Here is a 114,975-nt window from a genome sequence, read left to right as displayed (position 1 = left end):
CTGAACGTTAGTGACGCCGCCCCGAAGTCGAGATGCTGGCGGCCGCCCACCGGCTCCGCTGTGCGGGCGGTGGTAGTTGTAGTGGATGTTCCAGACGGCGATCGCGGAATTGCGGGCATCCTCGCTATTGAACTCGCGGGCGTAGAGCAGCTCCTCGGCCAGGATTCGCTGGTAGCGCTCAACCTTGCCGTTGTGGCGCGGGGTGTACGGCTTCGTCTTCTGATGTCGCGTGCGTCGTCCGACGATCCGGGCGAAGTCACCAGAGCGGTAGCAGGCCCCGTTGTCGGTGACGACCCGGTGGATGTGCGTGATGCCGTGCGCTGCGAACCAGACCTTGGCTCGGGTCAGGAACGCAGCAGCGGTGGCTCCCGTCTCGTCGGGCAACGGCTCGGTGTAGGAGAGCCGAGAGAATCCGTCGACGGCCGAATGCAGGTAGGCGTAGCCACGCTTCGCGCCAGCTGACTTGGCGCGCTCGACGGTCTTGGCCTGATCGCTGTCGCGGCCATGGGTGCGCCAGCCGCCGCCATCGGGGATCCGGCCGACCTTCTTCACGTCCAGGTGCACCATGTAACCGGGCCAGCGTGCATTGATCTTCCCGGGCTTGCGGTTGCTATCTCCGCCGGGGTCGATGAACCTCCGTCTGCCGAGACCGAGTTGGGTCAGGTGGCGGGTGACGGTGCGGCGGTTGATCGAGAATCCGAGCTCGACGAGTTCGTAGGTGATTCGACTGGCCGACCATTTGTGTTCACGCCGCCAGGTCTCGATGCGCTCGAGGACCCAGGTGGGTGTCGCGCGCGGACTCCGATGCGGAGTCGACGAGCGGTCTTGAAGTCCGGCGTCGCCGTGACATCGCCACCGGTTGACCCACTTCGACGCGCACGCCCGCGAGATTCCCATCTCGGCCGACACATGGGTGGTCGGCCGGGTCTTGCATCGCTCAACCAGCCGGCGGCGGCCTTCGATACTCAATGGCGCGTTGGCGTGAGTCACAACGCTCTCCTTGTCGTCGTGGCGGGCTGCGGCTCGCTGCGCTGGGCGGGGATTGCGGCCGCAGTGGCGATCACAGCGAGGAGCGCTACTGACATGAAGACGAAGGCGGCTCTATCGGTGCCCGCGATAGCGGCGGCGGCGGTCGCGGCTGCGAGGCCGATCGCACCGCCGAACTGCTTCGCCGTGTTCATCAGGCCAGAGGCTGCGCCAGCATGTTCAGGACGGACGCCCGTGGTGACGAGCGTGGCGAGCGGTGTGTTCATCAGGCCACCGCCGATCCCAATCATGACGGTCGGAACCAGGACTGCGACAGCGAAGGAGCCGCCGTCGACGACTGTCAGCCAGAGTAGTCCGGGAACGGCGACGACGACACCGGCCACGATCAGTGCCCGGGGCGCGCGACGCTTCATCAGGCGCGGCGTGAACCAAAGGTTCACGACCAGCATGCTGGCGGTGAGAGGGAGGAACGCCAGACCGGCCTGGATCGGCGAATAGCCAAACTGAGTCTGCATCCGGTACGTCAGGAAGTACCACAGTCCGACTTGGAAGCATGCCCCGGTCAACACGGTCGCGATATTGCCGAGGACGATCAGCCGGTCTCGTGCAAGATCGCTCGGCACGAGTCTGTGGGACGTGCGGCGCTGCTGCAGGAAGAGCAGGACGAACAACGCGACCGCGAGCGAACCCATTACGGCCAGAAGGCCACCCAGGGCTCCCTCACCTGCGACGGACAGAGCCGTATATGGCGCACGTGAATGCGGCTGTTGCGAGCCCTGCGCCGATGAAGTCGATGCGTCCCGTGCTGCACTGTTCAGTGGTTCGTCGGTGGAGAACGAGGGCCGCGATGACGACACCGGCCCCGATGGGAAGGTTGATCAACAAGGTGGCTCGCCAGGAGATCAGGTCGGTGAGCAACCCGCTCGCGATGTTGCCCAACCCGCCCCCAGCCAGGCTTACTGCGGTCCAGACAGCGATAGCTCGCGTTCGTTCCGGGCCCTCGGCATGGGTGGTCGTCAGCAAGGTGAACGTCGCCGGAGACGCCGCAGCGGCAGAGACGCCCTGTGCCGCACGGGCGGCGATGAGCACCCAGCCTTCCGTCGCGAGACCTCCGATGAGGCTCGCCAGGGTGAAGGCCGCCACGCTCCAGGCGAGCAGCCTCGCGGTGCCCACGACATCGGCCAACCTCGCGCCGACCAGGAGCAATCCAGCGAAGCCAAGACCGTAGGCCAATGCCACCCACGACGCGGCAACCTCGGACAGTCCGAGGTCGGCCTGGATCGAAGGCAAGGCGACATTCACCACCGAGACATCCAGCACGACGATCAGCTGAGCCAGACAGGACGTCCAGAGCCCGAGCCGTTGCAACCTTGTAGACATACCCCTCCTTGATACGCTTGTACCATGTGGTGCGAGCGTATCATCGGCGGAGATAGTGAGGAGTCTTGATGACGGAGTCGACGCGCAGAACCGCGATCATGGAGGCCGTCGAGCGCCTCCTGGCCCGCGGCGGACTTAACGCCGTCACCATGAGAGCCGTCGCCACCGAAGCAGACGTGTCCCTCCGACTCGTCCAGTACTACGGCAGCACCAAGGACGAACTCCTCAGCGCCACGCTCGACCGCCTTGCCGACAAGAGCGTCGAACGATGGCAGGCTCGTACCCGACGGCAGGGAGACGAGTCGCCGCTCGAGGTCATCAAAGCCTTCTACGACGAGGCACTACCAACAGATCGGGCGAGCCAAGATTTCCACCGCGTCGGCGTCTGCATGGAGGGTCTGGCGATTACCGGCCCCGACATGGCAGGGCAGGCCTATCAGAGACAGCTGAGCGGCCTTGAAGACCACCTTTCCGGCGTCCTGAAGTCCAGTGGTCTTAGCACGACAGCCGCACGCTGCCTGGCCCTGGAAGTGATGGCATTGGCCCACGGGGTCGGGACACTGGTCATGACAGGACAGCTTTCCGAGACCGACGCCCAGACGCTGATCAAGAACTACCTCGAACGGCTCGGACCACAACTATCCCCATGACCGCGCGGACGTCCTTTGCGACCGTCACGAACGTCCTGCCCCGCAACAACTAGGGTCGCACCCACAGGGGTGCCGAGTCATCGGGAGGTCGGGGCGTGGGCAGGCTGATCGTCTGGAACATCATCTCGCTCGACGGGTTCTTCGAAGGAGCCGAGAAATGGGATCTCCGTCTCCATGAGCACATCTGGGGCGAAGACCTTCGTCAGCTGAGCCTGGGGTTCGGTGAGGAACTGGGGCTCGTCGTCTTCGGTCGCGTCACGTATGAGGGGATGGCCGCGCACTGGGCGAGCACCGATGATGAGTCCGACATCGCGGTGTACATGAACGCCGTGCCGAAGCTCGTCGCTTCGCATACGCTCGAGTCGGCGAGTTGGAACAACACCGAGGTGTGCTCCGACATCATCGGCGAACTCACGAGTCGCAAGCAGTCCGTCGACGGCGCCATCTACGTCTTCGGCAGCGCCGAGCTGACCGACGCGCTCCTGCAGGCAGGGCTCGTCGACGAGCTGCTCGTCGGCGTCGCGCCTGTGCTGCTCGGTGAGGGGACGCCGCTGTTCAAGCCGACTCCGGAGCCGCGTGCGCTCGACCTCCTCGACGCTCGCGCGATCGACACGGGCGGGGTGCTGCTCAGATACGCGGTTCCGTCCGGCTCCGACCGCTGAGGTGGAATCCGGTGACGCCGCGTAGACTCCCGTACTCGTGGCGCGCTTCGGAAAACGTATCCTTCCTCCCCGTGAGGGGGTCACGGCCGCGCGCCTGCGCGCTCCCGGCGGCACTCAGACCCACGCCGGTCGCGACCTCCCCGTTCCCACGTCGATCCGCGCGTGGCTCGACGACGTCATCATCCCGACGACGCTCGGGCGCGAGCAGGCCCTCGGAGCCGAGGAGCTGACGCCCGCGTTCTTCACGGAGGGCGGGGAGCTGACGGACCAGCACGGCGGGCGCGTGGCGCTCGACGACGAGGTGATCCCCGGAGGGTTCTACTTCTTCCACAAGCCCGCACCGCCCGAGGATCGCGTGCCGTTCGAGATCGGCATCGTTCACGAAGACGACGATCTGCTGATCGTCGACAAGCCGCACTTCCTGGCCTCGACGCCGAACGGCGTGTTCGTGCGCGAGTGCGTCGTGACCCGACTGCGCGTCGAGCGCGGCGAGGACGACATCGTCGCGATGCACCGTCTCGACCGCGTCACGGGCGGCCTGCTCGCGGTCTCGCGACGCCCCGAGACGCGGGGGGCGTACCAGGTGCTGTTCCAGACGCGCGGGATCCGCAAGTCGTACCGGGCGCTCGCGTGGCTGCCGGAGGGGTGGCGAGACGGCGATCCGCTGCCGCTCGGTCTCGAGTCGGGCGAGGAGCGCGACGTCCGCTCGCGTCTTCTCAAGGTCGACGGCGAGCGCGCCGTGCGGGAGGTCCCCGGAGAGCCCAACAGCCACACCGGCGTGCGCCTCGTTCGCACGTTTCGCCACGACGGCCGCGGTGCGGGGGAGTTCGCCCTCGTGCCGCATACGGGCAAGACACACCAGCTGCGCGTGCACATGAACGGGCTCGGCATGCCGCTGCTGGGCGACCCGGTCTATCCGGTCGACGTGGATCCGGATCCCTACGACTTCTCGCACGCGCTCCAGCTCCTGGCCGAGCACCTCGAGTTCGAGGATCCGTTCACGGGGGAGACCCGTGCGTTCATGACGCGCATGAGCCTGGACCCTGCGGCGAGCTGAGCCCGCCCGCGCGGTTGCATGGGCGGGCTCAGGAGCGGGGCGTCAGAGGTCGGCGACCTCGCCGTCGGCGATCTCGGCGACCTGCGCGGGTGTCAGGGTGCCCCGATACACCTGCAGGTCGTCGATGGCGCCCTCGTAGGGAGCGTCCCACCAGTTGACGCCGAGCGCGAAGACGCTGTCGGCAGTCGTGAACACGTCGGGGAAGCCGGCTCCCGAATGGGCGACCTCGCCGTCGAGGAGCAGGGTGACGTCGTCGTCGTCGACGGTGAACGCGACGTGCGTCCACTCGTCTGCCGGGATCGTGGCGCCCGCATCGCCGTCGTACGGCGCGGTCGACCCGGCCCACAGCATCGTGTGGCCCTCGCCGAATCCGATCTCCGGCACGAGACTCACCCAGTTGGTGTCGTTGCGCGCGCCGAAGAACGTCGTGGAGAACGGGGTGAGTGCGTCGGGGCGGAGCCACAATGCGACGGAGTAGCTCGTCCCGTCGATGAGACCATCCGGCAGCCGGACCCCTGACGTTCCGTCGAGCGCGACGGCGGATCCGTGCACACCCGTGTCGAAGGCGACCTCGCCTCCCAGCGCGCCGATGCGGTCACCGGTCGGTCGTCCCGCCTCCGCGCGGTCGTCGTCGGCCGCGAGATCGCCGTCGAAGCGATAGCGGGCGACGAGGCCGGGTGCCGGCTGGGCGGGCACCGCGACCGTGAAGCTCGCCTGGCGGCGGGCGTCGCCCTTCGTGATCGTCGCAGTGAGCGTGGCGGACGCGTCGTTCTCGACGTCGCGCGTGACGGAGCCGTCCGCGTCGACGACCTCGGGGGCCGACGAGGTCCATGAGATCTCGGATCCGTGCGTGCCGGTCGTCGGCAGGTCGAGGTCGGCGATGGCGGAGCCGGGCACCTCCAGGTCCGAGAGGACCGCGTCGACGACCTCGGCGTCCGTCATCGCCGGCAGCGGGGTGCCCCAGACCGCGACGCCGGCCTCGGACACGGCGGAGAACGCATCGACCCACCGCTCCGATGTGGGGTCCCACTCGCGGGAGATCACGCCTCGGTAGGTGGAGCCGTCGATCGTCAGGGTGAGGCGGTCGCCGGAGCCTGCGCGCCAGCGCCCGTCGTGCGCTCCTGAGATGCGGCCGTTGCGACTGAGCGTGACGGTCTCCGCCGTGCGGATATCCGGAGAGATCGTCTTGTCGTGGACGATGACCTGGTAGTCCCCGGGGATGTCGCTGCGGAAGAAGCGCGACTTCTCGTGTCCGCCGGCGTAGCGGTGCGGGGAGACGATGGGCCAGCCGTCGGCGTTCATCGTCATCTCGTGTACGCGCACCTGGTGGAACTCACCCCTGTCGGGGAAGCGACTGTGGAAGATGAGCAGCTGCTCGCCCGTCTCGGGGTCCGTGTAGGTCGTGTTGTGGCCGGGCGAGACCTTTCCCGCGCCGATGCCCTCGCCGGGTGCGCCCACCTCGCGGGGGAACAGATAGTTGCCCATGAGCTTCACGCCGAACGGCTCGATCGTGACGTCGTCGAAGACGGGAAGGTCGGGATCGGAGCGGACCTCGCGCATGTCGTTCCCCTCCGCGTCGACGAAGGGGCCGTCGGGGTTCGTCGAGCGCATCACGCGCATGTTGTACCCGGCGTCGGCGTCGAGGCCGCCGAACGAGGTGAACAGGTAATAGTGCTCCGTCTCGGGGTCGTACATCATGCTCGGCCCCTCGATGCGGCTGTGATTGCCGCCCGTCAGGTGGGTGCCGTAGCCCTGGTCGGGGAACGGAAGGCCCGTCGTCGGGTCGAGCTCGAGGATGAACATGCCGCCGGAGAACGAGCCGTACACCATCCAGAGACGTCCGTCGGCGTCGTAGAACACATCGGGGTCGACCGCGTTCGGGTGCACGAGCGCGTCGTAGGGCGTGCCGTCCTCGCTGGGGCCCTCGCCGTCGCGGTGGCCCGACTTCAGGATGATGCCGAGGTCGGTGTACGGGCCGTCGACGTCGTCGGCGACCGCGACGCCGAGCGCGCTGCGGGGTGAGTCTCCTCGGCACGCGTCGTAGTACATGTAATAGCGACCGTCGTGCTCGAGCTGGATCACGTCGGGCGCCCAGAGCGTCTCGGTTTCCGCCCATTTGAAGGTCTCCGCGAGCTCTGTCCGGACGTCGTCGAAGAGCGGGTTCTCGGGCGTGACGTGGTTCGCCACCTGCTCGAACGAGACGAAGTCCTCGGTCTTCGCGGCGGCGAGATGCGAACCGAAGAGATAGTGCTCGTCTCCCACGGATACGAGGGACGGATCGTGCACTTCGACGTCGCTCCATTCGGGCGGCGCGGGATCGGGCGCGGCGGGCTTCGCAGCGGGCGCTGACACGGCGGGCGCTGCCGCGGCAGGCGCACCGGTCAGCGCGAGGACGCCCGTCAGGGCGAGCGCGAGCAGTGCGGGGGGACGGATCGGGCGGCTCGTCATGCCGGCTCCTCAATGTTCGGCGGTGAACAACTGGGACATGCTCCACGCATCGTCATCGATGCGGCGCCAGGTTACAACGTTGTAGAGAGTTCTACAACGTTGTATCCGATGGCGTCATCGTCGCCGCACGCGCGTGCGGCGACGATGACGCTCAGGCTCGGTCGGGCAGGCGGTCGCCGATGAGCGCGAGGACCTGGATCGCAGCGAGCCCGTACTGCGCGGCGTCGTTGGTGGAGACGCTCGGCAGCTCGTCGACGGGCGCGGGCACGGCGGGAGGGAGGATGCGGCGCACCTGCAGCTCGCGTCGATGCACGAGCCACTCGCCGATGCCATCGAACGCACGCCAGGCGAGATCCGTCAGCGCCTCGTCTCCGGTCTGCGCGGCGGCGTACGCGGCGAGACGGCTGTGCGCCTGCTCGAGGTGGACCCCCGCGATCGGCGCCCCCAGCTCGCGCTCCTGCTCGTCGGGCGAGGCGAGGTAGAGCCGGCAGTAGCGCAGCCACGCATCGCGGAACGCCGGCATGTCCACGAGATCGATGAGCTCGCTGCAGATCTCGACCAGCCCGAACACCGCGCTGAGATGCGACACGGAGATGCGGTCGCGTGCGGTCTCGAACCGTCCCGTGTCGAGGTCGTACCGCGCCTCGCCCGTCAGGAATCCCTGCGGGAGCGAGCCGATATCGGCCATCGTGCCGAGCAGACGATCGCGGCTGCGTTCGTCGCCCGTGCGCTCCCACGCCGTGAGCCAGGTGGCCGCGAGAGCCCCCCAGTCCGTGCCGAGCCCGACGGCCAGCGCGGATCGCTCGGGGCGGTACGTCGCCGCATCTGCGCGCACCTTTCGGGTTGGGTCGAGCGCGAGGAAGGTCTCATCGCTGTCGGTGAGCTCCGCGAGCAGGTCGCCCGTGCGCTCGTCGGCCGTGAGGTAGTACAGGAACCGTCGGTAGATCGGGCTGCTGATGCGCAGCTGCTTCGCCGAGCATCCCCAGTGCTGCACGTTGTGGCGGGAGCCGAGACCGCGGAAGCGGCCGAGATGGTAGACGTCGACTTCGCCGGTGTGGCGCGTCATCGCCTCCGCCATCCGGAACACATCGGATCGGCCCGTGCGGAGATAGGAGTACCAGAGCCAGAGGTCGGGGGAGAGCTCCGAGTTGTCCCATGCGTAGCCGCCGACGTCGTAGCGCCACGTGTGCCGATCCGCGTCGTAGGCGTGCATGACGTCGCCGTAGTCCCAGAAGCCGTACCAGCGACGCTGCTCCGGCTGCTCGAGGTAGAAATCGAGCAGCAGGTCGACGCTGTCCTCGATCTCGCGCCTCAGCGGAGTCGAGCGGTCGACCGGAGAGAAGTCGCCGAACACGCCCGCGTCGCGGAGGGCCTCCGGCGTCGGCTGGAGCAACGGGGGATCCTGCAGGTGCTCCACGTGCGCGGCGAAGCGCTCCGCGGATGGCGTGCGGTCCCACGCGAACAGGGTGAGCTCATGGGTGCGGGCGATGCCGTGCGCGTCCCCGAACCCCGGTTCGTAGTCCTCGTAGGTGATCTCGAGTGCCTCGAGCTGATCGGCGTAGCCGTCCTGGCCGAGCCCGTCGTGATAGAACCGCATGTCCATCGGCGGCTGGTCCGGGGCATGCAGCCACGCGGTCACGGTCGGGGCTCTTCCCGCCGCGTCGCGGATGTCGAGACGACCCGGGTGCGACTGCCAGAACGCGCGCACGCCGATGCCGAGACCGCCCTCCGGATCGCTGAGGGACACGACGCCGCCGGCGCGCGTGCCGGCGGCCGCATCGATCCAAGCGTGTCCCGCCCGCGTGCGCTTGCGCAGGGCGTACCCATCAGCGTTCGGCTGCGCCAGCGAGAAGTCGCTCCACTCGGGAACGAGGCCGATCCGATCCGCGACCTGCGGCGCCCACGTGTCGACGGGCGGTGTCGAGAGCCCGGCGACCTGTCTCTCGCGCACGTCGCCGCCGGGGTCCCGGCGCAGGCCGGTGATGCCGCGCACGGCCTCGGCGAACACCCCACCGTCGGCGCCGGCGAAGCGCACGTGCCGATCATGTGACGCGGCGCGCAGCGGGACACGAGCCGTGAGGCCGAGTCCGGCGAGGAAGTCGCGGTCGGCGTCGCCATCCCAGATGAACGTGTGCACGATGCGCACGCTCTCGGCTCCCGCCAGGACGACGAAGCGCACGGTGAAGGGGAGCCATTCTCGCGATCCGTCCTCCGCGCGGTGGACGCCGTCGACGCGCACGACCACGCGCACCGGACCTGACTGCTCGACCGACGTGGAGATCGTGTGCGAGCGACAGCGCGTCCGGGGTGCGGGCTGATCATCCTCGGCGGGCCCGGCGACCAGGCTCACGAGATGGCCGTCTTCGGCGACGGCGACCGATCCGCGCGCGATCTCACGGAAGACCGTGTCACCCGTGCGGTCGAACGTGATGCGCAGCTCGCCGTTGTCGACCATCACGCGGTCGGGTTCGTCGTCGACGATGACCGCGGCGGCGACGGGCGCATCGCGCTCGCCCACGGCCAGGCACGGGCGTTGCGGGGCGGCGCCGGCGCCGATCGCGACGCCCGACCACTTGACGGATCCATCCGGCCAGGTCGCGAGCGGCCAGAACTGCGCGGGCACGTCGCGATCGTCGTCCCGCATCCGCAGCTGCGACACCGATCCGACCGCGCCGCGGGGAAGGGGGACGCCCCACGTGCAGCCCTCGAAGGGCGCACTCGGCGGGGTGTCGGCGAGCCAGCGCAGGGAGTGAGAGAAGGTCTCGGTCATGAGAGGGCGTGCACCTCCAGGTTGCGGTAGCGAGCGACGAGGGGCGCCATCTGGCGGAATCCGATCCGGCCGCTCGTCGCACGCGGGCCGGTGGTCTCGTCGTCCGTCCAGGCGAACAGGGGCAGGCCGTCGATCGCGAAGCGCACGTCGGCACCGTCCTTCACGAGGTCGATCCGGTAGAACGTTCCGCGCGCGTCGACCACGGGAGGAAGCGGATCCGCGCCCTGGGCGACGAGATGGAAGCCCGGGGACTTCCGCAGATTGCACGTATGGAACGCGCGCTCGTCTTCCCATCTGCGGCGGAAGTACGACACGTGCAGCGTGCGGATGTCGCCGGAGTGGTACTGCGGGTATGCGCCGTCTCGCGGTGCGAGACCGTCTTCGAAGATGCCGCCGCCGGCGACGGAGGAGGCGCCGAAGAACAGCATCGCGAGGCCGGGCTCCGAGGTCGGGGAGAAGTCCCACGACACGCGGATGCGATCGCCGAACTCCTCCGGGCACCAGAACGTGAAGTGGTCGTCAGGCCCGCCGGCGGAGCGCAGCTCGACGGCTCCTTCGGCGTCTGCCGCCTGGACGGGGCCTTCGGCGATCCAGTCCGCCACGTCGGCGGCGCTGAGGAGCGGGTTGCGATACACGAGGGTCTCGGTCGTCATTGTCATCCCTTCACGGATCCGATCAGCATCCCCTTGGCGAAGTGCTTCTGCAGGAACGGATAGAACAGCAGGATCGGCAGGGTCGCCACGATGATCACGGCGAACTTGATGCCTTCGGCGGGCGGCAGCTCGCCCGGGTTGTTCTCGAGCACCGACAGGTCGGTGGCCGCGGTCACCTGGCGCAGGAACATCTGCAGCGTCCACATGGAATTGTCGGTGAGGTACAGCAGGGGCGACATGAAGTCGTTCCAGATGCCGACGGCGTAGAAGAGCGCGAACGTGGCGAGCACGGGCTTCGACAGCGGGAGGATGACACTCCAGAGCGTGCGCATCTCGTTCGCGCCGTCGATCATCGCGGACTCCTCCAGCTCGTTCGGGAGCTGCTGGAAGAAGTTCTTGATGATGATGAGGCTGAACGGATTGATCGCCATCGGCAGGATGAGCGCCCAGTAGCTGTTGAGCAGGCCCAGATCCTTCACGACGAGGAACGTGGGGATCATTCCCCCTGAGAACACCATCGTGAAGACGACGAGCGACATGATCAGGCGACGCCCGGGCAGGTTCTTCTTCGACAGCGGGTAGGCCATCGACGCCGTCAGGAGCAGCTGCACGGCCGTGCCGACCGCCGTGACCGCGATCGTCGTGACGAGAGCGCGAAGGAAGGCGGGGCTCGTGAGAATCGACTCGTAGGCACGCAGGCTCCACGTCTCCGGCCAGATGAAGAACGGGCGCGTCGCGATCTCGGCCTCCGTGGCGAAGGACCCTGCCAGCACGTAGAGGAACGGGACGAGCGCGATCACACCGACGGCGATCAGGAGGACGACGTTCACGACGTCGAAGACCTTGCCCGGCTTGGTGTTGAAGCGGTACCTCTCGCGGGCCATCAGAAGATCCCCTCCTGGTTGAAGCGGCGGGACAGCCAGTTGGCGCCGAAGATGAGGACGACACCGATCACCGCCTTGAACAGACCGACGGCCGTGCTGTACGAGTACGAGCCCTGGGTGATGCCCATGAAGTAGACGAAGGTGTCGAACACATCCGCGACCTCGCGGTTGAGCGAGTTCGTCATGAGATAGATCTGCTCGAATCCGGTGTTGAGGATCTGACCCATCTGGAGGATGAGCATGACGACGATGGTCGGCCGGATCGACGGCAGGGTGATGTGCCAGACGCGGCGGAAGCGCCCCGCTCCGTCGATGATGGCCGCCTCGTACTGCTCCTGGTCGACGGAGGCGAGAGCGGCGAGGAAGATGATCGTTCCCCAGCCCGTGTTCTTCCAGATCTCCTGGAGGACGATGATCGGGCGGAACCAGTCGGCGCTCGCGAGGAAATCGATGTCGGTCCCGAGGATCCCGTTGATGAAGTGGAACAGCGGGCCGGTGTCGAGCGCGAAGAGCAGGTACGTCAGCGACGCGACGACCGTCCACGACAGGAAGTGCGGAACGTAGATCAGCGTCTGGACGGTGCGCTTCAGCAGGTTGAGTCGGAGCTCGTTGAGGAGCAGCGCGATGACGATCGTCAACGGGAAGGCGATCGTCAGGTTGAGCAGCGCGAGGATCAGCGTGTTCGCGAGGAGCCGGGGGAAGTCGGGGCTCTGGAAGAAGTCGACGAAGTGCGCGCCGCCGACCCACGGGCTGTCCCAGATCCCGAGGAACGGCACGAAGTCCTTGAACGCGATGACGGCGCCGAACATCGGTGCGTATCGGAAGACCGCGAAATAGATGAGCCCGGGCAGCAGAAGCAGGTAGAGCCACTTGAAGCGCGACACGTGCACGCGGAACCCGCTCGCGCGTCGGCTCCTCGGTACGGTGAGTGCTTCGGTGTGATCGGTCTGCGGCGCCGGGACTTGGAGGATGGTCGCCATAGGGGAGTCCTGTCGATGAGGCCGGGGCGGGCGGTGCGACCGCCCACCCCGGATCAGCGGGATCGGATCACTCGCCGCCGGCGAGGTCGTTGATCTCCTCGATGACCAGGTCGCCGCCCTCGGCGCGCCAGCGATCGACCTCCGCCAGCAGCTGGTCCTGCGAGAGCTGCCCCGCGATGTACTTCAGACGCGCATCCGACACGATGACGTCGAGCTGCGCCCCCTTCGAGACGTACGTCGGCGAGACGTACGGCGCAGCGGGGTTGAACACGGCGCTCTCGGTGTCGGCGGCCTCGACCTCGAGGCGCTTGTCGTACATCTCCTGCTCGTACTCCGTCGGCTGCGCGGGCCGGTAGCCCTGGAAGCCGGTGACGTTGGTGCCGAGCTGGGCGTAGGCCCCCACGGCGTCCGTGATCTCCGTCGGCGCGTCCTCGATGACGGCGGCGAGGTCGCCCTCGAGCTCGTAGGTGAGTCCCTCGATGCCGTTGTTGAGGATCTTCCCTGCTTCGGGGGTGTTCATGTCGTTCAGCACCGCGAGCACCTGGTGCAGCTGATCCTCCGTGCGCACCTTGTCGCGGGGGATCGCGAGGAAGCCGCTGTAGCCGTCGGTCGGGTGCGCGTGCAGTTCGCCGTCGGGACCGGTGAGGTTCCCCGTGATCTCGACGTACTGATCGAAGGAATCCGGATCCTGCTGCTTGAGGAGGCCGATGAGCTGGCCGGCACGCGAGTGCACGTCGACGATGATGCCGCCCTCTCCGTTGAGGAACGGCTCGTTCCACTTCGCGGAGTCGAAGGTCGCGAAGTCGGCGTTGACGACGCCGTCGTCGACGAGCTGCTTCTCGTACTCGACGGCCTCGAGCCATTCCGGCGTCGTGAAGCTCGGCACCAGCTCGCCGTCGCGCTCGGTCCAGCGGTTCCCCGCCCCGAACCAGGTCTCGATCACGTCGTAGGGGCTGTTCGAGCCGATGGCTCCGGGCCACTGGGGGATGATGAGGCCGTACGTGTCGTCCTCGCCGTTGCCGTCGGGGTCGTCGTCGGTGAAGGCTCGGGCCACCTCGGCGAGATCGTCCACCGACGTCGGCACATCGAGTCCGAGGTTGTCGAGCCAGTCCTTCCGCACGATCGCCGTCGCCCGCATCAGATCCCGCTGGCGGAAGATGCCGTACACGGTGCCGTTGACGCTCGATGCCTCCTGCACCTCCGGGAACGTGGTCGCGAGGTTCTCGTACTCGTCAAGGTGGTCGGTGAGATCCCAGAAGGCGCCGGCCTCCGCGTTCCGGACGAAGCCGGGCGTCTTGCCCTGGATCACCATCACGTGGGGGACGTCGTCGCCTGCGAGCGTGATGTTCGTGCGGTCCTCGTAGGACGAGTTCGGCACCCAGCTGATGTCGATGTCGACGCCGATCTCGTCTTCGAGAGCCGTCTCGATCTCGTTGTCCTCGGCCGGGGCGTTCGTGGAGAGGAACGGCGCCTGGATCGTGAGGGTCTCGAGCGGCCCATCGGCCGACGCGGATCCGGCGCTTCCGCCGCAGCCGGCGAGCGCGACGGCCCCCGCGGTGATTCCGGCGACGGCGCCGAATCGAGTCAGTCTCTTCATGCGAACTCCCTTGTTCATGTGCGGTGTGGGGTGGAGGGTCAGGTCTGCTCGGCGAGCACCCGGTCGTTCGCGCGGAAGAAGGCGATGCCGAGTGCGGTGTCGATCACGATGAGGGCGCCGACGGTGAGGAACGGGAGGAGGCCGGGGAGGGCGAGGGTTGCGCCGACGACGAGCGCCGCTCCGGCCAGCAGGACGAGGATGTGGGCGAGGTTGCCGCCTGCCCAGCGCATCGCCGTCGTCACGTACTGCCCGAGCGGGAGATCGTAGTGCGCGTACATCGGCGCGACGACGTGCGCGATCGCGATGACGACGATCGCCGCGGCGATCTGGAGAGCGCCCAGAGGCGAGGAGATGGTGCCCGCGGCGAACGAGCTCACGAGGGCGGCGCCGAGCAGCGCCCCGGCGACGTACAGGGGAAGCAGGACGGCGTTCGCGGTCAGAAGCTCCGCACGCCAGATCCGCGCGAAGTCGCGCAGCGCATGGATCTTCTCTCCCCGCAGCTGACGCCGGGTGAGCGCGGCAGCGGCGACCGTCGCCGGGGCGGCCCCGAACACGACGGCACCCCCGAGCGTGAACAGCCACCACAGAGCATTCATCGTGAGCACCCAGAGCACCCAGTCGCACGCGGCCTGCGCGCGCAGAGCCCACCCCGTGTGGGAGCCATCGCCCATGGGATCTCCATCGTTCCGTGCCGGAGATCCCGGGGCTCCTTCGCCTCGTGATCACCCTCGTCGGTTATCCGGCAAGCGTTTTCCGGTGAAACGTATCATAAGCCGCGAGCGCGTCACCAGAGGGTGACGTTCGGCGACGCGCACGCGAAGGGGCGTGACAGTCCGAAGACCGTCACGCCCCTCGATGAGCCGTGGTGTCAGTGCCCGGTGGGCGCGGCTGCGGATTCCTCCGGCTTCTTGATGAAGAAGGACAGCGCGACGGGCACGAGCGCGATGAACCCGGCGATGAGGAACGCCGACTGCGCGCCCGGGGCGCCCGCCTCGGGAGTCGAGAGCCCCGCGGCCTCACCTGCGTGCAGATACGAGGAGTACACCGAGATCAGCAACGCCGTTCCGGCGGCTCCCGCCACCTGCTGCAGCGTGTTGAGGGCCGCAGAACCATGCGAGTAGAGATGACGATCGAGGGATCCGAGCGACGCGGAGAACAGCGGGGTGAAGGAGCTCGCGAGCCCGAGCGACATCACGATCTGCGTCACGACGAGGAACGCGACCGGCGTATCGACCCCGGTCGTCGAGTAGACGAACATCGCCGTGGCGATCATGATCGAGCCGGGGATCAGCAGCGTGCGCGGGCCACGGGCATCGTAGATGCGTCCCATCACGGGGCCGAGCAGGCCCATGAGGATCGATCCGGGAAGCAGCACGAGCCCCGATGCCGTAGCGGAGAGCTGCGCGACGTTCTGCAGATACTGCGGGAGCAGCGAGAACGTTCCGAACATCGACAGCGCGACGACAGCCATGATGATGACCGAGAGCGTGAAGTTGCGCGAGCGGAACACTCGCAGGTCGAGGAGAGCGTCGTCCTTGCGCTGCAGCGCGATCTGACGCCAGACGAACAGTGCCAGGAAGATGGCGCCGCCGACGATCGCGACCCACGGCGTCGCACCCGCGCCAGACGACGATGCCTCGCCGCCGTGCGCGCCGCCGAACTGGCTGAGGCCGAATACGATGCCGCCGAACGCCAGGGCGGACAGGATGATCGACAGCACGTCGATGGGAGCGCGCGTCGTCTCGCCGAGGTTCGTCATCCACTTCGCGCCGAGGGCCAGCGCGACCAGTGCGATGGGCAGGACGATGCCGAAGAGCCAGCGCCAGCCGAGGCTGTCGAGCACGATGCCCGACATCGTCGGGCCGATCGCCGGGGCGAGCGACATGACGAGGCCGACACGGCCCATCATGCGGCCGCGCGAGTGCGCCGGCACGACGTTCATGATCGTCGTCATGAGCAGCGGCATCATGATTCCCGTGCCCGCGGCCTGCACGATGCGGCCGACGAGGAGGGTGAGGAAGCCCGGCGCGACGAGGCAGATCGCCGTGCCGATCGCGAACGAGATCATCGCCGCGAGGAACACCTGCCTGGTCGTGAAGCGCAGCAGCAGGTACCCCGTCGTCGGGATGACGACGGCCATCGTGAGCATGAAGGCGCTCGTGAGCCACTGCCCCTGCTCGGGAGGGATGCCCAGGACGGCGTTGAGTTCGGGGATGGCGATCGCCATCGTCGTCTCGTTGAGGATGGCGACGAAGGCCGCCACCAGCATCAGCCAGATCACCCGCATGCCCGCGGGGTCGATCGTGTCGTTGTGAGGTGCGGTCTGGCGCACGCTTCCGGTATCAGTCGTCAAGAGCACTCCGTGCAGAAAGAGGCGGATCCGCCAGGACCGGGACACCCAGTTCGTCCCGTGCAGGCAGACGTTTCAGCCTAACTGCCGGAGTGCGGCGCCTATTCCCCGATGGGGGAGGAATTCACCTGCGAGTCACAGGAATGCCGTCATCTCGGACCTGGGAGCCCGGAGGTCCATGCACGAATAAGCTCGTCGGATGAGCATGGGGCGTGGAACGGGCGGAGGTGGTCGCGGCATGCGTCCGATCGACGAGCGAGCCCAGCGCGAGCAGAACGCCCAGGCGCCCCGCGTCGAGAACCTCGGTCGCCGCGTTGTGGCCCTGTTCCGGCCGTACCGCGCGCGGATCGGCGTGACCGCCGTCCTCGTCATGCTCGGAGCCGCGCTCGGAGTGATCCCGCCCCTCATCATCCAGAGAGTCTTCGACGACGCGCTGTTTCCGGCATCGGGGGGCGTGCAGCTGTCGCTCCTCTCCTGGCTCGTCGCGCTCATGATCGGGCTGTACGTCGGCAGCGCGCTCGTCGGGATCCTGCAGACCTGGCTCACCGCGAGCGTCGGCAACCGGGTCACGGGCGACCTCCGGATCCGGATGTTCGAGCACCTGCAGTCGATGGAGCTCGGGTTCTTCACCCGCACGAAGACCGGCGTGATCCAGTCGCGCCTGCAGAACGATGTCGGCGGTGTCTCCGGGGTCCTCACGAGCACCGTCACGTCGATTCTCGGCAACACCGTGACGGTCATCGCCTCCGTCGTGGCGATGGCGCTCATCGACTGGCGGCTCACCCTCATCGCGCTCGCGATCATGCCGCCGCTGATCTTCGTGCAGCGCCGCGTCGGGCAGGTGCGCGCGCGGATCGCGTCGCAGACCCAGCAGTCGCTATCCGAGCTGACCGCGATCACGCAGGAGACCCTGAGCGTGTCGGGGATCCTGCTGTCGAAGGCGTTCAACCGGCAGCGCACCGAGTCGGGGCGCTACGCCGACGAGAATGCGAATCAGATCGCCCTTCAGGTGCGGCAGACCATGAGCGGGCAGGGCTTCTTCGCCGTCGTGCACGTGCTCATGTCGTCGGTCCCCGCGCTCATCTACCTCGCGGCCGGCGTCCTCATCGTGGGCGATGTCGGCGACATCACGGCCGGCGCGATCGTCGCCTTCACGACGGTGCAGGCGCGGCTTCTCATGCCGCTCACGAGTCTCATGCGCGTCGCGCTCGAAGTGCAGACGTCGGCGGCGCTCTTCGCCCGCATCTTCGAGTACCTCGACCTGAAGCCGGCGATCTCCGACAGGGAGGGAGCGATCTCGGCGGACGAGGCTCCGGGCCCGATGGGGCGCATCGAGTTCCGCGACGTCACCTTCCGATACCCCGATCAGACGCCGGACTCCCACCCGACGCTCGATCGGGTCTCCTTCACGGCGGAGCCCGGCCAGCAGATCGCGTTCGTCGGCCCGTCGGGCGCCGGAAAGACCACCGTGCTCTACCTGACTCCGCGCATGTACGAGGCGTCGGGCGGAGCGGTGCTGTTCGCCGGGGCCGACGTGCGCGACCTCACGGCGGAGTCGATCATCGATCACGTCGGGCTCGTCAGTCAGGAGACGTATCTCTTCCACGCCTCGATCCGCGAGAACCTGCGGTACGCGAAGCCCGACGCGACCGACGAGCAGATCGAGCGCGCCTGCCGCCAGGCGAACATCCACGACAAGATCGTGAGCTTCGACAGGGGCTACGACACGATCGCCGGCGAGCGCGGGTACCGTCTGTCCGGCGGTGAGAAGCAGCGGATCGCGATCGCTCGCGTCCTGCTGAAGGATCCGCCGATTCTGCTCCTCGACGAGGCGACGAGCGCGCTCGACACCGTGAGCGAGCGCGTCGTACAGGAGGCGATCGACGAGGCGCAGCGTGGTCGCACGACGGTGACGATCGCGCACCGTCTGTCGACCGTGATCGACGCCGACGTCATCCACGTGCTCGACGAGGGGCGCATCGCCGAGTCCGGCTCTCACGACGAGCTCATCGCCCGCGGCGGTCTCTACGCCGCGCTCGCCGCGGAGCAGCTGGCCGCCACGCGCACGATCGAGGAGTGAGCGTCCGTGGTCGCAGGGCGCGACCCGCGGCCGTGTGATCAGCCGCCCGCGAGCGGTCCGTGCGTCGCGACGTCGGCGTCGCGGTCGTACCGGTAGAGGCGCGCGGGGCGGTGTGAGCCCGTGCGCACGCCATCGGTGGGAACGAGCGCCTCGGATCCCTCGAGCAGCCGGCGGAAGTTCGACGGGTCGAGGCGGCGTCCGAGCACGGTCTCGTAGACCGCGCGGAGCTCGGCGAGGGTGAACTCATCGGGCAGCAGGGCCGCCGCGATGCGGCTGTAGGAGACCTTGTTGCGCAGCCGCCACACGGCGTAGTCGACGATGCGGTTGTGGTCGAACGCCAGCTCGGGCAGATCGTCGACGTCGAACCATTGCACGTTGCGCGGCGTCTCGGCAGCCCGCAGCTGCTGCTCGACGAGATCGGTGCGCAGCAGGGCCCAGTAGACGATCGACACGACGCGCGACGAGGGCGTGCGGTCGACCGCGCCGAAGGCGTACAGCTGCTCGAGCCAGCTCGGCGCGAGTCCGGTCGTCTCCGCGAGGGTGCGGCCTGCGGAGGCCTCGAGGCCTTCCGCGGCGTCGAGCCAGCCGCCGGGCAGCGCCCACTGTCCGAGGTGGGGATCGCGGATGCGGCGCACCAGGGGGATCATCAGGACGTCGCCGCTCTCGCGTGCGCGGAGCGAGAAGATCGCGGTCGAGACGGCGACGCGGATGGGATCGTCGGCGGCGGGAGTCACATACCGACCCTATCGACCGCCTCGGCGAGAACGCTCGCGACGCCCGCGAGATCCGCGTCGTGGTCGTGTGCGAGCGAGAAGCGGAGCGCCGTGCGGGCGGTGTCGGCGTCTTCGTGCGTGGCGAGGAGCACGTGCGACGGATCGGTGCGACCGGCCGCGCACGCGGATCCGCTCGAGGCGACGACGCCGGCGCGCTCCAGCTCGACGAGGAGGGCCTCGCCGTTCACCCCGGGGACGACGAAGCTCGCGATGTGGGGGAGGCGCGAGCGGGGGTGCCCCGTCACGCGCGCACCGGGCACGAGGCGCAGGACGTCGGCGACGAACGCGTCGCGGAGCCGGGACACGCGGGCGACGTCCGCCTCTCGCGCGCGCTCCGCGAGAGCGAGAGCCGTCGCGACGGCGACCGCACCCGCGACCGACTCGGTACCGGAGCGTCGCCCGCGCTCCTGACCGCCGCCGTGGAGCAGGGGCTCGAGAGGGATCCGCCCGCGCACCGCGAGCGCCCCCATGCCCGTCGGCGCGCCGATCTTGTGACCCGAGATCGAGACGGCGTCGGCTCCGAGATCGTCGAGAGGCAGCCAGCCTGCCGCCTGCACGGCGTCGACGTGGAGCGGCACGCGTCGCGCGCGGCACACGTCGGCGAGCGCCCTGGTGTCCTGCACGGTGCCGATCTCGTTGTTCGCGAGCTGCACCGACGCGAGAGCCGTGTCGTCGCGCAGCGCGCGGGAGAGGTCCTCGGGGCGCACGGACCCGTGGGCGTCGACCGGGAGCAGGCTCACGGAGAAGCCGTGCACGCGCTCGAGGAAGCGCACGGACGCGAGGACCGACGAGTGCTCGATCGGCGTCGTGACGAGGTGCTTCGCGCCGCGATCGGCGAGCGCCGCGAGGGCGATGCCCTTGACCGCGAGGTTGTTCGCCTCCGTGCCGCCCGACGTGAACACGACGTCGCCGCGACGCATGCCGAGGCGCGCCGCGACGGATCCGCGTGCGCGTTCGAGCGCATCTCGCGCGGCGCGCCCGAGCTCGTGCGCGCTCGAGGGATTGCCGAACTCGGTCGTGAGGAACGGCGCCATGGCGTCGAGGACCTCGCGCCGGACCGAGGTGGTCGCCGCGTTGTCGAGGTACACCGTCTACCCCACCTCGATGTCGAGCCCCAGGTCGATCGACTGGGCCTGATGCGTGAGCGCGCCGACCGAGATGACGTCGACGCCGGTGCGGGCGATCGCGGCGACCATGTCGAGGGAGACGCCGCCCGACGCCTCGACCGTGGCGCGTCCCGCGATCTGCCGGACGCCCGCCTCGAGGTCGTCGAGTGAGAAGTTGTCGAGCATGATCGTGTCGACGCCCGCGGCGAGCACGGGCTCGATCTGGTCGAGGCGGTCGACCTCGACCTCGACGTGCATCGTGTGGGGAAGAGGGCGGAACGCGGTGCGGAGCGCGGCCGTGAGGTCGCGCCCGGCCAGGACGGCGAGGTGGTTGTCCTTCGCCATGACGGCATCCGACAGGGAGAATCGGTGATTGCGCCCGCCGCCCGCCCGCACAGCCTGCCGTTCGAGCACCCTCAGCCCGGGCGTCGTCTTGCGCGTGTCGGCGATGCGCGCCGGCGTGCCCGAGACGGCGTCGACGTACCGCGACGTGAGGGCGGCGATGCCGGACATGCGCTGCACGAGATTGAGCGCGACGCGCTCGGCCGTGAGGACGCCGCGTGCCGGCCCGTCGACGCGTGCGAGCTCGTCGCCGGGTGAGAAGGAGTCGCCCTCCTGGGCCCGCAGGTGGACGTCGATGCGGGGATCCGTCTGCGCGAAGGCTTCGCGGAACGCGTCGAGCCCGCTGAGCACGCCGCCGTCGCGCGCGACGAGTCGAGCGCGTGCCCTCGTGCCCGGTGGGATGAGGGCGTCGCTCGTCACGTCGCCCCAGGGGGCGTCCTCGGCGAGCGCGTTGCGGACGATGCGGGCGACGGCGGGCTCGGTCATACGGTCTCCAGGGCGAGGGAACGGGGCGAGGAGCGGGCGTCATCGCGTACGTGTGCGCCGACCGAGGAGCGGCGTCTGCCGGCGGCCTCGACGATCGCGCTCGCGACGGCGACGAGATTCGCGTCCTCGGCGGACGTCCGCGAGTGCGGGGCGGGCAGCGTGCGCCGCCACTCGGCGAGCTGGTGCGTCGCGCGGCGCAGTCCGTCGGCGTCTCGGCGGAGGCCCGCGTGCGTCCACATGAGCTGCGCGAGCCGGTCGCGGGAGAACGTCGATGAGATGGTCGCCGTGTCCGGAGCCGGTGCGCGCGCGACGCTGCGCAGTGAGGCACGCGGGGAGGCCGCGGCCGCGCGTCCGGCCCGCGCGCCGAACACGACGCCTTCGAGGAGCGAGTTCGAGGCGAGCCGGTTGGCGCCGTGCACGCCGGTGCACGCGGCTTCGCCGGCGGCGAGGAGGCCGGGGACGCTCGTGCGGCCGTCGAGGTCTGCGGCGATGCCGCCCATGAGATAGTGCGCGGCCGGGTGCACGGGGATCGGGGCGCACGCCCAGTCGAGACCGCGATCGCGGACGGCGCGGTCGATCGTGGGGAATCGCCGCGCGAGGAAGGCGGCGCCGAGGCGGGTCGCGTCGAGCAGGACGGGCCGGCCGTCCTGGCGCATGACGACGTCGGCGATCTCGCTCGCCACGACATCGCGCGGGGCGAGATCGCCGTCGGGATGCCGGTGTCGCAGGAACGCGTGCCCCGACTCGTCGAGCAGCACCGCGCCCTCTCCGCGCACCGCCTCCGAGACGAGGAACGGCTCGCCGGCGGCGAGAACCGTCGGATGGAACTGCACGAACTCCATGTCGCGGACGCGGGCGCCGACGCGGATCGCGGCCGCGATGCCGTCGCCTGTCGCGATGGGAGGGTTCGTCGTGCGGGCGAAGACGCGCCCGGCGCCGCCGGTGGCGATCACGACGGCGTCGGCGGGGAGGACCGCACGTGCGCCCGCGTGCCCGATCGTCGCGACGCCGACGACGCCGCCGTGCGCGTCCGCGACGAGGTCGGCGAGCATCGTCTGCTCGAGCAGGGGCACGCCGGCCGCTCGGACCGCCTGCAGCAGGGCTCGCTGGATCTCGGCACCCGTCGCATCCCCTCCGGCGTGCAGGACGCGGGAGACGGAGTGCGCCCCTTCGAGGCCGCGCGCCAGCTCTCCCGTCTCGGTCCGATCGAAGTGCACGCCTCGGTCGATCAGTTCGGCGATGCGGGCGGTGCCGTCGGTGACGAGCGCGTGGACGGCGGCGGGGTCTCCGAGGCCTCCGCCGGCCCGGATCGTGTCGCGCGCGTGCAGCTCGTGCGCGTCGTCGGGGAAGACGACCCCGGCGATCCCGCCCTGTGCGACGGCCGTGTTCGAGCAGGCGGCGCGATCCTTGGTGATGACCGTCACGTCGGCGCCGGACTCCCGCGCGTGGAGGGCGGCGGTGAGCCCGGCGATGCCGCTCCCGACGACGATGACGCGGATCATGCGGGCTTCGCCGCGAGCATGCGGTCGAGCGCGACACGCGCCGGATCCGCGACCTCGGCGGTCACGGCGATGCGGTTGACGACCTCGCCGGCGACGAGCCGCTCGAGGACCCACGCGAGATATCCGGGGTGGATCCGATACATCGTCGAGCACGGGCACACCACGGGGTCGAGACAGAAGATCGTGTGCTGCGGGTGCTGGGCCGCGAGGCGCTGCACGAGGTTGATCTCGGTGCCGATCGCGAACGTCGTCGGCTCCTCGGCGCTCTCGATCGCCCGGCGGATGACGTCGGTCGAGCCCGACTCGTCGGCTGCGTCGACGACCGGCATGGGGCACTCGGGGTGCACGATCACGCGCACGCCGGGATGCTCCGCGCGCGCCTTGGCGATCTGGTCGGTCGTGAACCGGCGGTGCACGGAGCAGAATCCGTGCCACAGGATCACCCGACTGTCGACGATCTCGTCGGGAGCGGATCCGCCGAGCGCGCGAGCGGGGTTCCACATCGGCATCTGCGCGAGCGGCACCCCCATCGCCTTCGCGGTGTTGCGCCCGAGGTGCTGGTCGGGGAAGAACACCACGCGGCGCCCGCGCTCGAACGCCCACTCGAGCACGACCCGTGCGTTCGACGAGGTGCAGACGATTCCGCCGTTCCGGCCGACGAATGCCTTGATCGCAGCCGACGAGTTCATGTAGGTGACGGGAACAACCGGGACGAGACCGTCGGCGTCCTTCTGGTCGAGCGGTCCGAGCACGTCCTCGAGCTGCTCCCAGCACTCCTCGACCTGGTCGATGTCCGCCATGTCGGCCATGGAGCACCCCGCGGCCAGGTGCGGCAGGATCACACTCTGATCGGCGCCCGAGAGCAGGTCCGCCGTCTCGGCCATGAAGTGCACGCCGCAGAATACGATCGCCTCGGCCTCGGGGTGCTCGGTCGCCGCTCGCGCGAGCTGGAACGAGTCGCCCACGTAGTCGGCGTGTCGCACGACCTCGTCGCGCTGGTAGAAGTGCCCGAGCACGACGACGCGGTCCGCGAGGGTCTCCTTCGCGGCGCGGATCCGCTCGTGCAGGTCGGCGTCGGTCGCGTTGCGGTATTCGGCTGGCAGCTCGCCCTGCTGTGGGGATCCGGTGGGGAGCACATCGTCGATCGAAGCGCCGGGACCGTAGCCAGGGGCGTCATCGAACGACCACGGCGCCTGGCGCAGGTCGGAGGAGCACGACTCCGCCCGGTCGAGGACCTGGGCGACGGACGCGGTCGGCGCGGCGATCGTGACGGGCGTGGCGGCCATGTGGTGTCCTCGTGTCGTGGAAAGGTCAGAGTGACCGGAAGGTCGTGCTCAGGTTAGGTGCGAACGACCATAAGGGCAAGTGCGACCTCCCTTCGGATCGGATAGAGTCGCGGCAGACGCGGGGTGTCCCCACAGGGGACTGAGAACACACCCGATGAACCTGATCTCGTTCACACGAGCGGAGGGATGTCGATGACGATGCATGCTGTGCGCCGCGATCACGTGCACGGGCGGATCCTCGAGGCGCTGCGCGAGAGCGTTCCCCTCGTGCAGTGCCTCACGAACACGGTGGTGACGAACTTCTCCGCCAACGCGCTGCTGGCCGTGGGCGCGGCACCCGTGATGGCCGACGTGCCGGGGGAGGCGGGGGAGTGCGCGCGCGTCGCAAGCGCGGTTCTCGTGAACCTCGGGACGCCGCACGAGACGCAGCGGCGGGCGATGCGGGAAGCCGCGGAGGCTGCGCGCGCGGCGGGCACCCCGTGGGTGCTAGACCCCGTCGGTGTGGGCGCGCTCGGCCTGCGCACGCGCTTCGCCCGCGACCTGCTGGCTCTCGAGCCCGCCGCGATCCGCGGCAATGCCTCCGAGGTGCGTGCGCTCGCCGGAGAGGAGACATCCGGTCGCGGTGTCGAATCCGTCGACGACGTCGAAGCCGCGGGCCCCGCCGCCGAGCGGCTCGCGGGGGAGACCGGGGCCGTCGTCGCCGTGTCGGGGCGGAAGGATCTCATCGTCGGCGCCGGCCGGGCCGTCCGCATCGCGGGCGGAAGCGCCCTCCTCACGCGCGTGACGGGCGGCGGATGCTCCCTCGGCGCGGTGGCGGCCGCATGCATCGCCGCGGCGGACGATCCGGGGCGAGCGTTCGAGGGGACAGCGGCAGCCCATGCCCTCTACGCCGCGGCATCGGAGCGCGCGGAGGACGTCGCGCAGGGGCCGGGAAGCTTCGCCGTCGCGTTCCTGGATGCGCTCGCCGAGGTGACGCCCGACGAGCTCGCGACGGGCGATCGGACGGTCGTCGCGTGACGCGCGTGGGAGACCTCTCGACGTATCTGGTCGCCGACGCGGCCACCCTCGCGGATCGCGACGTCGCGGACGTCGTCGCTCGCGCCGTCCGAGGCGGAGTGCGGACCGTGCAGGTGCGCGGCAAGAGCGTTGCGGCGTCGCGTCTGCTCGATCTCGTCCGGGCCTGCGCGGTTGCGGTGGGTGACCGCGCGGACCTCCTCGTCAACGACCGCGTCGACGTGTTCCTCGCCGCGCGCGCGGCCGGGTTCCGCGTCGCGGGCGTGCACGTCGGGCAGAGCGACATCCCCGCGAGGAGCGTGCGGGAGGTCGTCGGCCGCGACGCGATCGTCGGGCTCAGCGCGAGCACGCCCGACCAGATCGCCGCTGCGCGCGCCCTGCCAGCCAGGACGGTCGACTATCTCGGCGTGGGCGCCGTGCGCGCCACTCCGACGAAGCCGGATCATCCGCGACCGCTCGGCTGGGACGGCGTGCGCCGTGCGGTCGAGCGCGCGGGCGGTCTCCCGTGCGTGGCGATCGGCGGCCTGGGGCCGGGAGACGCCGCACACGCACGCGCTGCGGGAGCCTCGGGCCTCGCCGTCGTGCGCGCGATCTGCCACGCGGACGACCCCGCCGCGGCGGCCCGTGCTCTGCAGCGTGAATGGACGGACGCGGCGCGGAGCGAGGTGCGCGCATGAGGGACGTGCCGAACATCCTCTCCATCGCAGGATCCGATCCGTCGGGCGGAGCGGGCATCCAGGCCGACCTCAAGACGATCCAGGCGACCGGCGGGTACGGACTGGCCGCACTCACCGCGCTGACCGCACAGAACACGCACGGCGTGCGCGGTGTCCACGTGCCGCCGCCGGCCTTCCTGCGCGATCAGCTCGACGCGATATCCGAGGACATCGAGATCGACGCCGTCAAGATCGGGATGCTCGCGACGGCCGACGTCACCGACGTCGTGACGCAGTGGATCGGATCCCTGCCGACACAGCCCGTGATCGTGCTCGACCCGGTCATGGTCGCGACCAGCGGCGACCGCCTGCTCGACGCCGCAGCCGAGCGCGCCCTCGCCGCCCTGCTCGACGCCAGCGACGTCGTCACGCCGAATCTGCCCGAGCTCGCAGCCCTCGCGGGGGAGCATGAGGCCGTCACGTGGTCGGAGGCCTGCGCGCAGGCGCGTCGCGTCGCGGAGGACCACGACGTCCTCGTGCTCGCGAAGGGCGGCCACCTGCCGGGAGATGCGTGTCCCGACGCGCTCGTGGACGCGCGGGGCGCCATCGCCGAGTTCGACGGACCGCGGATCCGCTCGACGAGCACGCACGGGACGGGCTGCTCGCTGTCCGCGGCACTGGCGTCTCTGCAGGTGCAGACGGGCGACTGGGCATCGTCCGCGCGGCTCGCTCGTCAGTGGGTTCGCGGCGCGATCGAGGGGGCGGCCGCGCTCGACGTCGGCCGCCCCGGAGGACACGGCCCCCTCGACCACGCCCACGCCCTGCGCCGCGGGAGGACGCGCCGACATCGTGTGGCGTGACGCGGCTCAGAGTACGCTGAGTCACGACAACTGAACACAGGCCTCACGACCCGCGCGGGAGAGCATCGGGCAGTGCCCGATCACCGAAGGAGCAAGCCTCCCCGCCAATCTCTCAGGTGCACATACCGCGTCGGGTCAGGCCGCTCTGAAAAGAGCAGCGCATGCAGTTCCGCGCTGCCGCCGACGGTGAAAGACGCAGTGGTGCGCGTCGAAACTCTCAGGCAGATGACAGAGGGGGAGTTCTCATCGCCTCGCACGAGGCGCCCGCCGATCCGGGAGAACTCCATGTCATCCCCTCCATCCGTCCCCCTGCGCGAGACGCCCCTCGCGGCCGCACACGAGTCAGCGGGCGCCGTCTTCACCGATTTCGGCGGCTGGCGCATGCCGGTCCGCTACGGGTCGCATCTCGACGAGCATCACGCCGTACGTCGGGCCGCCGGTCTGTTCGACATCTCCCACATGGGGGAGATCCTCGTGACCGGGACCGACGCGGGCGACTTCCTCGACTACGCGCTCGCGGGCCGTCTGTCCGCGGTTGACGTCGGGCGCGCGAAGTATTCGATGCTGCTCGCCGGCGACGGCGGCATCGTCGACGACCTCGTCAGCTACCGGCTCGGGAGCGATGAGTTCCTCGTGGTGCCGAACGCCGCGAACCGCGAGGTTGTCGCACGTGCGCTCGCCGAGCGCGCCCGTGGGTTCGACGTCGCCGTGCGCGACGTCAGCGACGACTATGCGCTCGTCGCCCTCCAGGGGCCCGCGTCGCGCCGGATCCTCGAGGCCACCGGCGACGTCACCGGCGTGGGCGTCCCCCTGGACGTCCTCCGCAACTACGCGTGGAGCGACGCGACCTTCGCCGGTTCCCTGCTCCTCATCGGCCGTACGGGGTACACGGGCGAGGACGGGTTCGAGCTGTACGTCCCCGTCGCGCACGCCCCCGCCCTCTGGCAGGCGCTCCTCGACGCCGGGGCGCCGCACGGCCTCGTTCCCGCGGGCCTCGCCGCGCGCGACACACTGCGTCTCGAAGCGGGCATGCCCCTCTACGGACACGAGCTGTCGCGCGACATCGCCCCCGTGCAGGCCGGCCTCGGCCGCATCATCCCCGCGACCAAGACGGATTTCGTCGGCGAGGCCGCAAAAGAGCCTCGCCCGGGGGCGCGCGTGCTCGTCGGCCTCGCGACCGAGGGACGCCGCGCCGGGCGCGAGGGCTACGCCGTCCTCCGCGGCGACGCCGTCGTCGGCGAGATCACCAGCGGCGCCCTCAGTCCCACGCTCGGACACCCGATCGCGATGGCGTATCTCGACCCCGACGCGGCGGATGCCGACGACCTGACCATCGACGTGCGCGGCACCCGCATCGCCGCGACCGTCACCGACCTTCCCTTCTACCGGAGCCAGACATGACCGACCTCACCGCCCTCCAGTACACCGCCGAGCACGAGTGGGTCGCCGTCGACGGCGACACCGCGACGATCGGGATCACCGACCACGCCGCCGAGCAGCTGGGCGACGTCGTGTATGTCGACATGCCCACCGTCGGAACCGTCCTCTCCGCGAACGACGTGATGGGCGAGATCGAGTCGACGAAGTCGGTCTCCGAGCTCTACGCGCCCGTCTCGGGCGAGGTCGTCGAGGTCAACGGCGACGCCGATGCGGATCCGAGCATCGTCGGCGACGACCCGTTCGGCGCCGGCTGGCTGGTCAAGGTGCGCGTCTCGGGCGAGGTGTCCGGACTCCTCGACCGCGACGCGTACGTCGCGCTCACGGGCGGCGCGGCGTGACGGCCGCGTTCGTCCGCCGCCACGTCGGGCCGTCGCCCGACGAACAGAAGCGCATGACGGCGGCGCTCGATCTGCAGGGCGCCGACTCCCTCATGGCGAGTGCGCTGCCTGCCGCCATCCGGTCCGACGGCGCGACCGACGGATCCGTCCCCGCCGTGGGCGTCAGCGAGAGCGAAGCGCTCGCCGAGCTGCGCGCCCTCGCGGCGCGGAACCGCGTGCTGTCGCCGATGATCGGCCTCGGCTACAGCGACACGGTCACCCCTGCCGTGATCCAGCGGAACGTATTCGAGAACCCCTCGTGGTACACCGCCTATACGCCGTATCAGCCCGAGATCTCGCAGGGGCGGCTCGAGGCGCTCCTGAACTTCCAGACGATGGTCGGCGACCTCACGGGGCTTCCCGTCGCGAACGCGTCGATGCTCGACGAGGCGACGAGCGTGGTCGAGGCCATGCTCCTCGCCCGTCGCGCCGTGCGCGATCAGACGTCGAGTGTCTTCGTCGTCGACGCCGATGCGCTGCCGCAGACGAAGGCCGTCCTCGCGACGCGCGCGTCGGCCGTCGGCATCGAGCTCGTCGAGTGCGACGTCGCCGCAGGAGAGGCGCTTCCCGACGCGGCGTTCGGAGTGTTCATCCAGTACCCGGGCGCGTCCGGCCGAGTGTGGGATCCGTCGCACGTGATCACGCAGGCGCACGGCGCGGGCGCACAGGCGATCGTCGCCGCCGACATCATGGCGCTGGCACTCCTCACCTCGCCGGGCGCGATGGGCGCGGACATCGTCGTGGGATCGACGCAGCGCTTCGGCGTGCCGATCGGCTTCGGCGGGCCGCACGCCGGCTACATCGCGGTTCGCCCGGGGCTCGAGCGACAGCTTCCCGGCCGTCTCGTCGGCGTCTCGAAGGACGCCGACGGCCAGCCCGCCTACCGGCTCGCTCTCCAGACGCGCGAGCAGCACATCCGTCGGGAGAGGGCGACGAGCAACATCTGCACAGCGCAGGTGCTGCTCGCCGTCATGGCGGCCATGTACGCCGTCTTCCACGGCCCGGACGGGATCCGATCGAGCGCGCAGCGGATCGCGGAGCGAGCGTCGGATCTCGCCGACGCGCTCGCCGCGGGCGGTCACGACATCGTGCACGACGCGTTCTTCGACACGATCCGCGTGCGGGTTCCCGGCCAGGCAGAAGGCGTCGTCGAGAAGGCGCGCCAGGCGGGCGTGCTCCTGCACCTCGTCGATCCCGACACGGTCGGCATCTCGGTCGGCGAGGCGACGACCGACGCCGATCTCACGGCGGTCGCGGATGCCTTCGGAGCGACGCCCGGAGGGAGCGCCGGCGATTCGCTGCTCCGGATCCCGAAGAGCCTTCGCCGCACCGACGACTACCTCACGCACCCCGTCTTCCACGAGCACCGCTCCGAGACGGCCATGATGCGCTACCTCAAGCGCCTCGCCGACAAGGACTACGCGCTCGATCGCGGCATGATCCCGCTCGGCTCCTGCACGATGAAGCTCAATCCGGCCGCCGCCATGCAGGCGACGAGCTGGCCCGAGTTCAGCAGGATCCACCCGTTCGCGCCGCGGGACACCGTCGAGGGGTACCTCGAGCTCATCGCCCAGCTCGAGTCCTGGCTCGCCGATCTCACGGGCTACGACGCCGTGTCGCTGCAGCCCAACGCCGGGTCCCAGGGCGAGCTCGCGGGCCTCCTGGCGATCCGCCGCTACCACGCGTCGCGGCGCGACGACGGGCGCGACGTCTGTCTCATCCCGTCATCGGCGCACGGCACGAACGCCTCGTCGGCGGTGCTCGCCGGCCTGCGTGTCGTGGTCATCGCCTGCGACGACGCGGGCAACGTCGACCTCGCCGACCTGCGCAGCAAGATCGACGAGCACGCCGCGGACCTCGCGGCGCTGATGATCACGTACCCGTCGACGCACGGGGTGTTCGAGCACGACATCCTCGACATCACGGCCGCCGTGCACGACGCGGGCGGACAGGTCTACATCGACGGCGCCAACCTCAACGCGCTCCTCGGCCACGCGCGCTTCGGAGACATCGGCGGCGACGTCTCCCACCTCAACCTGCACAAGACGTTCGCGATCCCGCACGGCGGCGGCGGGCCCGGTGTCGGCCCGGTCGCGGCGAAGGGGCACCTCGCGGAGTTCCTGCCCTCGCACGACGAGGCGCAGATCCCCCGCGACGGGATCGGTCCGGTCTCGGCGGCTCCGTACGGCTCGCCGAGCATCCTCCCGATCACATGGGCGTACATCCGCATGCTCGGGCTCGAGGGGCTGACGGCGGCGACCGACGGCGCCGTGCTGAACGCGAACTACGTCGCCTCGCGGCTCGCGGAGTCCTTCCCGATCCTGTACACCGGCGAGGGCGGCCACGTCGCGCACGAGTGCATCATCGATCTGCGCCCGCTGAGAGCGGAGACCGGCGTCACCGTCGACGACATCGCGAAGCGCCTCGTCGACTACGGCTTCCACTCGCCGACGATGTCGTTCCCTGTCGCGGGAACGCTCATGGTCGAGCCGACGGAGTCCGAGGACCGTGCCGAGCTGGACCGGTTCTGCGACGCGATGATCCGGATCCGCGCCGAGGCTCAGCAGGTCGCGGCGGGGGAGTGGCAGGCGGAGGACAACCCCCTCGTGAACGCCCCCCACACGGCCGCGTCGATCGCCGCGGCCGACTGGGCCCATCCGTACTCGCGTGAGGAGGCGGTGTTCCCGACGGGGCCGACCGGCAAGTACTGGCCCCCGGTGCGCCGCATCGACCAGGCCTACGGCGACCGCAACCTCGTCTGCGCCTGCCCGCCTCCGGAGGCGTTCGCGTAGGCGATCGCCCACGTCCACAGGTCTCCGCCGATTCGGCAGCTGTTCGCCGCGGACTCGGCGGAGACCTGTGGACCAGCGCGTCGGCTACACGTCCGCGACGAGGCGCTTGCCGGTCACCCCCACCGACTCCCGCGTATAGGCGCGGGCGTCGTAGAACGCGAAGACCGACTCGTTGTCCGAGCGCACCATCAGCTGCACCTTCGGGCAGCCGAGTGCCGCGAGCCGCCGCTCCGCCTCAGCGACGAGCGCGGATCCGATGCCTTCGCCGCGCCGCGACGGATCCGCCGCGAGGTAGTACAGCCAGCCGCGATGTCCGTCGTAGCCGGCCATGACGGACCCGACGATCTCCTCGCCCGCCTCGGCGACGAGAAGGAGGTCGGGCCAGACGGCGCGCGCCCGCGCGATGTCGGCGCGCGGATCGTTCCACGGCCGGGTGAGCCCCGTGGCCTCCCACAGAGCGACGACCGGTTCGACGTCCGCGTCGGTCAGGGGCGGATCGAGAGGGTCATCGGATCCGCGCCTCGAGACCGCGGCGGACGGCGGGCCACTCGGCGTCGATGATCGAGTACACGACGGTGTCACGGAGGTGCCCGTCGGGCATGATCCGGTGGTTGCGCAGCACGCCGTCCTGCTTCGCGCCCAGACGCTCGATCGCCGCGCGCCACAGCTCGCCGTCGGCGACCACGCCCGCGAGATCGTGGGCGTGGGCATGCGCGAGCGGCTCGAGGCGCACGCGGTCGTTCTGCAGCACGGGTGTCGATGCGTAGCTCACTCCACGAGCGTAGTGGCGGGCGGTTCGCGGTCGACGCGCTGACATAGGCTCGACGCATGGCGACTCCCGATTTCATCCTGCGTCTGCGCGAGAAGGTCGGGACCGAGCTGCTCTGGCTCATCGGCGTCACGGCCGTCGTCGTGAAGGGCGACGAGGTGCTCCTCGTCGAACGGGCAGACAACGGCAAGGTGACCCCGGTCACGGGGATCGTGGATCCGGGGGAGGATCCGGCCGTCGCCGCGGTGCGCGAGGTCGCCGAGGAGGCCGGCATCGACGCGGTCGCCGAGGCCCTCGTCTGGGTGCGCGCGCTGCCGCCCATGACGCATGTGAACGGCGACCGTGCCCAGTACCTCGACATCGTCGTGCGGTGCGCGGCACACGGCGGCGATCCGCATCCCGTCGACGGCGAGAACACGCGGGCGTGGTGGTGCCCGGTCGGCGCGCTCGACGACGCGGGGCTGAACGATGACATGCGCGAGCGGATCCGCGAGGCGCTCGCGCACGACGGGACGGCGAGGTTCGAGCGGTGATCGACGACGAGGCGAAGCAGATCCACGTGAGCGCGGTCGTTCTGCGCCACCCCGCGACGCGGCACGTGCTCACGGTGCGCAAGCGCGGGACCCACAGGTTCATGCAGCCGGGCGGGAAGCCCGATCCCGGCGAGAGCGCCGTCGACGCGGCGATCCGGGAGATCCGCGAGGAACTCGACGTCGAGCTGGACCCGACTCGGATGCGCCTGCTGGGCGTCTTCGAGGCGCCCGCCGCGAATGAGGGCGGCTATGCGGTGCGGGGCACGGTGTTCACGCACCCGCCGGTCGACGTCACGTCGCCCGCGGCCGAGATCGAGGAGATCCGGTGGGCCGACGACGCGCAGCCGCTGGGCGACGAGTTCGCCCCGCTCATGACGACGCGGATCCTCCCGGCTCTTCGTGCCGCGGGGCTGTAGGCCCTACGGCAGGAACGGCGCCGCGAGGGGATACCCGACGAACGCGACCGTGTCGAGCAGGGTGTGCGCGATGACGAGCGGCATGACGCGGCGCCAGCGCAGGTACACCCAGCCGAACACGAGGCCCATGACGAGGTTGCCGAGCGCCATGGCCGGGCCCTGGTACAGGTGGTACAGCCCGCGGAGGACGGCGATCGCGACGAGGATCCGCCAGGGACGCCATTCGAGATCCGTCAGGCGCTCGACGAGGTAGCCGTTCAGGATGACCTCTTCGAGCACCCCCGCACGGACCGCTGAGAAGAGCAGCAGCGGCACAGTCCACCACGCCGCGTCGAGGGGCGCCGCCTCGACCTGCAGGGTGAGACCGGCGAGGCGGCTGATCCCGTACAGCGCGAGTCCGGGGATGCCGATGCCGGCGAGCAGAACGACGGCGACTCCGACATCGCGCCGGAATCGCGAGAAGTCGAGCCCGATCCGCCGCAGCGCGCTCCGTCCCGGCTCCCACAGCAGGAAGATGACGAGAGCCACGAGAGCGAGATCGAACACGACGTCGCTTACGCGGTAGATCGCGTCCCAGATCGCCTCGTCGGCGCGCGCGGGATTGAGCGCGGTCGTCTGATCGGCGATGGCCTCGTCGCGCGTGAGCGAGCGCACGTACGAGAGCACGGCGTACAGGGCCGACTGTCCGATCGACAGCGCGAGGACGATGCCGATCTCCCAGGCGAGGCGCGTGCGCGAGGGCGAGATGGTCACGGGCTTCAGCGTGCCACAGCGGATGAGGGGAGCCGTCATCCGCCAGACACATGATGAGCAGATTGCGCAGTCGCACGGAAGCTGGATAAAGCCTGTGTAACGGTTATCCAAAACATTTGTCGCAATCCGTCCGACCGCCTAAAGTCGCTCTCCAATCCGCACCCGTCACAGCACGACACCGCGGACGCGACAAATACCCTTTGATCAAGGAGCACACGTGAAGCGCAACAAGCTCACCCTCACGGGCGCGGCCGTTCTCGGCGTCGGGGCGATCGCCCTCGCCGGCTGCGGCTCGAGCGACAGCGGCAGCGGCGACGACGACGCGGGCTCGGGCAGCGGCCCCGAGTTCGGCATCGCCTTCAACGCCGACGGCGGCCACCAGGCCTGGGTCGACGCCGTGACCAACAACCTCGAGGGCACGCTCGGGATCAACGCGGTGGCGAACTCGTTCCCCGACTTCGCCAGCATGCGCGATGAGATCACCAACCGCACGATCGACGGTGCGTTCCGGTCCGGATGGCAGGCAGACTATCCGGGGCTCTACAACTTCCTCGGCCCGCTGTATGCGACGAACGCCGGGTCGAACGACGGTGACTACTCCTCCGAGGATTTCGACTCCCTCATCGCGGAGGGCATCGGAACCGAGGATCCCGCGGCGGCGAACGAGTTCTACACGCAGGCGCAGGAGGTCCTCCTGCAGGACCTGCCGGCGATCCCCCTGTGGTACCAGAACGTCGTCGCCGGCTGGAGCGAGAACGTCGAGAACGTGCAGATCGACTGGCACTCCGTGCCGATCTTCCACGAGATCACGAAGGCCGAGGGCGGCCAGATCACGGTCAACGGCTCGGAGCCGCAGAATCCGCTCATCCCGACGAGCACGAACGAGGTCGGCGGCGGCAAGATCCTCGACGCGATGTTCGCCGGCCTCGTCTCCTACCAGGCAGACGGATCCGTGCAGAACGACGTTGCCGAGGAGATCACGGTCGATTCGCCGACGCAGCTCACGGTGAAGATCCGCGAGGGCCTCATGTTCACGAACGGCGAAGAGGTCACGGCCGACAACTTCATCAAGGCGTGGAACTACGGCGCCGAGCAGGAGAACGCGCAGCTGTCCCAGTACTTCTTCGAGGACATCGAGGGCTTCGAGAACGTCCCCGAGGAGGAGATCTACGGTGCGCAGGGCGACGGACTCTCCGGCCTGAACCAGGTCGACGACTACACGTTCGAGATCACGCTCAACAAGCCGGCCTCCGACTTCGCGCAGCGCCTCGGCTACTCGGCGTACTACCCGCTTCCCGATGTCGCGTTCGAGGACATGGAGGCCTTCGGCGAGAACCCGATCGGCAACGGTCCGTACATGCCGAACGGCGAGGGCGCCTGGACGCATGACGAGCAGATGGACCTCGTCGCCAACCCCGACTACGACGGCGTTCGCACTCCCGACAACGAGGGCATCCTCGTGAAGTTCTACGCGTCGCAGGACGCCGCCTACGCGGACCTTCTGTCGAACAACCTCGACGTGCTCGACCAGCTGCCGGACTCGGCGTTCGAGAAGTACGAGGAGGAGCTCGGCGATCGTTCGGTGAACCAGCCCGCGGCGATCTTCCAGTCGTTCACGATCCCGCAGGAGATGGAGCACTTCTCCGGCGAGGAGGGCAAGCTGCGCCGCCAGGCGATCTCGATGGCGATCGACCGCGAGTCGATCACCGACGTGATCTTCCAGGGCACGCGCACGCCCGCGAGCGACTTCACGTCGCCGGTCATCGACGGCTGGAGCGACGACCTCGAGGGCGGCGAGGTCCTCGAGTACGACCCCGAGAAGGCCATGGAACTGTGGGAAGAGGCCAACGAGATCAGCCCCTGGGAGTGATCTGACCTCGACGACCGACCGCTGATACGAGGCGGTGGCGCATCTGCCACCGCCTCGTATCGTGTCGGAATCCTACGATTCAGTAAGGAGGCGCGAGGGTGGGCTATTACATCCTCCGACGGGTCCTGCAGGTGATCCCCGTGTTCCTCGGGGCGACCCTCCTGATCTACTTCATGGTCTTCGCCATGCCGGGTGATCCGGTCGCCGCGATGTTCGGCGACAAGCAGCCGCCCGAGGCGCAGCTGCAGATCATCCGAGACCGATACATGCTCGACGAGCCGTTCATCGTGCAGTATCTGAACTACCTCAGCGGGATCCTGCGGCTCGACTTCGGCGTCGGCTACAACGGGCAGCCCGTCATCGAGACGCTCGCCCGGACGTTCCCCGTGACGCTGCGACTCGCGGTCGAGGCGGTCGTGATGGCCTTCGGCCTCGCGATCATCATCGGCGTCGCGTCGGCGATCTTCAAGAACACCTGGTTCGACCACGCGATGCTCATCATCGCGCTGGTGTTCGTGGCCGTCCCCGTGTTCGTCGTCGGCTTCACGTTCCAGTTCTTCTTCGGCGTGCAGCTCGGCTGGTTCAGTCCGACCGTCGGGTCGGACAACGGCTGGAGCGGACTGATACTTCCGGCGATCACGCTCGCGCTCAGCATCTACGCCTCGAGCATGCGGCTGACGCGCGCCTCGACGATCGAGACGCTCGGTCAGGACTGGGTGCGCACCGCCTATGGAAAAGGTCTGTCGCGCCGTCGCGTGATCCCGGTTCACGTGCTCCGCAACTCGCTGATCCCGATGGTGACCGACACCGGCACGCAGTTCGGCATCCTCATGGTCGGCGCGACCGTCACGGAGGCGATCTTCAACGTGCCCGGTGTGGGGAACACGCTCTATCAGGCGATCCTGCGCCACGAGACCCCGACGATCGTGTCGTTCGTGACGATCTTCGTGGTCGTCTACGTGCTGCTGAACCTGCTGATCGACCTGCTCTACGGTCTGCTCGACCCGAGGATCCGCTATGTCTGACCACACACATTTCGTCGCTCCCGTGAAGGATGCGGATGTCGTCGTCGACCAGGTGCGTGTCGACGAGAAGCGCAGCAACCTCTGGCTCGACGCCTGGCGCGATATGCGCGGCCGCCCCCTGTTCTGGGTGTCGCTCGTCGTCGCGGCGCTGGTCGTCGTGATGGCCGCGTTCCCGTCGCTGTTCACGAACATCTCGCCCTCGGGCGGAGCATGCAACCTCGCCGACAGCAACGGCGGCCCGTCGCGAGGGCATCCGCTCGGATTCACCCGTCAGGGCTGCGACATCTGGACGCGCATCGCCTGGGGCGCACGCACGTCGATCGTCGTGGGCCTGCTCGCGACGCTCATCGGCACGTCGATCGGACTCGTGATGGGCTCGCTTGCGGCCTTCTACGGTGGGTTCCTCGACTCCGTGCTCTCGCGCGTCGGCGATATCTTCTTCACCATCCCCTACGTGATCGCCGCGATCGTCGTGATGACGGTCATGCCGTCCGATCAGCGCACGATGCTCGTCCTCGCGTTCGCGATCGGCGGGTTCTCCTGGGCGTCGACGGCGCGCATCGTGCGCGCGGAGATCCTGCGCGTCAAGCAGTTCGATTTCGTCATGGCGTCGATCGCCCTCGGGATGCACCGCTTCAAGACGCTCGTCGTCCACGTGCTGCCGAACGCGATGGCACCCGTCATCGTCGTCGCGACCATCAGCCTCGGTCACGCGATCGTGGCGGAGTCGACTCTCGCGTTCCTCGGTATCGGACTCAACGACACGATCTCGTGGGGCGCCGACATCGGCGAGGCGCAGACGACGATCCGCACCGCGCCCATGGCGCTGTTCTGGCCGTCGCTCGCGCTCACGTGCACGGTGCTGGCATTCATCACGCTGGGCGAAGTCTTCCGAGACGCCCTCGATCCGAAGGCGAGGGCTGAGCGATGAGCGAGCCACTTCTGAGCGTCCGCGGCCTGCGCATCGCGTTCGGGCGCGGAAAGAAGCAGACGGAGGTCGTGCACGGCATCGATCTCGACGTGTTCGAAGGCGAGACGGTTGCGATCGTCGGGGAGTCGGGATCCGGCAAGTCGACGACGGCCACGGCGATCATCGACCTCCTGCCCGGCACCGGTCAGGTGACCGGCGGATCCGTGACGCTCGACGGCACGGAGCTCACCTCCGTCTCGCGCGGGCGGATGGAGCAGATCCGCGGTCGCGAGATCGGGTACGTCCCGCAGGATCCGATGTCGAACCTCAACCCCGTGTGGTCGATCGGCTTCCAGGTCAAGGAGACGGTGCGCGCGAACGGTCTCGCCTCGAGCCGCAAGGACGTGCACGCCCGCACGGTCGAGGTGCTGAAGCAGGCGGGTCTCGACGACGCCGAGCGTCGCCTGCACCAGTACCCGCACCAGTTCTCGGGAGGCATGCGCCAGCGTGCGCTGATCAGCATCGGCCTCGCGGCCGACCCGAAGCTGCTGATCGCCGACGAGCCGACGAGCGCGCTTGACGTCACGGTGCAGCGAGTGATCCTCGATCACCTCGCATCGCTGACGCGTGAGAAGGGCACCTCGGTGCTCTTCATCACGCACGACCTCGGCCTCGCGGCCGATCGCGCCGACCGGATCATCGTGATGAACCGCGGCGAGATCGTCGAGTCGGGCCCGAGTCGCGCCATCCTCGAGGATCCGCGGCACCCGTACACGCAGCGCCTCGTCGCGGCGGCGCCGAGCCTGGCGTCGAAGCGGATCCAGGCGAGCATCGTCGAGAGCGACGCGCAGGTCGCGACGTCCACCATCCGTGAGACGCCGCCCGTCGTCGAGGTCGTGGATCTCGTGAAGGACTACAAGATCCGCACGGGCGGCATGCGCAGCGTGCCGTTCCGCGCCGTCGACAACGTGTCGTTCCAGATCCCGAAGGGCAAGACGCTCGCTCTCGTGGGCGAGTCGGGATCGGGCAAGTCGACCGTCGCGAAGATGCTCCTGCAGCTCGAGAAGCCGACGAGCGGATCCGTGCAGATCGAGGGGCGCGACACCACGCAGATGTCGCGTCGCGACGTGTTCGCGCTCCGCGGCCGCATGCAGCCGGTGTTCCAGGATCCGTACGGTTCTCTGGATCCCATGCGGTCGATCGGCGCGCTCATCTCGGAGCCGCTCAAGATCCATGGCGTGGGGGACGGCTCGTCGCGTCGCGAGCGCGTGTTCGAGCTCCTCGAGCAGGTCGCGCTCCCGCGAGAGCTGGCGTGGCGCTACCCGAACGAGCTCTCGGGCGGCCAGCGTCAGCGCATCGCGATCGCGCGCGCCCTCGCTCTCAAGCCGTCGATCGTCATCCTCGACGAGGCGGTGTCGGCGCTCGACGTGCTCGTGCAGGACCAGATCCTGCAGCTGCTCGCCGATCTGCAGTCGGAGCTCGACCTGACGTACCTGTTCATCACCCACGACCTCGCCGTCGTGCGCGTCGCGGCCGACCTGGTCACGGTGATGGAGAAGGGACGTGTCGTCGAGCAGGGGTCTGTCGACCGCGTGTTCCAGGATCCCGACCAGGAGTACACGCGTCGCCTGCTCGACGCGATTCCCGGCCGCGATGTGACGCTCGGCGCCTGACGCAACCTCATCCGCGGGGCGTCCTTCCGATGGGGAGGGCGCCCAGCGTCGTCTTCGTATGCTGGGGACCATGCCCGATTCCTCCGAGAAGGTCGTGTTCCGCTCCGTCATGGGCTGGGTGTGGCTCGCGCTCGCGGGCGGCGTCAGCCTGTTCCTCATCGGCGACATGGCGGTCCGCGGGGGTGCATGGGACGCGTTCCTCGTCGCGCCGTGGCTGCTGGCGGTCTGCTGGCTGGTGTGGGTGTTCCAGGTGGTGCCGCGCATCGTCGCCGACGGGCGCGGCGTGCGCCTGCATAACCTGCTGCGCATCGTCGACCTGCCGTGGTCGGCAGTGGCGGGCGTGCGTCTGCGGTACAGCGCCGAGTTCGACCTGCGCGCCGGCGGCAAGATCACGGCGTGGGGCGGCCACTCGCGCCGCATGCACCTCCAGCTGAAGCGCGCGTCGTCGGATCCAGCGGAGGACGAGGTCGCGCAGCTCGAGCGACTGCACGCGGAGGCCGAGGCCGACGACCGCCCGGTCGAGCGGTCGTGGAACGTGGGCGCGATCGCCGCGGGCGCGCTGATCGTCTGCTGGATCGCGTTCGCGCTCACGGTGACCGGCGGTCCCGTCCTCCCCGGCTGAGTTCGCTGTCGGCGCGAGCCCAGGCGGCCACGGTAGGATGAACTGCCCTGACTCTGGGGCGATTCCCTACCTGCGAAGGACCCCTTACATGGCGCTCGTCCACCGTTCCGATCTCCGAAACGTCGCGATCGTCGCGCACGTCGACCACGGCAAGACCACGCTCGTCGACGCCATGCTGCGACAGACCGGATCCTTCGGCGACCACGAACACGTCGACGAACGCGCGATGGACTCGAACGATCTCGAGCGTGAGAAGGGCATCACGATCCTCGCCAAGAACACGGCGATCACGTACAACGGCGAGCACACCGACGAGCCCGTCACGATCAACGTCATCGACACGCCGGGTCACGCCGACTTCGGCGGCGAGGTCGAGCGCGGCCTGTCGATGGTGCACGGCGTCGTCCTCCTCGTCGACGCATCCGAGGGCCCGCTCCCGCAGACCCGCTTCGTGCTCCGCAAGGCGCTCGAGGCGAAGCTGCCCGTGATCCTCCTCGTCAACAAGACCGACCGTCCCGACTCGCGCATCGAGGAGGTCGAGGGCGAGGCGCAGGACCTGCTCCTCGGTCTCGCGGGCGACCTGGCCGATGACGTGCCCGACCTCGACGTCGATGCGCTGCTCGACGTGCCGGTCGTCTACGCCTCGGGTCGCGCGGGCGTCGCGAGCCGCACGCGGCCCGAGAACGGGTCCCTTCCCGACAGCGAGAACCTCGAGCCGCTGTTCGAGGCGATCCTTCAGCACGTCCCCGCGCCGACGTACGACGACGAGGCGCCGCTGCAGGCCTGGGTCACGAACCTCGACTCCTCGTCCTTCCTGGGCCGCCTCGCGCTGCTGCGCGTGTTCAACGGCACGCTGAAGAAGGGGCAGACGGTCGCCTGGGTTCGCCGCGATGGCACAACGCAGAACGCGCGCATCACCGAGCTGCAGATGACGAAGGCGCTCGACCGCTACCCGGCCGAGCAGGCCGGCCCCGGCGACATCGCCGTCATCGCCGGTTTCGAGGACATCATGATCGGCGAGACGATCGCCGACCCCGACGACATCCGCCCGCTTCCGCAGATCACGATCGACGAGCCGTCGATCTCGATGACGATCGGCACGAACACCTCGCCGCTCGTCGGCAAGGTCAAGGGCCACAAGCTCACGGGTCGCATGGTGAAGGACCGCCTCGACCGCGAGCTCATCGGCAACATGTCGATCCGCGTCAACGACATCGGCAAGCCCGACGCCTGGGAGGTGCAGGGCCGCGGCGAGCTGCAGCTCGCGATCCTCGTCGAGAACATGCGACGCGAGGGCTTCGAGCTCACGGTCGGCAAGCCGCAGGTCGTCACGCGCAAGGGTGAGGACGGCAAGGTCGAGGAGCCCTACGAGCACCTCACGATCGACGTCCCCGAGGAGTACCTCGGCGCCATCACTCAGCTCCTCGCCGGTCGCAAGGGCCGCATGGAGACGATGACCAACCACGGCACGGGCTGGATCCGCATGGAGTTCGTCGTGCCGTCGCGCGGCCTCATCGGCTTCCGCACCGTCTTCCTCTCGACGACGCGCGGAACGGGCATCGCCAACGCGCTCTCGCACGGCTACGGTCCCTGGGCCGGCCAGATCGAGGCGCGCGCGCAGGGCTCGATCGTCGCCGACCGCTCCGGCGTCGTCACCCCGTTCGCGATGATCGCTCTCCAGGAGCGCATGTCGTTCTTCGTCAAGCCGACGGAGGAGGTCTACGAGGGCATGGTCATCGGCGAGAACTCGCGCGCCGACGACATGGACGTGAACATCACCAAGGAGAAGAAGCTCACGAACATGCGCTCGGCCACGGCCGACTCGTTCGAGTCGATGACGCCGCCGCGCATCCTCTCGCTCGAGGAGTCGCTCGAGTTCGCGGGCGAGGACGAGTGCGTCGAGGTCACCCCGGAGACCGTGCGCATTCGCAAGGTGATCCTGTCGCAGACCGAGCGCGGGCGCGCGACGTCGCGCCTCAAGCGCCAGAACTGATCTGCCCCCTCGAACGCGCGGGCTCCCTGGGAGCCCGCGTGTTCGTCGTCTCAGGGCGGGACGTACGCTGGAGAGCATGCGCACTCCCTGGCCCCACCGCATCGCGTCGTGGATCCTCGCGTTCGTCGCGGGTGCCGTGTTCGGCGTCGCCGGCACCATCTCGCATCCGCTCGTCGTCGCCACGTGGATTCCGGTGGGGATGATCGTGGGCGGAATCGGGTGCCTCGCACTGCTCATCGCGACCCGACTGCTGATCGACGACCGGGGAGCGGTGCTCGCCGCGGGCATCGGCATGCTCGCAGCGCTGCTCGTGTACTCGGGCCGCGGCCCCGGCGGATCGGTCGTCGTGCCGCAGGCCGCGGAGGGGGAGTTCCCGTTCGGCATCGTCTGGTCGATCCTGCTGGCGGGCATCGTTCTGGTGGTCGTCGCGTGGCCGAGTATGACGAGGCTCCGCGCGATCGGTAACGAGGCGAAACAGTAAGGCTCGCCTTCGGGGCGTCGCCCCAGATGCGGGCGTAGAATCGGGCACGTGACTTACGTGATCGCCCTTCCCTGCGTGGACGTCAAAGACCGCGCCTGCATCGATGAATGTCCGGTCGACTGCATCTACGAGGGTGAACGCAGCCTCTACATCCACCCCGACGAGTGCGTCGACTGCGGCGCCTGCGAGCCCGTGTGCCCCGTCGAGGCGATCTACTACGAGGATGATCTCCCCGACGAGTGGCAGGACTACTACAAGGCCAACGTCGAGTTCTTCGAGGACGTGGGATCGCCGGGAGGCGCCGCCAAGGTCGGCGTGATCAGCAAGGACCACCCCGTCATCTCCGCCCTTCCCCCGCAGGGCGACTGAGCGACCGACGAGAACAGCTCCGGCGTCGGCGGCGTGCGGAGCAGGACATCGTCCTCCACCGCACGACGGCCGCGCATCGAGCTCTGGAGGAGCCGAATGTCGATCAACGACCTCGACGACTATCCCTGGGACGCCGTCGAGCCGTTGCGTGAGCGCGCGGCGCAGCACCCCGGCGGACTCTGCGACCTGTCGATCGGCTCTCCGATCGATCCGACTCCGCAGGTCATCCGCGATGCGCTCGTGTCGGCGACCGACGCACATGCGTATCCGGCGACGACCGGTTCCGCAGAGCTCCGCGATGCGATCGCGTCCTGGTATGCGCGTCGGCGCGGGGTTCCGGGTCTCGAGCGCCGCAACGTGCTCCCCACCATCGGATCGAAGGAGCTCGTGGCGCTGCTGCCGACGCTCCTCGGCCTGGGGGACGGCGACATCGTCGTGCATCCGCGCGCGGCCTATCCGACGTACGAGGTCGGCGCGCGCGTCGCCGGCGCGACGCCGGTTCCGGCTGACGACCCGTCCGAATGGCCGGAGGGAACCAAGCTCGTCTGGATCAACTCGCCCGGCAATCCCGATGGTCGCGTGTGGAGCGTGGACGAGCTCCGCGCCGCCGTCGAGCGCGCACGCGAGATCGGTGCCGTCCTCGCCAGCGACGAGTGCTATGCCGAGCTCGGGTGGGACGCCCCCTGGGGTGCCGAGCCGATCCCCAGCGTGCTCGACCCGCGTGTCGCGGGCGACACCCGCGAGAATCTCCTGAGCGTGTACTCGCTCAGCAAGCAGTCGAACCTCGCGGGCTATCGCGCGGCGTTCGTCGCGGGCTGCGGCCGCATCGTCGCGCAGCTCCTGAAGAACCGGAAGCATCTCGGTCTGATGCCGCCTGCTCCCGTGCAGCACGCGATGACGGCGGCTCTGGGGGACGACGAGCACGTGCGCGTGCAGAGGGAGATCTATCGCGCGCGCCGCGACACTCTGAAGCCCGCGCTCGAGCAGGCGGGTTTCCGCATCGATGCGAGCGAGGCCGGCCTGTACCTCTGGGCTACGGAGGAACGCGATGCCTGGGATTCGATGGCACGCCTCGCCGAGCTCGGAATCCTGGCCGGGCCCGGTGTGTTCTACGGCGGGTTCTTCCCGCAGCACGTGCGACTGTCTCTCACCGCGTCGGATGAGCGCGTGGCCGCCGCTGCCGACCGGCTGCGCGCGAGCGCTCGCTGACGGTTCGTGGAGATCCACAATCGAAACGGGGGCAACCCTGCCGATTTTCACAGTGACCCCTGTCGCCCGATAGGGTAGTCCGGGACATCCCGCAGAACCCGCGGGCGAGTCCGACCTGTTGCACTGCAAGCACAACACGTGAGGAGGCGCCGTGAGCGACGCGGGAAACCTGCCCGAGAAGGCCACCCTGACAGTCGGCGACAAGACCGCTGAGTTCCCCGTTCTGCCGGCCGTCGACGGCAAGTCCGCGATCGACGTCTCGACCCTGTCGAAGCAGACCGGATACACCGCCCTCGACTACGGCTTCGTGAACACCGCGTCGACGAAGTCGGAGATCACCTACATCGACGGCGAAGCGGGCATCCTGCGCTACCGCGGGTATCCGATCGACCAGCTCGCCGAGAACGCGAGCTTCCTCGAGGTCGCCTGGCTCCTCATCTACGGCGAGCTCCCCACGGCCGACGAGCTCGCCGAGTTCGACGAAAAGATCCGGCACCACACGCTGCTGCACGAAGATCTCAAGCGCTTCTTCTCGGCGCTCCCGTCCGGCGCGCACCCCATGGCGGTCCTCTCCTCGGCCACGTCGGCGCTGTCGACGTACTACGAGGGCCAGTCCGACCCGAACAACCCCGAGCACGTCGAGATGAACATCATCCGCCTGCTCGCGAAGCTTCCCGTCATCGCGGCGTACGCGCACAAGACGTCGAACGGACAGGCGTTCCTCTATCCTGACAACTCGCTCGGGTACGTCGAGAACTTCCTGCGCCTCAACTTCGGCAACATGGCCGAGCCCTACGAGGTCGACCCGGTCATGGCCCGTGCGCTCGAGCGTCTCCTGATCCTCCACGAGGACCACGAGCAGAATGCGTCGACGTCGACCGTGCGTCTCGTCGGTTCGACCGGCGCCGACCAGTTCGCCTCGATCTCGGCGGGCATCCAGGCCCTCTCCGGCCCGCTCCACGGCGGCGCCAACGAGGCCGTCCTCAAGATGCTCGCGCAGATCCGCGACTCGGGCGAGGGCGTCGGCCGCTTCGTCGAGCGTGTCAAGAACAAGGAAGACGGCGTGAAGCTCATGGGCTTCGGGCACCGCGTCTACAAGAACTTCGACCCGCGCGCCACGATCGTCAAGCAGTCGGCCGACGAGGTGCTCGAGGCGCTCGGCGTCAGCGATCCGCTGCTCGACCTCGCAAAGGAGCTCGAGGAGATCGCGCTCGGTGACGAGTACTTCCAGTCGCGCAACCTGTACCCGAACGTCGACTTCTACACGGGCGTCATCTACAAGGCCATGGGCTTCCCGACGCGGGTGTTCACGGTGCTGTTCGCGATCGGCCGCCTTCCGGGCTGGCTCGCTCACTGGCGCGAGAGCAACCTCGATCGCCAGGGCAAGATCGGCCGCCCGCAGCAGCTGTTCCTCGGCGCGGGCGAGCGCCAGTACCCCGGCGCATAGATCCGGCGACGCAAGCGAAAGCGGCCGCCTCCTTCGGGAGAGCGGCCGCTTTCGCGTGCGAGCTGCGGATCAGGCGTGCAGAGTCTCGTTGAGCGTCACTCCCACGCCGGAGCGCACTCGTGCCTCGATGGATCCCGTGACCGAGTTGCGGATGAAGAGCATGCCGTTCGCGCCCGACAGCTGCGCGCCCTTGACGACGCGGGGCGCGCCGTCGGACGTCTTCGGCTCGTCGGCGAGCACGACCTTGGTGCCCGCGGTGACGTAGAGGCCCGCCTCGACGACGCAGTCGTCGCCGAGCGAGATGCCGATGCCGGCGTTGGCGCCCAGGAGCGTGCGCTGGCCGATCGACACGCGATGTGCGCCGCCGCCCGACAGCGTGCCCATGATCGAGGCGCCGCCGCCGATGTCGGATCCGTCGCCGACGACGACGCCCTGCGAGATGCGCCCTTCGACCATGGAGGTGCCGAGCGTGCCGGCGTTGAAGTTCACGAATCCCTCGTGCATGACGACGCTGCCCGGCGCGAGGTGCGCGCCGAGGCGGACGCGCGAGGCGTCGGCGATGCGCACGCCCTCGGGGAGGACGTAGTCGGTCAGCCGGGGGAACTTGTCGACGGCGTACACCTGCACGCCGGCGCGGCGCAGGGCGGGAAGGCGCGTCGCGGCCTCGCTGGCCACCATGGCACCCGCCGTCGTCCAGGCGACGTTCTGGAGATGCCCGAACAGGCCATCGAGGCTGAGGCCGTTGGGAGCGACGAGCAGGTGCGAGAGCGCGTGCAGGCGCAGATAGGCGTCGCTCGTCGACGCGACGGGCGCGTCGAGGTCGATCTCGATGGCGACGACCTCGGTCGTCACATCGCGCCGTTCGTCCGGGCCGGTCTGCGCGGTGAGCGCGTCGCGCTCCGCGTCGACATCGCGGTCGGCGAGGGGGGAGAGGGCGGGAGAAGGGTACCAGGTGTCGAGAACCGTTCCGTCGGACGCGATGGTCGCGATGCCGACGCCGGAAGCCCAGCGGGTGTCAGTCATGGCACCCAGGCTACCGAGGGTCGGCGGGATCCCTCGCGCCGAATAGGCTGGGACGCATGCTCGATCTCACTGCGTCGTCCGCCGACATCACCCGCGCCATCTGCGACATTCCCAGCGAGTCGGGCGATGAGAAGGCGCTGGCCGACGCGGTCGTCGCCGCGCTGCGTCCCTGCGACCACCTCGAGATCGTGCGAGACGGCGACGCGATCGTGGCGCGCACCCAGCTCGGCCGCGACAAGCGCGTCGTCATCGCCGGCCACCTCGACACCGTGCCGATCAACGACAACCTGCCGACCCGTGACATCGTCGAGGGCGGCGAGGACGTCATCTGGGGGCGCGGGAGCGTCGACATGAAGGCGGGCGTGGCCGTGCAGCTCAAGCTCGCCGCCGAGCTCGTGGATCCTGTCGTCGACATCACCTGGGTCTGGTACGACCACGAGGAGGTGGAGGCGACCAAGAACGGCCTCGGCCGTATCGCACGCCACCACCCCGAGCTGCTCGAGGCCGACTTCGCGATCCTAGGGGAGCCGTCGAACGGCGCCGTCGAGGGCGGCTGCAACGGCACGATGCGCGCGGTCATCCGCACGGAGGGCATCCGCGCCCACAGCGCTCGGTGGTGGATGGGGGAGAACGCGATCCACCACGCCGCGTCGCTCCTGCAGCGACTCGCGGAGTACCAGGCGCGCACGGTCGAGGTCGAGGGGCTCGCCTATCGCGAGGGGCTCAACGCCGTGCGCATCGGCGGGGGAGTCGCGGGCAACGTCATCCCCGACGCGTGCGAGATCGAGGTCAACTACCGCTTCGCGCCGAATCTCTCGGGCGACGAGGCCGTCGCGTACGTGCGGCGCGTGTTCGACGGGTTCGACGTCGAGGTGACCGACCTGTCGCCCGGCGCGCGTCCCGGGCTCGACGCCCCGCTCGCGCAGGCGTTCGTCGCCGCCGTCGGCGGCGTGGCCAAGCCGAAATACGGCTGGACGGATGTCGCCCGGTTCAGCGAACTGGGGATCCCGGCCGTCAACTACGGTCCCGGAGATGCGCAGCTCGCGCACCACGACCAGGAGCGGGTGCCCGTGTCGCAGATCGTCGCGGTCGAGCGAGGGCTCCGCGCGTGGCTGACGAGCGCCTGACCGGCCTCTCCGCCCGGCTCCTCGCGCTGCCCGTCTGGGCGCGGGTCCTGATCGTCTATGGGATCGCGCGCGTCGTGACGACGCTGCTGGTGCTCGCGAGCGCGGCGCTCGCACCGGAGAACGGCCGCCACGGCGCGGATCCCTCGATCCTCGACTACATCGTCGGCTGGGATGGCGCGTGGTATCGCGAGATCGCGCTCAACGGGTACCCGACGCAGCTGCCCGTCGGCGAGGACGGTCTCGTGCAGCAGAACGCATGGGCGTTCATGCCCGTGTTCCCGATGCTCGCACGCGCCATGGCCGCTGTCGTCCCCGGTGCGGGGTTCGGATCCGTCGATGTCTGGGCCGTCGCCGACGCGTGGGCGTGGTGCGCCGCGGCCATCTCCCTCGTGGCGGGGTTCTTCGCCTGCTGGGCGCTGCACGCGCTCCTCGCACCGCGCCTCGGCGACGGGTCGGCGCTCTGGGGCGTCGCCTTCCTCGCCGCCGGTCCCCTCGCGCTGATGTTCCAGGTCGCGTACGCCGAGGCGCTGTTCCTCGCCCTCGTCCTCGCCGGTCTCGTGTGTCTCGAGAGGCGGCGGTGGGGGTGGCTCTACGCGATCATTCCCGCCATGGCGTTCACGCGCCCCGGCGTGCTCGCGTTCGCCCTGACGATCGCGCTCTTCGGTCTCTGGCGGCTGCGGCACCGACGCGAGAGGCCCATCCACCGCAGCGAGGTCGTGCACATCCTCGCCCTCGGCGCGATCGGGACGATCACGGGCTTCGCCTGGCCGGTCATCGCCAACGGCGTCACGGGCGACGCATCGGCGTACCTCGACACGGAGCTGTCCTGGCGTCGCGGCTGGATCGGCGGCGACGCGGGCCACTTCCTCCCGGGCGAAGGATGGCTGCAGGCGGCGGACGCGTGGGCGGGCATCTGGGGGATCCCCGCGTGGGCCGGATACGCCCTGCTCGCCGTCATCGCCGCCGCGGCCGTCGGCATGTTCTGGCTGCGGCCCGTGCGCGCACTCGGCGTCGAGACGCGTCTCTGGCTCGCGAGCTATCTCGTCTATCTGGCGTTGGTGCTGTTCCCGCAGTCGAGCGTGCTGCGCCTGCTGCTGCCGCTCGCCCCGCTGGCCGGGGCGGTCGCGGCGATTCCGCTGCTGCGGTCGACGCGGATCCTCATCCTCGCCGTTCTCACGGCCGCCCAGTTCACGTGGATCCACGCCATGTACGGGTATGGGAATACGTTCGCCCTCGTTCCATGAAGATGTGCGTCATCACACGACATTTGAGCGATTCGCGAATAGGTGAGAAACACCTGAGCGATAGAATGGCTCCGACCAATCAGGAAGGGGAGCCACTATGGCTGCTATGAAGCCGCGCACCGGAGACGGACCCATGGAGGCCGTGAAGGAGGGGCGCCTCATCATCGTCCGCGTTCCGCTCGAGGGCGGCGGACGCCTCGTCGTCTCCGTGAACGGCGAGGAGGCGAAGGAGCTTCACCGCGTGCTGGGCACCGCAGTGGAAGCAGCCTGAGCTGATTCGCAGATCGACGGGCCGGAATCCTGAGGGATCCGGCCCGTCGTCGCATATGGAGAGGTCAGCTTGTCTTCGCCGTGGTGATCTGCAGGAGGCCCTCGCCAGCTGTCGACAGCGACGACACGACGGCGGAGGATCCGAGCGTCTCGGTGATGAGCCCGCGGAAATCGGCCGTGATCTCGTCGCGCGCGACCGGATCCGCCACCTTGCCCCCGTGGAGGACGCGGGGCACGAGCACGACGCCGCCGGGGCGCGCGAGGCGCAGTCCGTGCGCGACGTAGTCGATGACACCGGCGAGGTCGGCGTCGATCATGACGATGTCGTATGCCTGTTCATTCATGCGGGGGAGCACGTCGGCCGCGCGCCCTGTGATGTATCGCACGCGGGAGGACGGGACGCGGGCGGCCGCGAACGCCGAGCGGGCGGCCGCGAGGTGCTCGGGCTCCTTGTCGATCGTCGTGAGCACGGCATCCGGCGCGCCGTGCAGCAGCCACAGTCCGGAGACACCCGCGCCCGTGCCGATCTCGATCATGGATCGCGCGCCGGCCGCGGCGGCGATCACCGCGCACTGCGCGCCGACGACGGGGCTCAGCGGAGCAGCACCGAGTTCGAGAGCGTGCTGGCGGGCGCGAACGATGTGATCGGGTTCGATGGTCGCCTCACGAACGAAACGTGCCACGGCGCTCTCACTCATGCGCTCCACCTTATGCCGTGATGCCTGACCGCCCGCACAGGGCGGGACGTGTCACGAGCAGCCGCCTCGCGGCACTAACCTGAGAGTCATGTTCAGTGGGTTCGCGATCGAGAAGATCGTCATCATCGGCGTGATCGCCGCGATCCTCATCGGGCCGGAACGTCTTCCTCAGGCCGCGCAGTGGCTGGGCCGCACCACCAGGCAGATCAAGTCGTACATCCAGGGCGCGCGCACGCGCGTGCAGGACGAGATGGGCGACGAGATGGCCGACGTCGACTGGCAGAAGCTCGACCCGCGCCAGTACGACCCTCGACGCATCATCCGCGAGGCGCTGCTCGACGACGACGAGCCCGCCGCGGCCGCACCTGCCGCCGCCAGGGCTGTCCAGCCTCCGCGGACGTCGCCGCTCGTCGCCCGCACGTTCTCCGCAGAAGAGCCGCCGCCGTTCGACGACGAAGCGACCTGATCTCGGCTCAGCCCGTCGAGACCGGCAGCCTGCGGCCGGCGAGGCTCCGGCCGCGCTCGGCGATCCGACCCGCCAGCTCGTCGATCGCGCGGGCGCTCGGATCCTCCGGGTGCGCGACGACGATCGGGGTCCCATCGTCGCCTGCGGTCCGCAGAGCCGGACTCAGGGGGACCGACGCGAGCACCGGCACGTCCTGCTCGTCGTTCGTGAGCGCGCGGGAGACCTCCTCGCCGCCGCCGGAGCCGAACAACTCGAGCGTCGTGCCGTCGGGCATCGGCATGGCCGCCATGTTCTCGACGACGCCGATGACGCGCTGACCGACCTGTCTGGCCACGAGACCCGAGCGGATGGCGACGTCGCTTGCGGCGCGCTGCGGCGTCGTGACGACCAGAACCTCCGCACCCGGGAGCAGATGCCCCGCCGAGATCGCGATGTCGCCCGTGCCCGGCGGCATGTCGAGCAGCAGCACGTCGAGGTCGCCGAAGAACACATCCGTGAGGAACTGCTCGAGCGTGCGGTGCAGCATCGGCCCGCGCCACATGACGGCGCCGGGCGCGGATCCATCGGACTGCCGGAGGAACATGCCGATCGAGATCGCCTTCACGTCGTGCGCGACGGGCGGGAGGATGAGCTCGCCCACCTGCGTCGGAGACGGGGCCTCGCCGCCCTGGACGAGCCCCAGCAGCTGCGGAATCGAGAAGCCGTGCACATCGGCGTCGATGAGCCCCACAGAGAGCCCTCGCTGCGCGAGTGCGACCGCGAGGTTCGCCGTGACGGTCGACTTTCCGACGCCGCCCTTGCCGCTCGTGACGGCGATGACGCGCGTGAGGGTTCCCTCGCCGAACGGGTTGCGCTTCTTCGGGCCGCGCAGCTTCTCCGTCAGCGCCTGACGCTCGGCGGGCGTCATGACGCCGACGGCGATCGCCGCGCGTCCCGCGCCGGCGACCGACTCCGCCGCCTCGCGCACGTCGCGCTCGATGCGCTGCGCGGCGGGGCAGCCCGCGATCGTCAGGACGATCTCGACGCGCACCTCGTCGCCGTCGGCGGTGACGCCCTTCACCATGTCGAGCTCGGCGAGGGGCCGGCGCAGCTCGGGGTCTGTCACGCGGCCCACGGCCTCGCGCACGCGGTCGGCCAGGGGAGCGGATGTCATCTCAGCGGTTCTCCGAAGGTGTCGTGTCGTCGGCGTCCTGCTCGTCGAGCTCGTGCAGCGCGCGGGTGAGCTCTTCGCGGAGCATGTCGCGGCTCAGGGTGCGCTTCTCGAGATCCTCGAGCGTGAGGCGCAGGGCGACGATCTCGCGGGCGAGGTACTCGGTGTCGGCGAGATTGCGCTCCGCGCGCTGGCGGTCCTGTTCGAGCGAGACGCGGTCGCGGTCGTCCTGGCGATTCTGCGCGAGCAGGATGAGCGGCGCCGCGTAGGACGCCTGCAGCGACAGGATGAGCGTGAGGGCCGTGAAGCCGATCGCGGCCGAGTCGAAGCGCCACTGCTGCGGGGCCAGTGTGTTCCAGGCCATCCACGCGACGCAGAACAGCGTGAGGATCACGAGGAACCACGGTGTTCCCATCGCGCGCGCGATCCACTCGGTCGCCTGTCCGAATCGATCGCTCGCGGTGGGGGTCTCCTCGCCGAGGCTCGGTCGCCGGCCACGCGTGAAGCCGCGGTTGTGTGCGCGCGCCATCAGCGTGCCACCGTCGGGATGGATCCGGTCATGAGCGGAATCGGGTCGTCCTCATCGTGCGAGCGCCAGTCGTCCGGGAGCAGGAAGTCGAGCATGTCGTCGACCGTGACGGCGCCGAGCAGGCGGTGCGCCTTGTCGACGACGGGCATGGAGACGAGGTCGTAGCTCGCGAGCCGGCGTGCGACCTCGGCCGCGGGCGCCGTCGCCTGCACGGGCTCGACGGAATCGTCGAGGATCGCGCCGATGCGCTCGTGCGGGGGATAGCGCAGCATGCGCTGGAAGTGCACGGCCCCGAGGTAGCGTCCGGTGGGCGTCTCGTACGGCGGGAGCGTCACGAAGACGCTCGCGGCGAGCGCCGGGTGCAGCTCATGGCGACGGATCAGTGCGAGCGCTTCGGCGATCGTCGCGTCCGCGGGGAGGATGATCGGCTCGGTCGTCATGAGCCCACCGGCCGTGTCCGGCCCGTAGCGGAGGATGAGGCGCACATCGTCGGCCTCATCGGGCTCCATCAGCTGGAGCAGCTCCTCGCTGCGCTCGTCGCCGAGCTCCGCCAGGACGTCGGCGGCGTCATCGGGATCCATCTCGTCGAGCACATCGGCGGCGCGTTCGTCGCCGATGGCCTCCAGGATCTGCACCTGCCGCTCCTCCGGCATCTCCTCGAGCGCGTCGGCGAGGCGCTCGTCGTTCAGCTCGGCGACCACCTCGATCATGCGGCCCGTCGGCAGGTCGAGCAGTGTGTTGGCCAGGTCGGCGGGGCGCAGCTCCGCGAAGCTCTGCGCGAGCTGCTCGGCCGAGTGCGCCTCTCCCGGCTTCTTCCGCTCCTGAACCTGCGACCAGCTCGCGAATGTCGTCGGACCCTTCGAGAAGGGCGACGCGCTCGTGCGCGGCCGGCGCAGGAAGAGCTGGCTGATCGCCCACTCCCCGATGCGGTTCGGCTCGATGCCGACATCTTCGATTGTCGCGGATCCGTCGCCGTCCGTGAGGTCCACGCGGCGGCCGATGATCTCGGCCATGATCCGGCGCTCGTCGGCGCGGGGCTGGAAACGGCGCACGTTGATGAGGCCGGTCGTGATGATCTGGCCCTGCGCGATCGACGTCACCCGGCCGATCGACACGAACACCTGGCGGCGCCCCGGGATCTCGAGCACGAGGCCGATCACGCGGGGCGCGCCGGAACTTCGGTACACGACGACCACATCGCGCACCTTCCCGAGTCGATCACCCGCCGGATCGAACACGGGACAACCGGCCAGGCGACCGACGAAGACCCTCTGTGTGCTCACGCCCCCAGCGTAGTCGGGACGAGCCGATGCCCGGTCGTCGCGAGAGGATCGACTCTCACAGACCGCGCATAGCCGGCGCATCGGCCCGCACGTGCGGTGCGTGGGACAATCGGGTCATGAGCATGATCAACGCCGCCGCCCGAACCCCCGAGGTGGGGGAGACCGTCGCGACCTACGCGAAGTACGAGGGCGCGCAGAAGGCGGTGTCCCAGCTGATCGCCGAGAACGTGCCGGCGCGGGACATCGCGATCGTCGGCAGCGCGCTGCGGTCGGTCGAGAAGGTGACGGGCAAGCTCGGCTGGGCGCAGGCCGCCTGGCAGGGGGCGCTCAACGGCGTCATGCTCGGCCTGCTCTTCGCGGCGTTCACGGTCATCTGGGTCCCGCAGATCGACATGGCGATGCTCGGAGGCGTTCTCCTGATCGGCGTCGGGCTCGGCATGCTCTTCCGCATCCTCAGCTACACCGTCGTGCGACGTCGCCGCGACTACGCGAGCGTCATGACGGTCGCCGCCGACCACTACGAGGTCGCCGTCGCCTCGGCGCACGTCACAGAAGCGCGCCGTGTGCTCGGCACGACGAAGCCGCGGACGACCGTGGTGCAGCCGCCGTCGAACGAGCCGCCGCGCTACGGTGTGCGCATCGCCGACCAGAAGTCGTCGGCTCCTGCCGCTGCGGCGTCCGCGCCCGCCGATGCCGCCATCCCGCCCGAGGCGCCCGCCGCAGGCGAGGAGCCGCGTGAGAACGCGGACGGCCCGGCGCATCCCGAAGGATCCGCCGGGCCCGAGTCAGGTGATCAGCCGCGCGACTGAGCGATCCACGCCTCGACCTCGTCGGCCGTGCGCGGGATGTTCGCCGAGAGGTTGACCGGACCGTCCTCGGTCATGAGGATGTCGTCTTCGATGCGGACGCCGATGCCGCGATACTCTTGCGGCACGGTCTCGTCATCGATCTGGAAGTACAGGCCGGGCTCGATCGTGAAGACCATTCCGGGCGTCACCTCGCCCTCGTAGTACATCTCGCGACGCGCCTGCGCGCAGTCGTGCACGTCGAGACCGAGGTGATGGCTCGTACCGTGCACCATGTAGCGCCGCTGGTGGCCGCCCTTGTCGGCGTCGAGCGCCTCCTCTGCGGTGACGGGGAGGAGCCCCCACTCGGCCGTGCGCTCCGCGATGACCCGCATCGCGGTGTTGTGGAGGTCGAGGAACTTCATGCCGGGCCGCGCGGCCGCGAACGCGGCGTCGGCCGCCTCGCGCACCGTCTCGTAGATCTTGCGCTGGATCGGGGTGAACGTGCCGCTCACGGGCAGGGTGCGGGTGATGTCGGCGGTGTAGAGGCTGTCCAGCTCGACGCCGGCGTCGATGAGGATGAGGTCGCCCGGCAGCACGGCGCCGTCGTTGCGCGTCCAGTGCAGGTAGCAGGCGTGGGGGCCGGACGCTGCGATCGTGTCGTAGCCCTCCCAGTTGCCGTCGCTGCGGGCGCGCAGGTGGAACACGCCTTCGACGACGCGCTCCCCGCGAGGGTGGTCGATGATGCGCGGGAGGTCGCGCACGATGTCGTCGAAGCCCTTCGCCGTGGTGTCTACCGCGAGCTGCATCTGACCGACCTCGTACTCGTCCTTCTCGAGGCGCAGCTCCGAGACGGCGCGCGTGAGAGCCTCGTGCACGCCGACCACGAGGTCCTCGTCGCCCGACGCGAAGTTCTCGAGGTGGTCGGTGCGCAGGCCGAGGTCGGTCGAGACAGCCGCGAGCGAGGGGCGCGGACCGACCCAGAACTCGCCGATCGTCGCGTCGCGGTAGAATTCCTCGGCCTCGCGCGTCGCGCGATCGCGGACGAAGAGCGACACGTCGTGGCCGTCGTCCGTCGGGTCGAACACGAGCACCGAGTCGGCGACGGCGTCCGCGCCCCAGCCGGTGAGGTGAGCGAAGGCCGAGTGGGCGCGGAACGGGTAGTCGGTGTCGTTGCTGCGCTGCTTGAAAGACCCCGCGGGGATCACGAGTCGCTGGCCGGGGAACGCGGCGCTCAGCTTCGCGCGGCGCTTTGCCGCGAAGGGGGCCTGCGCCCTCGGAGCGGGCAGGGTGTCGGGGCGATCGGCCCAACCCGTCGAGATCGTGTCCAGGAAGCCCTGCGGGAACGGCTGGCGGCGGTTCGTGTTCGAATCCGTCTGCGTCTCGTCGTCGGCCTGGGCCTTTTCGGTGGTGTCGCGGGTCGAAGTCATGCTCTCAGTCTCTCATCGAGGGCCGCGAGCGTCACCCGCCCGATCAGCCGACGGGCTCCAGCTGCACGACGAGGGGCCGGTGGTCGCTGCCCGTGTCGTCGAGGTTGGTGAGCACGACGGATCCGCTCGGCTTCCACGCGGACGAGGCGAGGACGTGGTCGATGGGGGAGCCGAGGATCATCGGCAAGGACGTCGGCCAGGTGCCCGCCGCGCCGTTTCCGGTCTGAGCCGCCGCATCGCGGCAGAATCCCATGTCGTTCGAGCCCACGCCCAGCTCGGCCATGTGATCGACGGTGGCGTTGAAGTCGCCGACCAGGATGACGTTGCCGTCGACGCACTGATCGGCGAGCCAGCGCAGGTCGCTCCGCCAGGCGTCCATGTACTCGAGCTGCGGCGCGACGGCGTGGGCGGCGACGACGATCGGACCGGCGCCGTCGACGGGCATCGCGACGGCCGTCGGCAGCATCGTCGTCCCCTCGTTCGACGCGTCGATGACCGAGTAGTCGCCGAGATCGGGGGAGATGAGGATCGTGGTCTGCCACGCCTGCGGACCGCGCTCGATCTCCTCGTTGTACGACTCGTTGTGCACCCACATGGGGCGTCCGAGCTCGCGCATGAGGAGGGCGACCTCCTCGCCGACCGCGCCGTTCGTCTCGGGGAGCGCGACGATGTCGGCGTCCATCGCGACGGCCGTCTGCGCGATCGACTCCGCACCTGGCGCGCTGCCCGCGGTGTTCCAGGTCATCACGCGCACGCTGTCGGCGTTCCGCTCGGGCAGGTCCGTGGATCCGTACCCCCGGAGCCCCAGGGTCACCCCGCCGCAGATCGCAGCGAGGACGCTCACGATGGCCATCGACAGCGCGAAGCCCCGAATCCGGCGCGACGCCGCGAACAGGAGGAACAGCACCGACAGCAGCGCGAAGACCGCGACGACGGATCCTCGCAGCGCGACGATCTGCACGAAGGGGAACACCTGCTCGAGCCGGAAGAACTGCGGCCACGTGATGACGGCGGCGGCGCACGCGAAGAGCACAGTGATCAGGACTCCCAGCCAGCGCAGCACGGGGCGACACTAACCGCGTCCCCTGGGAATACCCGCATTCTCCTGCGGTGTCCACGAGGACGCGCACGCGACTCTCAGGCTGGCGCACGAGCCGTCGGAGGGGCCGTGCCGAATAGGATCCTCACGTGCCCCCCGAGTCCTCCGCGTCCGCCGATCTGCACCTGCACTCCGACCGCTCCGACGGAACGGAGACGCCGGCGACGGTCGTCCGCCAGGCGCGCCTCGCAGGACTCGCGACGATCGCGCTCACGGACCACGACACGACGCGCGGGTGGGACGAGGCATCGCAGGCGGCGCTTCGCGAGGGGATCGCGCTGCTGCCGGGCGCCGAGATCTCCTCGAAGCACCGTGGATTCAGCGTGCACGTCCTCGCCTACCTGTTCGATCCGACGCACCCGGAGCTGACGCGGCTCATGGCGCGCGTGCGCGACGACCGCATCGGCCGAGCCGAGCAGTTCGTCGAGAACCTCGCGCGGGAGTACCCGCTCACGTGGGACGACGTCATCGCGCAGCGGGCAGACGATGCGACGATCGGGCGTCCGCACATCGCCGACGCGCTGGTCGCGGGAGGGTTCGCGACGAGTCGCGAAGACGCCTTCCGAGGCCCGCTGAATCCGGCCGGCCGGCACTACGTCGGCCACTACGCGCCGGACCCCCTCGAGGTCGTCCGGCTCATCGTCCGGGCCGGGGGCGTCGCGGTGATCGCACATCCCGCCGGCCGAGGGATGATGCCGGACCGCATGATCCGCGCGCTCCTCGCGGAGGGCCTCGCCGGCTTCGAGCTCGGCCACCGCGAGAACGTGCGCTCCGGCGTCATGCACCTGCGGTCGTTCGTCGAGGCGCACGATCTCATCGTCACCGGCTCGAGCGACTACCACGGCGCGGGCAAGCCCAACCGGCTGGGGGAGCACACGACCGCCCCCGTGATGGTCGATCGCATCATCGCGGGGGCGTCAGGATCTGCCCCGATCCTCGGCTGACACGCCGAGAGGGGCGACCCATTCGGGCCGCCCCTCTCGGCGATCTCCTACGCGCCCTGCTGCGTCTGACCGGATGTGCGACGACGGCGGCGACGACGACGCGCCGCGGCGGGCTTGCCGTCGTGGTGCTCCTTGCCGGAGCCGTCGTGCGTGCCGTCGCCCGGCTGCTTCTCGGCGGGAGCGCCCTGCGGGGCGTCGCCGCTCGAGGACGGACGACGGCGCGACGGCGACTTGCCGGCCGGCTTGTCGCGATCCTTCTTCATCGGGGCGTCGACGATGCGGCCCTTCGTGCCCGCGGGAATGTTCATCTCCTCGAAGAGGTGCGGGCTCGTCGAGTAGGTCTCGACGGGCTCGGGCTGGCCGAAGTCGAGTGCACGATTGATGAGCGCCCACTTGTGCAGGTCGTCCCAGTCGACGAACGTGACGGCGATGCCCTCGCGTCCCGCGCGCCCCGTGCGCCCTGCGCGATGCAGGTAGGTCTTCTCATCGTCGGGGATCGTGTGGTTGATGACGTGCGTGACGTCGTCCACATCGATGCCGCGGGCGGCGACGTCGGTCGCGACCATGACGTCCCGCTTGCCCGCCTTGAACGCCGCCATCGAGCGCTCGCGCTGCTCCTGACCCATGTCGCCGTGCACGCCGCCGACATTGAATCCGCGGTCGCCCAGTTCGTCGACGAGCCGCTGCGCCTGTCGCTTCGTGCGCGTGAAGATGACGGACTTGCCGCGGCCCTCCGCCTGGAGGATCCGGCCGATGACCTCGTCCTTGTCCAGCTGGTGCGCGCGGTAGATGACGTGGCGGATGTTCGCCTGCATCAGCCCCTCGTCCGGATCGGACGCGCGGATGTGGATGGGGTTCGACATGAAGCGACGCGCGAGCGCCACGATCGGACCGGGCATCGTCGCGCTGAACAGCTGCGTGTGGCGCGTCTGCGACACCTTCTGGAAGATCTTCTCGATGTCGGCGAGGAAGCCGAGATCGAGCATCTTGTCGGCCTCGTCGAGCACGACCTCCGTCGCATTCGACAGGTCGAGGAGGCGCTGATTGGCGAGGTCGATGAGACGGCCGGGAGTGCCGACGACGATCTGCGCGCCCGCCTGGAGCTGCTCGATCTGGCCCTCGTACGCCTTGCCGCCGTAGATGGCGACCACGCTGGTCGAACGGCCGCTCGTGAGGAGATCCATGTCCTCGTAGACCTGGGTCGCGAGCTCGCGGGTGGGGACGACGATGAGGGCCTTCACGCCCGGCTCGGGGTCGAGCCCGAGGCGCTGCACGACGGGCACGCCGAAGCCGAAGGTCTTGCCGGTGCCCGTCTTCGCCTGGCCGATGATGTCCTGACCTGGGAGCGAGATCGGGATCGTCTGCTCTTGGATCGGGAAGGCGTCCTCGATGCCCTTCGAGGCGAGAGCGCCGAGGATGTCTTCGTCGACGCCGAGATCGGAGAAGGAGGTCATGTGGGAGTGCTGCCTGTCTCGGCGAAGCGGCGCACTTCCGGGCGCGGCTTTCGCCGGTGTCTACGTCCACGCCTCTACGTCTCTGCCACAGGCGCGGTGCCCCGATCCGATGCCGGGGCCGGATCCAGCGTACCCGGACAGGCCGGGCAAACCGGTGCGGGGCGACGGGGGACGCGCTCGCGACCTGTGGCATCGCCTAGGCTTCTGCCGTGGTCAACTGGTTCTGGAAGCGTCGGCGTCCCGCACGGATCCTGCGCCTCCGGTCGCGCGGGGAACGCGGCGACGCGACGCGCGTCGACTTCGAGGAACTCGCTCCGGACGTCGAGGTGTTCCTCGGGCAGGCGGCGTATCTGCAGCTCGGCTACTTCGAGACCCTCACGCGCCTCATCCGCCGCACGCCCGATCTCGTCGAGAAGGAGGCGCTGTCGCTGGCCGCGGGGGCGGCGCTGAGGAAGCACCGCGGAATCGTGGAGATCATCCGCGATCGCGGCGAGGATCCGACGGAGCTCATGCGCCCGTTCCAGGCATCGCTCGACCAGTTCCGGCGCAAGACGATCGGCGCGCGGCCGCGCGAGACGATGCTGACGGTACACATCACGGCCGGCATGCTCGATGACTTCTACCTGGCTCTCGCCTCGAGCTACGGCGAGACCGGACGCCGCGTCGCACGGGTGCTGCGCGCGGGGCACGAGCGGCAGCAGATCGCCGACATCCTGCGCACGACGATCGAGGACGATGACGAGATGCGCGGTCTGCTGTCGATGTGGGCACGTCGTCTCGTGGGCGACACGCTCCTCGTCGCGCGTGCCGCGCTGCGTCCGACGCGGCTGGACCTCGAAGACGAGCAGAAGGTCGAGCCGGTGTACACCGCGCTCGTGTCCGCGCACTCGCAGCGCATGGACGCGCTCGGTCTCGCGGCCTGAGGGCTCAGATGCTCAGGCGCGCGCGATCCGCGGCGTCGCGACGGCGTCGCGCACGTGTCACGAGAAGCGTGCCGGCGACGGCCAGGACGGCGGGGGCGACCAGCGAGATCGCCCAGGTCCACCCGCTCGACTCGCCGAGGACCCACGTGAGGACGGCGTAGATCGCCGCGGCGCTCGCGACCGCGAAGCTCGGCGCGAGCAGCGAGCCGCGGAGCTCGCGCCCCGGCAGCGTGAAGTGGGCCACGACGCCGACGGCGGCCGCGACGATGAGGGCGAGGAGGATGTACATCGTCGCCCTTGTCAGGCGACGAAGCCGACGCGGCGCGCCTCTTCTGAACCGATCTCGACGAAGGCGAGCGCGCTGGCGGGGACGACGTACGTGCGGCCCTTGACATCGGTGAAGGAGAGCGTCTTCGCGTTCTCGATGGCCTCGTCGATGCGGGTCGTGATGGCCTCCGGAGTCTCATCCGAGGCGAAGGTGAGCTCGCGGCCGGTGTTCATCATGCCGATGCGGATATCCACGGTCGTGCCTTTCGTCGCGCTGCGCGCCCCGATCGGAGCGCAACGTCAACTCTATGGCAGGTGCGAGCGCCCCGGCGCGGCCGCACGCTGACGGCGAACGGCGAGCCTCATCGTCGGAATGTCAGGGGTCGTCATTAGCGTGGGTCCCATGCTTCGAACCGAGTGGGATCCCGACCAGCTGGCGGTGCTCGATCTCGCCTGCGACGCGAGTGGCGCCGTCATCGGGGCGCCGGGCTCTGGGAAGACGGCCGTCATCGTCGAGCGCGTGGCACGGCTCCTGGGGGGCGCGGATCCCGCGTGCGCCGCCGACGAGGTCCTGGTGCTCACGCCGTCGCGCGCATCCGCGACGCGCCTGCGCGATCGACTCGGCGTGCGAGTCGACGTCGCGACGCCGGGGCCGCTCGCGCGCTCGGTCGGATCCTTCGCGTTCCAGATCGTCCGCGCCGACGCGGCCGTGCGCGGCGAGCCGGCGCCGCAGCTGCTGACGGGCGCCGAGCAGGACCGCATCCTCGCGCAGATCATCGAAGGCGACATCGCGGACGGGCGCATCGCGTGGCCCGAGCACCTCTCGCCGATCGTCCGCCGTTCGCGCGACTTCCGCTCCGAGTTCCGCGCGTTCCTCGACTCCGCCGTCGAGCTCGACGCGAGTCGCGAGGAGCTGCGCACGCTTCGCGGCGGTGCATGGGCGCCGCTCGCCGATCTCGTGGAAGAGTACGCCGCCGTCGTCCAGAGCCTGCGCACGCAGGCACGCGACGCGGCCGAGCTCACGAGCGACGCGGTGCGCGTCCTGCGGACGTCGAGGCGCGTTCCCGGAGTGGATCAGCTGCGTGTCGTCATCGTCGACGATGCGCAGGAGCTCACGCGCGGCGGCATCGCCCTCATCACCGCGCTGCGCGAACGCGGCATCACCGTGCTCGCGCTCGGCGACCCCGACATCGCGTCCGGTGCGTTCCGCGGCATCACGCCCGAGCTCTTCGGAGAGCTCTCGGCGGTGCTCGGAGACGTGCACGTCCTGCACGGCCAGCATCGACAGCAGCCCGAGCTCACCTGGCTCACGCGGCGAGTGACGCAGACGATCGGTGCCGCCGGGCGCGTCGACCATCGGCACGCACCGGGTGCTCCACCCGCGTCTTCGGGCGCGGCGACGGTCGTGCGCGCGGCGTCCCCCACCGAGGAGCTCGACCGGATCGCGCGCAGGCTGCGGGACTGGCATCTCACCGAGGGCGTCGCATGGAGCGACATCGCCGTGATCGCGCACGACAGTCGGCAGCTCGTCGCACTCGAAGCCGAGCTCGCGGCGCGCGATGTCCCGACTCGAGCGGCCGGCATGCCGCGTCCGCTCGGCAGCGAGCAGGCTGTGCGACAGATCGTCGAGATCGTCCGTCTCGGCCTCGAGGATCCGTCGGCACGAGACGATGAGGCGCTGATCGACGCCCTGCGCTCGCCGTACGGAGGGTTCGACGGAGTGGCGCTGCGCCGACTTCGTGCGCGACTGCGGCATGCCGAGCTCGAGCAAGGCGGTGCGCGTCCGGCGAGGGAGCTGCTTCGCGAGGGCTTCGCGCACGCGATTCCGTTCGCGCTCCTCGACACCCCGGAGGGGCGCTCGGCGGAGCGCTTCGCCGTCACTCTCCGCGACGTCCATCGCCGAGGGCGCGAGGGCGCGACGATCCACGAGCTCCTCTGGCACGTCTGGGACCGGTCGCGCACGCTGGAGGGGCGACGGGTCTCCGAGGTCTGGCGGCGCGCCGCGACCAGCCACGGGCCGTCGGCCGCAGAGACGTCTCGCGCGCTCGACGGTCTCGTCGCGCTCTTCGATGCGGCGAAGCGCGCCATCGAGCGCGACCCGAACGAGCGCCCCGAGCGCTTCATCCACGAGATCCTCGACAGCGACGTCCCTGAGGACACGCTGTCGGCTCCCGAGCGCGAGGCGACGGTCACGCTCCTCACGCCGGCCAACGCCCTCTCGACCGAGTACGAGGTCGTCGTCATCGCCGGGCTGCAGGACGGCGTCTGGCCGAATACGAGGCTGCGCGGCGGTCTCCTCGGCACGTGGCAGCTGTCAGAGGCCGTCTTGGCGGCGCGTGACGGGCGCGACGACACGCGCGAGGTCGCCCTCCTGGACCGGCGTCGGCAGGCGCTTCACGACGAACTGAGGCTCTTCGTGCGCGCTCTGTCTCGTGCGCGCCGGCGCGTCCTCGTCACGGCCGTCGACGACGACGGGTCCGTACCGAGCGCGCTGTTCGAGTACCTGCCGCCCGCCGAACCCGCGTCGGAGAGCGAGCATCCCCTCACTCTGCGCGGGCTGGTGGCGCACCATCGTCGTGTGCTCACGACGTCGTCTGACGAGCCCGAGAAGCAGGCTTCGGCACGGCAGTTGCGCACGCTCGCGCAGCACGGCGTGCCCGGTGCCGATCCGAACGAGTGGTACGGCGTGCGGCCGCCCTCGACGGATGCGCCGCTGCGCGATATCGAGAACGGAGCGGTTCGGGTGTCTCCCTCGCGCATCGAGGGCTTCGAGGAGTGCGGCCTCAACTGGGTGATCGCCGCGCTTGGCGGCGACACCGTGACGTCGCCGAGCGCGGGGCTCGGAACGATCCTGCACGCGGCTCTCGAGCGGGAGCCGGACGGGGGGCTCGACGCGCTCCGCGCCGTGGTGGACGAACGGTGGCATGAGCTCGACTTCGAGACGGAGTGGATCCGTTCGCGCGAGAGGCGGCGCCTCGACGAATACGTCCGGCGGCTCGATGCCTATCTGGCGAACGTGAAGATCGAACGGGGGCGCGTGCTCGCCTCGGAGGCGCCGTTCCGATACGCGCTCTCGCTGGAGGACGGGACGATCGCGACAGGCGACGATCTGCAGGCGCCGCGCCGTGCGATCGTCGGCGGCATCATCGATCGCGTCGAGGCGTATCCGCGTGCCGCTGGCGAGCACGCGGCGGCTCGCGGCCGAGGGTTCGAGGCCATGCGCGCGGCAGAGCAGTCCAGAGAGGAGAGCGTCGTGGTCGTCGATCTGAAGAGCGGCAAGCACGAGGAACGGGTGAGCGACGCGAAGGTCGCGGACGACGCGCAGCTCGCGGCCTATCAGATCGCGGTTGAGCAGGGCGCGGTCGCGGACGCCGAGCCCGCCGCGAACGCCGGTGCGCGCCTGGTCGTCGTCTCGAAGACGACGGCGAAGAGCCCCTACCGCGTCGCTCATCAGCACGCCCTCGTGGGGGAGGACCGGGCGGCATTCCTGCGTCGCGTCGCCGAGGCGGCGCGCGGCATGTCCGCCGCGTCGTTCACGGCGGCTGTCGACACCCACTGCACGGACGGCCAGTGGGCGCCGGTCTGCCGGATCCACACGATCAAGGCGGTGAGCGCATGAGCTGGGGTGCTGGGCACGGGCTGTCTGCCGACGTGATCGCCGACGCGCTGGGGCAGTTTCGCCCGACGTCCGCCCAGAGGCAGGTGATCGAGGCACCCGACGCACCGGCACTCGTGGTGGCGGGCGCGGGCAGCGGCAAGACCGAGACGATGTCGGCCCGCGTGCTGTGGCTCGTCGCGAACGGCCACGTGCGTCGTGACGAGATCCTCGGACTCACATTCACTCGCAAGGCCGCGGGCGAACTGGCCGAGCGCATCGCGAAGCGACTGGCGCAGCTCGACGAGTTCGGCGAACGCGGCCTCCTCCCGCATCTGCCCGAGATCGTCGCCGATGGCGCCCTGACGCGCATCGCGTCGGCGGCGACGCCGACGCAGCGCGAGACGATTCGTCGCGACGTTCTCGACGAGCTCGCGGAGCGCTTCGACACGGGCTGGGATCCGCACGGGCAGACCTCGGCCGAGTCGCTCCTCATCCGGCCACGCGTGGCGACCTACAACGCGTTCGCCGATTCCGTCGTGCGCGAGAACTCCTCCCGCATCGGCCGCGACCCCGACGCGGGCATGCTGAGCTCGTCGGCGGCGTGGATGCTCGCGCGTCGCGTCGCGATGCGCGCCGACGACATCGGGCTCGACGAACTCGAGAGCGGGCTCGGCGAGATCGTGCGCGCCGTGCAGTCGCTGGCGGGAGCGCTGCTCGACCACCGAGCCGCCCCCGACGCCGTGCGGCGCTACGCGCGAAGAAAGGCGGCCGAGTTCGCACCCTTCGTCGACGAGTCGATCGTCTCGACGCGCGACTGGGAGCGGGCGCACGCGGCGCTCACGGCGCTTCCGATACTCCTCGACCTCGTCGAGGAGTACACGCTCGAGAAGGCGCGACGCGGAGTGCTTGACTTCGCCGACCAGGTGTCCGGAGCTCTCGACGTGGTCGAACGCGCCGCCGACGTCGCGCACGAGCTCCGTGCCCAGTACCGCGTCGTCCTGCTCGACGAATACCAGGACACATCCGTCCTCCAGACGCGTTTTCTCGCCGAGCTGTTTCGCGATTCCGCTGTCATGGCAGTGGGTGATCCGCACCAGGCGATCTACGGATGGCGGGGAGCGAGCGCCGACAATCTGCAGGGGTTCGCTGCCGATTTCGCACGTGGCGTCACGGCTCGCCGCTACGACCTGATGACCAGCTGGCGCAACGATCGCGTCGTTCTGCGTGCGGCGAATCCTCTGCTGCGGCCGCTGCAGGTCCCCGGGCGCATGCCGGTGCACGCGCTGGAGCCCCGCGTCGGCGCAGACGAGGGACGACTCGAGGTCGCCTTCCGCGAGACCCTCGACGACGAGGCGACGGCCGTCGCCGACTGGTTCGCGCGGCTCCGCGCGGACCACATCCGTGACGACCCGCACACCGGCGCGATTCTGTTCCGCTCGAAGAAGCACATGCATGCCTTCGCGAACGCGCTCGCGGCGCAGGCGATCCCTCACCGGATCCTCGGGCTCGGCGGACTTCTCTCGGCGCCCGAGGTCACGGACGTGGTCTGCGCGCTGCGGGTGGTGCACGACCCGACCGAGGGATCCGCGCTCATCCGCTTGCTCGTCGGCCCGCGATTCGCCGTCGGTGTCGCCGACATGGGGGCGCTCTACGACCTGGCCGCTGATCTGTCGCAGAGGGACGGCTCGCTGATGCCGCTCCCGGACGAGGTGCGCGAGCGCGTGCGGGCGTCAGCGGGAATCGACGAGCAGGTGTCGATCGTCGATGCGCTCGACTTCCTGCGAACGGCTCGCGACGACTACCGCCTGCTGGCGGCGTTCTCTTCGGAGGGGCGCGCGCGGCTGCGTGAGGCCGCCGGCATGCTCGACCGGCTGCGGCGCGCGGCGGGCCAGCCGATACCCGATCTGCTGCGCATGATCGAGGCCGAGCTGCTGCTCGACGTCGAGCTCGCGGTCAACGAGTCGCGGGGACCCGCCCGCACCGCGTCGGCCCAGCTGAGGGCGTTCGCCGACGAGGTGCGCGGCTTCCTCGCGATCGATGACTCCGGCACGATCGGCAGCGTTCTCGCCTGGCTGGAGCAGGCGGAGCAGGCCGACGACCTCATGCCGCGAACCGAGCCGCCGCAGCCCGGCGTCGTGCAGCTCCTGACGATCCACGGGTCGAAGGGACTCGAATGGGACGCCGTCGCCGTCGTGCGCCTGGTCGAAGACGAGCTGCCGACGCGCGCGAAGGGGGTGCTCGGCGGCTTCGGATTCGGACAGCTGCCCTCCGAGTTCCGCGGGGACGCGAAGGCGCTGCCGCGATTCGAGTGGGCTGCCCCCGCCGTCCTCCCGGACGGCCAGGCGAAGAAGGCCGAGCAGAAGGAGCTGAAGGCGGCATTCGATGCCTTCAGACAGGCGAATCGCGAGCATCAGCGCGAGGAGGAGCGCCGACTCGCGTACGTTGCGGTGACCCGCGCCCGCGCCGACCTGCTGCTCACGGGATCTCACTGGTCGGGGCAGAAGAAGCCGCGCACTCCGAGCATGTTTCTCGAGGAGGTCCTCGACGAACTCGGTCTGCCGCCGGTCGAGCCGCTGCCCGACGACGCCGAGAACCCCTATGACGGCGAGGGAAGGACACTCGACTGGCCCCTCGATGCGCTCGGCGACCGTCGTGCGAAGGTGTCGACCGCGGCCGATCTCGTGCGCCGAACCCAGCCCGGTGATCCGACGCCCGAGCTCGCTCGACTCCTCGCCGAGCGCGAGGAGCGCGAGCGCGGCATCGTCGTCCCGATCCCCACGCGGGTGCCGGCGTCGAAGTTCAAGGACTACGTGACCGACTTCGACGCCACGCGCGACGAGCTCGTGCGACCGATGCCCGAGCGGCCCTATCGCCAGACCCGACTCGGCACGCTCTTCCACCAGTGGGTCGAGCACCGATCCAGTCTCGTGGGCTCCGCACCGACGCCCGACGATGCGCTCTGGGAGCTCGATGATGCGGATGAGCGCGCGGGCGAGTTCGAGGTGGTCTCGGAAGAGGACGAACGGGATCTTCAGCGCCTACGTGCCATCTTCGAGCGCAGCGAGTGGGCGGATCTCCAGCCGATCGCGGTCGAGACGGAGGTCGACTTCGCGCTCGGCCTCGACGGCGACACCCCGCACATCGTGATCTGCAAGCTCGATGCCGTCTACCGGCGCGACGATCGCGGGGGACGGATCGAGATCGTCGACTGGAAGACCGGCAAGGCGCCGAGCAATGAGACCGAGCGAGAGGAGCGCATGCTGCAGCTCGCGCTGTATCGCCTCGCCTACCACCGGCGGCACGGCGTGGCACTCGAAGACATCGACGTCGCGCTCTACTACGTGCCGGACGATCTCATCCTGCGCGACGAGCGCATCGTGGAGGAGTCGGAGCTGATCGCGCGGTGGCGGGCGGCCAGACGGCCGTGATGCGCGGTGTCAAGGACGATCGATGCGATCAGTCGCGACCTCGTGCTCATCGCCGTCCTGGTCGATGACCGCGTCGACAGGTCGAGTGGACTCCTCAGCCGTATCGCGTCGGGGAGGCGCGGCCTCCCACCGCTCATCGGAGTGGAGGCGGAGCTCGTCCGGATCGAACGCATCCGTGTGCATCGACGTGTCGCCGACCGACTTCTCGGTGCGCGGCATGCGGTCGAGGAGGGCGATCGCCTCGCTCACGTCGGCGCGGTCGCGCGCCGGGAGGTCCGCCAGGAGCGCGTCGTCGGCGAGGCCCGCGGAGAGCGACTCCAGCAGCTCGGCCGCGTCGTCCACGACATCGGAGCGATGCGCCTCGATTCCGTGCATCAGCCAGCGGGCGAACTCCAGCTCGGCGTGCAGACGCGCGCGCACTCGCAGGGCGTGGTCCGGTGCTCGCACCGACGCATCGGCGTAAGCGGCGATGATGTCATCGGACGCGTCGGGAGCGGCGGCCGTCCAGTGCAGATCGATGGCCGGGTCGCCGATCGAAAGCCCCTGCCAGTCGAGCACTCCCGCGACCCGCGGCACGTCGTCCGGGCCGTCGGCGAAGACGAACGACGTCGCCTGCGCGCCGCCGAGCACCACGGTCGACTCGTACTCCCAGATCCGATCGTCTTCGGCCGCCTCGCGCCACCGCACCATGAGGCGCACGGGCACGCGGCCGCTGCGTCCGATCGTGTCGAGCAGCTTCTCGAGCGCCGCGCGCGCATCCGCGGGGGAGCGCTCGGGCAGACCCGCCGAGCGCACGACCGACGGCGGCAGCGCATGGATACGCGCGACCGCCGTGCCGATCTCCTGCGCCACGCCGCGTCCCGCGGGGATGTGCGCGGCCTCGACCTGATAGCCGGGCAGGAAGCTCGTGACGACGACGCGTCCGTCGCCGAGCGCAGCCGACCCCATGACCTCCGGTGCGAGGAACGGCAGCAGGTCTCGCACACCGGGTGTCAGCGCACGGAGCGCGACGAGCTCCGCCTCGGCGTCACCCAGCGCCTCGTCGTCGACCGGAACGCGCACCGCGAGCTCCTGGCCATCGTCGAGGGTGACCACGGCGGCGTCGAACCTCCCCGCGCCCGACGCCGTGAGGGGTCTGGTCCCCGCGATCTCGGCGTCCGGCAGGGCGGCCGTCGCGGCCGCGGCTAGAGTGAAAGGGGAGCGTGCCATGCCGCCCAGACTAGGTCGGGCCGCACGCCCATCCGCCACGCCACGCCCCGCAGAGAGGGAGTCGATGACCGGTTCGGCACAGGACGACGTCTTCGATATCAGCGCTGACGAACGCACGACCCCCGGGGTCGTCGAGGCGCTGCGCGCCGATGCGGACACGCGCGTGCTCCTCGTTCACGGCGATCGCGTCCCGGTCTCGGAGCGTCACCGCATTGCGTTCTCCGCCGCGCGCGACGCCCCGTCGGAGGCGACGTGGGCGTTCCTCGGGCGCGACGATCGCGGGGCGGGCCTCCTCGCAGCGGTCGTCGGGGGAGACATCCCGCCGTCGACGCCCGAAGATGCGTCGGCATGGGCATCGTTTCGCGAGGTCGGCAGCAGGCTTCCCGCCGCACACGCGAGCCTCGCCACCGCGGCGATCGCGCTCGGGCGCTGGCTCGTCGACGCGTCGTTCTGCCCCGCCTGCGGCGAGCTGACGTCTCTGGAGACGGCGGGCTGGTCGCGTCGCTGCGGATCCTGCGCACGTGAGCACTTTCCGCGCACGGACCCTGCGGTCATCGTCGCCGTCACGAGCGCCGACGGCGAGCGGCTGCTGCTCGGCGCCAACGCGGCGTGGCGCGGCAGGATGTACTCGTGCTTCGCGGGGTTCATCGAGGCTGGCGAATCCGTCGAATCGACGATCCATCGCGAACTCGCGGAGGAGGCAGGCGTTCGAGTGCGGGACATCCGATACATCGATTCTCAGGCCTGGCCGTACCCGCGATCGCTCATGCTGGGTTTCCACGCCACGGCCGTCGACGACGCCGAGGCGCGCCCTGACGGCGACGAGATCATCGACGTGCGCTGGATGAGTCGCGACGAGGTCGCCCGCGGCCTTCGAGGCGAGGGCGATGTCGCGCTTCCGAGCAGCGTCTCGGTCGCGCACCGGATCATCCGCTCCTGGGTCGACGGGCAGGGGAGCACCGAGCGGTGAGCGTTCTCGAAGCGCTCGACGATCGTCAGCGCGCGGCGGCGGAGATCGTGCGCGGCCCCGTCGGCGTCCTCGCCGGTGCGGGCACAGGAAAGACGCGTCTCATCACGCACCGCATCGCACACGGTGTGGACGAGGGGACCTACACCCCGAACCGGGTGCTCGCTCTGACGTTCACGACCAAGGCGGCCGGAGAGCTGCGCGGGCGTCTGCGCCAACTCGGTGTGGTCGGTGTGCAGGCGAAGACGTTCCACGCCGCGGCGCTGTCCCAGCTCAACTACTTCTGGCCCACCGTTGCGGGCGACACGGCCCCGACGATCGTCGACAACAAGGTGCGCCTGCTGGCGCACGCCGCCGACTCGGTGCGGCTCGCACCCGATCGCAACACTCTCCGCGACATCGCCTCGCAGATCGAGTGGCGCAAGGTGACGATGCGCTCGATCGGCGAATATGCGGCGCTCGGACGCTCGGTGGGATCCGTCGGGGCGTCTGCGCTCGTCGACCTCATGGCCGCGTACGAGAAGCTGAAGGACGAGCGGCGCCAGCTCGACTTCGAGGACGTCCTGCTCGCCTGTGCGGGGATGATCGAATCCGAGCCTCGTGTCGCCATCGCGATCCGCGAGCAGTACCGCCATTTCACGGTCGACGAGTACCAGGACGTCTCCGCGCTGCAGAATCGCCTGCTCGAGCTTTGGCTGGGCGAGCGGCGGGACATCTGCGTGGTCGGGGATGCGAGTCAGACCATCTACTCCTTCGCGGGCGCCGACTCGCGCCATCTGCTCGACTTCGGCATCCGGTATCCCGACGCGACGATCATTCGCCTGGAGCGCAACTATCGTTCGGCGCCTCCGATTCTCGACGTCGCGAACGCGCTCATGCGCGACCGGCCGGGAGCGTTGCGTCTCGAACCGTCGGCACCGGACGCGCGTTCCCGCGCCGTGCCGTCGGTGTCGTCGTATGCCGACGACGAAGCGGAGGCAGACGGGGTCGCGGCCCGGATCCGCGACCTCGTCGACGGGAGGGAAGGCGAGCCGGTTCTCGCGAACGACATCGCTGTGCTCTACCGCTCGCACGCGCAGTCGGCGCTCATCCAACAGGCGCTCGCACGACGCGGCGTCGCGACGACTGTGCTCGGCGGGAGACGCTTCTTCGACATGCCCGAGGTGCGGCAGGCGATCATGGCGATCCGCGCGGCCGCCGTCGCCCCGACCGACCTCACGTTCTCGGAGAGCGTTCGCGACGTTCTGCGGGGACTCGGTCACACCGACGATGCTCCCGACGCCGGAGGCGCGCTCCGCGACGCGTGGGAGGCGCGCCAGGCGATTTTCGCTCTCGCACGGGAAGAATCGGACAGCGCGACCCTGCGCGGGTTCGCGGACCGCCTGCTCGCACGAGCGAAAGATCAGCACGAGCCGCAGCTCACGACGGTCACGCTGGCGACGCTCCACGCCGCGAAGGGGCTCGAGTGGCCCCACGTGTTCCTCGTGGGCGTCTCCGAGGGCCTCCTCCCGATCTCGTACGCCACGACTCTCGAAGGGATCGATGAGGAGAGGCGACTCGCCTACGTCGGCATCACGCGTGCCGAGAAGACGGTGTCCCTGTCGTGGTCATCGCGCGGGGGACGATCCGGCAGGCAGCCGTCGCGCTTTCTCGCGGAGATCGGCACAGACACGCTGCGTGCGGGCGATGCGACCGCCACCGCCGACGGCCGTCGGGTGAGACCGTGACGGACCGCGTGCGGTCGGCGTGCACGTCTGCGTCTCGCAGGATCCGTGCAGTGAGCGCCCCCGCCTGAGTTGCCAGGGACCGCGTCGCCTGCGCGTGTCCGGTCGGGGCGAGGAGCTGGGAAGCGATCGCGGGCCAGGCCGGATCGCGCTCCTTCTCGTGCTCCCAAAGGCAGGCGAGGCACGCCGTGAGACCAGGTTGCACGAGCGGTCCGACGGTCGCGCGGCTCGTCGACAGGGCGACCGGCAGATGCGGGACGTCGGCGACGATCAGCGCGTGCGCGAGATGCGGCGGCACGAGCTCGGCGCTCAGGACGATCGCGACGTTCGTCGGCTCGTCGGCGGCGGTCGCCGCCGTGCGACGGACGGGAGCGAAGCCCGCGCCCTCGAGCGCATCGAACACCCCGAGGACCGAGTCGTGCGCGATGCGGTCTGTCGTCACGAGCGAGATCTCGCGCGGAACGATCGTCTCGATCAGGACCGGCGCGAGTCGTGCGAGGAAATCGGACGCCTCGGGCGGCTCGGCGCCGAACGCGGTCGCGACGCCGGCGACGCGCCCCGTCGGAATGCCGCGCGCGAGCGCGTCGAGCAGCCTGAGCTGCCACGGTGCCGGGTCGTCGAGCACGAGGAACGCGGGGCGCGTGCCGATCTGCACGGCTCGCGCGTCGCGCCACAGCACCGGATACGCGGGGTCGAGCTCGATCGTGGTCATGCTGGGAGTCTGCCCGCTTGAGCGCGGGTCCAGACGGTTATCCACAGGGCAATCTCGAGGGCGCCGCTGTGGACGAGCGTGCGGTCAGACGGGACGCGGCCCGGCGGGACCCTCCCCGTCGGAGTCGGAGTCGGAGTCGGAGCCATCCGATGAGCCCTCTGCCTCGGCGAGCAGCTGCGCGAGCGCGTCGTCCAGCTCGTCACGCGGAGCCTCGTCGCCGCGCGCCGCGGCCTCGAGGCGCGCGATGAGCACGGACGGGTCGTCGATGTCCGAGGGCTCAGGGATGAGATCCGGGTAGTCCCACAGCCCGTCACGAGCTTCGATGCCGACCGCATCGCCGACCGCGCGCCACATCGCGGCGGCTTCGCGGAGACGGCGCGGGCGCAGCTGCAGGCCGACGAGCGCCGCGAGGGCATCCTCAGCGGGACCTCCCGCCGCGCGGCGGCGGCGCGTCGCCTCTCCGATGCGGTCGAGCGTCGGGATCCGGCTCGTGGCCTCGGCGGAGACGACGTCGACCCAGCCCTCGATGAGGGCGAGCATGTGCTCGAGACGCTCGAGCGCGTGCTTCTGCGCCTCGGTCTGCTGGGGGAGCAGGGCACCCGACTGGAGCGCCTGCTGCAGTTCCTCTGGCTCGGACGGATCGAAGCGGGCCGCGAGATCGTCGAGGGCGTCGGTGTCGACGTGGATTCCGCGCGCGTAGTCGCCGACCTGACTCATGACCTGCAGTCGCAGCCACCTCGCGTGGGTGAAGAGTCGCGCGTGAGCCAGCTCGCGTGCGGCGAAGTAGAGCGCGAGCTGATCATCGGGGATCTCGAGACCTTCGCCGAGATCCGCGAAGTTCTGCGGCAGAATCGCCGCGACGCCCGCCGGCATGACGGGCACGCCGACGTCGCCTCCCGACACGACCTCGCGCGAGAGCTTGCCGACGACCTGTCCGAGCTGCGAGGCGAAGAGCGATCCGCCCACCTGGCGCAGCATCCGGCTCGCGCCCTGCACCATCTGCTGCATCTCCTCGGGGGCCTGCGTGCGCAGGGCCTCCGTGAGCGCGTCGGCGATGCTCTCGGCGACCGGCTCAGCCATCTCCTGCCACACCGGAAGGGTCTGCTCGACCCACTCGCCGCGGGTGAGCACCTTCGGCGCCTCGCTGGTCGGCGCGATCGTCGTCGCCTCAGAGAGCCACAGGCCCGCGAGGTGGAACGCCTGGTCGAGGTCCGTGCGCTGCCCCTGCGTGACGCTCCGGCTCTCCTGGTTCGCAATGTGCAGGGCGCCGACGCGCGCCGCATCCCACGAGATGCCGTCGCCGCCGGACCCGCTGAAGGCGCTCTGGAACGCGCCCATCATCTGCTGCAGGGCGGCGGGATCCATCTCGATTCCCATGCGCTTGAGCTGTTCGGGGTCGATCCCGTCTGGGCCGAAGGGCGAACCGGCCCCGCCGGCGCCTCCGAGCATGCGCCGCAGCATCTCCTGGAAGTCGTCGTCGGGGGTGTTGTCGTCGGTCACGTCAGCCGCCTTTCCGTACGCTGTCAGCGCGTTCCGTGCCATCACGTTCTACGCTAATCGGATGCGTCGCACCTCAGGCGGCCTCCGGCCCGGCGAGGCTTACGCCTCCCGCGAACGGATCCGGCGGAGTACGACCGCGCGACGCGTGAAGGGAGCACCGTGACGCTGTTCGACGAGTCCGTGGCACAGGACCCCGCGCGGGAGCGCACCACCTCCGCCGGCTGGCCCCGCCGCACCGTCGTCGGCGCGATCGCGCTTCTCATCGCGCTCGCGATGCTCCTCGTCATGAGCTTCCTCCCGACCGACTACGTGCTGCAGAAGCCGGGGCCCGTGTACAACACGATCGGCAGCGTGACGATCGATGACGAGGAGGTGCCGCTCATCGAGGTCGATGGCGCGGACACCTACCCCACGTCGGGTGAACTGGATCTCACGACCGTGCAGGTCGTCGGCAATCGGGAGCACCCGATTTCGTGGATCGAGCTCGCGATCGCCTGGATGGATTCCTCGCGCGCCATCGTCCCGATCGACGTCGTGTTCCCCGAGGGGGTGTCGTCCGAGGAGCGTGAGGAGCAGAACGCGGTCATGATGACGGATTCCCAGGGTCAGGCGTCCGCCGCGGCGCTCACGGAACTCGGCTACGACGTCCCCGCCGATATCCGTGTGGTCTCGATCCCTGAGGGATCCCCCTCCGTGGGCGTGCTGAAGGAGGGCGATCGAATCGTCGCCGCTGACGGCGAAGAGCTGCATGATGTGACGGAGCTGCGCGAGATCATCAATGCCGGCGAGGGCGCCGACATCGAGCTGGAGATCGAACGCCAGGGGGAGCGCCGCACCGAGATGGTCGGGCCCGAGGAGATCCCGGGGGAGGGTGGGCCGATCTGGATGGTCGGCGTCAACCTCAGCACGACCTACGAGCTGCCGGTCGACGTGTCGATTCAGCTCGACAACGTCGGCGGACCGAGTGCCGGGATGATGTTCGCCCTCGGGATCATCGACGTCCTGACAGAGGAGGAGCTCACGGGCGGCGAGACGATCGCCGGCACCGGCACGATCACGGCGACCGGGGAGGTCGGTCCGATCGGCGGGATCCGTCAGAAGCTGCACGGCGCGCGCGACGAGGGGGCCGAGTTCTTCCTGGCGCCCTCCGCGAACTGCGGCGAGGTCGTCGGGCACGTCCCGGACGGTCTCCAGGTGGTGGAGGTGGAGACCCTCGAGAGCGCGCTCGAGGCCGTCGAGGCGATCGGCGACGGGGCCGCCGCCGATCTGCCGACCTGCTCGGCCGGCTGACGCACTCGCGCGTGGCCCTTCAGCGCGATCCGCACACGTAGGATGGATCGTGTGACCACCAACTCGACGCGGAAACCGGCCACATCGTCCTCTCCGACCAGACGCATCGTCATCGCGACGATCGTCATCATCGCGGTGCTTCTCGCCGTGCTGTTCGGGATGGCGAACCTCTACACGGAGCTGCTCTGGTATCGCCAGCTCGGCTTCGGCTCAGTGCTGACGACGCAGTGGATTGCGCGGACGGTGATGTTCGCCGTCGGATTCGTCGGGATGGCGCTTCCCGTCTGGCTGTCGATCATGCTGGCGTACCGCATGCGCCCGGTCTACGCGCGCCTGAGCGCGCAGCTCGATCGGTATCAGGAGGTCGTCGAACCGCTGCGTCGACTCGCCATGTGGGGCATTCCGGTCCTGTTCGGCTTCTTCGCTGGCTTCGCCGCCTCTGCCCAGTGGGAGACGACGTGGATGTGGATCCACGGCGTCGACGCAGGTCAGGCCGATGACCAGTTCGGTCTCGACGTCACCTTCTACACCTTCGACCTGCCGTTCTGGCAGGGTGTCGTGGGCTTCGCATCCGGCGTGGTCCTCATCTCGCTCCTGCTCACGGCGCTCGTGAGCTACCTGTACGGGTCCGTCCGCGTCGGTCAGGGCGAGCTCAGCATCTCCCGCCCTGCGCGTGTGCAGATCGCCGTGATCGCGGGCCTTTACCTGCTGCTGCAGGCGGCGAGCATCTGGATCGACCGCTACGCGTCGCTCGTGACGCCGCAGGGCCGCATCACCGGCCCCGACTACGTGGCCGACAACGCCCTGATCCCGGGGCAGACCATTCTCGCGGTCGTCGCTGCGCTCGTCGCAGTGCTGTTCCTCATCACGGCCTGGATCGGCAAGTGGCGCTATCCGCTCGTCGCGACGGGCCTCCTCATCGTGACGTCGCTCGTCGTCACGATCGCGCTGCCCTGGGGCATCCAGACATTCCAGGTCACGCCGAACGAACGCGCTCTGCAGCTCGAGTACTACCAGAAGAACGTCGACGCGACGCGTGCGGCGTACGGTCTCGACCAGATCGAGCAGACCGAGTTCACCGCAGAGACGACCGCCGAGCGGGGCCAGCTCCGCGACGACGCCGACACGACCGCCTCGCTGCGTCTCATGGACCCGTCGATCATCAGCCCGACGGTTCAGCAGCTGCAGCAGTACCGCCCGTACTACCAGTTCGAGGACACGCTCGACGTCGACCGCTACGAGATCGACGGGGAGTCGCAGGACACCGTCGTCTCGCTGCGCGAGCTCAACATCGACGACCTCGGAGACGCGGCGCAGAGCTGGGTCAACACGACGATGACCTACACGCACGGCTACGGCATGGTCGCGGCGAAGGGCAATGAGCGTACGAACGAGGGCGAACCAGTCTTCATCGAGGGGGACATCCCGGCCGCGGGCTTCCTGTCCGACCTCGAGTACGAACCGCGCATCTATTTCGGAGAGCAGTCGCCGCCGTACTCGATCGTCGGCGCAGCCGCGGACTCGGAGCCTGTCGAGCTCGACTACGCGACGGGGTCCGGCGAGGAGAACCAGACCTACACGACGTTCGAGGGCGAGGGCGGGCCGAGCATCGGCAGCTACTTCCACCGCCTGCTCTATGCGCTCAAGTTCCAGTCGGAGCAGATCATGTTCTCCGACCAGATCAACGAGGAGTCGCAGGTCCTGTACGACCGCAACCCGCGCGAACGCGTGCAGAAGGTCGCGCCGTATCTCACGCTCGACAACGATCCGTACCCGAGCGTCGTCGACGGCCGCATCGTCTGGATCATCGACGGATACACGACGAGCGCGTCGTACCCGTACTCGACGCAGACGAGCCTGTCGCAGGCGATCAGCGACTCGTCGAATCCGCAGCCCAACCTGCTCATCGACGACGTGAACTACATCCGCAACTCGATCAAGGCGACGGTCGACGCGTATGACGGCTCCGTGACCCTGTACGCGTGGGACGAGGAAGACCCGGTCCTGAAGACCTGGCAGAACATCTACCCGGCGACCACCGAGCCGATCAGCGAGATGTCCGGCGACCTCATGAGCCACGTGCGGTATCCGACCGACCTGTTCAAGGTGCAGCGCGACATGCTCGGCACCTACCACGTCGACACGGCCAGCGCCTTCTACCAGCGGGACAACGCGTGGGACACGCCGGCCGACCCGGTGAACGGCGAGCTGCTCCAGCCGCCGTACTACCTGACGATGCAGATGCCGGAGCAGGAGGAGCCGAGCTTCTCGATGTTCACGACCTTCATCCCCGAGGGCGGTGAGCGCCAGGTGCTCATGGGCTATCTCGGTGTCGACTCCGACGCCGGATCTGAGGACGGCACGGTCCGTGACGACTACGGGACGCTGCGCATGCTGGAGATCTCGTCGGCCAGCACGGTTCCGGCGCCGGGTCAGGTGCAGAACAACTTCAACTCCGATGAGTCGATCGCCCAGGACCTCAACGTTCTGCGCATCGGCGACTCGGATGTGCGACTCGGCAACCTGCTGACGCTCCCGGTCGGCGAGGGCCTGCTCTATATGCAGCCCGTGTACGTCCAGTCGGGCAGCGGAACCTCGTATCCGCTGCTCCGGAAGGTGCTGGTCGCTTTCGGCGATCAGCTCGCCTTCGAGGACACGCTGGCCGAGGCGCTCGACACGCTGTTCGGCGGAGACTCCGGTGCAGAGACCGGTGACGATGACGTGACACCCGTCGACCCCGACGAGACGGCGAACCCCGATGAGGGCGGCACCGACGAGGGCTCGGGCGACGAGGGGTCCACCGACCAGCCGGCACCGCCGTCGAACGACACCTACGACCAGGCGCTCGCAGACGCGCAGGACGCGATGAACGCCAAGCAGCAGGCGCTCGAGAGCGGCGACATGGTCGCCTACGCCGAGGCTGATGAGCAGCTGTCCGACGCGATCGAGCGACTGCTCGAGATGTCGGAGTGATCTAACGCGAGAACAACGAATGCCCCGCGGACTTCGGTCCGCGGGGCATTCTTCTGTCACAGGTCGGAGCGGACAGCAGAAAGGCCCCGGATCCAGAGGATCCGGGGCCTTTCACATGGTTGCGGGGGCAGGATTTGAACCTACGACCTCTGGGTTATGAGCCCAGCGAGCTACCGAACTGCTCCACCCCGCGGCGCAAGAAACTACTCTACCAGATGCTCTTCGCCGTCGCACACGGCGCTGAGAGCCGCGCTGTGCCTCGATGTGTGCGGTGCGCCTGTCGCCCGCATCGCGACTGCGGTGAGCGACGGCCGGGTGCTGCGCGCACGAGAAAACCCGGCCTCATCTGAGATGAGACCGGGTTTCCGGAACTGGTTGCGGGGGCAGGATTTGAACCTACGACCTCTGGGTTATGAGCCCAGCGAGCTACCGAACTGCTCCACCCCGCGGCACGTCTATGACTTTACCAGCCGTTCAGGCGCGAGGCGAATCGAAGCGTCGTGCGCGCCTCCCGGGCATGTCTGAACGACCGCTGGATGCATGCGAGGATGGCCGCATGACGACTGCAGCTTCCTCGCTCGGCATCGCCGTCGGGCAGTTCGCGCCGACCGCCGACAGCGACGCCAACCTCGCGCAGGTTGCGGCATTCGCGGCGACGGCTGCGGAGCGCGGGGCGCGCGTGCTGCTCGCCCCCGAGTACTCGAGCTACTTCGTGAACCCGATGGACTCGTCGCTTGCGGAGCACGCGCAGTCGCTGGACGGATCGTTCACGCGCCGGCTGGCCGAGCTGGCAGCCCATCACGCGCTGACGATCGTCGCGGGGCTCGTCGAACAGGCCGACGGCGGCCGCGTGCGCAATACAGCCGTTGCGGTGGACGGCTCCGGCGTCGTCGCCGCATACCGCAAGCAGCACCTCTACGACGCGTTCGGCCAGACAGAGAGCGACTGGATCGAGCCCGGCGCTCTCGAGGCGCCCCAGACCTTCGTCGCCGGTGGCCTGACGTTCGGTCTCATGACCTGCTACGACCTGCGGTTTCCCGAGGTCGCCCGCACGCTCGTCGACGCCGGCGCCGACGTGCTGCTGGTGCCCGCCGAGTGGGTGCGCGGGCCGCTCAAGGAGCATCACTGGCGCACACTGGCGACCGCGCGCGCCATCGAGAACACCGTGTACGTCGCGGCGGCCGACCACACACCGCCGATCGGCGTCGGCAGCTCGCTCGTCGTGGATCCCGAGGGGATCCAGATCGCCGGGCTCGGCTCAGCGACCGACCTCGCCGTCGGATGGGCGTCCCGGGGCGCGATCGACACCGTGCGCCGAGCGAATCCCGCGTTGGCGCTACGTCGCTATCGTGTCTCGCCGCTCAGCGGCTGAGGCCCGCGAGGCGTGTGGCGGCCTCGGCCAGCACCTCGGTGCGCTTACAGGCGGCGAAGCGCACGAGTGTCGCGTACTCGCCGCGGTGCTCAGGCGAGGCGAATGCCGTGAGCGGCACGGCGACGACGCCGGCGCGAGCCGCCAGAGTACGGCAGAACTCCGACGCGTCCGTCGCGCCCAGCGGTGCGGCGTCGGCGACGGTGAAGTAGGACCCGGACGGCCGCGAGATCCCGAAGCCGGCTTCGGACAATCCGCGGCCGAGCACATCGCGCTTGGCGCGCATCTCGTCGACCGCCTGCGAGAAGAACTCATCGGGGAGGCGCAGCCCGCGGGCGATCGCCGGCTGGAACGGAGCTCCTCCCGAGTAGGTGAGGTACTGCTTGACCGTGAGGATCGCGTCGGCGATGTCGGCGGGCGCGGTGATCCATCCGACCTTCCACCCGGTCGTGCGGAAGGTCTTCCCACCCGATGAGATCGACACCGTGCGCTCGGCGGCGCCGTCGGTCGTCGCGATCGGTGTGTGCTCTCCGTCGAACACGAGGTGCTCGTAGACCTCGTCGGTCACGATCATCGCGTCGTGTCGGTCCGCGAGAGCGACGATCCGCTCGCGGACCTCCTGGGAGAAGACCGTGCCCGTCGGGTTGTGCGGGTCGTTCAGGAGGATCACGCGCGTGCGGCCGGTCACCGCCCGGTCGAGCTCGTCGAGGTCGGGCTGGAACTCGGGCCACCGGAGCGGCACCGTCACGAGCCGCGCACCGGCAAGGGCCGCCACCGCCGCGTAGGCGTCGTAATACGGCTCGAACACGACGACCTCGTCGTCGGGCCCGTCGATCAGCGCGAGAATCGTCGCGGCGAGGCCCTCGGTCGCCCCGGCGGACGCGAGCACCTCGGTCTCCGGATCCACGTCGAGGCCATAGAACCGCTTCTGGTGCTCCGACACGGCCTCGCGCAGGTCGGCGATGCCGCGGCCCGGCGGATACTGATTCTGTCCGTCCGCGATCGCGGCCCGCGCCGTCTCGAGCACGTCGGCGGGACCGTCTTCGTCGGGAAATCCCTGCCCGAGGTTGATCGCTCCGGTCTTGGCCGCGAGTGCCGTCATCTCGGCGAAGATGGTCGGGGCGACCTCGCCGTTCGCGCCGAGGAGGCCCGCCCCTGCTGCTGTGCGCCGCCATGCGCCGGGAATCTGCGTCATGCCGCCAGGCTACTGCTCGTGTCGGGCCCCGAACTCACACACGCGACCTACCCTGGACATAGCTTGGTCATAGCGTTCACGCGCATGCTGAGGGGACCACTCAGAAGGAGCAGCAATGAGCAACGACAACGGCACTCCGATTCCGCCGCTTCCCGATCGCTCCGCGGCCGACGCCGCGCGCGGCGACGCAGCGCCCATGTTCCCGGCTCCCCAGCACACGGCACAGACTCAGCAGGTCGCCACGGCGCAGGAGCCTGTGTACGCCTGGGCGTCGCCCGCACACGACCAGGGCGCCGATTCCCGCACGCAGAAGCGCGGCGGATCCGGCGGACGCGTCGCAGCGCTCGTCGTGATCGCGGCTCTGGTCGGTGGCGGTGCCGGTCTCGGCGGTGCGTGGCTCGGTAACAGCGTCTGGGGCGGATCGAATGACTCGTCGTCCGTCGCGAGCCAGGGACAGAATGTCACGATCAACAACCCCGATGACGTCAACCAGACGGCGGCGATTGCGGCCTCCGCGCTCCCGAGCGTCGTGACGATCGAGGCCGCGACCAGCGAAGGCACCGGCGGCAGCGGCTCCGGCGTCGTGCTCAGCGAAGACGGCTACGTGCTCACGAACACGCACGTCGTCACGCTCGGCGGCGCCGCGAACGACGCGCAGCTGCGCGTCACCGGCTCCGACGGCCAGATCTACGACGCGACCATCGTCGGGACGGACCCGACGTACGACCTCGCCGTCATCAAGCTCGAAGGCGCGTCGGGACTGACGCCGATGGAGTTCGCCGACTCGTCCGAGCTCAACGTCGGCGACACGACGGTCGCGATCGGCGCCCCGATGGGCCTCGCCAACACCGTCACGACGGGCATCATCAGCAACCTGAACCGATCGATCGAGATCGCGTCCGCTGCGGCACCCGAGGACGCGGAGGCCCAGGAACCGGAGGGGCAGACGCCCGAGAACGGTGGCCAGGATCTGCCCTGGTTCTTCGACATCCCGGGACAGGAGCAGCAGCAACAGCAGGCATCGGAGTCGATCAAGATCTCGGTGCTGCAGACTGACGCGGCCATCAACCCCGGCAACTCCGGTGGGGCGCTCGTCGACGGCGAGGGCAAACTCATCGGAATCAACGTGGCGATCGCGACCTCGGGGGCCTCGAGCGAGGAAGGCGGATCCATCGGTCTCGGCTTCGCCATCCCTTCCAACGTCGCGGACCGCATCGCGAATGAGCTGATCGAGAACGGCTCAGCTACGCACGGCCTGCTCGGCGCGAGCGTGTCGCCGTCGGCGTACGTCGAGGGCACGACGACGACGGGCGCGTATGTCGCGGAGGTCATCGACGGGGGAGCGGCGAAGGACGGCGGCCTCCAGGAAGGCGACGTCATCACGCACTTCAACGGCGTGCGCGTCAACGATGCGATCGACCTCACCGCGCAGGTTCGTGCCGCCGCGGCAGAGAGCGACGCGACGGTCACCTACGTGCGAGACGGTGAGGAGCACGAGACCGAGCTGACGCTCGGCACTCTCGAGTGACACGCAGCCCCCTCGGAACGGCGCCATTCGGCGGGCATTAGGCTCGTCGGGTGGCGTCCTTCTCGTTCGGTGCGGGCAATGCGGCAAAGCTCGCCCGCATTCCGCTCTATGCCCTGGGGCGACTCGTCACGTTCGCGGTGCCGCGCTCGAGGCGCTGGGTGTTCGGCTGCGGAGCCGGCATCGCCGACGGTGCGCTCGAGGTCTGGCGTGAAGCTGAGCATCACGGAATCGACGCCGTCTGGCTGACGACGACCGAAGACGAGGCCCGGGAGGCGGCCCGCGCGGGCATCCCGACGCTGCCGAAGATGTCGTGGCGCGGCTTCTGGGCGACGACGCGTGCGCGCGTCGTGGTCGTGACCCACGGCTTCGGCGACGTCAACCCGTACGCGGTGACCGGCGCCTTCGTCGCCCAGCTCTGGCACGGGATCCCTCTCAAGAGGATCGGCCTCGACGCCCCCGAGATGGTTCGCAGCGCGTTTCTGCCGAACTCCGCGATCATGCGGCGGATCATCGCGTGGATGTATCGCCGCTCCGCGCAGCGCATCGGCCTGATCCCCGCCGCGAGCCATCTGGTGAGGGCTCGCCTGGAGTCGGCGTTCGGCATCTCCGACGCCCAGATCGCGGTCACCGGGGAGCCGCGCGTCGATGTGCTCTCGCGCGACGACTCCGAGACGCGAGCGCGGCGCGCACGCGAGATCGTGCGGCGCGCAGCTCCCGCCCTCGACGGCTCTCGACGCATGCTGCTGTACGCCCCGACGTGGCGCGACGGCCAACCGGATCCTGCGATCCCTTCCGATGATGAGTGGCACGAGGTCGTCGCCGTCCTCGAACGGCACGACGCGACGCTCGTGATCCGCTCCCATCGACTCGGCGCCGGGAGCTACACCCCACCCGTCGCGACGGACCGCGTCCAGGAGCTGGGGGCCGACCTGCTCGGGGACGTGACTCCGGCCCTGCCGGCGTTCGACGCGCTCATCACCGACTACTCCTCGCTGGTCTACGACACCGCACTCGTGCCGCTCCCCGCGCTGTTCCTCGCCCCCGACGAGGCCGAGTATGCCGTGCGACGGGGGTTCTACGGGACGTATCGGGATGTTGCCGGGCACGACGTCCCGACGACATGGCACGCGATGGTGCCCGAGATCGACCGGCTTCTCGGGCAGGATGAATACCGAGCCCGCCTCGCGGGCCGAGCCCGGCGCCTGAGTGAGACGGTGCACGCGTTCCACGACGGCGGCAGCACTCGCCGCGTGCTGCACGAGATCCTCGAGAGGATCGGAGAGACGAGGCCATGAGGATCGCGACGATCGTGGAGATCGACGACGAGGCGAAAACGCTGGTCGTCGCGGGCGAGGGCGCGCGCCCCGAGCGCGCCGAGCTCGTCGGCGCGCGCGTGCGCGTCTCGGCCGGGATGACGGGACGCGGCCGCACCTGGAAGGCTCGCTTTCCTCTGCACGTCGACCGCTGGGGAGGGCCGGACCTGCCGCTTCCCTCCGGCGAGTATGTCCTCGAGATCGACGACCACGAGGTGCGCGGGTTCGTCCCGATGATCATCTCGGAGTCGCTGCGCGTCGACGTCGCGGGCTCCGTCGTCACGATCGGGCCCCCCGTCGATCCCTCGCTCGAGAACCCCGAGGCTCGCGCCGCGCTCGAGCGGCGGTACGCCTGCCACACGGCACCGCTCGAGAACGCCGTGTTCTTCGAGAGCTTCTACGGCCGCGTCGCGGGAGACAATCCGCTCGGGATCGACCGCGAAGTCGCACGGGTCGCGCCCGAGATCACTCGCTACTGGAGCGTGGTCGACCTCTCCGTGCACGTCCCGGACGGAGCAATCCCGGTCGTGGAGGGCACGGCCGAGTGGTGGAGGGCCCGCAGCGTCTCGCGACTGCTCGTCGTCAACGACTGGCTGCGTCATCGATTCGATCGTCGTGACGGCCAGCACGTCCTCCAGACCTGGCACGGCACGCCGCTCAAGCGGCTCGCGCTCCACCGGCGCGGATTCCAGCCTCGCCGTTGGGGAGCGATCCTCAAGGAGTCCCGACGCTGGGACGTGCTCCTCGCACAGAGTCCGGCGGCGGGCCGGATCCTCGCCAAGGCATACGCGTTCCTCCGTCGTCCGGTGTGGATCGAGGGGTATCCGCGCAACGACGTCCTGTCGACGGGCGATGGCGGCGACACACGTCGCGACCTCGGCATCGGGGCCGACGAGCGTGTCCTGCTGTACGCGCCGACGTGGCGCGACGATCGCCAGGAGATCGTCGACTTCATCGACCCCGCAGAGCTCGCCGAGCAGACCGGGTCGGTCGTGCTCGTGCGTGGACACAGCCGCACGCTGCAGCCGGGGCGCAGCGTCTCGGGACCGCGCGTGATCGACGTCACGGGGTTCGCCGACACCGCTCTCCTGATGCTCGCGGCCGACGCGCTCATCACCGACTACTCCTCCGTGATGTTCGACTTCAGCGTGACGGGCAAGCCGATGTACTTCCTCGTGCCCGATCTCGATCACTATCGGGGCCAGCTGCGGGGCTTCTACTTCGACCTCGAGCAGCGTGCTCCCGGGCCGCTCGTGCGCACCCTCGGAGATCTCGTGGGAGCGCTTGACGAGGATCCGTCCGCCCACGACGCGAAGTACCGTACGTGGCGCGCGCGCTTCAACCCGCGCGACGACGGCCATGCGGCCGAGCGCGTCGTGGCACGGCTGTTCGACCAGCGCTTCCTCGCGCGCTGAGACAGCCCTCAGGGGAGAGGCGTGTTGCGTCCGGAGAGGCGTGAGGTGTCGACCGTGTCGCGTGCGCCTCGAGTGACGCCGGCGAGGAATCCGGCGCCCCAGGCGAGGTGCATCGTCGGCACGACGGCCAGTGTCCAGACTCGCTCACGCCATCCCGCTCCTCGCCGCGTCGCCGCGAAGCCCGCGACGACGATCGCGTAGGCGGCGACCGGCAGGAACACCAGCCCCAGGATCGCCGCGAGCGGCCCGGTGAGGACCCGCGCGATACGGAGTACGCCGACCACCACCGCTGCGACGAGCGTGCCGAGCAGGGCGGGCGGCGCGAAGAAGCGGAGTGAGTTGCGCGTGCCGTATCGGCGCACGAGCTCGCCGCGCCAGCGCCCCGTCGCGAGGAACTGCCGCGTGAGTCGCGCCCAGCTCTCGCGCGGCCAGTACGTGACCGACAGCGCGGGGTCGAACATGACGCGGAAGCCCGCGGAGCGGATTCGGAGATTCAGCTCCCAGTCCTCGCCGCGGCGGATCGACTCGTCGAAGAACCCGACCTCGTCGAGGACCGCGCGACGCATCACTCCCAGGTACGCCGACTCGGCCTCGCTCTCCTTTCCGCCGCCGTGGTATGCGCCGCCGCCGAGACCGACGCGCGAGTTGTATGCGGACGCGACCGCGCTCTGGAATGGTGTGCGCCCCTCTGCGCGCATGATCCCGCCCACGTTGCCCGCGCGCGTGCGCGCCAGGGTGTCGAGGGCGCGCTGCGTGTAGCCGGGGGCGAGCTCGGAGTGCGCGTCGACGCGCACGATCGTCGGGTGGCTGCTCGCGCGGATGGCGCGATTCAGACCCACGGGGATATCGGCCTCGGGATTGTCGACGAGGACGATGCGAGGATCCGTGGTCGCGAGTTCGCGCGCGAGGTCGGTCGTGCCGTCATCGGAGGGCCCGAGCGCGAGGATGAGTTCGATCGGCCCGTCGACGCGCTGCTCCAGCGTCGAGGTCACGGCGCGCTCGAGGTACCTGCGCTCGTTGAGCACGGGCATCACGAAGGACACGCCGGATCCCGGAGGGACGAGGGGAGCGTCCCGCGTGGAGCGCTCTGGCCGCATCGAATCGGGATCGTTACGCATTCGTCGATCATCGCACGGGGAGGTGTCAGGGCGCCTGGTTAGCCTGGAGCGTGTGGCACTGCTGAATGACGCGAAGAACGCGATCGGTCTCGTCAGAAAGGCGGCGGACGCGAGGAACGCGTACCGCGCCGTCCGCGTGGCGATCGCCGCGCAGGGACCTCTCGAGCGGAATCGATACCAGATCGCGGTGTACTTCGCGGATGGCGACGTCAACATGTACCAGATGCGCCAGTGGTACGAGCCGCTGCAGGAGCTGGCGAAGACGTGGCCCGTCGTCGTGATCTCGCGCCAGGCGACCGGAGCGCGCGCGCTTCTGGACGACGGCGCACTGCCGGTCGCATTTCTGCCCGAGGTTGCGGGCATCGAGAAGTTTCTCGGCTTCCAGGACATCCGCATCGTCCTGTACGTGAATCAGAACACGCGCAACTTCCAGATGTTCCGGTACGGCCGGCGCTGGCACGTGTTCATTAACCACGGCGAGTCAGACAAGATGTACATGACGACGAATCAGTACAAGGCGTACGACTACGCGCTCATCGCGGGCCAGGCGGCGCGCGACCGACTCGCGCGGACGCTGTGGGACGTCGATCTCGAGCGCAAGGCGATCGAGATCGGGCGGCCGCAGGCGGACCACTACTCGGGGTCGACGCCGTTTGCAGATGACGGACGCACGGTCGTGCTCTACGCGCCCACGTGGGAGGGGGACCGTCCCGCGGCCCACTACGGATCTGTCGTCACGCACGGCGAGAAGCTCGTCGCACGGCTGCTAGAGGACCCCCGCTACCGCGTGATCTATCGCCCCCACCCCCGCAGCGGCGTCATCGACCCCGCGTACGGCGAGGCGAATGTGCGGATCGTGCGCGCGCTCGAGGCCGCGAACGAGCGCGACCCCCGGGCGGATCACGTGTACGACGACGGGCCGGATCTCGGCTGGCAGCTCGCGACGGCGGATGTGGCGATCGTCGACATCTCCGCGATGGTGTACGACCGCCTCGCCGTCGGCAAGCCGATCATGATCACCCGCCCCGAGGATCCGGAGGCATCGATCGATGAGGGCGGCTACCTCGGCGCGTGCGAGTGGCTCGAGGCGGAGCGCGCCGAGGACGTTGTGAGCGAGATCGCCCGCGTCATCGACGATCCCGAGACGACGGGGCGCCTCGAGCACTGGGTGGGCCACTATTTCGGTGACACGACCCCTGGTGCCCCGACCGCGCGCTTTCATCGCGCGATCGAGACGCTCATGACGCGCTGGGACGCGTGGGCTGCGCGCGACGCACAGTAGACGGCGCACGCCCGTGCTGTCGCGACGTGGAGTCGAGGCGGAGATGACGTCGGCACCGGCTGCCCGTTCTGGCGGGGGCATAAAAACTGCGGCTTGCACCCTTCGGTGTCTGAGCCGTGGCCACGTAGACACGTCTTGTGGGCAAGAAGCACTCCGCAGCAGCCGTCAAGATCGGTCGGCACATCGCCCGCTACCGCGCGAAGGCCGCGGTCAGCGCGCGTGGCATCGCGGAGTGCGCGGACATGGATGTGACGCACTTTCAGCGAATTGAACGCGGTGAGGGAAATCCGACCATGTCGAGCCTGCTGCAGATTGCGGTGGCGCTCGAGGTCGACGTCGCCGACCTCGTCGACGGGCTCGCAGTCGAAGATCTTCAGGGCGGGCGCAACCCGTACGGATACACGCATCGCGACGATCGGCGTCGGCGGCGCGGCTTCGGCGACATCTGAGCATCGTCACAGCACGAACTGCCAGAGGTACTCGCGATCGTCGGCCGTGCGGAACCAGCTGAGGGTCACGACCGTGTCGGACTCGTCGAGCCCGCACAGACACAGCTCCTGTTCCTCCTCGGGGAGGACGAGCCCCCACGTCTCGGACCCGACGCGCGCGGATCCATCGGAGAACAGGGCGCGCGCATATTCGAGCGGCTCGTGAGATGCATTCGTGACGACAGGATGCGTGCCGTCGCGCCGCACGGCCCAGGGCACGGCGTAGGGGAGCGGAGAGGGAGGCGTCGACGGGGGCGTCACTGCGGTGATCATGCGTCGAACATAGAGAGAACCCCTGACATTCGAATATGCATTCGAAGGTCAGGGGTTCTCATCGGGCGCGTCGCGCTACGCGAGCACCTCATTTGCCCGCTCGAGATCCTCGGCGAAGTCGACCTCGACCGCGTAGAGGTCGGAGATGTCCATGGCCGCGACGCGAACGCCGCTTTCGGCGATCGCGAGCTCGATGCCGCGCTCGAAGTAATCCTGGTCGTCCACGCGCTGCAGGTGGTGGATGAGAGTCCGCTTGTCGTGGCGCGAAATGTAGTTGATGCCCACGGCCTCGCCGATGCCGTCCACGACGGTCTTCGAGAGCTGCGAGATGAAGCCGTTCGCATCGAGCGTGTACTTGACCTCTTCATCGCTGACGCGCGATGTGTTGGTGGTCACGAACGACTGCTCGCGCTCGATCAGTTCGATTGAGCGTCCGAGGATGCGCGGGTCGAAGACGACGTCGCCGTTCATCCAGAGGACACCGCCGCGGCCCGTCGCCGTGAGGGCGCGCAGGAGGCTCTTCGACGTGTTGGTCTGGTCGTAGCGCTCGTTGTGCACATAGTCGGCGTCCGGGAAGGCGTCGATGATGGTCTCGGCACGGTAGCCCACGACCGTCGTGATGCGCGCGTCTGACCCGAATGCGGCGCGCACGTTCTCGTGCTGCTGCTGCATGATCGTGCGGCCGTCGGACAGCATCGTGAGCGACTTGGGCAGTGCGCGACCGAGGCGCGTACCCATGCCAGCGGCGAGGATGACGGTCTGGAGGGTCATGCGGATAACTCCTTGATCTGGGGAAGGGCGACAGCCCGTGAAGCCCCGCACCTCCGCCCGCGATCCGAGGATCGAGGTTCCGGATTCACGAGGAATTCACCCCTGGTCTAGGAAGATGGTACCTGCGCGTCGTCGAAGATGCCTGCATCTCCGAGCGGATCGCCAGGATCCGCTGTGTTGCGGATGAGCATCGCAGGGGCGCGTGTGGCACCGCAGCCGCCGCGACGATTGTTAGGTTGGACGGGTGACCATCACCTCGGGGGAGAAGGGGGCGTCCCAGCGCGATGAGCGCGGGCCTGCCCAGGCTGGCCATGGGCTGACGCCCGCGCCGCCGAAGCCGCCGGAGTCGGCGCAGGACGCCGCCCATCGCCTCGGAAACGACGCGTCGCCATCCGATGTCCCCCATACGCCCGCGCCGGCGCTGGAACTGCGCGGTGTCGTCAAGACGTACGGCGGCGAGCCCGCCGTCGCGGGAATCGACCTCACGGTTCCGACGGGATCGTTCTACGGGCTCGTCGGGCCGAACGGCGCCGGCAAGACGACGACGCTCTCGATGATCTCCGGTCTCCTCCGCCCCGATCGCGGGGAGATCGCGGTGTTCGGCGCCGACGTCCGCGCCGATCCGCGCGCCGCCAAGCGCCTCATGGGTGTCCTCCCCGATCGCCTGCGCACCTTCGACCGCCTCACCGGGCGGCAGCTGCTCCACTATGTCGGGTCGCTGCGGGGGCTCAAGACGACGACGATCCGCGAGCGCTCCGACGAGCTCGACGACGCGTTCGACCTCGGCCCTGCGCTGGGCCGAGCGGTGTCCGACTGCTCGACAGGCATGACGAAGAAGCTGCTGCTGGCGTGCGCCATGCTGCACGCACCGCGGCTGCTTGTCCTCGACGAGCCCTTCGAATCGGTCGATCCGGTCTCCTCGCAGAAGGTACTCGATGTCCTGCAGACGTACGTCGACGGAGGGGGCACCGTCGTGCTGTCCGGGCACAGCATGGCGCTGATCGAGACGATGTGCTCGCGCATCTCGGTCCTCGTCACCGGCCAGGTGCTCGCCGAGGGAACGGTCGACGAGGTCCGCGGCGAGATGACGCTCGAGCAGCGCTTCATCGACCTCAGCGGCGGCGGTGACGAGGGAGGCGCGCTCGAATGGCTGCACACGTCCTCCAGCTGAGGCTCGCACAGGATGTCGCGCCCTTCCGCCGCGGCTGGCGTGCGTCCGTGCGTGCGGGAGCGGTGGTCGTCCTCGTCCTTGCGTGCGCAGCGGCGATCGTCTGGGCGCTGCTGCTCCTCAGAGACGCACCCGCGACCACCGCGCGCGTCGTCAGCATCGTCGTGGGATCCTTCGCCACCGCGGGGTTCCTCGTGGCGCCGTTCTGGTCGTCGGCGTCAGATCCGCTGGACCCTCGGGCGTTCTCCCTTCTGCCGCTGTCGCCGACCGGGCTGGCAGGATCCGCTTTCCTCGCAGCCGTCGCGAGCCTTCCGGTCGCGGCGCTGATCGCGGTCGACATCGCCCTCGTGCTCGTCGGGATCGCGCAGGGGGTGCATCCGACGGCCGTCGTGTCGGGGGCTCTGATGCACCTGGCGACGTGCATCCTCGCCGCGCGACTGGGGTACGCCGCGGCCGCGCGTCTTCGTGCCGCCCGCCGCTCGCGTGAGGGCGGGGTGCTCCTGACCGTCGTCGCACTCGCGGTCGTCGCGCCCGGCGCCGTCTACGCCCTGTCGCAATCCTGGGAAGCGGGCCCTCCGCCGCTGGCCGTGTCGGCGGCCGATGCGCTCGCGCTCACGCCGCTCGGCGCCGCGGCGGCGGTCGTGACACAGGGCGCCGGAGCGCCGATGGCGATCGGCATCGCGACGTGCGTCCTGTTCGCGGCCGCGTGGTGGGTCTGCGTCTGGCGCGCGTTCCGAACCGTGCCTCTGCCTCCGTCGCACCACACGCGCCGACTCGGCTGGTTCGCCATGCTCCCCGGCACAGCGGCGGGCGCGATCGGCGCGCGAGGGATCCTGTACTGGGCGACCGACGTGCGCTACCTCGCCAATGCGGCGGTCGTGCCGATCGCGGGCGTCCTGCCGATGGCGCCGCTGCTGATCGCGGGCGTGCCGCTCGAGACGGCCGCGCTCCTTCCGCTCCCCATCATGGCGGCCTTCCTCGGGTGGATCGCGCACAACGACCTCGCCTACGACTCCGAGGCGGTATGGCTGCACATCGTCTCGGGTGTCCGCGGGGTCTCGGACCGCACGGGACGGCTCGTTCCCGTTGTGCTCCTGGCGGTCCCGATCCTGTCGACCTCGATCGCCCTCTCGGCGGCGGTCGCCGACCTCTGGGAGAGCATCCCCGCGCTGACGGGCGTCGCGCTCGCGCTCTTCCTCTCCGGGCTCGGGATGTCCAGCATCGCTTCCGCGCTGGCGCCGTACGCGGTCGCGCGCCCCGGGGACAGCCCGTTCCGGCAGCCGCAGCGCCTCGGCGCGCGGGGAGCGATCGCGCCCGCCGTCGCCCTCGTCGTGACGCTCGGAGTGGCCGCCCCGACGCTCATCCGCGCCTACGACGTGCTGGTGCTCGGCCGCCCCGACACCGAGAGCGTGTTCTTCTGGGGGGCTGCCACGGGCGCGGGGGTCCTCATCGCGGGCGTCCTGATCGGCGCCATCGTCTTCGAGCGGCGAGGGCACCGGATCATGGACCTCGCGGTGCGCGCGGGCTGACGACTCGCGTCCCGAGGGGCTCGAATCCCTTTACACTCGGAGCATGAGCACGCCACTCGACAGCCCCGACCAGGGCGGAACCGCCGTTCTCGACCGCGAGCTCGAAGAGCTCATCCGGGAAGAGACGCAGGAGCCGGGCGACCATGAGCGCTTCTCGCACTATGTCCAGAAGGACAAGATTCTGGAGTCGGCGATCACGGGAAAGCCCGTGCGCGCCCTCTGCGGAAAGAAGTGGACGCCAGGACGCGATCCCGAGAAGTTCCCGGTCTGCCCGACCTGCAAAGAGATCTACGAATCGATGAACAAGTGAACCGCTGAACACACCATGCGAGAGGCGGCCCCGCGACGATGCGGGGCCGCCTCTCGCATGTCACCGCTCGAGGTAGAGCGTGGGGATCGCGGGGTCGGACCTGCTGAGCGCGAGGGCCTGCACCGGGAGCTCCTCGCGGACGGCGAGGTGGTGTGCGCGCGCGGCGCGCACGCCGGAGGCGCCCTCGTGGGAGGCGTCGATCTCGCCGTCGACGATGTAGGGAACGATGAGATCTCGCTCGCCGCTCACGGGATCGACGCGCCCATCGCGGTCGAACGCTCCGGCGATGCGCACGACCTCGTGCGTCGCCCGTCCGTCGAGGATCCGCCGGTGGGCCGACTTGCGACCGCCCTGCGATCCCTTGCCCTCGGCTTTCTTCGCGACCGGCATCCACTCGCCGGTGGCGCCCTGACGCGCGACGATCTTGTAGACGAGGCCTGCCGTGGGTGAGCCGGATCCCGTGACGACCGACGTGCCGACGCCGTACGCATCGACGGGGCTCGCAGCGAGGGCGGCGATCGCGTACTCGTCGAGATCGCTCGTGACCGTGATCTTCGTCCCCGTGGCGCCGAGCTCGTCGAGCTGAGCGCGGACATCGGCCGCGACGAGGGGCAGGTCGCCCGAATCGATCCGCACACCGCCGAGCCCCGTGCCCGCGACGTCGATCGCCTGGCGGACGCCCTCGGGGATGTCGTAGGTGTCGACCAGCAGGGCCGTGCCGGTCCCGAGCGATTCGACCTGCGCCTGGAAGGCCTCGCGCTCCGTGTCGTGCAGGAGCGTCCACGCGTGCGCCGCCGTGCCCATCGTCGGCACGCCCCACGTGCGCCCGGCCTCCAGGTTGCTCGTGGCGGTGAAACCGGCGATGTACGCAGCGCGCGCAGCGGTGACGGCTCCCTGCTCGTGCGCGCGGCGTGAGCCCATCTCCGCCAGCGGACGGTCGCCCGCGGCGATGCTCATGCGCGAAGCCGCCGTCGCGACGGCGGAGTCGACGTTGAGAACGCTGAGAGCGAGCGTCTCGAGGATGACGGCATCGGCGAAGGACGCCTCGACCGTGAGGAGCGGCGAACCGGGGAAGTAGAGCTCGCCTTCGCGATACCCGGAGATGGAGCCCGTGAAGCGATAGTTCTCGAGTGACGAGACCGTCTCCGGGCTGACGATGCGCTCGTCGCGGAGGAAGCGCAGCTCGTCGTCGCCGAACCGGAAGTCGCGGAGGAGGCTCATGAGGCGCCCCTGTCCCGCGACGACGCCGAAACGGCGGCCGCCGGAGAGGCGGCGCCCGAAGAGCTCGAAGACGCAGCGGCGGTGCGCGGTTCCATCGCGCAGCGCCGCATCGAGCATGGTCAGTTCATATCGGTCCGTGAGAAGGGCCGTCGAGGCGCTCATGGTCGCCACTCTATCCGCGTCGACAGGTGTCTCCGTCCCGCGCGGCGTAGGGTGGTTGCGTGGACAACTCGCCGATCGGGATCTTCGATTCGGGCGTCGGCGGACTCACCGTGGCGCGCGCCGTGCGCGACCAGCTGCCGCGCGAGTCCCTCCTCTATGTGGGCGACACCCTTCACTCGCCCTACGGGCCGAAGCCGATCGCCGATGTGCGCCGGTTCGGCCTCGAGGTGCTCGACACCCTCGTCGAACAGGGGGTGAAGATGCTGGTGATCGCCTGCAACACAGCGTCGGCCGCGCTTCTGCACGACGCGCGCGAGCGGTACGACGTCCCCGTCGTCGAGGTGATCCGCCCCGCCGTCCGCACCGCGATCGCGACGAGCCGCTCCGGCCGCGTGGGCGTCATCGGCACCTCGGGCACGATCGGATCCGGCGCGTACCAGGACATGCTGCGGATCAGCCCCGGCATCGAGGTGTTCGCGGCGGCGTGTCCGCGGTTCGTGGAGTTCGTCGAGAACGGCGTGACCGACAGCGCCGAGGTGCTCGACGTCGCGGCCGAGTACCTCGAGCCTCTGCGCCGCGCCGAGGTCGACACGCTCGTCCTCGGCTGCACGCACTATCCGTTCCTCAAAGGAGCCATCAGCTACATCATGGGTTCGGGCGTGTCGCTCGTCTCGAGCGACAGCGAGACGGCGAAGGATGTCTTCCGCGAGCTCGTCAGCCGCGACATCCTCGCGGGGGCCGACGCGGCGCCCCGCCACACCTACGAGGCGACCGCCGCCGACTCCACCGGCTTCGTCGCGCTCGCCAATCGCCTCCTCGGTGCCGAGGTGCGCGACGTGCGCCTCGTCCGCACCGGGCAGATCGACCTGCGGGAGCTCCGCGAGCATCCCGACCTGTTCTCCTGACACCCCCACCGGAAGGATCCTCATGACGCAGCGCGCCGACGGACGCTCTCTCGACCAGCTCCGCCCCGTCACCATCGAACGCGGCTGGAGCGCCCAGGCGGAGGGCTCCGCCCTCATCAGCTTCGGCGGCACGAAGGTGCTGTGCACCGCGAGCTTCACCAACGGCGTGCCGCGCTGGCTGACCGGCAAGGGCAAGGGCTGGGTCACGGCCGAGTACGCGATGCTCCCGCGCGCGACGAACGAGCGCTCCGCGCGCGAGAGCATCAAGGGCAAGGTCGGCGGACGTACGCACGAGATCTCCCGCCTCATCGGTCGCGCTCTCCGGGCGGTCGTCGACACGAAGTCGCTCGGCGAGAACACGATCGTCGTCGACTGCGATGTGCTGCAGGCCGACGGCGGCACGCGCACGGCGTCGATCACGGGTGCGTACGTCGCACTCGCCGACGCGATCGAGTGGGGGCGCGAGAAGGGGTTCGTGGCGAAGAAGGCGACGCCCCTCAGCGACAGCATCGCGGCGATCTCGGTCGGCATCATCGACGGGACGCCCATGCTCGACCTCCCCTACGAAGAGGACTCCCGCGCCGAGACCGACATGAACATCGTCATGACGGGATCCGGGAAGTTCGTCGAGGTCCAGGGCACCGCCGAGGGTGCGCCGTTCGACAAGGATGAGCTCGACGCCCTGCTCGCGCTCGGGTCGAAGGGATGCGCCGACCTCACCGGCCTGCAGAAGCAGGCGCTGGCGGGGGAGAGGTGACGGCGCAGCGCATCGTCCTCGCGTCGCACAATGCGCACAAGATCGCCGAGCTGCAGCGGATCGTCGAGCGCGTGCGACCGGACATCGAGGTCGTCGGGTACGACGGACCCGAGCCGGTCGAGGACGGCACCAGCTTCGCGGAGAATGCGCTCATCAAGGCTCGTGCCGCGGTCCGGCACACGGGGCTCGTCGCACTCGCCGACGATTCGGGCGTCTGCGTCGACGTGCTGGGCGGCGCGCCCGGCATCTTCTCCGCCTACTGGGCAGGGCACCAGAAGGACGACGCCGCGAATCTCGCGCTCCTGCTCGACCAGCTGAGCGACCTCGCGGATCCGTCGGCGCGCGCGGCGCACTACACGTCGACGATCGCGGTCGTGACGCCGGAGGGCGCCGAGCACACGGTCGAGGGCATCTGGCACGGGCGCCTCGCCCGTGAACCGCAGGGATCCGGCGGGTTCGGATACGACCCGATCTTCCTGCCCGACGGCGAGAGCCGCACGGCCGCCGAGCTCACCGCCGACGAGAAGAACGCCGTCTCGCACCGTGCGCGCGCACTCGAGGCCGTCGTGCCGATCCTCGCGGCGCTGTAGGCAGACGCGAACCAGAGCAGGCGTGCGCGGCGCGGTCCGGCCCGTGACGGGGTAGATTCGCGTCCGGTCGGCGGCCACGACGACCGCCGGCAGAAGACGACAAGGAGCAGTTCTCGATGACAAAATCGACAGCCCGGAGGACCCCGCGTGCGGTGATCGGCATCGCGATCGCTGCCGCACTCGGCGGATTCCTGTTCGGGTTCGACACATCGGTGATCAACGGCGCCGTCGACGCGCTCGCCGGCGAGTTCTCTCTGGGAGCCGCCCTGACCGGGTTCGCCGTCTCATCGGCGCTGCTGGGCTCCGCCGTCGGCGCCTGGTTCGCGGGATCGATCGCGAACCGTCGCGGGCGCATTCCCGTCATGCTCGTCTCCTCCGTCTTGTTTCTGATATCTGCGATCGGATCCGGCTTCGCCTTCGGCGTCGTCGACCTGATCCTCTGGCGCGTCGTGGGCGGAATCGCCGTGGGCGCTGCGTCCGTGATCGGCCCGGCCTACATCGCCGAGGTCTCGCCGGCCGGCATCCGTGGGCGCCTGGGCTCTCTCCAGCAGCTGGCGATCGTGACGGGCATCTTCGCCGCGCTGCTCTCGAATGCGCTGCTTTCCGCGTTCAGCGGCGGTGCGTCCGACGTGCTCTGGGCGGGTCTTCCGGCGTGGCGATGGATGTTCATGGTCGAGGCGATTCCCGCCATCATCTACGGCGCCCTGGCGCTGCGCCTTCCCGAGTCGCCGCGCTACCTGGTGCTGCGCAACGAGGACAAGAAGGCGGCGCGCGTTCTGACTGAGTACACGGGCGAGGTCGATGTCGTCGGCCGCATCGGCGAGATCCGTCGCTCGCTGCAGAGCGACCGGAAGGAGAGTCTGAAGGACCTCGTCGGCAGCCGGCTCGGCCTGAAGCCCATCGTGTGGGTCGGCATCTTCTTGAGCGTGTTCCAGCAGTTCGTCGGGATCAACGTCATCTTCTACTATTCGACGACGCTGTGGAAGTCCGTCGGGTTCGACGAGTCGAGCGCCATGCTGACGAGCGTCATCGGCTCGGTGATCAACATCCTGACGACGATCGTCGCGATCCTGCTGGTCGACCGGGTCGGGCGACGGGTGCTCCTGCTGGCGGGGTCGGCGCTCATGGCCGTATCGCTTGGAACGATGGCGGTCGCGTTCTCGTTCGCGACGACGACGGGCGGCGAGGTCGTGCTGCCGCAGCCGTGGTCGCTCATCGCCCTGATCGCCGCGAACCTCTTCATCGTCGGCTTCGGTGCAACGTGGGGCCCCGTGGTGTGGGTGCTGCTCGGCGAGATGTTCCCGAACCGGATCCGTGCGAGCGCACTCGCCGTGGCCGCTGCGGCTCAGTGGCTCGCGAACTTCTTCATCTCGACGACGTTCCCCGCCTTCAGCGAGATCAGCCTGACGTTCGCCTACGGCTTCTATACGGTGTTCGCCGCGCTCTCGTTCTTCTTCGTGCTCTGGAAGGTGGCGGAGACGAAGGGCAAGGAACTCGAGGACATGGACGACGAAGCGCCCGCGAGGCCGCCTCGCTGATTCTCGGTGCGGAAGGCGGGACTCGAACCCGCACGCCGTGAGGCACGAGGACCTAAACCTCGCGTGTCTGCCAGTTCCACCACTCCCGCGCGCCATCGATTCTAGAGCGCGTCCTGACGCGCGCGAGACCCCAATAGGCTGGCGTGTGTGAGCATCTCGAAGATCGTGGTCGTCTGCACGGGGAACATCTGCCGCTCGCCCATGGGGGAGGTCGTCCTGCGCGACCGCTTCGCGGCCGAGGGGCTCGACGTCGAGGTCACATCGTCGGGCGTGAGTGCGGAGGAGGCCGGCAACCCGATCGACCCGCGCGCCGCAGCGGCGCTGTCCGCGCGGGGATACGAGGTGCCGCAGCACGCGGCACGTCCGTTCGACGACGATGACGCCGGCGCGGATCTCATCGTCGTCATGACGGAGCGTCATCGACACGCGCTGCTGCGGCGCGGTGCCCGCCCGGAGCGCACCCGCCTCTGGATGGAGTTCGTGCCCGGTGCCACGGCGCGCGATGTGTCGGACCCGTGGTACGGCGACAGCGCGGACTTCGAGGAGACCCTCGACCTCGTCGAGCAGGGGGCTCCGGCCATCGTCGGTCTCGCGCGCTGACGTCCCGCGGATCCGCATGATCGCGGGCACGAGCGAGGCTGTGGATAACTTTCGAGCCTGATTCTCGATCTTTGACACGCTTGCTTCGTGACATCCGAGCAGCAGGCGATCACCGAGCGCGTCCGCGACCGCATCCGCACCGACAGCGACGTCCTCGGACGCGCAGACGTCACGCCTGCCGAGGTGCGGCGCATCGCCCTGGCCGAGGTGCGACGCCACAACGACTACGCGCTCGCGCGCGGATCCCGGCCGATCGAAGACGTCGATGCGTGCGTGCAGACGGTGGTCGCGTCCGTCGCCGGGTACGGTCCCCTGCAGGCTCTCCTCGACGATTCCGAGATCGAAGAGATCTGGATCAACGCCCCCGACCGCATCTTCGTCGCGCGCGGAGGAGTGGCTCAGCGCGTGCCGCTCGCGCTCACCGACGACCAGGTGCGCGACATCGTTGAGCGCATGCTCCAGTCGACGGGCAGGCGCATCGACATCAGCCAGCCGTTCGTCGACGCCTCGCTTCCCGACGGATCCCGCCTGCACGTCGTGCTCGCCGGAATCGCACGCGGGCACTGGTCCGTCAACATCCGCAAGTTCCTGCCGGGGGTGCGTTCACTCGACGCCCTCGTCGACCTCGGCTCCCTGCCCCAGGACGTGGCGGACATGCTGCGCGAGAGCATGCAGGAGGGGAAGTCGGTTCTCGTGTCGGGAGCGACGCACGCCGGTAAGACGACGATGCTCGGGGCGCTCGTGTCCGCCTGCCGGCCTGCGCAGCGCATCGTCACGGTCGAGGAGACCTTCGAGCTGTCGATCGACGCTCCCGACATCGTCGCGATGCAGGGACGCCAGCCGAGCCTCGAGGGCACGGGCGAGATCACCCTGCGGCGGCTCGTCAGGGAGGCGCTCCGCATGCGCCCCGACCGGCTCGTCGTCGGCGAGGTGCGCGATGCCGAGGCGCTTGACCTCCTGCTGGCCCTCAACACGGGGATCCCCGGTGCCGCGACGATCCACGCGAACTCAGCGGACGACGCTCTCGTCAAGCTCTCGGCGCTCCCGCTGCTGGCCGGACGCAACATCGACCGCGAGTTCGTGCTCCCCGCCGTCGCCTCCTCTCTCGACGTCGTCGTGCACTGCGCCCGTCGCCCCGATGGCTCTCGATACGTGGCAGAGATCGTCGCGCCCACGGGCGAGGTGGCGGGTGGCGTCGCGACCACACGGGCGATCTATCGCGCGGGGATCGATGTGGTCGAGACGGCGCCCCCGAGACGCGTGCGCCGTCGGCAGGAGCAGGCCGCATGACGATCCTCTGGGGGTGCCTGCTCGGTGCAGGACTCGTGCTCGCGGCGTCCCCCTGGCTGTGGCCGGCGTCCCGGCAGGTCGATCGCGCTTCCCGCGAGCAGGGGGCGTTCGCGCGTCGGGTCGCCGCGCTGCTCGCCGCGGCCGGATACTCGCACATCGCGCCGCGCGTGCTCGCATTCGCGGTCCTGGCGTCGTCGACGATCGCCGCCGCCGTGGCGTGGCTCGCGACGGGTGCCGGTGTCCTCGCGCTCCTCGCGGCGCTCGCCGCGGCAGGCGTTCCCGTCCTGTGGCTGCGTGCCCGTTCGGCTCAGCTCGTCCGCCAGCGCCGCGCTATGTGGCCCGACGTCTGCGACCTGCTCGTCGGATCCGTGCGGGCGGGACTCTCCCTCCCGGACGCGGTCGCCGCTCTCAGCGACTCCGCACCGGCGTCGCTCCGGTCGACGTTCGCCCGCTTCGATCGCGACCTGCGCGCCTCGGGCCACTTCTCGACGAGCATCGATCGACTCAAGATCGCGCTCGCGGATCCCATGGCCGATCGCATCATCGAGACCCTCCGCATGGCGCGCGAGGTCGGCGGCACCGAACTCGTGCCCGTGCTGCGCGCGCTGTCCGCTTCCATTCGTGCCGAATCGGCGCTGCGTGCAGAGGTCGAGTCCCGTCAGTCCTGGACGCGCGGTGCCGCCGTGCTCGGCGTCGTCGCCCCCTGGGTGATCCTCGTCATGCTGTCGATGCGGCCCGAGGGCGCCGAGGCGTACGCGTCTCCGACCGGCGTCGCCATCATCGTCACGGGCGCCGTCGTGTCGTTCGTCTCGTATCGCCTCATGGTCCGCATCGGTCGGCTGCCGGAGCCGCGGAGGTGGTTCGCGTGATCCACCCCACCGATCTCGCGCTGGCCGTGCTCCTGGGCGGCGCCGCAGGCTGCGGGCTCTGGTGCGTCGTCGCCGCGCTCCCGTCCTGGCGTGCTCCCGCCCTCATCCACCGCATCGGTCCCTATATCCGCGACGTCACAGATCCCGCGGGCACGAGTCTTTCGACGGTGGTGACCGACCCGACCGCAGCGCTCGCCGGCGGCGTCGGCGCCGTCTGGCGGCGCGCGCAGACGCGATTCGCGCGCCTGGCCGGTGGCTCCGAGTCCGTCGAGCGCCGCCTCGCACAGGCCGGCCGTGGGGGAGACGTCGCCGGATTCCGGGGGCAGCAGCTGGCGTGGGCCGTCTTCGGCGCAGCTACGGGGGCGGTTGCGCTCACGCTGTTCGCCGCCCTCGGCCGCTTCTCGCCGCCTGTCGTCGTGTTGCCCGTGCTCGGTGCCGTCGCCGGGATCCTCGCTCGCGACATCGCCCTCACCTCGCGGGCGAAGGCGCGCATCGGGCGCATCCAGGAGGAGATCCCCACGGTGCTGGAGTTCCTCGCTCTCTGCCTGTCGGCCGGTGAGGGCGTCCTCGGCAGCGTCCGTCGCGTGTCGGCGATCGGAACCGGCGAGCTCACGGCCGAACTGCGCACCGTCACGATCGAGGTGGATACCGGATCCACCCTCCCCGATGCGCTCGGCGCCATGACCCGGCGTCTTCAGGTGCCGTCGCTCACGCGCGCCATCGATCACACGGTCGCCGCCATCGATCGCGGGACGCCGCTCGCGCAGACGCTGCAGTCGCAGGCGGCGGACGCCCGCGAAGACGCCAAGCGCACCCTGATCGAAGCAGCCGGTCGCAAGGAAGTGGCCATGATGATCCCCCTCGTCTTCGGTTTGCTGCCCCTCTCCGTCGTCTTCGCCATCTACCCCGGCGTGGCCATGCTCCGCCTCGGCTTCTGACCGAACCCACGAAAGGAACTCCATGTTCGATCGACTCACCGCCCGCGCCCACCGCACCGTCGCACGCCTCCGCACCGAGTGGGGTGAGCTGCAGGAGGAGCAGCGTGGCGACGTTCCGGGATGGGTGCTGATCACACTGATGACGGCGGGTCTCGTCGTCGTGATCTGGGCTCTCGCCGGACCCGCGCTGTCCGGCGTGTTCGAGCAGGCGATCGATCGCGTCACGGGGATGTGATGCCGCCGTCCGCACACGAGGACGAGAGAGGATCGGGGCCGGCCGAGTTCATTCTCGTGAGCGTGCTCCTCACAGCGCTCACGGTGGCCGTTCTGCAGCTCGGGTTCGCGACCTATGCGCGCAACATCGTGCAGGACGCAGCGGCCGAAGCCGCCCATCATGCGGCCCTTGCCGACGTCAGCGACGCGGAGGCAGAGGATCGTGCGCGTGAGATCGTGTCGCGCGCGCTGGGTCACGACATCATCGACGACGCCGCGATCACGCGCGGTTCCCAGGAAGGCGTGGGCATCGTCACGGTGTCGCTCGGTGCGACCCTGCCGATCATCGGGATGCTCGGCGTCCCGAGCGGAACGGGGGTGACCGCGCGTGCGCCCGTCGAGACCCTGGACTGACCTTCTGCGCGACGAGCGCGGCAGCGCCTCGCTGGAGTTCCTCACGGCCGGTCTCCTCCTCCTCGTGCCGCTCGTGTATCTCGTCGTCGCACTGGGGGCTGTGCAGAGCGCCGCCCTCGGGACCGAGGCCACAGCGCGGTTCGTCGCACGCACCGTCGCGTCGGGAGCGCACGCGTCGCCCGAACTCGTCCGCGACATCGTGGCCGAGTCGTACGGGCTCGATGGCGCAGCGCTCGACGTGACGATCGCATGCGTCCCGGCGGTCGCGGCCTGCCCCGCGGCCGGAACCACGGTCGTCGTCACCGTCGCCGACGCCGTCACCCTGCCGCTGGTCCCCGCCGTGTTGGGTCTCGGAGACGCCCTCAGCATTCCCGTCGACGCGACGGCCACCTACCGCGTCGAACGACTCTCGGAGCAGCCGTGAACCAGGACCTCGCCGCAGACGAGAGCGGCAGCGCGCTTCCGCTGATCATCGGCTACGCCGCGCTCGCGCTCGCCGTCATCCTGGTCTGCGTGAACGCGACGTCGCTCCTTCTGGCACAGAAGCGGCTCGACGCGCTCGCCGACGCCGCGGCGCTCGCCGCATCAGACGGATTCGTCGTCACGATCGTCGACGGTCAGGTGGGGATCGAGCTGGACCCTCATGCCGCCGAACAGCACGCGGTCGAACTCATCGGGGTCTCGCCTGTCGATGCGCGGATCGACGCGATCGAGTCGGTCGGGGGCGCCTCCGCACGGGTCACGGTGTCGGGCGAGTGGGAACCTCTTCTGCTAGATCTGTTCGTGCCCGATGGGGTCGCGCTGTCGGCGACGGGGACGAGTCGCGCAGCGCTCGCCGGGTGAGCCGCGTCAGCGGCGGGGCGGATACCGCGGCACCCACCGGAGGAAGGCTGCCGCGCCCAGGAGGCCGATCAGGCCGACGACTCCTGTCGCGAGGGAGAGCGACAACAGCGCCGTGAGCCCGGAGACGAGGAGCGGCGTCACGGAGGCGCCGCCGTCCGTCAGCGTGCGCCACGCGCCGAGGAACCCCGCCGTGTTGGCTGTGGGAGCGACGTCGGAGCCGATCGTGAGCAGCGCGCCTGCGGAGAGCCCGTTGCCGACGCCGACGACGATCGCGAACACGCCGAACCACATCGCGGCCGCGTCGAGCTCGTGGGTGAAGGCGAGGCTGACGAACGCCGTTCCCATCAGCAGCTGCGAGGGCACGGTCGCCCAGATCCTCCCGAAGCGATCCATCACCTGGCCACTCGCATAGAACAGCGAGAACTCGACCGCTCCCGCCATGCCGACGATGAGCGCGATGTTCGCAGGATCGAGACCGATCGAGAGCCCCCAGAGCGGCAGGATCGCCTGGCGGCCTGCACGCACCGACGCGAGGGACGCAGCCGCGAGGCCGAGGCGCGACAGCACGGAGCGGTGCTCCCAGATCGTGCGAAACAGGCCGACGCGCTCCGCCGCCGGGATCGATCCGGTCACGGGCTCGCCGGTGTCGCCTGTGTCGCCCTCTTCGGACGGCGCCTCTGCGAGACGCGCCTCGCGCTCCGCAGCCAGAGCCTTCTCCTCGGGATCCGGGCCGAACGTCACGAGGATCCCCATCCCGACGAGGCAGATCGCGAAGAACCAGATCGTGGCGTGCTCGTCGCCCGTCAGCCAGATGAGCCCGGCGGCGACGAGCGGGCCCAGGAACGTGCCGATGCGGAAGGAGCCGCCGACCAGCGCGAGTGCGCGGGCACGATAGGCGAGCGGAACGCGGGCTGTCATGAACGCGTGACGAGCGAGGGCGAAGACGGATGCGCACATCCCGACGAGCAGCGTGCCGAGGCCGAGGACCGCGATATGAGAGGCGAAGAGCATCGCCGACACGCCGATCAGCGATACGGCGGCTGCGACGATCATCGACCGGCGTTCGCCGATGCGGTGGACGAGAACACCCGCGGGCATGTTGCCGAAGAGCTGGCCGACGACCAGCGCCGCCGCAATCAAGGCGGCCACGGCGAGATCGGCTCCGAGACCCACGGCGATCGACGGCAGAATCGGCACGACGGCGCCCTGACCGACCGAGTACAGGGCGGTGGGGGCGTACACCATGGGCCAGTAGCGGCGAATCGCTTCGCCCGCTGCGCCGCGGGGCGGCGAATCATCACTCATCGCCTGCCACGTTAGCGGTGTGGCGGCGGGACCCCTTCGCGCGCGTTAGGCTGAAGCGTCATGCTTGAACTCGATATCTCCGCCGACATCCAGGCGCTGCGCACCACGTTCGACAACATCCGAGAGGTGGTCGACGTCGATGGGCTGCGCGCGGAAGTCGCCACGCTCGAGGAGCGAGCCGCCGACCCGGACCTCTGGAGCGATCAGGAGAACGCGCAGAAGGTGACGAGCGCGCTCAGCCACCGCAAGGCGGCCATCCGCAAGGTGGAGCGCGTCGAGCAGCGCCTCGACGACCTCGAGGTCATGGTCGAGCTCGCCAACGAGATGGACGACGAGGAGGCGGCCCAGGAGGCGCGCACCGAGCTCGCCTCGCTGGAGAAGTCCATCTCGGATCTGGAGGTGCAGACGCTCCTCGATGGAGAGTACGACGAGCGCTCCGCCGTCATGACCATCCGGTCGGGTGCGGGCGGCGACGATGCGACCGACTTCGCCGAGATGCTCATGCGCATGTACCTGCGCTGGGCCGAGCGCCACGGCTACCCCGTCAAGGTGATGGACACGTCCTACGCCGAGGGTGCGGGCATCAAGTCGGCGACCTTCGAGATCGACGCTCCCCATGCCTACGGAACGCTGTCCGTCGAGGCGGGCACGCATCGTCTCGCGCGGATCAGCCCCTTCGGCTCGGCCGACAAGCGCCAGACGAGCTTCGCCGCCGTCGAGGTCATCCCGGTCATGGAGGAGGCGAAGGAGGTCGACATTCCGGAGAACGACATCCGCGTCGACGTCTTCCGCTCATCCGGTCCGGGTGGCCAGTCGGTCAACACGACCGACTCGGCTGTGCGCATCACGCACCTCCCGACGGGGATCGTCATCTCGATGCAGAACGAGAAGTCGCAGATCCAGAACCGCGCCGCGGCCATGCGCGTGCTGCAGACCCGCCTGCTTCTCCTGCAGAAGGAGCAGGAAGCGGCGAAGAAGAAGGAGCTTGCCGGGACGATCACGGCGAGCTGGGGCGACCAGATGCGCTCGTACTTCCTCTACGGGCAGCAGCTGGTCAAGGATCTCCGCACCGGCCACGAGGTCGGCAACCCGGCGACGGTGTTCGACGGCGATCTCGACGGGTTCATCAACGCGGGCATCCGCTGGCGCAAGCGCCCGAGCGACGACTAACCTGCACGCATGTCCACGCGAGACGACGACGCTCTGAGTTGGGACGGCGACGACGATCCCACCCTGCAGGTCGCGCCCGGCGACGACCCGGTGGCAGGCGACGAGGAATCCGCCCACGAGCCCGAGTCGACCGACGTCGCTCCCGCACCCGACGCGGACGAACCGGAACCGGGCGTCGAAGCACAGCCCGTGGGCGGTGGCAACGCCGCGCTCATCTCCTATGGAGTGCTGGGCGGCGTCTACGCGCTCTGGACCGTCGGGTGGATCCTCGGAACAGTTCGCCTGCGCGACTGGATCGAGCGCGCGACCGACAGCGTCGCGGACGTGATGTTCCAAGGGAGCATGATCCTCGCGATCGCCGGCCCGGCGCTCTGGTTCCTCACGACGCTCGCGGCGACCCGCGGCAAGGCCGCGTGGCATCGCTTCCTGTGGCTCGGCATCGGCGTCGTGCTTCTCGTCCCGTGGCCGTTCGTGATGGTGGGGGTGATCGGACAGTGAGCGCATCGCCCGTGAGGCGGCGCACCGCGCCCACGTGGTTCGCGGCGACGATCGCCGGCGTCTTCGGCCTGTTCTACGCGTACGCGCTGTGGGCGGGCGTGACGTATCTCGTCGCCATGGCGCAGACCGCGTCGTCGGCGGGCGGCTCCCTGACGCCGGCTGCATGGATCGCCATGATCATGACGATCGCGATCCCGGTCGTCGTCTTCATCGCCGCCGTCCTGCTCGGCCGTCGGCGAGAGGCATGGAAGCTGATCCTCCTCCTGCTCGTCGGGCTGTGCCTGACAGCGGTCTTCTGGCTCAACGTCCAGGCGTATACGTCGACCCAGGTCGTCTTCTCGTGACACACGCGTCCTGAGCATCCCGTGCTCGGGGCTAGGCTGGGAGCCGCGGCGGCGCCCGGGGCGCGGCCGTCCCCACCGCAGCGTCGTCTCGAAGGATTGCACATTGTCGAAACCCGTCGTCCTCCTCGCAGAACAGCTCTCACCCGCGACGGTCGAGGCGCTCGGCCCCGACTTCGACGTCCGCACAGTCGACGGAACCGACCGTCCCGCTCTCTTCGACGCACTCGCTGACGCGCACGCCGTCCTCGTGCGCTCCGCGACGAAGATGGACGAAGAGGCGATTTCGCACGCGCCGAACCTCAAGGTGATCGCGCGCGCCGGCGTCGGCCTCGACAACGTCGACATCAAGGCGGCGACGACGGCCGGTGTCATGGTCGTCAACGCGCCGACGTCGAACATCATCTCGGCGGCCGAGCTGACGTGCGGTCACATCATCAGTCTCGCGCGCAACATCCCCGCCGCGAACGCCTCGCTGGCGGCCGGTGCGTGGAAGCGCAGCTCCTTCACCGGAGTCGAGCTCTACGAGAAGACGCTCGGCGTCATCGGCCTCGGCCGCATCGGGGCGCTCGTGGCCGCCCGCATGCAGGGCTTCGGCATGCGCCTCGTGGCATACGACCCCTACGTGACCGCGGCGCGCGCGCAGCAGCTGGGCGTCGAGCTCCTGACGCTCGACGAGCTCGTCGAACAGGCCGACTTCCTCACGATCCACATGCCCAAGACGCCGGAGACCACCGGCATGATCGGCGCGGAGCAGCTCAAGGCGATGAAGTCGACGGCCTACGTCGTCAACGTCGCACGGGGCGGCCTCATCGACGAGGAGGCTCTGACGGAGGCCCTCGCCGCCGGCGAGATCGCGGGCGCCGGAATCGACGTCTTCACGAGCGAGCCCCCGGCCGACACGTCGCTCACCGCGCAGCCGCGTGCCGTCGTGACGCCGCATCTCGGCGCCTCGACGTCGGAGGCGCAGGAGAAGGCGGGCGTCTCCGTCGCAAAGTCCGTCAAGCTCGCGCTCGAGGGCGACCTCGTGCCCGACGCGGTCAATGTCGCGGGCGGGGTCATCGACCCGTTCGTGCGCCCCGGCATCGACCTCGTCGAGAGGCTCGGCCAGGTGTTCAGCGGGATCGCGCACGGCGCCCTCACGAGCCTCGAGGTCGACGTGCGCGGCGAGCTCGCCGACTACGACGTCAGCGTGTACAAGCTCGCGGCGCTCAAGGGGATCCTCACGAGCGTCGTGAGCGAGAAGGTCTCGTACGTCAATGCGCCGGTGCTCGCCGAGCAGCGCGGCATCGAGACGCGCCTCACGGTCGAGCACGAGAGCCCCGAGTTCCGCAACCTCACGACGCTCACGGGAACGCTGGCAGACGGCACGGTGCTGAGCGTCGCGGGAACGCTCGCGGGCACGCGGATGGTGCAGAAGCTCGTGGGCATCAACGGATACGAGCTCGACGCGCCGCTCGCGGCGCACCATCTGGTCATGATCTACACGGATCGCCCGGGCATCGTCGCGGTCTACGCCGAGCAGTTCGGCGAGAAGGGCATCAACATCGATGCCCTGCAGGTCGCACGCAGCATCAACGACGAGGCGCTCTCGGTCGTCACGGTCGACTCTCGCGTCCCCGACGAGGTCGTCGAGGCCATCGGCGACGCGATCGACGCGCGGATCATCCGCCAGATCGAGATCGTCGAGGACTGACGCACCTCTCAGAACGCCCCGCCCGCCCGCGACGGCGAGCGGGGCGTTCCCTCTTTCGCCATGTGCCCTGGGCCCGCCCAGGGGAATCCACGAGAATCGAGCCCATGAGCCTGTCGACCGATGCGATCGCGACTGACGGCCCCCGTGCCGACTGGCGCGGCTGGGCTGCCCTCTGCGTGCTGATGCTGCCGGTGCTCCTCGTATCCATCGACAACACGATCCTCAACTTCGCGCTGCCGGCGATCGCCCGCGATCTCGAGCCGTCGAGCGTCGAGCAGCTCTGGATCATCGACGCCTACTCGCTCGTTCTCGCGGGCCTCCTCGTGACGGCGGGCAGCCTGGGCGACCGCTTCGGGCGGCGGCGCGTGCTCCTCCTCGGGGCGATCGGATTCACGCTCGTCTCGGTCGCGGCGGCGTTCGCTCCGACCGCCGGCTGGCTCATCGCGGCCCGTGCGCTCATGGGAGTATTCGGCGCCGCGCTCATGCCGTCGACCATGTCGCTTCTGCGCTCGACCTTCCGCCAGCGCGACCAGCGGCGCATTGCGATCGCCGCGTGGTCGGGTGCCTTCGCGGCAGGCGGCGCACTCGGCCCGATCGTCGGCGGCTTCCTCATCGAGCACTTTCCCTGGCAGAGCGTCTTCCTGCTCGCCGTGCCGATGCTGCTGCTCATGCTGGTGCTCGCGCCGTTCTTCGTCCGGGAGAGCAGGGACCCGCGGCCGGGGCCGATCGACGGGTGGGGGATCCTCCTGTCGATGCTGGCGCTCGCCCCGCTCGCCTACGGCATCAAGGAGCTCGCGGTCGCGGGCGCCATCGGGCTCGTTCCGATCGCCGTCGGCGTCGCATTCGGGTGGCTCTTCATCCGACGCCAGAAGCGGATCGCGCACCCGATGCTCGACCTCACGCTGTTCGAGCGCCCGAAGTTCTCGGGCTCGCTCGTCGTGAATCTCTGCTGCATCATGGCGTACATCGGGTTCCTGTACTTCGTGTCGCAGCACCTGCAGATGATCGTCGGGCTGAGTCCGATGATCGCGGGCATCGCCCTGATCCCGGGCGCGGTCATGTCGATCGCGAGCGGCTTCCTCGTGACGCCGTTCGCCCGTCGCTTCCCCGCCTCGCGCGTCGTGCCCGTCGTCCTGATGGTCGCCGTCGCCGGGCTCGTGCTCGTCGCGGTCGCCGGCGCCGAGGACGTCTGGATGCTGGTGATCGCGTTCGTGCTGATGGGCGGGGGAGCGGGTGCCGCGCAGACGGTCTCCGGCGAGCTGATCATCTCGTCGGCGCCGCCGGAGAAGGCGGGGGCCGCGAGCGCGATCAGCGAGACCGCCTACGAGTTCGGCGCCGTGCTGGGCACGTCGATCCTCGGCGGGATCCTTACCGCCTGGTACCGCGCGGCGCTGGTCCTGCCAGAAGGACTGCCGACGGGGTCCGCGGATCACGCGCGCGAGACGCTCGCCGGCGCGATGAACGAGGCGGAGATCGTGGGGGGCGCTCTCGGCGACGAGCTGCGCGAGGCGGCGGCGATCGCGTTCGACGGCGGCATCGCGGTCACGTCGCTCATCGGCGCCGGGCTTCTGATCCTCGCGGCGGTGGTCGCGGCGGCTACGCTGGGACGAAGCCGGAAGACGGCGTCGCGCTGACGCGGCGTCCCGGCTGTCAGAGCCACAGAGCAAGGAGTGCCATGTCGCGCGTCGTGAAGCTGGCCGTCATCCCGGGTGACGGCATCGGACCGGAAGTCATCGCAGAGGCCGAGAAGGTCCTCGACGCGGCCACGGCCGCGAGCGACGTGCAGTTCGAGAAGACGCGCTTCTCGCTCGGCGCCGACCGGTTCCTCGCGACGGGCGATGTCCTCACCGACCACGACCTGCAGGCGATCGCGTCGCACGACGCGATCCTGCTCGGCGCCGTCGGCGGCGTGCCGAACGATCCGCGCCTCGCGGGGGCGAACATCGAGCGCACGCTGCTGCTCGGCCTCCGGTTCGCTCTCGACCACTACGTGAACCTGCGCCCCTCCAAGCTGTTCCCGAGTGTGCCCGGCCCGCTGTCGCATCCGGGCGAGGTCGACTTCGTCGTGGTGCGAGAGGGGACGGAGGGCTCGTACGTCGGCAACGGCGGATCCCTGCGCGTGGGCACGCCTCACGAGATCGCGAACGAGGTGAGCGTCAACACCGCGCACGGCGTCGCGCGGGTCGTCGACTACGCGTTCGAGCTCGCCGGTGCCCGGCGCGGGAAGCTCACGCTCGTGCACAAGACGAACGTGCTCGTCCACGCGGGCGGCCTGTGGAACCGCATCACGGCGGAGGCCTCGCAGCGCCACCCGGATGTCGACGTCGACTACATGCACGTCGACGCGGCGACGATCCACATGGTCTCCGACCCCGCCCGCTTCGATGTGATCGTCACCGACAACCTCTTCGGAGACATCCTCACCGACCTCGCCGGGGCGATCACCGGCGGCATCGGACTCGCCGCATCGGGAAACCTGAACCCGTCCGGCGAATTCCCGTCGATGTTCGAGCCCGTGCACGGTTCGGCGCCCGATATTGCGGGCCTTCAGAAGGCCGACCCCACGGCCGCGATCGGTTCGGTCTCGCTCATGCTCGAGCACCTCGGGCTCGCCGACGAGGCCGCGCGCGTGACCCGCGCGACAGAAGACGACATCGCCTCACGAACGGGCGAGAACCGCACGACAGCCGAGATCGGCGACGCCATCGTGGCGCGCCTCACGGCCTGAGACAACTGATTCCGTGTGAGACACCGCGCAGACAGGAAGAACCGCATGACCTCCACAGAGACCCCCACCCCCGAGCGTCTGGCCTTTCAGGTCACGCGCAATCTCGCGGCGAAGTCGTCTGCTGATCGCGACCAGATCCTCGCGGATCCGGGATTCGGCAGCTTCTTCACCGACCACATGGTCGACATCTGCTGGTCGGCGAAGGGCGGCTGGCACCGTCCGAGGGTGCAGCCGTACGGCCCGATCTCGCTCGACCCCGCCGCGGCCGTCCTGCACTACGCGCAGGAGGTCTTCGAGGGAATGAAGGCGTATCGCCATGCCGATGGCGGCATCTACACGTTCCGGCCCGAGCAGAATGCGAAGCGCTTCAATCGCAGCGCCCGCCGTCTGTCGATGCCCGAGCTGCCCGAGCAGTTCTTCATCCAGGCCCTGCATGAGCTCATCGCGGTCGATGGGGACTGGGTGCCGACGCAGGCCGACCAGAGCCTCTACCTGCGTCCGTTCATGTTCGCGAAGGAGGCGTTCCTCGGCGTGCGCCCCGCGAACAAGTACGGCTTCTACGTGATCGCCAGCCCCGCCGGCAGCTATTTCCCCGGCGGTGTGAAGCCTGTTTCCATCTGGCTCAGCGAGCGCTACGCGCGCGCGGCGAAGGGCGGCACCGGCGCGGCGAAGACGGGCGGCAACTATGCCGCGAGCCTCCTTCCGCAGGCAGAGGCCGCCGAGCAGGGATGCGACCAGGTGGTGTTCCTCGACGCGACCGGCAGCATCGAAGAGCTCGGCGGCATGAACATCGTGTTCGTGAAGAAGGACGGCACGCTGGTCACGCCGGACTCCGACACGATCCTCGAGGGCATCACCCGCGACTCGGTTCTCCAGCTCGCGGCCGATCGCGGGCACACGATCGAGCGCCGTGCGGTCCCGCTGTCGGAGTGGCGCGACGGGGTCGCGTCGGGCGAGATCGTCGAGGCGTTCGCCTGTGGAACGGCCGCGGTGATCACGCCGATCGGCGTGCTGAAGGCCGATGGATTCTCCGACGAGCAGCCGCAGGGCTCCCTCGCGTCCTCGCTCCGGGAGGAGCTGACGGACATCCAGTACGGTCGCCGCGAGGATCGGCACGGCTGGCTGCACCGCCTGGACGCCTGATCCCGCGCGGCACCGGACGCCACCTCTGCAAGCCAGAGGGGGCGTCCGGTCGTTAGGGTGGGTGAGTGAGAATCGCGCGCTTCAGCCACAATGACGCCATCAAGTACGGAATCGTCGACGACGCCGAGCTCGTCGTGCTCGAAGGCGATCCGATGCTCGCCGGGTTCGACACGACGGGGGAGCGGATATCGATCCGCGACGTCGCGCTGCTGACGCCGGTGATCCCGCGATCGAAGGTGGTGTGCGTCGGGCGCAACTACCGTGACCACGCGGCTGAGTTCGGCAACGACGTGCCGAAGGAGCCGCTGCTCTTCTTCAAGCCGAACACATCGGTCATCGGTCCCGGCGACGCGATCGTGCGTCCTCCGCAGTCCGCCGACACCCAGTGGGAGGGTGAGCTCGCCGTCGTCGTCGGGCGCATCGCGAAGAACGTGAAGGCGGCCGACGCGCACAGTGTCGTGTTCGGCTATACGGTCGCGAACGACGTCACGGCTCGCGATCTTCAGGCGGCAGACGGCCAGTGGGCGCGAGCGAAGGGCATGGACACGTTCTGCCCGATCGGCCCGGCCATCGAGACCGACTTCGACGTCGCGGCGGGCGAGGTCATCACCCGACTGAACGGCGAAGAGAAGCAGCGCGGATCCTTCCGCGACATGATCTTCGACATTCCGGCCATCATTGAGTACGTCTCGGCGGCGTTCACGCTGCTGCCGGGCGACATCATCCTCACGGGCACGCCGGCGGGCGTCGGCCCGTTCGCCGCGGGCGACGTCGTCGAGGTCGAGGTGCCCGGCATCGGAATCCTCCGCAATCCCGTGCGCGACGCCGGCTGACATGACCGACCTGACGGCGGTGCGCGTCGCAGCGATCCAGCGACGCACCGTCGTCGTCCTGGGAATCGGACAGATCCTCGGCGGCATCGCCATGGGCGTCACCGTGTCCCTGGGTGCGCTCCTCGCGGCGCAGGTGTCCGGCTTCGACGGGCTGTCGGGCCTGGCGACCGCCGGGCTGACGCTCGGCGCCGCACTTCTCGCCGTGCCGCTCGCGGCCGCCGCGCGCCGCAGCGGACGGCGCATCTCCCTGACCGCGGGCATGCTCGTCGCCCTCCTCGGCATCGCCGTCGTCGTCCAGGCGACGGCAATGGGGGCGTTCTGGCTGCTCCTCACCGGCTTCGCCCTGATCGGCGCGGGTCAGGCCTCGAACCTGCAGTCGCGCTTCGCCGCGGCCGATCTCGCGGCCGACGCCACGCGCGGGCGCGACCTCTCACTCGTCGTGTGGGCGACGACTGTCGGATCCGTCCTCGGACCGAACCTCACGGGGCCCGGTGAGGCGATCGGCGAGGTCCTCGGTATGCCGCCCCTCACGGGTCCGTACGTGTTCGCCATCGCGGCGCAGGTCGCGGCGCTCGTCCTCTACGGGCTCTTCCTGCGTCCGGACCCGCTGAGGGTCGCGGCGCAGCTGGAGGCGTCGCGCCCTGCCGGCGGTCCCGCTCCGCGCGCCGACCGGCCCGTCGCGGCCCGGTACGCGATCATCGCCGTCGCGGGATCCCACGGCACGATGGTCGCGGTGATGGCGATGACTCCCGTGCATCTCGAGCAGCACGGGGCCTCGCTCAGCATCATCGGGTTCACGATCAGCCTGCACATCGCGGGGATGTACGGCCTGTCGCCCGTGTTCGGGATCCTCGCCGATCGGATCGGCCGCGTGGCGACCATCCTCGTCGGCCAGGGCCTGCTCGCCGCGTCGCTGGTCACCGCCGCGTTCGGGCAGGACAGCGCGGCCGCCGTGACCACCGCGCTCGTGCTGCTCGGCCTCGGCTGGAGCGCGTCGACGGTCGCGGGCGCCTCTCTCCTCACGGAGGCGACGACGCCCGTTCTGCGCACGGGGCGGCAGGGACGAAGCGATCTCACGATGAACCTGGTCGGTGCGGGCGGCGCGATCGCGGCGGGCGGGATCCTCGTATGGATCGGCTACGGCGGTCTCGCGCTCGTCGCGCTCGTCATCGTCGGCGTCGTCGCCGTGCTCTCTCCGCTGGGACGCAGGTGAAGAGGACGCCGCACAACTAGGATCGAGGACGATGTCTTCTGCACCCGATCTCCAGACCACTCAGGCCACCGGCAGCGATGTGCGCGTGCGCTTCTGCCCGTCGCCGACCGGCCTCCCGCACGTCGGTCTCATCCGCACGGCGCTGTTCAACTGGGCGTTCGCACGCCACCACGGCGGCACGCTCGTGTTCCGCATCGAAGACACCGACGCCGCGCGCGACAGCGAAGAGAGCTACGCGCAGCTGATCGACGCGCTCTCGTGGCTCGAGATCGACTGGGACGAGGGCGTCGAGGTCGGCGGCCCGCACGCGCCGTATCGACAGTCCCAGCGACACGACCTGCATCGCCAGGTGCTCGACACCCTCATCGAGAAGGGCCTGGTGTACGAGAGCTTCTCGACGGCAGAGGAGATCGACGCCCGCAACGAGGCGAACGGCCGGCCGAAGCAGCAGGGGTACGACAACTTCGACCGCGACCTCACCGAGGAGCAGAAGGCGGCGTTCCGTGCCGAGGGGCGCCAGCCGGCGCTCCGACTCAAGGTCCCCGATGAGGACATCACGTACGATGACCTCATCCGCGGCGAGGTGACGTTCCCGGCGGGCTCCTTCCCCGACTTCGTGATCGTCCGCCCCAACGGCATCCCGCTGTACACCTTCGTCAATCCCGTCGACGACGCGCTCATGGGGATCACGCACGTGCTCCGCGGAGAAGACCTCATGCCGTCGACGGCGCGCCAGATCGTGCTGTATCGCGCGCTCATCGAGGCGAGCGTGACGACCTTCATCCCGCGCTTCGGTCACATGCCCCTCGTGCTCGGCGACGGCAACAAGAAGCTGTCGAAGCGCGACCCGCGCGCCGACCTCTTCCTGCAGCGCGACAAGGGATTCATCCGCGAGGGGCTCCTCAACTACCTCGCGCTGCTCGGATGGTCGATCGCTCCCGACCGCGACGTGTTCTCGCTCGACGAGTTCGTGAAGGCGTTCGAGATCGAGAACGTCAACCCGAACCCGGCGCGCTTCGACCAGAAGAAGGCCGAGTCGATCAACGGCGATCACGTCCGCAGGCTCGAGGCCGATGACTTCGCCGAGCGACTCGTGCCGTACCTGCAGCAGGCCGAGGTTCTGGGCGCGCAGCCGTCGGACGACGAGAGGGCGCTCCTGAACGCCGCCGCGCCGCTCGTGCAGGAGCGGATGCAGCTGCTCGGCGATGCGGGGGACATGCTCGGCTTCCTTTTCCGCGATGACATCTCCTACGACGAGAAGGCGGTGGAGAAGCTGAAGGACGACGCCCCCGAGGTGCTGAACGCGTCGATCGCCGCCCTGCAGCTCGTCGACGACGCAGACTTCCGTGCGGAGCGGATCCAGGACGCGCTCGCGACGGCCCTCATCGAGGGTATGGAGCTCAAGCCGCGCGTCGCATACGGTCCGCCGCGCGTGGCGGTCTCCGGCCGTCAGGTCTCGCCGCCGCTGTTCGAGTCGATGGAGCTGCTCGGCAGGGAGCGCACGATCGCGCGTCTGCAGGCGCTCGTCGACCTGCTGGCGTCGCGGGCGTAGGTGCGACACGCCCCGGCTGCACGCCCGAATTGGCACCGTGTGTGACCTTCGGGTAAGCTAGTCACTTGTGACGGCGTGAGCCGGAGCGCCCTTGGGGTATGGTGTAATTGGCAACACGGCGGTTTCTGGTACCGTTGTTCTTGGTTCGAGTCCAGGTACCCCAGCTTTCAGAAAGACCCCCGGCACTGCCGGGGGTCTTCTTCTGTGTGGCGGACCGTGTGCTCGCTGTGGCACGCCGAGAAGGGGATCTCACATGGCGCTGACGCTCGATCTCTTCGGCACGTTCTTCTTCGCGCTCTCCGGATCGCTTCTCGCGGCACGACGAGGGTTCGACATCGTCGGATCCCTGCTGCTCGGCTCCCTGACGGGGCTCGGGGGAGGAGTCGTGCGCGATCTCGTCCTGGGCGTGCGCCCGACCGCGTTCGATCAGCCGATCCATCTCCTGCCTCCGCTCATCGCGGCCGGGATCGTCTACGTCCTTCACGTCCGGATGCAGAGGCTCCTGCGCCCTCTCCTCGTCTGCGACGCGGCGGGGCTCGGGCTGTTCTGCACGACGGGCGCCGTCAAGGCGCTCGAACACGGCATGAACCCCGTCGCCGCCGTGCTGCTCGGCGTCATGACCGGTGTGGGCGGAGGGCTGATACGTGACGTCGTCGCCAACCGCGACCCTCAGCTGTTCGATCCGCGTGACATCTACGCGCTCCCGGCGATGCTCGGTGCTGTGCTCATCACGGTGTTCTGGAGCGTCGGCTGGCATTCCTCCTGGGTGGCGCTGGCCGTCGCCGCGCTCGTGTTCGCCCTGCGACTGCTGTCGCTGCGATTCCGCTGGAGCGCCCCGCACGCCGTGCGGAAGCCCATTCTCGACGAGTGAGCGCCGTGAGGTCGCCGTGCGGAATGGCCCGCGCTGCCGCGTCGCCGGGGGAGGGTCGGAAAGTTCTTCCCGGAATATTGTGACGAGTGCGCCGGATCATGCGTCTTGGTGGTGTCGCCGCATTCGGCGGCCCCGCACGCCACGTGCGGGACAGGACGACCGAGGGAATCATCATGGCGAACGGATCCGGAGCCGAGAAGCAGATCGCGACACCGTCGAGCGGGCGCGTCG

Annotated in this window: 103 protein-coding genes, 4 tRNA genes, 2 pseudogenes and 2 riboswitches (2 of these 111 only partly in view); of the genes and pseudogenes, 69 read left to right on the top strand and 40 right to left on the bottom strand. The window is 69.5% G+C overall.

All coding sequences use genetic code 11. The annotated features are described in order from the left end of the window. The 3 genes in view from KOL93_RS10375 to KOL93_RS10365 are tightly spaced (at most 28 nt apart) and all read right to left on the bottom strand, a layout consistent with a single transcriptional unit that may run on beyond the window. Positions 1-990, bottom strand: partial view of an IS481 family transposase gene (locus KOL93_RS10375; RefSeq protein WP_221585284.1) — the 5' portion only. It extends 15 nt beyond the left edge of the window; only the first 990 of its 1,005 coding nucleotides appear in the window; the start codon lies at positions 988-990; the stop codon falls past the left edge of the window. Then, positions 987-1,679 (bottom strand): MFS transporter, encoded by a 693-nt coding sequence (locus tag KOL93_RS10370; RefSeq protein ID WP_221585283.1) that lies wholly within the window; start codon positions 1,677-1,679, stop codon positions 987-989. The genes KOL93_RS10375 and KOL93_RS10370 overlap by 4 nt, the downstream gene beginning before the upstream one ends. Before the next feature lie 28 nt (positions 1,680-1,707). After that, the gene (locus tag KOL93_RS10365; RefSeq protein WP_221585282.1) at positions 1,708-2,367 is read right to left on the bottom strand and encodes an MFS transporter; all 660 of its coding nucleotides are present in this window, start codon (positions 2,365-2,367) and stop codon (positions 1,708-1,710) included. Between the two features lie 68 nt (positions 2,368-2,435). Here KOL93_RS10365 and KOL93_RS10360 point away from each other — a divergent pair, with 68 nt between their 5' ends. The 3 genes from KOL93_RS10360 to KOL93_RS10350 all read left to right on the top strand — a co-directional run bounded on the left by KOL93_RS10360 (position 2,436) and on the right by KOL93_RS10350 (position 4,736). Beyond that, positions 2,436-3,017, top strand: coding sequence for a TetR/AcrR family transcriptional regulator (locus tag KOL93_RS10360; RefSeq protein ID WP_221585281.1), 582 nt, complete (start codon positions 2,436-2,438; stop codon positions 3,015-3,017). Between the two features lie 95 nt (positions 3,018-3,112). Continuing rightward, positions 3,113-3,679 (top strand): dihydrofolate reductase family protein, encoded by a 567-nt coding sequence (locus KOL93_RS10355; RefSeq protein WP_221585280.1) that lies wholly within the window; start codon positions 3,113-3,115, stop codon positions 3,677-3,679. 37 nt (positions 3,680-3,716) lie between these two features. After that, entirely contained in the window at positions 3,717-4,736 is a 1,020-nt protein-coding gene (locus KOL93_RS10350; protein WP_308291614.1) for a pseudouridine synthase, read from the top strand. A gap of 42 nt (positions 4,737-4,778) precedes the next feature. Here the strand turns inward: KOL93_RS10350 and KOL93_RS10345 are convergent, their stop codons facing one another. The 8 genes from KOL93_RS10345 to KOL93_RS10310 all read right to left on the bottom strand — a co-directional run bounded on the left by KOL93_RS10345 (position 4,779) and on the right by KOL93_RS10310 (position 16,355). Further along, complete coding sequence (locus KOL93_RS10345; protein ID WP_221585279.1) at positions 4,779-7,184, bottom strand: family 43 glycosylhydrolase; 2,406 nt, start codon at positions 7,182-7,184, stop codon at positions 4,779-4,781. Between the two features lie 151 nt (positions 7,185-7,335). Further along, positions 7,336-9,954 carry an exo-rhamnogalacturonan lyase family protein gene (locus tag KOL93_RS10340; protein ID WP_221585278.1) on the bottom strand — a complete coding sequence of 873 codons (2,619 nt, stop codon included), beginning with the start codon at positions 9,952-9,954 and terminating at the stop codon, positions 7,336-7,338. Further along, positions 9,951-10,607 (bottom strand): YesU family protein, encoded by a 657-nt coding sequence (locus KOL93_RS10335; RefSeq protein WP_260406452.1) that lies wholly within the window; start codon positions 10,605-10,607, stop codon positions 9,951-9,953. The genes KOL93_RS10340 and KOL93_RS10335 overlap by 4 nt, the downstream gene beginning before the upstream one ends. Positions 10,608-10,609: 2 nt before the next feature. Continuing rightward, entirely contained in the window at positions 10,610-11,491 is an 882-nt protein-coding gene (locus tag KOL93_RS10330; protein ID WP_221585276.1) for a carbohydrate ABC transporter permease, read from the bottom strand. Beyond that, positions 11,491-12,471, bottom strand: coding sequence for an ABC transporter permease (locus tag KOL93_RS10325; RefSeq protein ID WP_221585275.1), 981 nt, complete (start codon positions 12,469-12,471; stop codon positions 11,491-11,493). The genes KOL93_RS10330 and KOL93_RS10325 overlap by 1 nt, the downstream gene beginning before the upstream one ends. A gap of 67 nt (positions 12,472-12,538) precedes the next feature. Continuing rightward, positions 12,539-14,068, bottom strand: coding sequence for an extracellular solute-binding protein (locus tag KOL93_RS10320; protein WP_260406449.1), 1,530 nt, complete (start codon positions 14,066-14,068; stop codon positions 12,539-12,541). A 38-nt stretch (positions 14,069-14,106) separates the two neighbouring features. Further along, positions 14,107-14,739: a YesL family protein gene (locus KOL93_RS10315; RefSeq protein WP_221585273.1), complete on the bottom strand. Its 633-nt coding sequence runs from the start codon at positions 14,737-14,739 to the stop codon at positions 14,107-14,109. A gap of 197 nt (positions 14,740-14,936) precedes the next feature. Beyond that, on the bottom strand, positions 14,937-16,355 hold the full coding sequence (locus KOL93_RS10310) for an MDR family MFS transporter (RefSeq protein ID WP_221585605.1): 1,419 nt from the start codon (positions 16,353-16,355) through the stop codon (positions 14,937-14,939). A 268-nt stretch (positions 16,356-16,623) separates the two neighbouring features. Between KOL93_RS10310 and KOL93_RS10305 the strand changes: the two genes are divergently transcribed. After that, positions 16,624-18,498 (top strand): ABC transporter ATP-binding protein, encoded by a 1,875-nt coding sequence (locus KOL93_RS10305; RefSeq protein ID WP_221585604.1) that lies wholly within the window; start codon positions 16,624-16,626, stop codon positions 18,496-18,498. 38 nt (positions 18,499-18,536) lie between these two features. On the opposite strand, the gene KOL93_RS10300 is transcribed toward KOL93_RS10305, so the two are convergent. Genes KOL93_RS10300 through nadA form a run of 5 tightly spaced genes read right to left on the bottom strand, consistent with a single transcriptional unit; the run spans position 18,537 to position 23,993 of the window. Further along, positions 18,537-19,232, bottom strand: a complete 696-nt coding sequence (locus KOL93_RS10300; protein ID WP_221585272.1) for an NUDIX hydrolase — start codon at positions 19,230-19,232, stop codon at positions 18,537-18,539. Then, positions 19,229-20,359: a cysteine desulfurase family protein gene (locus KOL93_RS10295; RefSeq protein WP_221585271.1), complete on the bottom strand. Its 1,131-nt coding sequence runs from the start codon at positions 20,357-20,359 to the stop codon at positions 19,229-19,231. Before KOL93_RS10295 ends, KOL93_RS10300 begins: the two co-directional genes overlap by 4 nt. Before the next feature lie 3 nt (positions 20,360-20,362). Then, entirely contained in the window at positions 20,363-21,205 is an 843-nt protein-coding gene (gene nadC / locus KOL93_RS10290) for a carboxylating nicotinate-nucleotide diphosphorylase (RefSeq protein ID WP_221585270.1), read from the bottom strand. Next, positions 21,202-22,707 carry an L-aspartate oxidase gene (nadB, locus tag KOL93_RS10285; RefSeq protein WP_221585269.1) on the bottom strand — a complete coding sequence of 502 codons (1,506 nt, stop codon included), beginning with the start codon at positions 22,705-22,707 and terminating at the stop codon, positions 21,202-21,204. Before nadB ends, nadC begins: the two co-directional genes overlap by 4 nt. Beyond that, a complete protein-coding gene (nadA, locus tag KOL93_RS10280; protein WP_221585268.1) occupies positions 22,704-23,993 on the bottom strand; it encodes a quinolinate synthase NadA in 1,290 nt (429 codons plus the stop codon). Before nadA ends, nadB begins: the two co-directional genes overlap by 4 nt. A gap of 109 nt (positions 23,994-24,102) precedes the next feature. Further along, a riboswitch (TPP riboswitch) is annotated at positions 24,103-24,197 on the top strand. On the opposite strand from nadA, the gene thiM reads away from it, so the two are divergent. From thiM to gcvP, 6 genes are all read left to right on the top strand, one after another. Continuing rightward, positions 24,186-25,010 (top strand): hydroxyethylthiazole kinase, encoded by an 825-nt coding sequence (thiM, locus tag KOL93_RS10275; protein WP_260406443.1) that lies wholly within the window; start codon positions 24,186-24,188, stop codon positions 25,008-25,010. Its footprint overlaps the riboswitch before it by 12 nt. Continuing rightward, a complete protein-coding gene (gene thiE, locus KOL93_RS10270; RefSeq protein WP_308291613.1) occupies positions 25,007-25,684 on the top strand; it encodes a thiamine phosphate synthase in 678 nt (225 codons plus the stop codon). Before thiM ends, thiE begins: the two co-directional genes overlap by 4 nt. Continuing rightward, positions 25,681-26,523, top strand: a complete 843-nt coding sequence (gene thiD / locus KOL93_RS10265) for a bifunctional hydroxymethylpyrimidine kinase/phosphomethylpyrimidine kinase (RefSeq protein WP_260406442.1) — start codon at positions 25,681-25,683, stop codon at positions 26,521-26,523. The genes thiE and thiD overlap by 4 nt, the downstream gene beginning before the upstream one ends. A 45-nt stretch (positions 26,524-26,568) precedes the next feature. Beyond that, a riboswitch (glycine riboswitch) is annotated at positions 26,569-26,661 on the top strand. A 147-nt stretch (positions 26,662-26,808) separates the two neighbouring features. Next, complete coding sequence (gene gcvT, locus KOL93_RS10260; protein ID WP_221585265.1) at positions 26,809-27,924, top strand: glycine cleavage system aminomethyltransferase GcvT; 1,116 nt, start codon at positions 26,809-26,811, stop codon at positions 27,922-27,924. Further along, complete coding sequence (gene gcvH, locus KOL93_RS10255; RefSeq protein WP_221585264.1) at positions 27,921-28,301, top strand: glycine cleavage system protein GcvH; 381 nt, start codon at positions 27,921-27,923, stop codon at positions 28,299-28,301. The genes gcvT and gcvH overlap by 4 nt, the downstream gene beginning before the upstream one ends. Positions 28,302-28,354: 53 nt before the next feature. Further along, the gene (gcvP, locus tag KOL93_RS10250) at positions 28,355-31,132 is read left to right on the top strand and encodes an aminomethyl-transferring glycine dehydrogenase (RefSeq protein ID WP_221585602.1); all 2,778 of its coding nucleotides are present in this window, start codon (positions 28,355-28,357) and stop codon (positions 31,130-31,132) included. A gap of 84 nt (positions 31,133-31,216) precedes the next feature. Here the strand turns inward: gcvP and KOL93_RS10245 are convergent, their stop codons facing one another. Further along, entirely contained in the window at positions 31,217-31,621 is a 405-nt protein-coding gene (locus tag KOL93_RS10245; RefSeq protein ID WP_221585601.1) for a GNAT family acetyltransferase, read from the bottom strand. Between the two features lie 16 nt (positions 31,622-31,637). Continuing rightward, positions 31,638-31,793, bottom strand: a pseudogene (locus tag KOL93_RS16205) (GNAT family N-acetyltransferase); the annotation flags it as partial. 167 nt (positions 31,794-31,960) lie between these two features. Here KOL93_RS16205 and KOL93_RS10235 point away from each other — a divergent pair. Then, a complete protein-coding gene (locus tag KOL93_RS10235) occupies positions 31,961-32,434 on the top strand; it encodes an NUDIX hydrolase (RefSeq protein WP_221585262.1) in 474 nt (157 codons plus the stop codon). Further along, entirely contained in the window at positions 32,431-32,850 is a 420-nt protein-coding gene (locus KOL93_RS10230) for an NUDIX hydrolase (RefSeq protein WP_221585261.1), read from the top strand. The genes KOL93_RS10235 and KOL93_RS10230 overlap by 4 nt, the downstream gene beginning before the upstream one ends. A 3-nt stretch (positions 32,851-32,853) precedes the next feature. Here the strand turns inward: KOL93_RS10230 and KOL93_RS10225 are convergent, their stop codons facing one another. After that, complete coding sequence (locus KOL93_RS10225; RefSeq protein WP_308291611.1) at positions 32,854-33,603, bottom strand: CPBP family intramembrane glutamic endopeptidase; 750 nt, start codon at positions 33,601-33,603, stop codon at positions 32,854-32,856. A gap of 217 nt (positions 33,604-33,820) precedes the next feature. Here KOL93_RS10225 and KOL93_RS16365 point away from each other — a divergent pair, with 217 nt between their 5' ends. From KOL93_RS16365 to KOL93_RS10175, 10 genes are all read left to right on the top strand, one after another. Continuing rightward, a complete protein-coding gene (locus KOL93_RS16365; RefSeq protein WP_308291610.1) occupies positions 33,821-35,473 on the top strand; it encodes an ABC transporter substrate-binding protein in 1,653 nt (550 codons plus the stop codon). Between the two features lie 98 nt (positions 35,474-35,571). Further along, positions 35,572-36,498, top strand: a complete 927-nt coding sequence (locus KOL93_RS10215; protein ID WP_221585259.1) for an ABC transporter permease — start codon at positions 35,572-35,574, stop codon at positions 36,496-36,498. Further along, positions 36,491-37,429 carry an ABC transporter permease gene (locus KOL93_RS10210; RefSeq protein WP_221585258.1) on the top strand — a complete coding sequence of 313 codons (939 nt, stop codon included), beginning with the start codon at positions 36,491-36,493 and terminating at the stop codon, positions 37,427-37,429. Before KOL93_RS10215 ends, KOL93_RS10210 begins: the two co-directional genes overlap by 8 nt. Then, complete coding sequence (locus tag KOL93_RS10205; protein ID WP_221585257.1) at positions 37,426-39,081, top strand: dipeptide ABC transporter ATP-binding protein; 1,656 nt, start codon at positions 37,426-37,428, stop codon at positions 39,079-39,081. The genes KOL93_RS10210 and KOL93_RS10205 overlap by 4 nt, the downstream gene beginning before the upstream one ends. Positions 39,082-39,151: 70 nt before the next feature. Then, complete coding sequence (locus tag KOL93_RS10200) at positions 39,152-39,703, top strand: PH domain-containing protein (RefSeq protein ID WP_221585256.1); 552 nt, start codon at positions 39,152-39,154, stop codon at positions 39,701-39,703. Between the two features lie 88 nt (positions 39,704-39,791). Further along, a complete protein-coding gene (typA, locus tag KOL93_RS10195; RefSeq protein WP_221585255.1) occupies positions 39,792-41,696 on the top strand; it encodes a translational GTPase TypA in 1,905 nt (634 codons plus the stop codon). A gap of 76 nt (positions 41,697-41,772) precedes the next feature. Next, on the top strand, positions 41,773-42,177 hold the full coding sequence (locus KOL93_RS10190; protein ID WP_221585254.1) for a histidinol dehydrogenase: 405 nt from the start codon (positions 41,773-41,775) through the stop codon (positions 42,175-42,177). A 48-nt stretch (positions 42,178-42,225) separates the two neighbouring features. Further along, on the top strand, positions 42,226-42,546 hold the full coding sequence (gene fdxA, locus KOL93_RS10185) for a ferredoxin (RefSeq protein WP_221585253.1): 321 nt from the start codon (positions 42,226-42,228) through the stop codon (positions 42,544-42,546). A 96-nt stretch (positions 42,547-42,642) separates the two neighbouring features. After that, positions 42,643-43,755 (top strand): succinyldiaminopimelate transaminase, encoded by a 1,113-nt coding sequence (gene dapC, locus KOL93_RS10180; RefSeq protein ID WP_221585252.1) that lies wholly within the window; start codon positions 42,643-42,645, stop codon positions 43,753-43,755. 151 nt (positions 43,756-43,906) lie between these two features. Next, positions 43,907-45,202, top strand: a complete 1,296-nt coding sequence (locus KOL93_RS10175; protein ID WP_221585251.1) for a citrate synthase — start codon at positions 43,907-43,909, stop codon at positions 45,200-45,202. A 69-nt stretch (positions 45,203-45,271) separates the two neighbouring features. Here the strand turns inward: KOL93_RS10175 and dapD are convergent, their stop codons facing one another. Further along, positions 45,272-46,225 carry a 2,3,4,5-tetrahydropyridine-2,6-dicarboxylate N-succinyltransferase gene (gene dapD, locus KOL93_RS10170; RefSeq protein WP_221585250.1) on the bottom strand — a complete coding sequence of 318 codons (954 nt, stop codon included), beginning with the start codon at positions 46,223-46,225 and terminating at the stop codon, positions 45,272-45,274. A gap of 56 nt (positions 46,226-46,281) precedes the next feature. On the opposite strand from dapD, the gene dapE reads away from it, so the two are divergent. The 3 genes from dapE (at position 46,282) to KOL93_RS10155 (ending at position 48,867) form a co-directional block, all read left to right on the top strand. Further along, complete coding sequence (dapE, locus tag KOL93_RS10165; protein ID WP_221585249.1) at positions 46,282-47,352, top strand: succinyl-diaminopimelate desuccinylase; 1,071 nt, start codon at positions 46,282-46,284, stop codon at positions 47,350-47,352. Then, positions 47,334-48,596, top strand: a complete 1,263-nt coding sequence (locus tag KOL93_RS10160) for a hypothetical protein (RefSeq protein ID WP_308291609.1) — start codon at positions 47,334-47,336, stop codon at positions 48,594-48,596. Before dapE ends, KOL93_RS10160 begins: the two co-directional genes overlap by 19 nt. A gap of 97 nt (positions 48,597-48,693) precedes the next feature. Beyond that, positions 48,694-48,867, top strand: coding sequence for a DUF3117 domain-containing protein (locus KOL93_RS10155; protein ID WP_221585248.1), 174 nt, complete (start codon positions 48,694-48,696; stop codon positions 48,865-48,867). Positions 48,868-48,931: 64 nt separating this feature from the next. On the opposite strand, the gene KOL93_RS10150 is transcribed toward KOL93_RS10155, so the two are convergent. After that, on the bottom strand, positions 48,932-49,564 hold the full coding sequence (locus KOL93_RS10150; protein WP_221585247.1) for an O-methyltransferase: 633 nt from the start codon (positions 49,562-49,564) through the stop codon (positions 48,932-48,934). Positions 49,565-49,652: 88 nt separating this feature from the next. Here KOL93_RS10150 and KOL93_RS10145 point away from each other — a divergent pair, with 88 nt between their 5' ends. Next, positions 49,653-50,030 carry a twin-arginine translocase TatA/TatE family subunit gene (locus KOL93_RS10145; RefSeq protein WP_221585246.1) on the top strand — a complete coding sequence of 126 codons (378 nt, stop codon included), beginning with the start codon at positions 49,653-49,655 and terminating at the stop codon, positions 50,028-50,030. Positions 50,031-50,037: 7 nt separating this feature from the next. Here the strand turns inward: KOL93_RS10145 and KOL93_RS10140 are convergent, their stop codons facing one another. From KOL93_RS10140 to KOL93_RS10130, 3 genes are read right to left on the bottom strand one after another with little or no spacing between them, the layout of a single operon-like run. Further along, complete coding sequence (locus tag KOL93_RS10140; RefSeq protein WP_221585245.1) at positions 50,038-51,183, bottom strand: Mrp/NBP35 family ATP-binding protein; 1,146 nt, start codon at positions 51,181-51,183, stop codon at positions 50,038-50,040. A 1-nt stretch (position 51,184) separates the two neighbouring features. Further along, positions 51,185-51,709 carry a DUF1003 domain-containing protein gene (locus KOL93_RS10135; protein WP_221585244.1) on the bottom strand — a complete coding sequence of 175 codons (525 nt, stop codon included), beginning with the start codon at positions 51,707-51,709 and terminating at the stop codon, positions 51,185-51,187. After that, the gene (locus tag KOL93_RS10130) at positions 51,709-52,992 is read right to left on the bottom strand and encodes a magnesium transporter MgtE N-terminal domain-containing protein (RefSeq protein WP_221585243.1); all 1,284 of its coding nucleotides are present in this window, start codon (positions 52,990-52,992) and stop codon (positions 51,709-51,711) included. The genes KOL93_RS10135 and KOL93_RS10130 overlap by 1 nt, the downstream gene beginning before the upstream one ends. 116 nt (positions 52,993-53,108) lie before the next feature. Between KOL93_RS10130 and KOL93_RS10125 the strand changes: the two genes are divergently transcribed. Then, on the top strand, positions 53,109-53,801 hold the full coding sequence (locus tag KOL93_RS10125; protein WP_221585242.1) for a YflT domain-containing protein: 693 nt from the start codon (positions 53,109-53,111) through the stop codon (positions 53,799-53,801). Here KOL93_RS10125 and KOL93_RS10120 read toward each other — a convergent pair. Next, positions 53,786-55,207 carry an aminopeptidase P family protein gene (locus KOL93_RS10120; protein WP_221585241.1) on the bottom strand — a complete coding sequence of 474 codons (1,422 nt, stop codon included), beginning with the start codon at positions 55,205-55,207 and terminating at the stop codon, positions 53,786-53,788. The genes KOL93_RS10125 and KOL93_RS10120 overlap by 16 nt on opposite strands. A gap of 43 nt (positions 55,208-55,250) precedes the next feature. Then, the gene (locus tag KOL93_RS10115; protein WP_221585240.1) at positions 55,251-56,270 is read right to left on the bottom strand and encodes an endonuclease/exonuclease/phosphatase family protein; all 1,020 of its coding nucleotides are present in this window, start codon (positions 56,268-56,270) and stop codon (positions 55,251-55,253) included. Positions 56,271-56,395: 125 nt separating this feature from the next. On the opposite strand from KOL93_RS10115, the gene KOL93_RS10110 reads away from it, so the two are divergent. Continuing rightward, entirely contained in the window at positions 56,396-57,250 is an 855-nt protein-coding gene (locus KOL93_RS10110; protein WP_221585239.1) for a PHP domain-containing protein, read from the top strand. 47 nt (positions 57,251-57,297) lie between these two features. On the opposite strand, the gene KOL93_RS10105 is transcribed toward KOL93_RS10110, so the two are convergent. After that, on the bottom strand, positions 57,298-58,704 hold the full coding sequence (locus tag KOL93_RS10105; RefSeq protein WP_221585238.1) for a DEAD/DEAH box helicase: 1,407 nt from the start codon (positions 58,702-58,704) through the stop codon (positions 57,298-57,300). A 209-nt stretch (positions 58,705-58,913) separates the two neighbouring features. Between KOL93_RS10105 and KOL93_RS10100 the strand changes: the two genes are divergently transcribed. Continuing rightward, positions 58,914-59,627, top strand: coding sequence for a ferritin-like fold-containing protein (locus KOL93_RS10100; RefSeq protein WP_221585237.1), 714 nt, complete (start codon positions 58,914-58,916; stop codon positions 59,625-59,627). A gap of 4 nt (positions 59,628-59,631) precedes the next feature. Here the strand turns inward: KOL93_RS10100 and KOL93_RS10095 are convergent, their stop codons facing one another. Next, positions 59,632-59,916 carry a hypothetical protein gene (locus KOL93_RS10095; RefSeq protein ID WP_221585236.1) on the bottom strand — a complete coding sequence of 95 codons (285 nt, stop codon included), beginning with the start codon at positions 59,914-59,916 and terminating at the stop codon, positions 59,632-59,634. Positions 59,917-59,927: 11 nt separating this feature from the next. Further along, the gene (locus KOL93_RS10090) at positions 59,928-60,149 is read right to left on the bottom strand and encodes a DUF3107 domain-containing protein (RefSeq protein WP_221585235.1); all 222 of its coding nucleotides are present in this window, start codon (positions 60,147-60,149) and stop codon (positions 59,928-59,930) included. Between the two features lie 148 nt (positions 60,150-60,297). Between KOL93_RS10090 and KOL93_RS10085 the strand changes: the two genes are divergently transcribed. Together KOL93_RS10085 and KOL93_RS10080 are read left to right on the top strand one after the other, a co-directional pair. Beyond that, entirely contained in the window at positions 60,298-63,513 is a 3,216-nt protein-coding gene (locus KOL93_RS10085) for an ATP-dependent DNA helicase (RefSeq protein WP_221585234.1), read from the top strand. Further along, the gene (locus tag KOL93_RS10080) at positions 63,510-66,920 is read left to right on the top strand and encodes an ATP-dependent DNA helicase (RefSeq protein ID WP_221585233.1); all 3,411 of its coding nucleotides are present in this window, start codon (positions 63,510-63,512) and stop codon (positions 66,918-66,920) included. Before KOL93_RS10085 ends, KOL93_RS10080 begins: the two co-directional genes overlap by 4 nt. Positions 66,921-66,929: 9 nt before the next feature. Here the strand turns inward: KOL93_RS10080 and KOL93_RS10075 are convergent, their stop codons facing one another. Continuing rightward, complete coding sequence (locus KOL93_RS10075; protein WP_221585232.1) at positions 66,930-68,129, bottom strand: phosphotransferase; 1,200 nt, start codon at positions 68,127-68,129, stop codon at positions 66,930-66,932. 64 nt (positions 68,130-68,193) lie between these two features. Between KOL93_RS10075 and nudC the strand changes: the two genes are divergently transcribed. After that, on the top strand, positions 68,194-69,099 hold the full coding sequence (gene nudC / locus KOL93_RS10070) for an NAD(+) diphosphatase (RefSeq protein WP_221585231.1): 906 nt from the start codon (positions 68,194-68,196) through the stop codon (positions 69,097-69,099). Continuing rightward, positions 69,096-70,823 (top strand): ATP-dependent helicase, encoded by a 1,728-nt coding sequence (locus KOL93_RS10065; protein ID WP_221585230.1) that lies wholly within the window; start codon positions 69,096-69,098, stop codon positions 70,821-70,823. The genes nudC and KOL93_RS10065 overlap by 4 nt, the downstream gene beginning before the upstream one ends. 793 nt (positions 70,824-71,616) lie before the next feature. Here KOL93_RS10065 and KOL93_RS10060 read toward each other — a convergent pair. Then, positions 71,617-73,074, bottom strand: a complete 1,458-nt coding sequence (locus tag KOL93_RS10060; protein WP_221585229.1) for a zinc-dependent metalloprotease — start codon at positions 73,072-73,074, stop codon at positions 71,617-71,619. A gap of 117 nt (positions 73,075-73,191) precedes the next feature. Between KOL93_RS10060 and KOL93_RS10055 the strand changes: the two genes are divergently transcribed. Then, positions 73,192-74,322, top strand: coding sequence for a YlbL family protein (locus KOL93_RS10055; protein ID WP_308291608.1), 1,131 nt, complete (start codon positions 73,192-73,194; stop codon positions 74,320-74,322). Between the two features lie 42 nt (positions 74,323-74,364). After that, positions 74,365-77,295 carry a UPF0182 family membrane protein gene (locus KOL93_RS10050; RefSeq protein WP_221585228.1) on the top strand — a complete coding sequence of 977 codons (2,931 nt, stop codon included), beginning with the start codon at positions 74,365-74,367 and terminating at the stop codon, positions 77,293-77,295. A 116-nt stretch (positions 77,296-77,411) separates the two neighbouring features. Here KOL93_RS10050 and KOL93_RS10045 read toward each other — a convergent pair. Together KOL93_RS10045 and KOL93_RS10040 are read right to left on the bottom strand one after the other, a co-directional pair. Next, positions 77,412-77,488 (bottom strand) — tRNA-Met (locus KOL93_RS10045). A gap of 179 nt (positions 77,489-77,667) precedes the next feature. Beyond that, positions 77,668-77,744: transfer RNA gene (locus KOL93_RS10040), tRNA-Met, on the bottom strand. Positions 77,745-77,851: 107 nt separating this feature from the next. Between KOL93_RS10040 and KOL93_RS10035 the strand changes: the two genes are divergently transcribed. Beyond that, a complete protein-coding gene (locus KOL93_RS10035; protein ID WP_260406419.1) occupies positions 77,852-78,667 on the top strand; it encodes a carbon-nitrogen hydrolase family protein in 816 nt (271 codons plus the stop codon). Here KOL93_RS10035 and KOL93_RS10030 read toward each other — a convergent pair. Then, positions 78,657-79,859: an aminotransferase class I/II-fold pyridoxal phosphate-dependent enzyme gene (locus tag KOL93_RS10030; protein WP_221585226.1), complete on the bottom strand. Its 1,203-nt coding sequence runs from the start codon at positions 79,857-79,859 to the stop codon at positions 78,657-78,659. The genes KOL93_RS10035 and KOL93_RS10030 overlap by 11 nt on opposite strands. A 115-nt stretch (positions 79,860-79,974) precedes the next feature. On the opposite strand from KOL93_RS10030, the gene KOL93_RS10025 reads away from it, so the two are divergent. Genes KOL93_RS10025 through KOL93_RS10015 form a run of 3 tightly spaced genes read left to right on the top strand, consistent with a single transcriptional unit; the run spans position 79,975 to position 84,115 of the window. Continuing rightward, on the top strand, positions 79,975-81,387 hold the full coding sequence (locus tag KOL93_RS10025; protein ID WP_221585225.1) for a S1C family serine protease: 1,413 nt from the start codon (positions 79,975-79,977) through the stop codon (positions 81,385-81,387). Positions 81,388-81,437: 50 nt separating this feature from the next. Continuing rightward, positions 81,438-82,682 (top strand): CDP-glycerol glycerophosphotransferase family protein, encoded by a 1,245-nt coding sequence (locus tag KOL93_RS10020; RefSeq protein ID WP_221585224.1) that lies wholly within the window; start codon positions 81,438-81,440, stop codon positions 82,680-82,682. Continuing rightward, the gene (locus KOL93_RS10015; protein WP_221585223.1) at positions 82,679-84,115 is read left to right on the top strand and encodes a CDP-glycerol glycerophosphotransferase family protein; all 1,437 of its coding nucleotides are present in this window, start codon (positions 82,679-82,681) and stop codon (positions 84,113-84,115) included. The genes KOL93_RS10020 and KOL93_RS10015 overlap by 4 nt, the downstream gene beginning before the upstream one ends. An 8-nt stretch (positions 84,116-84,123) precedes the next feature. On the opposite strand, the gene KOL93_RS10010 is transcribed toward KOL93_RS10015, so the two are convergent. Further along, positions 84,124-85,212, bottom strand: coding sequence for a glycosyltransferase family 2 protein (locus KOL93_RS10010; RefSeq protein WP_221585597.1), 1,089 nt, complete (start codon positions 85,210-85,212; stop codon positions 84,124-84,126). A 73-nt stretch (positions 85,213-85,285) separates the two neighbouring features. Here KOL93_RS10010 and KOL93_RS10005 point away from each other — a divergent pair, with 73 nt between their 5' ends. Further along, positions 85,286-86,515, top strand: coding sequence for a CDP-glycerol glycerophosphotransferase family protein (locus KOL93_RS10005; protein WP_221585222.1), 1,230 nt, complete (start codon positions 85,286-85,288; stop codon positions 86,513-86,515). 137 nt (positions 86,516-86,652) lie between these two features. Next, positions 86,653-86,964: a helix-turn-helix domain-containing protein gene (locus KOL93_RS10000; protein ID WP_221585221.1), complete on the top strand. Its 312-nt coding sequence runs from the start codon at positions 86,653-86,655 to the stop codon at positions 86,962-86,964. 6 nt (positions 86,965-86,970) lie between these two features. On the opposite strand, the gene KOL93_RS09995 is transcribed toward KOL93_RS10000, so the two are convergent. Beyond that, positions 86,971-87,276: a hypothetical protein gene (locus tag KOL93_RS09995; RefSeq protein ID WP_221585220.1), complete on the bottom strand. Its 306-nt coding sequence runs from the start codon at positions 87,274-87,276 to the stop codon at positions 86,971-86,973. Positions 87,277-87,351: 75 nt separating this feature from the next. Further along, positions 87,352-88,047: a phosphocholine cytidylyltransferase family protein gene (locus KOL93_RS09990; protein ID WP_221585219.1), complete on the bottom strand. Its 696-nt coding sequence runs from the start codon at positions 88,045-88,047 to the stop codon at positions 87,352-87,354. Positions 88,048-88,291: 244 nt separating this feature from the next. Between KOL93_RS09990 and KOL93_RS09985 the strand changes: the two genes are divergently transcribed. From KOL93_RS09985 to KOL93_RS09975, 3 genes are read left to right on the top strand one after another with little or no spacing between them, the layout of a single operon-like run. After that, positions 88,292-89,218 carry an ABC transporter ATP-binding protein gene (locus KOL93_RS09985; RefSeq protein ID WP_221585218.1) on the top strand — a complete coding sequence of 309 codons (927 nt, stop codon included), beginning with the start codon at positions 88,292-88,294 and terminating at the stop codon, positions 89,216-89,218. Then, positions 89,194-90,744, top strand: a complete 1,551-nt coding sequence (locus KOL93_RS09980; protein WP_221585217.1) for a hypothetical protein — start codon at positions 89,194-89,196, stop codon at positions 90,742-90,744. The genes KOL93_RS09985 and KOL93_RS09980 overlap by 25 nt, the downstream gene beginning before the upstream one ends. 43 nt (positions 90,745-90,787) lie before the next feature. Then, positions 90,788-91,054, top strand: coding sequence for a DUF3039 domain-containing protein (locus KOL93_RS09975; RefSeq protein WP_221585216.1), 267 nt, complete (start codon positions 90,788-90,790; stop codon positions 91,052-91,054). 60 nt (positions 91,055-91,114) lie between these two features. Here KOL93_RS09975 and KOL93_RS09970 read toward each other — a convergent pair whose 3' ends face one another. Beyond that, positions 91,115-92,437 carry a nicotinate phosphoribosyltransferase gene (locus tag KOL93_RS09970; protein ID WP_221585215.1) on the bottom strand — a complete coding sequence of 441 codons (1,323 nt, stop codon included), beginning with the start codon at positions 92,435-92,437 and terminating at the stop codon, positions 91,115-91,117. 59 nt (positions 92,438-92,496) lie between these two features. Between KOL93_RS09970 and murI the strand changes: the two genes are divergently transcribed. The 4 genes and pseudogenes from murI to KOL93_RS09950 form a co-directional block, all read left to right on the top strand. Further along, on the top strand, positions 92,497-93,342 hold the full coding sequence (murI, locus tag KOL93_RS09965; protein ID WP_221585214.1) for a glutamate racemase: 846 nt from the start codon (positions 92,497-92,499) through the stop codon (positions 93,340-93,342). A 22-nt stretch (positions 93,343-93,364) separates the two neighbouring features. Next, positions 93,365-94,099, top strand: coding sequence for a ribonuclease PH (gene rph, locus KOL93_RS09960; RefSeq protein WP_221585213.1), 735 nt, complete (start codon positions 93,365-93,367; stop codon positions 94,097-94,099). Next, on the top strand, positions 94,096-94,689 hold the full coding sequence (gene rdgB, locus KOL93_RS09955; protein WP_308291607.1) for an RdgB/HAM1 family non-canonical purine NTP pyrophosphatase: 594 nt from the start codon (positions 94,096-94,098) through the stop codon (positions 94,687-94,689). Before rph ends, rdgB begins: the two co-directional genes overlap by 4 nt. A gap of 89 nt (positions 94,690-94,778) precedes the next feature. Further along, a pseudogene (locus tag KOL93_RS09950) lies at positions 94,779-96,227 on the top strand (sugar porter family MFS transporter); the annotation flags it as partial. Between the two features lie 7 nt (positions 96,228-96,234). Here KOL93_RS09950 and KOL93_RS09945 read toward each other — a convergent pair. Continuing rightward, positions 96,235-96,316, bottom strand: a tRNA-Leu gene (locus KOL93_RS09945). Positions 96,317-96,374: 58 nt separating this feature from the next. Between KOL93_RS09945 and KOL93_RS09940 the strand changes: the two genes are divergently transcribed. From KOL93_RS09940 to KOL93_RS09905, 8 genes are all read left to right on the top strand, one after another. Then, a complete protein-coding gene (locus tag KOL93_RS09940; RefSeq protein ID WP_308291606.1) occupies positions 96,375-96,827 on the top strand; it encodes a low molecular weight protein-tyrosine-phosphatase in 453 nt (150 codons plus the stop codon). An 87-nt stretch (positions 96,828-96,914) separates the two neighbouring features. After that, positions 96,915-98,117 carry a CpaF family protein gene (locus KOL93_RS09935; RefSeq protein ID WP_308291605.1) on the top strand — a complete coding sequence of 401 codons (1,203 nt, stop codon included), beginning with the start codon at positions 96,915-96,917 and terminating at the stop codon, positions 98,115-98,117. After that, positions 98,114-98,986: a type II secretion system F family protein gene (locus KOL93_RS09930; RefSeq protein WP_221585210.1), complete on the top strand. Its 873-nt coding sequence runs from the start codon at positions 98,114-98,116 to the stop codon at positions 98,984-98,986. Before KOL93_RS09935 ends, KOL93_RS09930 begins: the two co-directional genes overlap by 4 nt. After that, positions 98,983-99,924, top strand: a complete 942-nt coding sequence (locus KOL93_RS09925) for a type II secretion system F family protein (protein WP_221585209.1) — start codon at positions 98,983-98,985, stop codon at positions 99,922-99,924. The genes KOL93_RS09930 and KOL93_RS09925 overlap by 4 nt, the downstream gene beginning before the upstream one ends. Before the next feature lie 22 nt (positions 99,925-99,946). Further along, on the top strand, positions 99,947-100,159 hold the full coding sequence (locus KOL93_RS09920; protein ID WP_221585623.1) for a hypothetical protein: 213 nt from the start codon (positions 99,947-99,949) through the stop codon (positions 100,157-100,159). After that, positions 100,159-100,551 carry a TadE/TadG family type IV pilus assembly protein gene (locus tag KOL93_RS09915; protein WP_221585208.1) on the top strand — a complete coding sequence of 131 codons (393 nt, stop codon included), beginning with the start codon at positions 100,159-100,161 and terminating at the stop codon, positions 100,549-100,551. Before KOL93_RS09920 ends, KOL93_RS09915 begins: the two co-directional genes overlap by 1 nt. After that, positions 100,526-100,975 (top strand): TadE family protein, encoded by a 450-nt coding sequence (locus tag KOL93_RS09910; RefSeq protein ID WP_221585207.1) that lies wholly within the window; start codon positions 100,526-100,528, stop codon positions 100,973-100,975. Before KOL93_RS09915 ends, KOL93_RS09910 begins: the two co-directional genes overlap by 26 nt. Continuing rightward, positions 100,972-101,394 carry a pilus assembly protein TadG-related protein gene (locus KOL93_RS09905; RefSeq protein ID WP_221585206.1) on the top strand — a complete coding sequence of 141 codons (423 nt, stop codon included), beginning with the start codon at positions 100,972-100,974 and terminating at the stop codon, positions 101,392-101,394. The genes KOL93_RS09910 and KOL93_RS09905 overlap by 4 nt, the downstream gene beginning before the upstream one ends. Positions 101,395-101,400: 6 nt before the next feature. Here the strand turns inward: KOL93_RS09905 and KOL93_RS09900 are convergent, their stop codons facing one another. Further along, positions 101,401-102,699 carry an MFS transporter gene (locus tag KOL93_RS09900; RefSeq protein ID WP_260406416.1) on the bottom strand — a complete coding sequence of 433 codons (1,299 nt, stop codon included), beginning with the start codon at positions 102,697-102,699 and terminating at the stop codon, positions 101,401-101,403. Between the two features lie 60 nt (positions 102,700-102,759). On the opposite strand from KOL93_RS09900, the gene prfB reads away from it, so the two are divergent. From prfB to KOL93_RS09835, 13 genes are all read left to right on the top strand, one after another. Continuing rightward, positions 102,760-103,869, top strand: a complete 1,110-nt coding sequence (prfB, locus tag KOL93_RS09895) for a peptide chain release factor 2 (RefSeq protein WP_221585205.1) — start codon at positions 102,760-102,762, stop codon at positions 103,867-103,869. Between the two features lie 9 nt (positions 103,870-103,878). Continuing rightward, entirely contained in the window at positions 103,879-104,367 is a 489-nt protein-coding gene (locus KOL93_RS09890) for a DNA polymerase III subunit gamma/tau (protein WP_221585204.1), read from the top strand. Then, positions 104,364-104,711: a hypothetical protein gene (locus KOL93_RS09885; protein WP_260406407.1), complete on the top strand. Its 348-nt coding sequence runs from the start codon at positions 104,364-104,366 to the stop codon at positions 104,709-104,711. The genes KOL93_RS09890 and KOL93_RS09885 overlap by 4 nt, the downstream gene beginning before the upstream one ends. Positions 104,712-104,814: 103 nt before the next feature. Continuing rightward, the gene (serA, locus tag KOL93_RS09880) at positions 104,815-106,404 is read left to right on the top strand and encodes a phosphoglycerate dehydrogenase (protein ID WP_221585202.1); all 1,590 of its coding nucleotides are present in this window, start codon (positions 104,815-104,817) and stop codon (positions 106,402-106,404) included. Between the two features lie 104 nt (positions 106,405-106,508). Further along, on the top strand, positions 106,509-108,038 hold the full coding sequence (locus KOL93_RS09875) for an MFS transporter (protein ID WP_221585201.1): 1,530 nt from the start codon (positions 106,509-106,511) through the stop codon (positions 108,036-108,038). Positions 108,039-108,079: 41 nt separating this feature from the next. Next, complete coding sequence (locus tag KOL93_RS09870; RefSeq protein ID WP_221585200.1) at positions 108,080-109,132, top strand: 3-isopropylmalate dehydrogenase; 1,053 nt, start codon at positions 108,080-108,082, stop codon at positions 109,130-109,132. A gap of 45 nt (positions 109,133-109,177) precedes the next feature. After that, the gene (locus tag KOL93_RS09865; protein WP_221585199.1) at positions 109,178-110,275 is read left to right on the top strand and encodes a branched-chain amino acid aminotransferase; all 1,098 of its coding nucleotides are present in this window, start codon (positions 109,178-109,180) and stop codon (positions 110,273-110,275) included. Positions 110,276-110,340: 65 nt separating this feature from the next. Further along, positions 110,341-111,108: a fumarylacetoacetate hydrolase family protein gene (locus KOL93_RS09860; protein WP_221585198.1), complete on the top strand. Its 768-nt coding sequence runs from the start codon at positions 110,341-110,343 to the stop codon at positions 111,106-111,108. 1 nt (position 111,109) lies between these two features. Next, a complete protein-coding gene (locus KOL93_RS09855) occupies positions 111,110-112,321 on the top strand; it encodes an MFS transporter (RefSeq protein WP_221585197.1) in 1,212 nt (403 codons plus the stop codon). Between the two features lie 31 nt (positions 112,322-112,352). Further along, positions 112,353-113,873: a glutamate--tRNA ligase gene (gene gltX / locus KOL93_RS09850; protein ID WP_221585196.1), complete on the top strand. Its 1,521-nt coding sequence runs from the start codon at positions 112,353-112,355 to the stop codon at positions 113,871-113,873. 92 nt (positions 113,874-113,965) lie between these two features. Beyond that, a tRNA-Gln gene (locus KOL93_RS09845) sits at positions 113,966-114,037 on the top strand. An 89-nt stretch (positions 114,038-114,126) separates the two neighbouring features. Then, positions 114,127-114,744: a trimeric intracellular cation channel family protein gene (locus KOL93_RS09840; protein ID WP_221585195.1), complete on the top strand. Its 618-nt coding sequence runs from the start codon at positions 114,127-114,129 to the stop codon at positions 114,742-114,744. Between the two features lie 173 nt (positions 114,745-114,917). Continuing rightward, positions 114,918-114,975: the 5' portion of an Asp23/Gls24 family envelope stress response protein gene (locus tag KOL93_RS09835; RefSeq protein WP_221585194.1), read on the top strand. Its footprint extends 392 nt past the window's final position; 58 of the gene's 450 nt are visible here — the first part of the coding sequence; the start codon lies at positions 114,918-114,920; the stop codon falls past the right edge of the window.

It is taken from the genome of Microbacterium salitolerans (assembly GCF_019720895.1).
Lineage (GTDB): Bacteria > Actinomycetota > Actinomycetes > Actinomycetales > Microbacteriaceae > Microbacterium.
Note: the sequence above shows the minus strand (reverse complement) of the source record. Positions and strands in the feature narration are given on the sequence as shown.

Excerpts from the sequence above, each read along its gene's own strand:
- KOL93_RS10370 (WP_221585283.1), bottom strand. The coding sequence starts at position 1,679 with ATGGGTTCGCTCGCGGTCGCGTTGTTCGTCCTGCTCTTCCTGCAGCAG.
- KOL93_RS10365 (WP_221585282.1), bottom strand. The coding sequence starts at position 2,367 with ATGTCTACAAGGTTGCAACGGCTCGGGCTCTGGACGTCCTGTCTGGCT.
- KOL93_RS10360 (WP_221585281.1), top strand. The coding sequence starts at position 2,436 with ATGACGGAGTCGACGCGCAGAACCGCGATCATGGAGGCCGTCGAGCGC.
- KOL93_RS10345 (WP_221585279.1), bottom strand. The coding sequence starts at position 7,184 with ATGACGAGCCGCCCGATCCGTCCCCCCGCACTGCTCGCGCTCGCCCTG.
- KOL93_RS10340 (WP_221585278.1), bottom strand. The coding sequence starts at position 9,954 with ATGACCGAGACCTTCTCTCACTCCCTGCGCTGGCTCGCCGACACCCCG.
- KOL93_RS10335 (WP_260406452.1), bottom strand. The coding sequence starts at position 10,607 with ATGACGACCGAGACCCTCGTGTATCGCAACCCGCTCCTCAGCGCCGCC.
- KOL93_RS10330 (WP_221585276.1), bottom strand. The coding sequence starts at position 11,491 with ATGGCCCGCGAGAGGTACCGCTTCAACACCAAGCCGGGCAAGGTCTTC.
- KOL93_RS10325 (WP_221585275.1), bottom strand. The coding sequence starts at position 12,471 with ATGGCGACCATCCTCCAAGTCCCGGCGCCGCAGACCGATCACACCGAA.
- KOL93_RS10320 (WP_260406449.1), bottom strand. The coding sequence starts at position 14,068 with ATGAAGAGACTGACTCGATTCGGCGCCGTCGCCGGAATCACCGCGGGG.
- KOL93_RS10315 (WP_221585273.1), bottom strand. The coding sequence starts at position 14,739 with ATGGGCGATGGCTCCCACACGGGGTGGGCTCTGCGCGCGCAGGCCGCG.
- KOL93_RS10310 (WP_221585605.1), bottom strand. The coding sequence starts at position 16,355 with ATGCGGGTGATCTGGCTGATGCTGGTGGCGGCCTTCGTCGCCATCCTC.
- KOL93_RS10305 (WP_221585604.1), top strand. The coding sequence starts at position 16,624 with ATGGGGCGTGGAACGGGCGGAGGTGGTCGCGGCATGCGTCCGATCGAC.
- nadC (WP_221585270.1), bottom strand. The coding sequence starts at position 21,205 with ATGACCGAGCCCGCCGTCGCCCGCATCGTCCGCAACGCGCTCGCCGAG.
- nadB (WP_221585269.1), bottom strand. The coding sequence starts at position 22,707 with ATGATCCGCGTCATCGTCGTCGGGAGCGGCATCGCCGGGCTCACCGCC.
- nadA (WP_221585268.1), bottom strand. The coding sequence starts at position 23,993 with ATGGCCGCCACGCCCGTCACGATCGCCGCGCCGACCGCGTCCGTCGCC.
- thiM (WP_260406443.1), top strand. The coding sequence starts at position 24,186 with ATGACGATGCATGCTGTGCGCCGCGATCACGTGCACGGGCGGATCCTC.
- thiD (WP_260406442.1), top strand. The coding sequence starts at position 25,681 with ATGAGGGACGTGCCGAACATCCTCTCCATCGCAGGATCCGATCCGTCG.
- gcvT (WP_221585265.1), top strand. The coding sequence starts at position 26,809 with ATGTCATCCCCTCCATCCGTCCCCCTGCGCGAGACGCCCCTCGCGGCC.
- gcvH (WP_221585264.1), top strand. The coding sequence starts at position 27,921 with ATGACCGACCTCACCGCCCTCCAGTACACCGCCGAGCACGAGTGGGTC.
- gcvP (WP_221585602.1), top strand. The coding sequence starts at position 28,355 with ATGACGGCGGCGCTCGATCTGCAGGGCGCCGACTCCCTCATGGCGAGT.
- KOL93_RS10235 (WP_221585262.1), top strand. The coding sequence starts at position 31,961 with ATGGCGACTCCCGATTTCATCCTGCGTCTGCGCGAGAAGGTCGGGACC.
- KOL93_RS10210 (WP_221585258.1), top strand. The coding sequence starts at position 36,491 with ATGTCTGACCACACACATTTCGTCGCTCCCGTGAAGGATGCGGATGTC.
- KOL93_RS10205 (WP_221585257.1), top strand. The coding sequence starts at position 37,426 with ATGAGCGAGCCACTTCTGAGCGTCCGCGGCCTGCGCATCGCGTTCGGG.
- KOL93_RS10200 (WP_221585256.1), top strand. The coding sequence starts at position 39,152 with ATGCCCGATTCCTCCGAGAAGGTCGTGTTCCGCTCCGTCATGGGCTGG.
- typA (WP_221585255.1), top strand. The coding sequence starts at position 39,792 with ATGGCGCTCGTCCACCGTTCCGATCTCCGAAACGTCGCGATCGTCGCG.
- KOL93_RS10190 (WP_221585254.1), top strand. The coding sequence starts at position 41,773 with ATGCGCACTCCCTGGCCCCACCGCATCGCGTCGTGGATCCTCGCGTTC.
- dapC (WP_221585252.1), top strand. The coding sequence starts at position 42,643 with ATGTCGATCAACGACCTCGACGACTATCCCTGGGACGCCGTCGAGCCG.
- dapD (WP_221585250.1), bottom strand. The coding sequence starts at position 46,225 with ATGACTGACACCCGCTGGGCTTCCGGCGTCGGCATCGCGACCATCGCG.
- dapE (WP_221585249.1), top strand. The coding sequence starts at position 46,282 with ATGCTCGATCTCACTGCGTCGTCCGCCGACATCACCCGCGCCATCTGC.
- KOL93_RS10155 (WP_221585248.1), top strand. The coding sequence starts at position 48,694 with ATGGCTGCTATGAAGCCGCGCACCGGAGACGGACCCATGGAGGCCGTG.
- KOL93_RS10150 (WP_221585247.1), bottom strand. The coding sequence starts at position 49,564 with ATGAGTGAGAGCGCCGTGGCACGTTTCGTTCGTGAGGCGACCATCGAA.
- KOL93_RS10145 (WP_221585246.1), top strand. The coding sequence starts at position 49,653 with ATGTTCAGTGGGTTCGCGATCGAGAAGATCGTCATCATCGGCGTGATC.
- KOL93_RS10140 (WP_221585245.1), bottom strand. The coding sequence starts at position 51,183 with ATGACATCCGCTCCCCTGGCCGACCGCGTGCGCGAGGCCGTGGGCCGC.
- KOL93_RS10135 (WP_221585244.1), bottom strand. The coding sequence starts at position 51,709 with ATGGCGCGCGCACACAACCGCGGCTTCACGCGTGGCCGGCGACCGAGC.
- KOL93_RS10125 (WP_221585242.1), top strand. The coding sequence starts at position 53,109 with ATGAGCATGATCAACGCCGCCGCCCGAACCCCCGAGGTGGGGGAGACC.
- KOL93_RS10120 (WP_221585241.1), bottom strand. The coding sequence starts at position 55,207 with ATGACTTCGACCCGCGACACCACCGAAAAGGCCCAGGCCGACGACGAG.
- KOL93_RS10105 (WP_221585238.1), bottom strand. The coding sequence starts at position 58,704 with ATGACCTCCTTCTCCGATCTCGGCGTCGACGAAGACATCCTCGGCGCT.
- KOL93_RS10095 (WP_221585236.1), bottom strand. The coding sequence starts at position 59,916 with ATGTACATCCTCCTCGCCCTCATCGTCGCGGCCGCCGTCGGCGTCGTG.
- KOL93_RS10085 (WP_221585234.1), top strand. The coding sequence starts at position 60,298 with ATGCTTCGAACCGAGTGGGATCCCGACCAGCTGGCGGTGCTCGATCTC.
- KOL93_RS10080 (WP_221585233.1), top strand. The coding sequence starts at position 63,510 with ATGAGCTGGGGTGCTGGGCACGGGCTGTCTGCCGACGTGATCGCCGAC.
- KOL93_RS10075 (WP_221585232.1), bottom strand. The coding sequence starts at position 68,129 with ATGGCACGCTCCCCTTTCACTCTAGCCGCGGCCGCGACGGCCGCCCTG.
- nudC (WP_221585231.1), top strand. The coding sequence starts at position 68,194 with ATGACCGGTTCGGCACAGGACGACGTCTTCGATATCAGCGCTGACGAA.
- KOL93_RS10060 (WP_221585229.1), bottom strand. The coding sequence starts at position 73,074 with ATGGCACGGAACGCGCTGACAGCGTACGGAAAGGCGGCTGACGTGACC.
- KOL93_RS10050 (WP_221585228.1), top strand. The coding sequence starts at position 74,365 with ATGGATCGTGTGACCACCAACTCGACGCGGAAACCGGCCACATCGTCC.
- KOL93_RS10035 (WP_260406419.1), top strand. The coding sequence starts at position 77,852 with ATGACGACTGCAGCTTCCTCGCTCGGCATCGCCGTCGGGCAGTTCGCG.
- KOL93_RS10030 (WP_221585226.1), bottom strand. The coding sequence starts at position 79,859 with ATGACGCAGATTCCCGGCGCATGGCGGCGCACAGCAGCAGGGGCGGGC.
- KOL93_RS10025 (WP_221585225.1), top strand. The coding sequence starts at position 79,975 with ATGAGCAACGACAACGGCACTCCGATTCCGCCGCTTCCCGATCGCTCC.
- KOL93_RS10015 (WP_221585223.1), top strand. The coding sequence starts at position 82,679 with ATGAGGATCGCGACGATCGTGGAGATCGACGACGAGGCGAAAACGCTG.
- KOL93_RS10010 (WP_221585597.1), bottom strand. The coding sequence starts at position 85,212 with ATGCGGCCAGAGCGCTCCACGCGGGACGCTCCCCTCGTCCCTCCGGGA.
- KOL93_RS09995 (WP_221585220.1), bottom strand. The coding sequence starts at position 87,276 with ATGATCACCGCAGTGACGCCCCCGTCGACGCCTCCCTCTCCGCTCCCC.
- KOL93_RS09990 (WP_221585219.1), bottom strand. The coding sequence starts at position 88,047 with ATGACCCTCCAGACCGTCATCCTCGCCGCTGGCATGGGTACGCGCCTC.
- KOL93_RS09980 (WP_221585217.1), top strand. The coding sequence starts at position 89,194 with ATGGCTGCACACGTCCTCCAGCTGAGGCTCGCACAGGATGTCGCGCCC.
- KOL93_RS09975 (WP_221585216.1), top strand. The coding sequence starts at position 90,788 with ATGAGCACGCCACTCGACAGCCCCGACCAGGGCGGAACCGCCGTTCTC.
- KOL93_RS09970 (WP_221585215.1), bottom strand. The coding sequence starts at position 92,437 with ATGAGCGCCTCGACGGCCCTTCTCACGGACCGATATGAACTGACCATG.
- rph (WP_221585213.1), top strand. The coding sequence starts at position 93,365 with ATGACGCAGCGCGCCGACGGACGCTCTCTCGACCAGCTCCGCCCCGTC.
- KOL93_RS09930 (WP_221585210.1), top strand. The coding sequence starts at position 98,114 with ATGACGATCCTCTGGGGGTGCCTGCTCGGTGCAGGACTCGTGCTCGCG.
- KOL93_RS09920 (WP_221585623.1), top strand. The coding sequence starts at position 99,947 with ATGTTCGATCGACTCACCGCCCGCGCCCACCGCACCGTCGCACGCCTC.
- KOL93_RS09915 (WP_221585208.1), top strand. The coding sequence starts at position 100,159 with ATGCCGCCGTCCGCACACGAGGACGAGAGAGGATCGGGGCCGGCCGAG.
- KOL93_RS09900 (WP_260406416.1), bottom strand. The coding sequence starts at position 102,699 with ATGAGTGATGATTCGCCGCCCCGCGGCGCAGCGGGCGAAGCGATTCGC.
- prfB (WP_221585205.1), top strand. The coding sequence starts at position 102,760 with ATGCTTGAACTCGATATCTCCGCCGACATCCAGGCGCTGCGCACCACG.
- KOL93_RS09890 (WP_221585204.1), top strand. The coding sequence starts at position 103,879 with ATGTCCACGCGAGACGACGACGCTCTGAGTTGGGACGGCGACGACGAT.
- KOL93_RS09875 (WP_221585201.1), top strand. The coding sequence starts at position 106,509 with ATGAGCCTGTCGACCGATGCGATCGCGACTGACGGCCCCCGTGCCGAC.
- KOL93_RS09870 (WP_221585200.1), top strand. The coding sequence starts at position 108,080 with ATGTCGCGCGTCGTGAAGCTGGCCGTCATCCCGGGTGACGGCATCGGA.
- KOL93_RS09865 (WP_221585199.1), top strand. The coding sequence starts at position 109,178 with ATGACCTCCACAGAGACCCCCACCCCCGAGCGTCTGGCCTTTCAGGTC.
- KOL93_RS09855 (WP_221585197.1), top strand. The coding sequence starts at position 111,110 with ATGACCGACCTGACGGCGGTGCGCGTCGCAGCGATCCAGCGACGCACC.
- gltX (WP_221585196.1), top strand. The coding sequence starts at position 112,353 with ATGTCTTCTGCACCCGATCTCCAGACCACTCAGGCCACCGGCAGCGAT.
- KOL93_RS09840 (WP_221585195.1), top strand. The coding sequence starts at position 114,127 with ATGGCGCTGACGCTCGATCTCTTCGGCACGTTCTTCTTCGCGCTCTCC.